Below are 91,609 nucleotides of genomic sequence, written 5' to 3' on the forward strand. Positions count from 1 at the left end.
TTTGATTATTACTCCATTTTAAATCTGCTTATTTTGCAAAATGTTTTTAAAATTAGATTTACCAAAGGAACCCATTATGAAAAAGATAGCCGTTATCGGAGCCATTTTGGAAAACCCACACGATTTGCAAACCGAGTTTAATCAGCTTGTCTCAGATTTTCAAGGAATTGTCAAAGGGCGAATGGGTATTCCCCTAGAAGAACATGGCGTTGCCGTCATCTCACTGACTGTAGTGGGTGAAATTGATGAAATCAATAGCTTAACAGGAAAACTGGGTGCTTTAAGCGGTGCAACCGTTAAAGCCGCCGTATCTAGTAAAATTATTGAGAATTAAGCTTTTTTATTTTTAATTTTTCAAGCAGCTAGACCAAGGCAAAAGGCAATGGAAAACTTTGTATAAAAACTGTTCCCGGCAAACTATTTTTGCTTGCTGTTTGAATAAGATTCAGCAAGCCCTCCGCTCTGCGGAAGAAGGGAAATGATTGTATGTTTATTGATAAGGATTATATTGAAAATTTGTTGATTGAAGCAAAAAACGTGCCTGATTCCGAAATTGATTCCATTTTAGACAAAGCTGATGAATTTGCAGGGCTGACCCATCAAGAAGTCGCTGCTTTGCTCGTCAATGAAAATCCAGCTTACCTAGAGAGAATCTTCAAAATTGCCGGCAAAATTAAAGAGCATATCTATGGTGACCGCATTGTTATGTTTGCTCCCCTTTATGTTAGTGACTACTGCGTTAACCAATGTGCTTACTGTGGGTATCGCTGCACCACCAAATTTGAACGCCGCAAGCTGACACAGGACGAAATTCGCGAAGAAGTTCGCATTCTTGAGCAAATGGGCCACAAACGAATTGCGCTCGAGGCCGGAGAAGACGATGAAAATTGCCCAATTGATTATATTTTAGAGTGCCTGAAAACAATTTATGACATGAAATTTGAAAACGGCGCTATTCGTCGTGCCAACGTCAATATCGCTGCTACTACCGTTGAAAACTTTCAAAAGCTGCACGATGCCGGCATTGGTACCTACATTCTTTTTCAAGAAACTTATCATCAACCTACTTATGAAAAAATGCATATCAGCGGGCCAAAACACAATTATGAATACCATCTAACCGCTTTTGATCGTGCCATGCAAGGTGGCATTGATGATGTAGGTGCAGGGGTGCTATTTGGTTTGTACGAACCCTTTTTTGAGGTTTTGGGACTTATGATTCACAATGAACACCTTGAAGAAAAATTTGGGGTCGGGTTTCATACTATTTCTGTCCCCAGACTTTGCAAAACAAAAGAAATGACTCTTGACGGTTTCAAACATCTTGTAGACGATGATACTTTCTTGAAAATTGTCGCTATTATCCGTCTAGCTGTTCCTTTTACAGGTATGATTCTTTCTACCAGAGAAGATCATGACATGCGTAAAAAACTCCTTAAAACAGGCATTTCCCAGCTTTCTGCCGGTTCAAGTACCGATGTCGGCGGTTATAATAAAAGAGAGAATCAGCAGTCACAATTTGAAATCAATGACGACCGTACTGCCGGTGAAATTATTGAAGAACTTCTCGATGATAGTTATGTACCCAGCTTCTGTACGGCCTGCTATCGCAGCGGACGTACCGGGGACCGCTTTATGAGCCTAGCTAAATCAGGACAAATTAAAAACGTCTGCCTGCCTAATGCCCTAATGACTTTATATGAATATGCAGTAGATTATGGCAACGAAACTTTTTTACAAAAAAGCGAAAAGGTCATTCACCAACAAATTCAAAATATTGGCAATGAGACCATTCGCCGCAAAGTAACAGAAAATCTTGAGAAAATAAAAGTCGGCAAACGAGATTTGTATTTATAAGCTTCTATCCGTTTTTTATTACACAAATTCACCCAACTTGCACTGTGTTTTTATGTTTTTGGGGGATATAAAAACCGGAAAGGACTATGATAAATATGGAAAAAACACCTAATTCTATGCGACGTCATGTCGCTATCTTTGGTAAAACAAATGCCGGCAAATCCACCATTTTTAACGCTTTAACAGGGCAGCAAAACGCCATTGTTTCTCCTCAGGCCGGAACCACCACCGACCCTGTGCAAAAAGCAATGGAGCTTATTCCATTTGGGCCTATTGTAATGATTGACACGGCAGGACTTAGTGATGAAACGGCTTTAGGTCAGTCAAGAATGCAAAAGACAAAAAATATCATGCGGCGTGCCGATTTTGCGCTTTATATTGTCGATGCAACCGATTATGACAGTGCAGCTTATGAGGAATTTTGCCAGCAAAAGCTACTCCATCTTCTTGTTTTCAATAAATGGGGATTATTAGATGAAAAAACGGCTTTTTCTTTAAAGGAAAGCTATTCCAACTCCGTCCCTTTTATAGATGAGACTTCCTCGACTGATGCATTACGGGAAAAACTAGCAGAAGAACTTGCAAAGCTATCTTCTGAAAGAAGCACTTTCTTAGGAGACTTACTGCCAAAAGGCAGTGTTGTTATTTTGGTTATGCCCGTAGACTCAGAGGCGCCAAAAGGGAGGCTTATCTTACCACAGGTGCAGATTCTACGTGATTGCCTAGACAACAACATGATTGCCGCCTGCTGTCAAGTCGAAGAATTGGCAGAAACTATTCGCCGATTTGACAAGGTTGATTTAGTCGTAACTGACAGTCAGGCTTTTGCTGCTGTCAATCAAATCACACCTCCTACCATTGCCCTAACTTCTTTTTCGATTTTGGTGGCTAGGCAAAAAGGTTCTATCAGTGAACTGGTCTATGGCTCATCGACAATTGAAAATTTAAAAGACGGCGATAGAATCTTAATGCTAGAGGGCTGCACACATAACAGCACGCATGAGGACATTGGAAGAGTTAAAATCCCCAATTTGCTGCGTAAAAAGACCGGCAAAAAACTAGATTTTGATTATTTTAGCGGTTATCAGTTTCCTGATTCATTAGACAACTATGCGCTGGCTATTCAATGCGGCGGTTGTATGCTAAACGAAACCGAAATTAAAAGCCGCATTCGTCACATGAACGAAGCTGGCTTACCTGTCACCAACTATGGTATGTGTTTAGCAATTCTCTCCGGCGCATGGAATCGCTGTAAAAACTTTTTAGAAGGAGAATGGAATGAACATTCAGCAAATGAATAAAGCCGAACTGACCCAGCTGATTGCTCAAAATGCAGAAAATCCGGACCCCGAAATTTTGGCAGAGGCAAGACGGCTTTGTGACAGTGTCTACGGCAAACAAGTTTTTATGCGTGGGCTCATCGAATTCACAAACTACTGCAAAAACAATTGCTACTACTGCGGCATTCGTGCTGCCAATGGCAACGTTCACCGCTATCGCCTGACAAAAGAAGATATTCTCACCTGCTGTGACATCGGCTATAATCTTGGCTTTCGCACGTATGTCTTGCAAGGAGGCGAGGACCCTTATTTTACAGATGACATCATGTGTGATATCGTATCCGACATTCGCAGAATTTACCCTGATTGTGCGATTACTCTTTCGCTTGGTGAGCGCAGCAAAGAAAGCTACCAGCGTTTATATAACGCGGGTGCAAACCGTTACCTACTGCGGCACGAAACCGCCACCGACGAGCATTATTCCCTCTTGCACCCTGAAAATCTTTTACTTTCTAACCGCAAACAATGCTTACGTGATTTAAAAGAAATTGGGTTTCAAACTGGTGCCGGTTTTATGGTTGGCTCCCCTGGGCAAACCTATGAAATGCTGGCAGAAGATTTATTGTTTCTCAAAGATTTGCAGCCTGAAATGGTGGGCATTGGTCCTTTTATCCCTCATGCTGATACTCCTTTTCGAGAAGAGGCGCAAGGCAGCCTAAATCTTACTCTGTTAATGGTCGCTTTAACAAGACTTATGCTGCCAACAGCACTGCTTCCAGCGACTACAGCCCTTGGTTCTATCGACCCCTCAGGGCGTGAACAAGGACTGAAAGCAGGGGCCAATGTGGTCATGCCAAACTTATCCCCGCTTAATGTGCGCAAAGATTACTCGCTATATGACAATAAAATTTGTACCGGTGATGAAGCCGCTGAATGTCGTATGTGTATTCAGCGCCGCATTCAATCTTCGGGATTTGAACTTTCAACTGGTCGAGGCGATCATATTGGCAATCCATAAATCACTTGCTAGGTGTCTCCAGTAAAAATAAATTTTACAAAGAGGAGATAGATTTTCTTTATAACTGCCTCGTTAGTTTGGTGTCAAATAGATTTTACTCTCTGCAATCTTTAATAAAAACAGCGCATCCCTCGTTCGGCAGCTTATTCTGCTAAACGAAAGGATGCGTTTTTTCTTTTATATGGCTGTATTTAGACGGATACCCAGATAAATATTGCCGATTTCACTGGTTACAGAACAAGACTCATGAATGCTATATGGCTTGTCCGCTGGCAGTTGCAAGACAGGCGGTAAAATGTCACATTTCACGTTCCCGTTATCGGCTAATATTGTCAAGACATTACCGCTGATAATATTGGCTGTTTCTGAAATAGCAGAGGTGACGAAATCATCTACACTTTCAACTTCCATCCCACTCATGGTATTTACCATTTTGAGAGAAACTTCTTCAGGGAATCGGTAGATTAGTTCGCCTTCATAATCACCCACAACACCCACTGAAATATCAATTTCAGTGCCCGCCATGAAATTTTCTGTTGAACTCTTGGAAACATGGTCTATTCCAAACATCAAGCTCATTACATTTTGAGCCGCCTCAAAAAGAGAAGCATGAAAATCAATCATCAAGGGTAACCCCCTTTTCGGTGACATAGGCTGCGATTCGTTTGTCTTCAACGGCCACATGGTTAATCAACCATGCCATCAGTTTACCTGCAAACTGCTGCATGAGCTGCTCATTATATCCACTTTTCTCATATTGCTCTGAAACTTCTAGCACATAGCTGACCATACTATCGTGAATGGCCTTATGCCTTTGATACCCCGGGTATTCTATACGCTTCTGAAAAGTCTCTTCATCTTGAAAGTGCTCTACCACATAACCCTTCATAAAATCCAAGGTTTCATTGACACGGTAGACCTTCTCTTCCCATGAGACAGACGAACGTAATGTTTGCATAAAAACTTCTACTCGGTTAAATAATTCTTTATGCTGTGAATCAATGAGCGGCACTCCCACCGCATAAGCTTCTCTCCAAAGCATATATTTCCCTCCCTTTAATTCTTACTCTGTTGCCTTATCCACTATTCGAGCACATTTCTTTTCCTTAAGATAATTTCACGTTCCGCTTTAAATACATATCTTATAATTCTCTCTTGGCGTCTGCTCGTCAAATTTCTATACCTTACACGAGTTTTATAGGCCTTATGTCCGTTCACTTTATGTAGACATTCTGTAGACGAAAGAATTTCTGCTTTTACTGCATCGGGTAAAATTTCATCAGGAAAGTTAATTTCAATGGTCATTTGTTCTTGCAATGGTCTATCGGTAATAAAACAAAGCCCGCTAGCACTTAGATTGCCTATTTTGCCCTTATAAAGCGGCAGAGTTCCATCTTCAAGAGGCTCCTGATTTTCCGGCAAAGAATATGTCATGGGTATGGAAACATCCACCCGAAAAAAATCTCTCCTTTGGGTATATTCTAGTTCATCTATTTCTGCTTTCATCAGCAATACATTGTTTTGCCACACAAAGCCAAGCACTGTACCCTCACCACTATATAACCCACCTGGTGTATAGAGAACAAATTCATGGCGGCTCCCAACTGAAGGTTTAAAAACCACTTTTTTTACTTGCGGCATATAGAATAAAAATTGATTTTCCCCCAGCACATCAGCCACACTACTGGAATAATGATATTCAGGCTTTTCCCCTTTTAGCTGACAGATTGTCACTTTGTCATCTATTTTAATCACTAATTATCCCCCTCAAAAAGCAAAACAGCTTAAAATTCTATAATTGGTTTATCTTGTAATTTATTGTATCATACTCTCTAAAATCTGTATATATAAATTCATTTTCAGATTTAATACAAACACTGTATCTTGCATCTTCAAAAAAATTGTGGACAATAATTAAGCCGTTAAAATAGCATTACAACATTACTACTCCAGAGAATAAAACAAAAAATCCACATAAAACTGAATTTAATCAGTATTTATGCGGATTTATTTGGTGACCCATCGGAGATTCGAACTCCGGACACCTTGATTAAAAGTCAAGTGCTCTGCCAGCTGAGCTAATGAGTCATATTATATTTTTGTTATAATAATCGAGTTTTTCGATAATTAATGGACAAATTATTACTAATATCTATTTGCTATTTATCTTAAACAGCTTGTACATTATATCAAATCTTTTTTAATCTGTCAATAGATAATTTATACTTTATTTTAGTCTTATAAAAACTTTAAAATAACCATAATTTTTCCGTTCTTTTTGTCGCTATTTTAATTTTTATGTTTCTAAATTTTTCTTCATTTATGCAGGAAAAGGGCAATACTTTCAGTTTTCTTAACAATGTCCTCTGCCAGTTTACAGTCTCCCCTTGCTTTGTTATAATTGTTTTATATCCTCATTATTCTATATATTAGGAGTATGTATGTATACTTTTTTGTGGAGCTTCTTCATATTGTCTTTTGTCGGCTGGATTGGCGAAGTCGCTTTTGCAGCTATTGTTGAAAAAAGATTTGTGAATCGTGGTTTTTTGAACGGCCCTCTCTGCCCAATTTATGGAATTGGAGCAGTTTTTATGTATCTATTATTGGGTTCTATTGATGGTGTTATGCTTTTATTTTTGGGTTCCATGCTAATTGGTTCTGCGGTTGAGTGGATTGCGGGCTTCCTTTTAGAAAAAATTTTTCACCAAAAGTGGTGGGACTATTCTAATCTTCCCTATAATTTAAACGGTTATATCTGTCTTGGATTTTCTGTTTTTTGGGGTATGGCGGGTCTTTTTGCAGTCCGTTATCTAATGCCAACTTTAATATCTCTTATTGATCTTATCCCTCTACCCTTAGGCATTATCATACTTGTTATTTTTATGGTAGTCGCTCTTTCAGATTTGATCTTAACTGTTTTTTCGGCTATTGGCCTACAAAAACATCTTCAAAAACTGGATACTCTTTCTGCTAGCATGAAGTTGGGTTCTGACTTAATTGGCAAAGCTGTTTCTGATAAAGTTTTGATTGCACGAGATACCTACGACAAACTTGAGTTAAAAGAAAAATATGATGAGTTTTCTGATAAGGCAACCTCGGAAATACAGGAGTTAAAAGATAAATATCAAAAAGTTCTGCAGTCATTGAATGAAAACAGATGGCAAACTCGTTTGATTAAAGCTTTCCCACGCGCTTCTTCTCATCTTTACAATGACCAGCTCCACCAAATTCAAAATACACTAGACATTCTTTCAAAAAAATCTTCAGGACTTATGCAAAAACGAGAGAAACTAGCGGAGAGTGCGTATAATCTTCACTTAGAACCCGGTGAACCAAAACCTTTTGCTCACGGCATCTCTTTTACCAAACTTTTTTGGGTCTTCATGATTGGTAATGTAATTGGTTTTTTAGTTGAAACTTTTTGGTGTCTCCTCTCTCCGCCTCATGAATTTCAACTAAGAGTCAGTGTCGTCATTGGTCCTTTTGTTTTAGTTTATGGCTTTGGCGCTGTTATTTTAACTTTATTACTTCATCGCTTCTACCATAAAAAAAGCTTTTATCTCTTTTTAGTGAGTATGTTAACAGGAGCTTATTTCGAATATTTTTGTAGCTGGTTCCAAGAAGTTATTTTTGGTTCTGTCTCTTGGGATTATACCAACTCTACACTAAACCTTGGCGGTCGTACCAACCTTATGTATTCATTTTTTTGGGGCATTCTTGGTATGGTATGGATTAAAGATGTCTACCCCCGTATTTCTCTGCTCATCGAAAAAGCCCCCAAAAAAATCGGAAATATAGTGACTATCTTTACTGTCATTTTCATGTGCTTTGATATTTTACTTTCTGCAGGTGCTGTATATCGGCAAAAGCAACGTCTCCAAGATATCAGTGCCACCTCAAGAGTTCAGGTTTTCCTTGATAAACATTTTGATGATGAATTTTTAGAAACACGCTATGCCAACATGAAGTTTTTAGTCTAGACGACTTGATATATTCTCTATTTATACTCCTATGTGGCCAACAAAAACATATCCCAGCCCTTTCTAATTTACCTATCCATCCATTAAAAATATAAACCTCGAATGCTTAGCGGCATTCGAGGTCTTTTTTATTTCGCCGCTCGTTTTTCATCAATAATGTCGTTATCACGAAACAGCAGTGACACGCACCAAATAGCAGCAATGGCGATAATTGTATAAATAATTCGGGCTACTATATTATCAGAGCCACCGCAAATCCAGGCCACTAAATCTAACCGAAAGATACCAACTAATCCCCAGTTAATGCCACCAATAATCGTCAATATCAGAGCAATTCTATCTAACATAATGATCCCTCTTTATCTGTTTATTTTGCTTATGTGAGATAGTATGCTCCGCTTTTTTGCAATTTATGCGATTTTAAAAGATTCGTTCTTATAATTATTCTATTACGAATTACCTTGGCCGTAATAAGCGCCTGCACCATGTTTTCTTAAATAATGTTTATCTAAAAGTTCGGCTTGCATAGGTGATATTTCGGGATTCATGACCAAGTTATGCCAAGCCATGAAAGCCACTTCTTCTAAAACAACAGCATTATGAACCGCATTGAGAGCATCGCTGCCCCAAGTAAAAGGCCCATGACTATGCACCAGAACCGCCGGAACATCTTCGGCTTTTTTGCCATTAAATGTCTCAACGATTACTTTTCCTGTTTCCAGTTCATAGCTGCCAGCAATTTCTTCCGCTGTCATTTTTCTTGTACAAGGAATTTCACCATAGAAGTAATCTCCATGCGTCGTTCCTAAAGCAGGAATCCCTTTTCCGGCCTGACTAAATATGGTTGCCCAACGACTGTGTGTATGCACAACACCGCCAATCTCAGGAAAGGCACGGTATAGTTCTGCATGCGTATCCGTGTCAGAAGATGGATTCATTTTACCTTCCACCTTCTTTCCTGTTTGAATATCGACTAAAACAATATCTTCTGCTTTCAGCTCATCATACTCTACTCCACTGGGTTTAATCGCCATAATTCCTGTTTCACGATCAATTTCACTGACGTTTCCCCAAGTAAAGGTAATGAGTTTATATTTGGGTAACAGCATATTCGCTTCATACACTCTTTGTTTCAATTCTTCTAACATAGCATGCTCTCCTTTTAGAAAGTCAATTTATATTCCAGCTATAAACGTATGTACATCTTGGGCTACTTTGTTCTTTACCAATAGTATAACAAGCGTTTCTGTAAAAATCAATGCCAATTATTCTGATATTTTACCATTTAATCTAAGTATTTAATCCCCTATTTATTATTTGTACTTACCTTTTCTTCATTCACTCTAAACTATTTATTTAAACAAAAACAGCAGAGAATACTCTGCTGTTTTTTTATGTTCTATTTACTTTTCCATATTGTCAACAGCAGCACCGATAAATCCAACAAATAGTGGATGAGGGCGATTGGGGCGGCTTTTGAATTCTGGGTGATATTGACAACCTACAAAGAAATCATTCTCTGGAATTTCAACGGTTTCTACAATTCGTTCGTCAGGAGAAACACCGCTGACTGTCATCCCTTTTTCTTCAATTAAATCACGGTAATCATTGTTGAATTCATAACGATGACGATGTCTCTCATGAATCAAGTCTTTACCATAACATTCTTCCATGGTTGAACCACTGCGAATTTTGCAGGGATAGCTTCCCAAACGAAGCGTTCCACCTTTGGCAATATGTTTATTTTGGTCAGGCATAAAATCTATGACTTTATTCAGTCCATACTCGTCAAACTCACCTGAGTTGGCATCTGCAATACCACAAACATTGCGAACAAACTCAATAACAGCAATTTGCATACCCAAACAAATGCCAAGATAGGGGATATTATTCTCTCGAGCATATTGAGCAGCAATAATCATGCCTTCAATGCCTCTGTCACCAAATCCGCCCGGGACAAGCACACCATGGCAGCCTGACAATATATCTTGCACATTGTCTTTGTCCAGACATTCTGAATCAACCCACTTAATGTCAACCTTTGCACTGTGGTCATAACCGGCATGACGCAGCGCTTCCATAACAGAAAGATAAGCATCATGTAGTTTCACATATTTTCCGACTAGCGCAATTTTAACGAGCTTTTTGCGGCGGCGGATTTTATCTATCATATTTTCCCATTCGCTCATATCCGCATCAGGAGCATCAATATTTAGCTCACGGCAGACAATATTGGAAAAATTGTTCTTTTCAAGCATTAAAGGTGCTTCATACAAAACCGGAATGGTCATATTTTCAATCACGCAATCCGGTTTTACATTACAGAATAAGGCAATTTTATCACGAATACTCTGATCAACCGGTTCATCGCTGCGCATGACTACAATATTAGGAGAAATTCCCATCGCTTGCATTTCTTTGACAGAATGCTGCGTTGGCTTTGATTTATGTTCGCCGGAACTTTTAAGATAGGGAACAAGGGTGACATGAATAAACAGGGCATTACCGGGGCCGGCTTCATGCCCAACTTGACGAATAGCCTCTAAAAATGGCTGGCTTTCAATGTCGCCCGCTGTACCACCAATTTCAGTGATGACAATGTCAGCGTTGCTTTGATCACCTACGCTGTAAATAAAGCTTTTAATCTCACTGGTGATATGAGGAATAACCTGTACAGTTTCGCCCAAATACTCACCATTGCGCTCTTTATTGAGAACGTTCCAATATACTTTTCCAGTGGTTAAGTTAGAGTATTTATTCAAATTTTCGTCAATAAATCTTTCATAGTGGCCAAGATCAAGGTCAGTCTCCAGACCGTCCTCTGTCACATATACTTCTCCGTGCTGATAAGGACTCATCGTGCCAGGGTCAACATTGATATAAGGATCCAGCTTTTGTGCCGTAATGCGCAGACCTCTTGCTTTCAATAATCTACCTAAAGCCGCTGCGGTAATGCCTTTTCCAAGACCGGATACTACACCGCCTGTCACGAAAATATACTTAGCCATTTTTTAAAATTCTCCTTCATCAAAACGCGAAATCGCCTTGCCTAAAAGATCTTTTTTGTAAATGCAAGCGCAAAATTTCTTTTCTTTTACAAACAAGACCCCAGCCAAAACGAATTCGCTTTTCTATATTTTTTACATTCTTATTCCATTATTCTATTACGTTTTATTCTACCCAAAATCTTGTCCGCTGTCAAGCCTGACAAAATATAATTTCCACTCTATTATTCTCAAACAGAAACAATAATTTGTTAGGCATACTCGGCAAACAAGAGCTAAATCGCGCAGCTATGCTGTTCTTTGGTTCGGCAAAGTTTACCGGGTATTTCCTATTTTCCAAATTTTTTAAATTTCAATCACGCCGTCAAATACTTTTTCTGCTGCGCCCGTCAAAGTAACTGCTTCATCGGTGTAATTCACAAATAAATCGCCACCTAGCACAATTACACGAATATCTGTACCTTTTTTGCAATATCCGTTCAGCACTGAAGCCACTGCAGCCGCACAAGCTCCGGTTCCGCAAGCTCTGGTTTCGCCGCTGCCACGCTCCCACACACGAATTTTTATGGTTTTCTCGTCGATAACTTCAATAAACTCGGTATTTACCCTTTCAGGGAACAACGGACTAAACTCAAACTTTGGCCCTGTAGCGGCTAAATCCAGCTTATCTACCGAGTGGACAAATACAGCGCAATGCGGATTACCAACACCAACACTAGTGATATTGTATTCCCAACCACCAATTTCCACAGGACGATTGATGATTTCGCTTCCTTCTAACTTTACGGGTATCTTCTTGGGATTCAGCTCCGCTTTACCCATATCAACCTTAACACGCAAAACTTTATTGTCTTTAGTGGAGAATGTACAAGTCTTAATTCCACTGCGTGTTTCAATGGTAATCTCTTTTTTATTTACCATACCATTGTCATAGAGATATTTGACCGCACAGCGAATGGCATTACCACCCATCTTACCTTCTGTTCCATCAACATTGAAAATCCGCATTTTGGCATCCGCTATGGCAGAGCGTTTTAAAACAACCAAACCCTCACCGCCGATTCCTGTATGACGATCAGAAAGGAAGAAGGACAAAAATTCAGGAGAGGTCACTTCTTTATCAAAGCCATTCACGCAGATGAAGTCATTGCCGCAGCCATGCATTTTAGTAAATGACAAATGTTGTTTTTCTTTTTTGAGACTATTGATATCCACAATTTCAGTGTTCTCTTGCGTATAACGGCTCATCAAACTATCGGCTAGTGCATTGGCTGTGTCAATGGCTGTCAAACAAGGAATGCCCAAAAGACTGGCTTTTCTTCTGATTTTTACACTGTCACGAGCAGGGTTTCTACCTTTAGCCGACGTGGAGATAATATAGTTCAGCTTACCGCTTTCTAAAAGCACAATGGTATTTTCAGGACCTTCATGAATCTTATCGACTACTTTAACAGAAAGTCCGCTCCTCATCAAAACAGCCGCTGTACCCATGGTGGCATACAGTTCAAATCCCATTTTCGCAAATTTCTTGGCAATTTCGCTGATTTCGGCTTTATCAGAATCTCGAATGGTAAAGAACACACCGCCGTCTTTCTTCATCTTACTACCAGAAGCAATCAGCCCTTTGTAAAGAGCTTCTTCCATATTATTACCAATTCCCAAAACTTCGCCGGTTGACTTCATTTCCGGTCCTAGGTGGGTATCAACGTCCGTTAATTTTTCAAAGGAGAATACCGGTACTTTTACAGCTGTATAAGGAGAAGTGGGGTAGAGTCCTGTTCCAAAACCCAAGTCAGCCAGTTTTTGACCCAAGCTAACTTTGGTTGCCAAATCACACATCGGCACACCTGTTACCTTGCTAATATAAGGCACGGTTCTAGAGGCACGAGGATTCACCTCGATAACATATATCTCGCCGTCTTTTAAAATATATTGCATATTAATCAGACCCAGTGCATTGAGTCCACGACTTAATTTTTCTGTCACTTCAATAATGCGGTCAGTCATGATGTCGTCAATGTCAGAAGCAGGGTAGACCGCAATGCTATCGCCGGAGTGAATACCGGTACGCTCGACGTGCTCCATAATACCGGGAATTAAGATATTTTCTCCGTCACAAATTGCATCGACCTCAAGTTCTTTACCACTCAAATATTTGTCTATCAAAACAGGGTTGTCTTGTTTTGTAGTAAGAATAATTTTCATGTATTCTTCGATATCTTCATCGCAATAGGCAATAATCATGTTCTGTCCACCCAAAACATAAGACGGGCGCATGAGGACAGGATAGGTTAGCTCTGCGGCAGCTTTGAGTGCCTCTTCTGCTGTCATAACGGTGAATCCCTTGGGGCGCTTAATGCCCGAACGCTCCAAAAGCTCGTCAAAGCGCTCTCTGTCTTCCGCCATATCAATGCTGTCAGCAGACGTGCCGATAATTCTGATGCCGTTATCTGACAGAGTTTTGGTTAGTTTAATCGCTGTTTGCCCGCCGAAAGCCACCACAACACCAAGGGGTTGCTCCATGTTGATAATATCCATGACATCTTCAGGAGAAAGGGGCTCAAAATACAATCTATCGGCTGTATCAAAGTCGGTAGAAACGGTCTCGGGATTATTGTTAATGATTACCACTTCATAACCCATTGCCTGCAAAGACATAACACAATGCACGCTGGCATAGTCAAATTCAATACCTTGCCCAATACGAATAGGTCCTGAACCCAAAACAATAACCGTTTTCTTTTCGTTATTTATATAGGGGACCGCCTCGTTTTCTCCGCCATTTTCTATGGTATCATACGTGCCGTAGAAATAGGGGGTATGCGCTACAAACTCACCTGCACAGGTATCAACCATACGGTAAGTGGTCTTGCGCTCAAAGCTAACTTTCTGTCCGCTCAAGCGTGCTATCGTGCTATCAGGATATCCCAGTTTTTTGCCTTTATTATAAAGCTCCTGTGTCAGGGTTTCGCTTGCCAGTTCTCTTTCATAGGAAAGGAGATTCTCAAGCTTTGCCAAGAACCATACATCTATCAATGTCTTTTCGTGAATTTCCTGAATTGTCACGCCCCGTTTCATCAACTCATAAAGAGCAAACAAGCGCTCATCTGTTGCATGAATCGTGATTTCCCAAAGATAGTCATCCTCTGCTTTAGCAAACTTAGGCATATTGAGCGTATCCAGTGAAATCTCTGCGCCACGAACCGCTTTCATCAGTGCCATTTCAAAACTGTCGGCAATGGACATCACTTCGCCTGTGGCTTTCATCTGTGTGCCCAGATTACGCTTTGCATAGACAAATTTATCAAACGGCCATTTAGGGAATTTTACCGCTACATAGTCAATGGCCGGCTCAAATGCTGCATAAGTTGTGCCAGTAACAGCATTCTTGATTTCATCAAGCGTATAGCCAATCGCAATTTTGGTGGCAACTTTGGCAATTGGATAACCTGTCGCTTTAGAAGCCAGTGCTGAAGAACGAGACACACGGGGATTCACTTCAATAACAGCGTAATCAAAAGAGGTGGGGTGCAGGGCAAACTGACAGTTACAACCGCCTTCAACACCAAGCTCATCGACAATTTTGAGTGCGGCTGTTCTAAGCATTTGATATTCTTTGTCGGCCAGTGTCACCGCCGGAGCAATAACAATACTATCGCCTGTATGCACACCAACTGGGTCAAAGTTTTCCATAGAACAAACGGTAATAGAGTTGCCTAAACCGTCACGGATAACCTCGAATTCGATTTCTTTCCAACCGGCAATGCTTTTTTCCACCAAAATTTGAGTGATGGGGGAAAGTGCCAAACCATTGGCAGCCACTTCCATAAGTTCAGCCTTGGTGTCAACAATACCGCCGCCGCTGCCACCAAGCGTAAACGCAGGGCGCACAATAACAGGATAGCTGATTTCTTCGGCAAAATCTAAAGCGTCGGCTACCGTTGTCACAACCTTAGAGGGAATGCAAGGTTGATCAATTTTCTCCATCGTGTCTTTAAAAATTTGACGGTCTTCTGCCTTGTCAATCGTTTCAGGAGAAGCTCCCAACAAGCGAATTCCTTGTTCTGCCAAGAAACCTTCTTTTGCAAGCTGCATAGAAAGTGTCAATCCTGTTTGCCCACCAAAACCCGAAAGAATGCTATCAGGCTTTTCTTTAATGGCAATACGCTTAATGGTTTCAAGCGTCAGTGGTTCAATATAAATTTTGTCAGCCATCGCATTATCCGTCATAATCGTGGCGGGGTTTGAGTTAATCAACACAATTTCAATGCCATCTTCACGCAAGGCACGGCATGCCTGTGTACCGGCATAGTCAAATTCAGCCGCTTGTCCAATCACAATTGGGCCTGAACCAATCACTAAAACTTTTTTTATCTCTTTATTTCTCGGCATAATAAAGTCCTTTCCGGGTTTTATTTCTCTATTTTAATAAAACCGCTTCCAAAATCATGAAATTTCCCATTTATCAACTGCATTGGGGAGAAGCTCTTACTTTTTCTCCATCATACCAAAGAATCTGTCAAACAGAATCGCTGTGTCTTGCGGGCCTCCGCAAGCTTCGGGGTGAAATTGCACTGAAAACGCTTTGCAGTCTTTATACTCTACGCCCTCGTTGGAACCATCATTGACATTCACGAAAGTCTCTCTTGCGATTTGAGGATCAAGGCTCTCCGCTACGACTGCATAACCATGATTTTGGCTTGAGATATACACTCTACCCGTGTCTAGGTCTTTTACGGGCTGATTGCCGCCCCTGTGGCCATACTTTAGTTTTTCTGTTTTGAACCCATGTGCCAGTGCCAAAATTTGATGTCCCAAGCAAATACCAAAAATCGGAATCCCCTCTTGCATTATTTGGCGCACATTCTCAATGACTTCTTTATCTTCAGCAGGGTCGCCCGGTCCGTTAGACAGCATAACCCCGTCAACGTTCAGTTTTCTCAGCTCTTCAACAGGAGTTAGCGCAGGACAAACCGTAATTTTTGCACCTTGTGAGGCAAGCTTGCGTACAATATTTTCTTTCAGGCCGAAATCAAGCAGTGCCACATGCCATTTGCCATTCAAATCGCCTGTTTCATAGACTTCCTTTGTCGTGACAGTACGCACTGCATTTTCCACGCGATAGGCCTTAATTTTCTCAAAATCTACTTTTTCGGGGTCGGCCGTAATCATGCCATTCATTGTGCCGTTTTCACGAATGATTTTGGTCAGCGTACGGGTGTCAATTCCTTTAATGGCCACCACATTATTTTGTTTTAAAAAAGTGTCAAGACTACCCTCTGAACGAAAATTAGAAGGAGTTTGACACCAATCTTTAACAATATAAGCACGAGCAGCAATTTGACTGCTTTCAAAATCTTCGGGAATGACACCATAGTTCCCGATTAAAGGGAACGTCTGTGTAATCATTTGTCCATAATAGCTTCTGTCTGTCAGGGTTTCTAAATAACCCGTCATACCCGTTGTGAAAACAACCTCTGCAATCACTTCGCCTTCAGCACCAAAATATTCCCCTTTGAACACCTGTCCATTTTCCAAAACCAGATATGCTGTTTTTCCCATCTGTTTTCTCCTTCCTGCCATGATGCACCACTCATAACCGATGCACTTTATCCCTATTATTGATTGATGTTAATATGCTGCCCGCACTGAAAATTCAGTGTGGGCAGCGTTTGTGCTTCTTAATTCTTCTTTTTTTCTAAAACATTTTTAGAATATCTTGTAACATCAGAGCCATAATCTCCTGTGAAACAGCCTGTACACATATCCAAGCTGCAACCTTCACAAGCTTTTTTCAAACCATCTATACTAATATACCCCAAAGAGTCAGCCCCAATCTTCTGCCTAATTTCTTCAATGGTAATTTGGTTGGCAATCAAATTTTCCTCACTGTCAATGTCGGTTCCAAAATAACAAGTATAACGGAACGGGGGAGAGGAAATCATCATATGCACTTCTTTTGCGCCAGCTTTTTTCATCGCTGCTACAATTTTAGCACTGGTTGTCCCACGAACAATCGAGTCATCTACCAGCACCACTCGTTTGCCCTCAACCGCTGCACGAAGCGGGTTGAGCTTCATCACTACCGCATTTTCACGCTGTGCCTGTGTGGGGAAAATAAAACTACGTCCAATATAACGATTTTTCACAAAACCTGTAGCAAGTGGAATTCCACTTTCTTCTGAAAAACCGATTGCCGCTTCCAGACCGCTATCAGGAACCCCGCAAACTACGTCTGCTTCTACCGGATTCTCTTTGGCCAACATGACACCCATGTTACGGCGAGCTTCATATACGCTCAAGTTGTCAAGGATGGAGTCGGGTCTTGCAAAATAAACATATTCAAAAATACATAGGCTTTCATTTTTAGAAGTCAGTGCAATTTCACTTCTCAAAATCTTGCCGTCTTCAATTAAAAGCACTTCGCCAGGTTTAACATCTCTCACAAATTGAAAACCGCAGCTATCAAGCGCACAGCTCTCTGAAGCAATCGCTACACCTGTTTCGTTCTCGCCAATGCAAAGGGGTCGATAACCGTTCGGGTCACGTACCACTGCCATTCGCTTGCCGGGTCCCATAATAATAAGACAAAATGCACCCTGCAAAAGCTTTGCTGCTGCAATGATACCTGTCATGAAATCTCCCGCACGAATAATCCGGTAGGCAATTAAAGAAGATATTACTTCACTGTCACTGGTTGCGGTAAAGTCAAGACCATATCCTGTGAGCTTTTCACGAATTTCCATTGCATTAGTAATATTGCCATTATGCGCTGTGGCAATACGCCCTGTCAGATATTCTGTCACAAAAGGCTGCACGTTGCAAACCGAGTTCGAACCGGTTGTAGAATATCGGTTGTGACCAATAGCTACTGCACTTTTAGGCATGTTACGCATGACATCTGGTGTAAAAACCTCACTGACCAAGCCAACATCTTTTTCACACACAATCGCATTGCCTTGTGCAACGGCAATTCCAACACCCTCTTGCCCTCTGTGCTGCATAGACAGAAGCGCATTATAGGTGATACCTGCAGCTTCTTCATTTTCACTGATACTGCTTTTTAGGCTGACACCGAACACGGCACATTCTTCGTGCAACTTGTCAAAATGCATTCTTCTCACACCTTTTCCCTTTCCAAAACCAACGATAGCCTGCTTCTTTATCACCTTATATTATACATCATTTTAACCTCTACGAAAAGAGTTTAACCCATTTTCTATCTTTTTGGCGTCCTGCACAGCTTACGTTCTAAAATGAATAAATTTTCATCATTTTAGTGAAAAAACACTTGGCGAGTTTGTCACATTTCTCCTATAAATACGCATAACAAAAGCGCTTGTGTCCTTTGCTGCACACCGAAAGTAGTAGGTTCGAGGCGGGCGACAACACAAAACGCTTATTTCTTCGCATTATTATATAATGTGAAATCTCTGCTTGTCAAGTGAAACCATAAAGTTTTAGATGGTATTATTCTTCTTTTATTAAGTTTAAAGTGCTGTTTACTTAATTTTCGAAAGTATCTGTTAAAAAATAAAAATTTCAATAGAATTCTTGTTTATCTCAACCTTTATTTCTGCATATCCTTGCATTCGATTTTCTTGACAACCAAAAGGCTTTCTTATAAAATAGAGTCAGTCATTACGGAGTCGAATGCAAAAGGGGAGGGCGCTGGTGAAAATTTCATCGTGTCCTCTATTTAATTTTGAAGAATGGAAGTGTCTAATAAATGGAGAATGGTTGTTCACAAGGTTACTCATCCAAAAAAACAGTACCTGAAATCTTTGGCAGTCAGGTATTTAACGATGATGTCATGCGTGAGAAGTTGCCGAAAGATGTTTATAAGTCTTTACGCAAAACCTTAGATCAAGGCAAAGATCTCGATCTTAATGTTGCTAACGCCGTCGCTAATGCGATGAAAGATTGGGCAGTAGAAAAAGGAGCTACTCATTATACTCACTGGTTCCAACCTATGACCGATTTCACAGCAGAAAAACACGACAGCTTCATTTCGCCAACCACAGACGGCCGTGTCATTATGGATTTCTCCGGAAAAGAGCTGATTAAAGGCGAACCAGATGCTTCTTCTTTTCCTTCAGGCGGACTGCGTGCCACCTTTGAGGCCAGAGGATATACCGCATGGGACCCAACCTCTTATGCTTTTATCAAGGACGGTTCTCTTTATATTCCGAGTATTTTCTGCTCCTATGGCGGCGAAGTTTTAGACAAAAAAACACCCTTACTTCGCTCAGCAGAAGCCTTAAACTTGCAAGCACTTCGTATTCTTCGTCTTTTTGGTGATACTTCCACCACAAGAGTCACACCAACTGTTGGTGCTGAACAAGAATATTTTCTGATTGACCGCAAGCTATATGAAAAACGAAAAGATTTGCGATTCTGCGGACGCACTCTATTTGGCGCTATGCCTCCCAAAGGGCAAGAAATGGATGACCATTATTTTGGTTCCATTAAGCCTAGAGTGGCTGCTTTTATGCACGATTTAGACACAGAACTTTGGAAGCTTGGCATTCTTTCCAAAACCAAGCACAACGAAGTTGCCCCGGCTCAGCATGAACTTGCCCCTATTTTCGCTTCCGTTAACACAGCCACTGACCACAATCAGTTGACCATGGAAATCATGAAAAACGTTGCTGCTCGTCATGGGCTTGTCTGTTTATTGCATGAGAAACCATTTGAAGGTGTCAATGGCAGTGGCAAGCACAATAACTGGTCACTCACGACTGACTCTGGCAAAAATCTACTTTCCCCGGGAAAACTACCGCATGAGAATGCACAGTTTTTGCTGTTCCTTGCCGCCGTTATTAAAGGCGTTGATGAGTATCCAGAACTGCTGAGAGCCTCTGTCGCTTCTGCCGGAAACGACCATCGATTAGGCGGAAATGAAGCGCCTCCTGCTACCATCTCCATTTTCTTAGGAGATGAGCTCACTGGCATTTTAGATGCACTTGAAACAGATACGGGCTACGACAGCAAAGATCAAAGTATGATGGAAATTGGAGTACATGTTCTGCCAACATTCCCTAAAGATACAACAGACCGTAACCGTACGTCTCCTTTCGCTTTTACCGGCAATAAGTTTGAATTTCGTATGCTGGGTTCACAGTTATCAATTGCCTGCTCCAATATTATGATTAACACTTTCATCGCTGATGAACTTCGTCAATTTGCTGATGAACTGGAAAAAGCAGACGACTTTAAGAAAGCGCTTAATCATCTCATTAAGCGTACCATTAAAAACCATAAGCGTATTATCTTTAATGGTGATGGTTATTCTCAGCAGTGGCGTGATGAAGCCACTCGCCGAGGGCTGTTAAGTCTTTCCACCACTGTGGATGTTATGCCTCTCTATATTCAACAGAAAAATCTTGATTTATTTGCAAAACATCATGTCTATACCAACACAGAAATGCTTTCTCGCTATGAAGTGATCTTAGAGACCTACTGCAAAACACTTCACATTGAAGCACAAACCATGATTGACATGGTGCAAAAAGAAATCTTGCCTGCCGTTAGCAGTTTCACAAAAACACTGGCAGACACCATTCTTGCTAAACAAAGTGTTGGCCTGTCTCTTGCTTGTACAGCAGAACACGATATTCTTTCGTCTATTTCTGCTAAACTAGACGAAAGTTATCAGCACCTTAAAAAACTTGAAGCCATTCTAGGTGATTGCAAAACTCCTAATGAGCCCATCCTCGCAGAAGCAGAATATTACCGTAGCTCTGTCATTCCCGCTATGAATACACTACGCGCCTCTGTTGATACCCTCGAAACACTCATAGCAAAATCATCCTGGCCAATGCCGACTTATTCAGAGCTGCTGTTTGAGATTTAAATTGCTTTTCATGGGATTATAGAAAATATATGTGTTAGCAACCGCACAAATATCATCTTATCTTTCTATGATTATTTATTTTAATTTGTTTTCCTGTTTGCCGATTTAAGAAAAAAGCACCCGAAACATTTGTCTCGAGGTGCTTTTTTCTTTGTACGATGCAAATCTTTCTTAAAACTAACCACAAAACTCTATTGCCCAAAATTCAATTAAATGTCCAAAGTTTAACAAATCTTTCAGAAATCCACCCTACCATTCCATCATTACATTCAATTTGGTACCAAGTCTCTTCCTTATTGATATCCACGCTATAAGCTTTTTGAGTGCCTAGTAGCTTTGAAAAACTATGATTTATACTTCCAACAATAGAAGTGTTAGTTCCGGCATTTTTCCTTACATTTACTCCAGACCCTGTGCATTCTACAATTTGCATACCTGATTGATAGTAATATAGTGTATTAATATCCACATTTCCAGAAATACCATCTATTCTGCCGGTTTGAGAGCTCTGCCAAATTTTAGCGGGAAAAGCGATTGGGTTATAATAGTCCGCATCATAGTGAGCCACCCAAATATCATATCCTACACTTCTCAACTTAGAAATATCAATATAGTTATTATAAAAATTGGGGTTTGCATATACCATCGGCTTATATCCAGCTTGTTTAATAACTTCACAAAATGCAATTACTGCCTTTGTCAGTTGTGCTTTTCCTACATCTTTTTGTTTACTATATTCAACATCATAAGCAACATATAAGTCTATATTTCTGTTTTTTAGAATCTCTAAACACTTTTTGGCCTCTATCACAGCCTGTGATTCGGTAACTGCTGTGCCAAAATAATATGTCCCAATCATAAAATTGCTTTCAACAGCTTTTTTATAATTCTTTTCAAAATAACTGTCTTGATAAAACCCGTCATCACTACCACCGGCTTTAATCATCGCAAAATCATAGCCTGCTGCTTTCACTTTGTTCCACTCAATTTCTGTCTGCCATTTTGAGACATCAATACCTTGTAGCGTTGATGCATTGACCTTGACGGAAATCTTTTTGACTACTATCCTATTCCAACTGGTATCAGCAACATCCACTTCTAATGTATAAACTCCTGGAGTCTTGGCGCTCCATTCATAAGTATTTCCCTTTTGATATGGTCTAACTATTTCCCAGTTTCCATTGTTTTCTACTGCAAATCGGTAATAATAGGGGCCTCCTATTCCTCCCGTCCCTTCTCCGGTTAACTTTACTACTTCATTCGGCTGCACAACTGTATCTGTGCTAATCTGCAGTGTGGCATCTAACTGTGGCACCGTTACCTGAATTTTTTTGACTACTATCCTATTCCAACTGGTATCGGCAACATCCACTTCCAATGTATAAACTCCTGGAGTTTTGGCGCTCCATTCATAAGTATTTCCCTTTTGATATGGTCTGACTATTTCCCAGTTTCCATTGTTTTCTACTGCAAATCGGTAATAATAGGGGCCTCCTATTCCTCCCGTCCCTTCTCCGGTTAACTTTACTACTTCATTCGGCTGCACAACTGTATCTGTGCTAATCTGCAGTGTGGCATCTAACTGTGGCACCGTTACCTGAATTTTTTTGACTACTATCCTATTCCAACTGGTATCGGCAACATCCACTTCCAATGTATAAACTCCTGGAGTTTTGGCGCTCCATTCATAAGTATTTCCCTTTTGATATGGTCTGACTATTTCCCAGTTTCCATTGTTTTCTACTGCAAATCGGTAATAATAGGGGCCTCCTATTCCTCCCGTCCCTTCTCCGGTTAACTTTACTACTTCATTCGGCTGCACAACTGTATCTGTGCTAATCTGCAGTGTGGCATCTAACTGTGGCACCGTTACCTGAATTTTTTTGACTACTATCCTATTCCAACTGGTATCGGCAACATCCACTTCCAATGTATAAACTCCTGGAGTTTTGGCGCTCCATTCATAAGTATTTCCCTTTTGATATGGTCTGACTATTTCCCAGTTTCCATTGTTTTCTACTGCAAATCGGTAATAATAGGGGCCTCCTATTCCTCCCGTCCCTTCTCCGGTTAACTTTACTACTTCATTCGGCTGCACAACTGTATCTGTGCTAATCTGCAGTGTGGCATCTAACTGTGGCACCGTTACCTGAATTTTTTTGACTACTATCCTATTCCAACTGGTATCGGCAACATCCACTTCCAATGTATAAACTCCTGGAGTTTTGGCGCTCCATTCATAAGTATTTCCCTTTTGATATGGTCTGACTATTTCCCAGTTTCCATTGTTTTCTACTGCAAATCGGTAATAATAGGGGCCTCCTATTCCTCCCGTCCCTTCTCCGGTTAACTTTACTACTTCATTCGGCTGCACAACTGTATCTGTGCTAATCTGCAGTGTGGCATCTAACTGTGGCACCGTTACCTGAATTTTTTTGACTACTATCCTATTCCAACTGGTATCGGCAACATCCACTTCCAATGTATAAACTCCTGGAGTTTTGGCGCTCCATTCATAAGTATTTCCCTTTTGATATGGTCTGACTATTTCCCAGTTTCCATTGTTTTCTACTGCAAATCGGTAATAATAGGGGCCTCCTATTCCTCCCGTCCCTTCTCCAGTTAACTTTACTACTTCATTCAGCTTAACCTCTACTTCAGTTAGACTTTGTCCATTCATTAACAATTCAGCTGCCAAAACAGATTCTGCGGAGACTCTCGTTGAAAAAGCAAAAAAGCCACATAATGTAATTACCAAAGAACAAATTAGTATCTTACACTTCTTTTGCATATTTATTTTTCCTCCTCAAGATTATTGCCACCAATTTTTTTTCCTAAAATTAAGCTTAAAAGTTTATTTTTTAGTCTTTTTTGTATTTTCTCTTTGGCATATCTATTAATAATTTTGTTAAAAGCAACTTTATCTATTTGGCTAAAAAAAGTTGTCCTATTTACATTTTCAATTGAACTCTGGGTAGCTGAAGGGTTACAACGAATAGCATAATTCAAATCAGTGTCCCTACTATTGATTGATTTCTTAATTTTATCGTATAAATCTTGGCCTTTTTGAGAATTGATTAAAACCAATGAGCAACCTTTATCATCAAACATTTCCGGATGTTTTTTCTCAATGCCCCAATAATCAGCCAGTGTGATATCACCATATCGTTGAGAAGATTTAAAAGAACAATGGTAACATGATGGTCTCAAGCAAATATTTTTTAGAAACAATTGCATCATTGGATCCCTATAAAAAACTTTTTTATAGGGATCTCTACCTTCGTATTCATATTTAACGGAATACTTTTTCCAACTATCTTCTTTATCTCGAAAGGTAATTCCTTTTATCTTTGCCCTGGCCTTTATTTCTCTATAGTTGACATATTTTATCCACACTTTTGGAGAAGGTACTCCGTGACAAATAACGTCTTGACAAATTAAGTTATCATAATCTTTACGCAAATAAGACCTTAACCCAGCAATTTGACATGGAGTACCACTAAAATAAACAAGTTTTCCTTTGTCTAAAAACTCTTTTGCCTCAATATATGAAAAACCAATTTTACTATGAACATACTTAGAGCCACGAAAAACTCTAAGGTCTTCTTTTTTCTTGATATACGTGTGTTCAACTTCAAACTTTCTGTTAAAGACTGCACCAAAGACGATTCCTCCACTAGATAGAACGTTTTCTGCTAGTGCTGTGAAGACTCCGCCAGATGAACTTTGCGCTCTTATTTTAGCATCTTGATTATATGCTGCCAGCGCTGCCAAATTTTTGTATGCTGTAGGTGTATGCATGATAGGGCATACTGCCTCACATAAATTACAATTAATACAATGTTCTTTTTTGATGAGAGGATACCAAAAACCTTCATAGTCACTCTCCATGCTAATGCATTGAACTGGACAAATTGATTTACATGCAAAACATCCACAACATTCAGAACTGTCTTTAATATTGAGCATTGGCAACCTCAATTTTTCTTAAATACTTTTTTTAAATTCTTTATCATATCTTTTTCATACTGATTTAAACCCAATATCCACATGCTTAAAACAAAGACTAACACATATATAACTCCACAAAGTAAAAAGGTCGTAATTTTGTTCATGTCAACAAATAAAAGCATCAAAACGCCAACAATCGTTGGTGCAATCAGCGCCGGAACAAATCTCAATATTTCTTTCCAAAAGTAGAATATATCTAGTCCTACTTTTGTTTGGTAATACCAATTCATAATAAGTCCGTTTCCTATTATTAGTGTTAAACCTGTCCCAAAAGCGGCTCCAATTTCTCCATATCGCGGAATTAATATAACACTCAGTATGATATTGACAAGTGCAATAAGAATATATAAAACTGAACGAAATTTATGCATGTTTTTGGCACGCTGTATCTCAATTCCAATATTTTGAATCAAAGGGACAGTTATTGGCAAGATTAAAAACAATGACACCATGTATGCATTTTCATAACCCGCACCTGAATAGAACCGAATAAATGGGCGTCCTAAAAAAATTAGACCCGTCCCGATTAGCGATAGTACAAAAAATTGAATTCTTCCAATTTTTGTAAATATTTTAGTTAAGGACTTGTTGTCATTCGTTTCGGCCACCATCAAATTAATTTTTGGTATGAATACAGTAGAGATAGCTGTAGAAAAATTCATATAAAAAGTATTTAATTGTGCTCCTACTGAATAAACGGCAACGACAGATGTATTGAGCAACATTCCCAAAATAAATTTATCAGATGACCAATTGATTTGATCGACAATTTGGTTAAGAAATATGTAAAAAGAAAAAATACCAACTTCCTTGACTATTGAAAAATCAAAATTCTTAAAAGAAAAGCGGATCTTTAATATTTTAACGCAATACCATATATTTATTAACAGGCTACCTACTGTCAAAATTGTCGTCACTACTACCAAACTAATTGATTTAAACCCCATAAGTAAAAGAGGTAACGTTAAAAAAGGATTTAAAACACTCCTTAACAAATTGACAATTCTTTGAAAAAAATATTTTTCGTGCGCTGTCACATTGGCATCAAACACACTTGCCGGGAATGATATAGCAACATTAAACACCATCAATGCCATTAAAACTCGAGCTGTTTCCATTTCTTTGTTAGTTAAACTATTTTTAAAAATCAGCTGTACATTTACTACCAATACCACACCAACTAATATAGTTATAGATGAAATAACTAAATAAATTACTAAAAACATTCCATTTAATTTAGCTATACTTTCATAATCTTCTTTTACATGGTATCGCGAGTAAAATCTCATGTATGCACTGCCAAACCCAAAACTGAGCAGACCCAGAGAACTAACTACCGAAAAAACAAGGTTATAAAGACCATACTCACTCTTTCCCAAAATTCGAATCATAAATGGAGTATATAGAATATATACAACACTACTAATTCCCATTGAGAGATACGATAAAAACACCCCTGCTTTTCGTTGATTAATTTGCATTAATGTTGCCTCCGCTTAGTTGATCAATTTCATCTTTAGATTTAAAAGCTTCCTGACAATATAGCGGCATTATAGATTCTAAATGTCTGCGAATATTATTTTCGTTTTTTTGAAGCCATTCAAAAGATTTCGTTAAATCCTCTTCTCTTTGCAATGATTGCACTGGAATAACATAGTCTTCATCCGTCCCAAAGATATCTCTGGCAATTCCCTTTGCTTTGACTGAATATCCAACCACCAAAGTAGGAACATTGGTGGAATATGCTGCAATTGTCGCATGTGTGCGTGCCCCAATAAACATTCTGCAGCGAGAGATATATCCTTTTAATTCTTTGGCGTTGCAATCTGGAATCAAAACTACTCTTTTTGTATTCTTGAATAATAAATACAATTCTTTCAGCGGTATTAAATCATTATTACTTTCCCAAACAACATGGGGAATGAGTGCAATGTTCATATCGGTGTAATTCAGTATATATTTCATCAAAGCTATGTAATTTGTCATCGTGATATTTTTATCACCTTCATTGCTAATAATCATAGGGCTTACATTAATTCCTACTGTATTTCCCTCTATGAATCCGGTGGGCAAATCCAATAGAATAGATTTTAAAGCAAAAGCTGGATCAGGTCTTAATTTGACATGTTTGATTTCCGCTTTTAATAAGCTTTCATATGTAATGGATTCCCTGGCTAAAATCAAACTGTATTGATTCATATCTTCTATTACCGCGCTTTCTTTTAGTAGGTCTGGTTCAATCGAGCATCCCCACAAAACAGTTTTAACTCCCTTGAGTTTTAAAGCGCTATTGATATCTTTTAACTCTTTCCAACTTTGATTATAGCAATAGGTGTCACCCCCAACAGAAAGAGCAACATCAACTTTATCATTCAATAACGGTCTATATGTATGCTCAATCAAGTATTTATTGGTTCTAATTACTTTTTTCAGTATATAATAAAAAATATGACTTAAAGACCATTTATGGAACTTCTTAATTTCTTTTATGGCTATCTGTTCATTCACTCTATACTTCTGGTCTTGTTGTTTGTTAAAAGAGTAAACTACTACCTCTCCAGTGTTTCCTAATATGCTGTTTGTGGCTCTTATTATGGCTTCACAACCATGATTTTCACTACCACTATGAAAATAACATCCTATCTTCATTCTTATTCTTGCCTCCCAGTCGAATTACCTTTTTTCTTATTCCAAATATTTTTCAATAAAAAACCTAAGTAAAACACGCACAACAACATTGGAAATAGCTCGTCGATTAAATGACCCGAATAAGCAGATGCTAGTAAAAAAAGCGATATTGCAAATAACAAGATTACATTTTCAAAATTGAATAAACTCCCAAAGTTTTTAAGTAAAATAAAAACACATATACCAATTACTACTATTAACGGTATAAAAAACAATACCAGTCCTACTAAACCAACTGTATAGAATTGCGCCAAAAAATCATGTTCAATGATTAACTGTGCCTTGGCAAGTCTGCTCCTACCCATCCCAAATAAAACATAAAGTTCTTGATTGTTCGGAATACGTTCCAAGATATCTTTGGTTATCAAAATTTGCTGTTTACGATTATTGTCATACTGATTTTCCGGTAGTTTATTAATATTCTGCCAAAACGAATAATTCTCTGCAATTGGATATATGTTTTTATAAAACATGGAAGGCACATATTTTTTTAATAATTCTCCCTCTAGCAACGCCACTTTATCTTGTTTTATATTTTTTGAGGGTTGGATTTCTTTCTCTAATGTATCTTGTTCGGATTGAATGGTTTTTGTCTCATGCCTCTGATACGAATCTTGGTCGTTTTTAGTTCTAACCTGCAACGGAGAGAATGGATAAATGGCAGCAAATATAATAATAATCATGGCGTAAGGCATCATTTTTTTTAGTTCTATTTTTTTATGGTGGTATATTTTGTCGGCTATATAAACGCCAATGACCACCACAAACGATATAGCCATGCCATAAACACATACACGAGAGCCTAGCATGAACATGCTCACAATTTGCATAGCCAAAATAATAAAAAAGCCTAGTGTTGGTTTCTTCAATAAGAACATCAATGTTATAGGGAACAAGAGCAACAACACACCGCTAATTTGATTTCCTCGATAAAATAAGCCTTTACTTGTGATACTTTTATAATATAATTTTTCTTTAGAAAACCAAGACAAAAACGTATATTCATTTTGTATAGGGTCATCTGAAAAAGATAACAAAGAGACATGAAAAAGATTGCTAACAATCATAATCAAACCTATAATCAATACCAGTGTTAGTGTTATCCATCTAATATGCTTAAGCTTTAATTCTGATTTAAAAACTAAAAAAAGGAGCAGTAACGGCAATAAAAGACGAATAATATAAAACAATTCATCAACTATATTAAAATTAAAACTAGCGGGCAACTTAACAGCAAAAAAATAGTTTGCTATGGTATGGACTACCGTATATCCAAATACAACTGCCAAATAGCAAAAAATATATTTCCATGTTTTTCTGTTATTCTGATGGGTATTGATAAATAACAAAATAAACGCCATAAAAATATATCCTATACGAATTAGTGTTGAGGGTGAAAAAAATGTGATTTTTTTTACACTTTCATCAAATAAAAAATAGAAATCCAGCAGAGGTTGGACGATAATAAACAGTAATAATAATTTTGTACTTTTTCTCAATTTTTTATCCTCATTATTAAGTAAATTATCCATTTGCTACTCCAATAAATTGTTGATTTGACTGTAAATACTCTCACTGTTAAAATGGTATGTTGATAAATTATTCTTGTATTGTTGAAGTTTTTGAGAATGAGTAATCACCTCTCTCATTGCAACTAACAATCCATCATATGAGTTTTCAACTGTCATACCATATTTTTCATTATTCATTCGTTCTCTGACATCAGCAACATCAGTTGAAATGACCGGGACGTGCAAGATAAATGCTTCTGTTACAACAAGCCCATATCCTTCATGCCGAGAACTAAGGATATACCCATCAGCAGCTGCTATATATGGATATGGATTCTTTTGATAGCCAACTAAAACAAAAGATTTTTCTACCTGCAAATTGCTTATCATTTCCTTTAAATCTTTAGAATCTTCACCATCACCTACAATATAGATTCTATGTAAATATCCTTCATCTAGCAGCTGTTTATGTATTTTTATCAAACGGTCATAGGCTTTTTGATGACATATTCTGCCGATAGACACAAAATTTAAACTCTTATCTTCATAATTAGGTGAAAATTCTGTAGATAATCTCATTATATTTTTTTCATTCAGTGGGTTAGATATCACTGTCAAATTTTTTGAAATATTAAATACTTCCTTCAACATATCAGAAGCATGTTGTGAGACGGCCACGATTGTGTCCATTCCCTCAAATGATTTACTCATGAGTTCATTATACCGTGCTGCGCCATTAAAAATTTTATAGTCATTATGCACCCATGCTATTTTTTTCTTAGAAGACCCAAAACACGTAAATATGGTACAAAAACCATCTTTAAATGCAATTTCAATATCATATTCATCTTTTAATATTTTCTTCCTTTCATAAGGAATAATATATTTTATCAGCTTGGTTTTCATCAAAAATGCAAGCCATATTTTTTTTAAACATTTTACATATTGCTTTTTTTGTTTTAAAGCACTAAACTTTTCATCAATAACACTAAAAAAAGATGAGCCCTCAATTATTGAAATATCTTTAGGCACTACACATAGCATCTCTCCATGCTTATGAAGTACCAATAAATCTATCTGATAATTTTCTTTTTGGATGTTCTCTAGAACATCCCGCAAAACAACTGAAACCCCTCCAAAATTCATCTCATCAACAACAAAGAGTATTTTTTTATCCATTTTTTCTCTCTTTCTTATTTGACTCTGACATTTATTTTTTTAAATGCCACATCCATCACAAATTGTTTTCTGTGTTTTTTTCCTTGTAATAAAGAAGTTTTGCTAAAACTCCATTAAAAAGCCATAAAAAATATCCTTTTAATCCTTGATGAAAGAAATAAGCATTCTTTCTGTACTGGGGAAAGAGTTTTTTAATATTATTTTTGGCAAATACAAAACCTTTTTTATATTCTTCATAATTCTTGGTTTTCGCAAGCCTTTTTAACATGGTTCCATAGCTATATCGTACCAATAAATATTCTAGCTCATTTCTATATTTCTCATAAAAATTATGTTTTTGGTAGTACTCAATGATATTATCAAAGTTTGTCACAAGCTGATATAGGCGACTATCATACGTATAAGTAATTGCATCTTCTCTTTGTCGATAGTAATAGCATGCTTCTGGCACTACTCCAATTTTATTAATATACGGATAAAGACGATATAAAAAGTCGCAGTCCTCAAACCAAACTCCCTTTGTAAATAAAACATCTTTTTCAAATAGTTCTTTTTTGAAAAGTTTGTTCCAAACAGTAGGATAAATCGTCAACATACTCGCCTTTATTTTGTCTTTGTCAATAATATCTTCTTTTACTTGAGAAGATATTTGCACCTGCCTATCGGTAAATGTATATACTATATCTGATACTACAATGTCAAAGTCAGCTTGCTTAATTTTCTCATATAAAAGTCGAAACATATCCTGATTCACATAGTCATCGCTATCTACAAACCCTATATACTGACCTTGTGCATGACGTATACCAGTATTTCTGGCTTCACTTAGCCCTGCATTCACTTGATTATAAACCTTAATAATATCGGGGTAGGTCTTCTGGTATTGGTCTAAAATTTGCTTAGAATTATCTGTGGAGCCGTCATTAATAACTATTATTTCAATTTCGATGTTTAAAGCATTTTGCCTTATTAAAGATTCCAAACATTGCTCTAAATATTTTTCAGTATTATATACAGGCACAATAATACTTAAATCCACCATAATATTCTCCTAAAGTTTAAAATATAGTTATAAAATGAAACCAAATTTATTCTAATTCATATTCCTTAGTACTTTCTGTATTAATTTCACGCGCTTGAGGGTGCTTTACTTTTATGAAAAAAGTCGGCATTAAATTACTTGATTTTACAATTATTTTGGCTAATAAATAATTTAAAATCACGTTTTTGCTTTTAATTATAGATAGGGAAAGATCCATAACAAAACCATATTTTTCCGATCTTTTTAATGCATCTACAACTTGCGAGTGAGTTAAAATTAATTTTAGCTCACTAATTTTTTTAGCAAAACTATATGTACAGCTTGATAAAAATAAATTGGTTTCGCATGATAATATACTTTTAAGATACATATAGTTGATTTCAGCAAGTTCTTTAGAAGAAAAATCACCATAACTGTTTTGTAATTGATGAATTTTGGTATCTATCAAATTACAAACCTCTAATTTTTTATCATAAAACTTGGTAACTAAACTTGCTTCGGGTCTAACATAATAATAATAAAGACAACGATCACTAATTTCTATACTCTCACATTTTCCAATTGTCTCTAGTACAAAAAGACGGTCTTCTCCATACTTATAGTCCAAAAATTTTATATTGTTATCCTTAATTATTTTTGCAGAATAGATTTTTCCCCATACCTGATTTAAAAGATTTTCTTTATATAGCGTAGAAAAATGCTGCTTAAAATTCCCTTTATCAATAATGGCATCTTTATGACCATAATAGAAATCACGGCTTCCGTTAACGTTAATAATTTGGAAGGCAAAAATCATGAAGTCTATCTCTGTTTCTTCTATATAGTTCAAAGACCACATAAATGTTTCTTGTACCAATGTATCATCGCTATCCAAAAACATGATATATTTTCCTAAAGATTTTTCAATCCCTATGTTTCGAGCGTTAGCCGGACCCGAATTTTTAATTGTATGAATCTTAACTCTACTGTCCTTTTGGGCTAATCTATTCATAATCTCCAATGAACAATCTGTTGAGCCATCATTTATCAGCAATAATTCTAGATTGTCATGGTTGTTATTCAAGACAGATTCTGCAAATACTTCGATGTATTTTTCAGCATTATAAATCGGAACAATGATACTTAATATCGGTTTCATTACACTTCTCCTCACATTATCAGTTAAATATCATCTTAGTACATTATATTATTACTTTATTTACTTACATAGATGACTCAATAAAAATAATCAGTATGCTGATAAATCAAGCCTATTTCTTCACTAAAAATGCTACTTTTATTTCCTAAGTACCTTTTTCCATTTTTTATTTGCAATTTATAAAGCAATTTTTAGATATATTTCTTTGTTTTATTATACTTCAAATGACTTTATTTTGCAATAAACTTTAGATTTCTCTATAAATTGATACTATCTATACCTATAAATTATCTAAGTTTCTATAAATTTTAATGTTAAATAAGTTTAATCTTTAGTTTTCACTAAAAAGACACCCCATGAGATGAAAAATTCTCATGAGGTGTCCTCCATTATTAATAATCCAATTCACGATATTACTGCAAAACAAACGAATAGATTTTTCTTCTATTTTTTTAGTTCTTCTACAATTTCGTCCATTTTCATGCCGCGAGAACCTTTAATTAATACAACATCTCCTTCTTTCAATTCTTTTTTCAAGAAAGAGAAAACAGCTTGATTGTCTGTGAAATGAAAGAACTGTTCTGAGCCAAAACCTTTTCCGGTTTCTACACCCATTTCGCCAACTGCGGCCAGCATATCTATGCCTTTTTCCTGTGCATATTTGCCGACTTCAAAATGACTGATTGCCGCATAGTCACCTAGTTCAAACATATCTCCTAAAACTGCTATGCGTCTGCCGTCGGTTTGAATGCCTAAAAGTATATCGATTCCCGCTTTCACTGAATCAGGGCTTGCATTGTAGGTGTCATCTATCACCTTGATACCGTTCAAGTCTAATATTTCCTGACGCATTTTCGGCGGTTTATAGCTTCCAATTGCTCTAACAGCGTCTTCTAGCGGCACACCCAACTCAAATGCTACCGCCAGTGCTGCTAAAGCATTTCTCACATTATGAACGCCTGCCGCCGGAACAAACACATTTGTTTTTTTGCCTTTATACTGGCAAACGAAAAAGGTTCCTTTTTCAGTAGAATTTAATTCTGCTGCGCGGCAATCACAATTTTTATTCATGCCAAAAGTTACTATGTTTAAATCTTTTCGCTCGTGACTTAATTTTTCTAAGAGAACATCATCGCCATTTACAAAGATTTTCCCGTTTTCTGGAATGTAATCTGCAATATGAAATTTCTCGGCCAAAATATTTTCCTGTGTTTTAAGATATTCGATATGGGTAACCCCAATATTGCTTAAAACTGCAATGGTAGGACGAACCACCTTTGCAATTCTTTCCATTTCGCCGGGCATACTAATACCCATTTCCACAACAGCTGCTTCATCTGCCTTTTTTAGTGTGAAAATCGTCATTGGCACGCCCACCTGGCTATTTTGGTTTCCTTGGGTTTTCATTACCTTGAGCTGAGAAGAAAGCGCCAATGCGATCATCTCTTTTGAAGTTGTCTTGCCAACACTGCCCGTTATACCAACAATGGGAATATCAAAACTTTTGCGGTAAACCTCTGCTATTTTTTGCAGAGCTTTAATCGTAGAGGAAACAAGCACCACGGGTTTGTCTTGAGCTAGAATCTCCTGCTCTGTGAAAGATGCAGCAGCCGTACCCGCTAACACATCCTCCAGATAGATATGAGAATCTACTCTTTCTCCTTTTATAGGCACGAACATGGTGCCTGTTTTTACTTGCCGACTATCTGTTGAAAAGGATGTAACCACAGTCTCAGGATCTCCACAGAGCAATTTTCCGCCGCATGCCTGTGCAATTTCGGATATTTTCATCCTCATTTTATTTCGTTCCTTTCTTAGTCTGACATAATCGTCAGATTTACCGATTCTCAAGCTCTTTCAAAATATCTGCTACAACTTCTCGCTCATCAAAGTGGAATTTTTGACCGTTAATCTCTTGATAATCTTCGTGCCCTTTGCCAGCTAGCACAATAATATCCCCCTCTTGTGCCTTTTCAAGGCAATAGCGAATGGCTTCTTTTCGATCAGGAATCGTCACATATTTGCCGTTTGTTTTATGCATACCTGTTTTAATATCTTCAATGATGTCATTCACATCTTCAAATCGAGAGTTATCTGCGGTGATAACTGATAAATCAGCCATATTGCCACAAACTTCACCCATTTCATAACGTCTAAGCTTGGGGCGATTACCGCCTGCTCCAAACAAGCAAATCAATCGGTTAGGGTGGTACTCTCTCAGGGTCTCCAAGATATTCTGCATACTAACTGCATTATGCGCATAGTCGATAAGAAGTGTATAATGTCCCGGAACCTCCACCGGTTCCACACGACCTTTTACACTAACCTGCCCTAAGCCTTTGTTCATCATTTCCGAGGAAATACCCAGCTCATGACAACAGGCAATCGCAGCCAAAGCATTATATGCGTTAAACTTGCCGGGAATCGCCACTTCTGCTATAAAATTCAGCTCACCGCTGACGGCAAAAGAAATTCCCAAAAAGCCGGGTCTTGACAACAGTTGATAGCTCTCTGCTCTCATTTGTGCCTCTTCATGAAAACCATACGTTTTGATGGCACAGGTGTGTCCTTTTATCATATTCTGCCAACTCTCATCATCAATATTGATGATACCCAGTCGGCACATTTTGAACAGCATACTCTTGCTTTCCAGATATTCCTGCATATCTTTATGCTCGACACCACCAATGTGGTCTTCTGAAAAATTGGTAAACAACCCAATTGCAAACTCAAAGCCATAGACACGCAAATCTTTTAGTCCAATAGAGGAGACCTCCATGACACAGTAGCGACAGTCACTGTCTGCCATTTGACGGAGATATTTTTGAATTTCATAGCTCGACGGTGTGGTATTCTCTGTTTTAATAACCTTGTCGCCAATCCCAACACCGATCGTTCCCATAATGCCTGTTTTGGCACCGCTGGCCTCTAAAATAGAACGAATCATTGTCGCTGTGGTTGTTTTTCCCTTTGTGCCTGTAATACCAATGACCGTAATATCTTTATCTGCCGGGTTGCCAAAAAAGGTCGCACTCATAAGTGCCAATGCTTTGCGCGTATCTTTTACAAGAAAAACCGGAATATCAACTTCCACTGGCTCTTCTGCGATAATAACAGCCGCACCTTTTTCTTCCGCTGACTTTGCATATTTGTGCCCGTCTGCCGCTGAACCTCTCATGCAGACAAACGCACAATCTTTAATTGTGCTTCGTGAATCAAAAATAATATCGGTAATTTCCATTTCAAAGTTGGCAATGACAGCTTTATCCTCTTGCAAAGTTAACGGCTTTAAAAGCTTTGATAATTTCATACGGTTTCCTCTTTTCCGCTAATTCTTTCTATGACTAAATACAAAAATTTATGCAGGTACAGGGCAGACTATGTTTGCCTCAAAATCTCAACAGAATCGTATACTTTATGTTTCCTATAAATTGAAAGTTACTGATAACTCTCATTGGATGAAATATCCGTCCATCGCTCTGCCGGGGGTGCTTTTTGTACCGTAAAACCTTTTGAACCTTGCCAAAAAACAGTAGAGCCATAAAATTCTCTCATTGCTTTTATCAAGCTAAGCGTATCGCTTGTTCCCGTCGTTTCATAAGGGGAATGCATACTTAACTGCGGAGCACCTATATCTACACAATTCATCGACACATGCGTCGCAGAAATATTGCCAAGGGTTGAACCGCCTGAGACATCTGAGCGATTAAAAAATTGCTGCACAGAAACCTCGGCATTCTCACAGATTTCACGGAATACAGCAGCTGATATCAAATCAGTTGCATAGCGGGCATTGGTTTTAATCAGTACACCGCCATTTAAATAGCAACGGTTTGTCGGGTCTGATTTTTCAGGATATAGGGGATGGGCGGCATGCCCATTGTCTGCCGACAACATAAAACTCGCCGCAATGGCAGCCGCTTGTTCTTCTCTGGTTTTTCCCGCCGCAAAGGCAATCCTCGAAAGTAGAGAAGACAGAATATCGGAATCTGCCCCTCGTCTCGTCATGCTCCCAATTTCTTCGTTGTCAAATATAGTAAATACGGTTACATTCTTTGGGTTGGTTGTGGTCACGAAAGCTTGTAGTCCTGCAAAGACACACTGCAAATCATCTAGTTTAGGAGAAGCGGCAAACTCTTCCTCTGCTCCATATAGCATAGGTTCTTCCGCGTTATAAAGATACATCTCATGGGCTAGGATATTGCCCTTTTCCACCCCTAATTCCTTTGCCAGCAGTGCTTTAAAATCAGCTTTTCCTCCTCCAAACAGCGGCAAAATTTGCGTCTGCGGGTTGAGCTTAAAGCCATCGTTGACTGCTCTGTTTTGATGAATCGCCAGAGAGGGGATTACAAACCGATGTTTTCTTAAATCAAGAAGTCGTGTTCTGATAGATTTTCCATCCTTGACCATGACCATGCCCGCAATTCCGAGAGGTCTATCCAACCAAAGATGAAGAGGTAAACCACCATATACCTCTGTATTGAGCGTTGTATAGTGGTTTTCTACACGCATTTCAGGAGACTCTTTTACTCGAAAGCAGGGAGAATCGCCATGAGGAGCAATGACTGAATAGGCTTCAAAATCTGCACTAGGATAACAAAAAGCCGTTAAGCTGCGCATACCTCGCACAAAGTAATACTTACCGCCGGGTTTCAAGCTCCACTTTTCGGTTTCAAAAATCTCTTCAAATCCCTGTTCTTCTAAAATAGAAGTCGCTGAATCTATCGTATGTGCCGCAGAGGGCGAATTTTTTATAAAGCGAAACAGCGCCGCTGTCGTTTCTTTCTCCATATCTTGTTCCTCTTCTCATTATTCCATTATAGTCTTTTCCATATCGCGCACAATGATTTAAAATGGACACCAAATTTGCTAAAAGTCTCTATTTGATACTATTTTCATTTTATCACGATAATCTTTTGTTTACTAGCTTTTGTGGTTCTTATTTTTGATTCGTAAAATAAAATAGGAAAACCCCCCTGACATAATCAGGGAGGGAAAAATTTTGCTATTTATCCGCCAATAAAAGGTTGTGGGTCCACTCGAGTTCCATTTTCCAAAACCTCAAAGTGTAAGTGTGCTCCATAGGAATCTCCTGTATTACCTTCATACCCAAGAACCTGACCTGCACTCACCGTTTGGCCTGCAGAAACGACCAGTGAGTCCATATGAGCATATCGAGAAGAATAAGTGCCATCATGATAGATTAACACATAATATCCCCAGCCTGAACCCCATGAATCTGTTGCATTAGCAACCAGAACCGTACCGCCTTGCGCCGCACGAACTTGAGAGCCACCGCCTGATGAAATATCCATTCCTCTATGCTGTCCGCTTTTATAATATTGTGTTACAATGCCGCCGGGCAAAGGCCACTGCCAGCTACCACCAGTGCTAGGGGGCGTATAGGTATCATCTGGATCATCACTGGGTGATGGTGTATAACCACCATCCGAGGGTGAATTATTTTTTTGCTCTTCTAATTGTTTTTGTCTTTCTGCCTCTGCCTGTTGTCTTGCCGCTTCTTCTTGCTGTCTTTTTTCTTCAATCAAGCGAGCCATTTCTGCGTCAGCAGCTTCTTTTTGTGCTTCTACATCTGCTATTTCATCTGAAGTTAATTGCTTTGCTTCACTAATGCTTGCTAAAGCAACTTTATTTTTCTCGCTCAAGTCCGTCAGCTCAGCTTTATGAGAATCTCTCTCTTTCTTACTGTTTGCTAACTCTTCTTGACTTGTACGTAATTCTTCACGATCTGTTTCTGTAGCGGTTAAGTAATCTTGAATTTTATTGATGATAATACTGTCATGTTCATCAATGCTTTGCAAAATATTTGCCTTCATGGTAAAGTCATGCAAACTATCCGCATTCAACAGAATTTCTAAGGTACTTAGCTGCGATGAACCACTTGTATAAATCGCTATTACTCTTTCGTAAAAGAGTTCGAAAGTATCGCCCATTTCGGCCTGCGCGGCTTCAAGTTTAACTTCTAATTCGCCGATTTTTTTATCTAAGAGAGTAATTTCTTCTTCTAAAGCGGCAATTTCAGAAGCCACCACTGACATTTGCTGCTGCAGTGTTGCCTGATATTCAGTTTTTTGCGCCTCATCTGCTTCAAGACTGCTGAGTTTGGCGTTGAGCTCATCTTTTTGTTGGCTCAATCGGTCTGTTTCGGCTTGCACCTCTGCCAATGTATCCGCTGCACTAACTCCCAGTGTTGGCACCATCATACATGCGCATAATATAACAGCCAAAAAACGAATAAGCTTGGATTTCCTTCTGGAATGCTTTGCACTCATTTAGTTCCCTCCATATTGTAGATCAAGCTTTACTTAACATAATTTTATTACTGAATTGTAACCCATATAACCGCTTTTTTGATTCTGAATAAGAATTAAAAGTTACAGTTCTCGGGGTATTTTTTGAATTTTGTTGTGATTCTGTCGAATACAACTATATATTGTATGTATCTATTTGTGTATTATCAGAAATGTCATGGTAAATAAGAATAATATTCTGATTGCTATGCAATTTGCCACCCAATTTATCATTTTATAAGCAGCGACACATATCTTAAAAGGGTTGTCCTAAAAGATAAGACAACCCTTTTGTTTTCTTTTTTTTCCTGTTTAAACGTTAATCAAATCTCAAAATCTTCTGATTTAAAATTCTGATAAAAGCGGCCTTCACAAGCGGTAAACTTTAACACACAATAATCAGGATCTGTAACACCCAGGGAGTAATAAATCGTATCACCAGTCTGCCAAATCATCTCTTTGCTTTCTGCGTCCTCTAAAACTTCCATGATGCCTTTCAGCATAACACCACGAAAAAAGCGACGGTCACAAAAATAGAGACAAGCTTTCGAATTATTACGATATTGACTCACACGCTTTGAGGAGGTATTGGTGGTAAAATAAAAGGTGTGAATTCCTTCTCTTTTTCTAGGCGCCAACATGGCTTTCGTATTGGGAAATCCCTCTTCGTCAACCGAACTAATATAGGCTGTTTTCTGCTTGTCAATCAAATTACCAATCGTCTTAACCGCATCCCGCATCATATGCATTCCCCTTTTTCTTTATAAAAAGTTAGCAAGCTGATACATAGCCCGTTTTGGCATCCATTTTTACAACGGCTCCACTTTTTAAAATCTTGGTTGCGTTTTTAGCACCCAAAATAACAGGAATATCCATGGCATATCCAGCAATAGCTGCGTGCGTGTTCATGCCTTCTTTTTCGGTGATAATTCCCGAGGCATGACGTAGGTATTCAACAATCGAATTGTCTGTATGAGAAACTACCAAAATGTCGCCGTCGGCAAACTTGGTTTTTACTTCTTCCAAATCTTCACAGACACAAAGCCTTGCGGAAACGGTCTTTTCTGTTATGCCTGTACCGGTTGTAAGGATATGACCTACCACGTGTACTTTCATCATATTGGTAGTTCCGGTAATACCAAGGGGCATACCAGCCGTAATAACGGCAATATCCCCGCTGGAAACAATACCTGCATTTTCTGCGGCATCTACGGCGTGATCAAACAAAGCGTCAATATCCGTTTCTTCCTGAATCAATACCGGGTAGACGTTCCAAGAGAGATTCAACTGACGGCACACTTTTTCTTCCATCGTGCAACCAACAATAGGGGAGAAGGGACGGAATTTTGAAATCTCTCTGGCGGTAATCCCTGATTTTGTAACGGTAATAATCGCTTTTGCTCCTAAATCATGTGCCGTGGTACAAGAAGCATGAGAAATTGCATTGGTTACGTCGAATGCAACGTCAGAGTTATCTCTCATATTAAAACGCTTGACATAATTAATATTTGCTTCGGCTTCACGAGCAATTCTAACCATGGTCTTAACTGCCTCAACCGGATATTTTCCTGCGGCTGTTTCGCCTGAAAGCATGATACAGCTTGTCCCGTCATAAATTGCATTGGCCACATCTGTTGCCTCTGCACGAGTGGGACGGGGGTTCTTAATCATAGATTCTAGCATCTGTGTTGCTGTGATAACCTGCTTGCCTGCTTTATAGGCTTTGGCAATCAACTTTTTCTGCAGAACCGGTACTTCCTCAAGAGGAATCTCAACGCCCATATCTCCGCGGGCAACCATGATGCCTTCTACCACACGAAGAATCTCGTCAATATTCTCGACACCCTCCATGTTCTCAATCTTTGCAATGATATTGATATTATGGCAATTATATTCTGTCAAGATTTTACGAATTTCTAAAATATCGGCTGCACTTCTTGTGAAAGAAGCAGCGATAAAATCAAAGCCATTCTCAATCCCAAAAATAATGTCTGCTCTGTCTTTTTCACTGACAAAAGGCATTGAAAGCTGAGAGCCGGGTACGTTCACGCCTTTATGATTAGAAATCACACCGCCAGCTATGACAGAACAGACTACGTCTGTATCCGTTACACGCGTAACTTCCATTTCAACTAAGCCGTCATCAATTAAAACAGCGGCGCCTGTATGAATATCTTTAGGGAAATTTGGATAGCTGACCGAAACAATTTTGTCATCGCCCTCAATTTCACGAGTAGTCAGCGTAAAGGTTTGGCCATTTTCTAGTTCAACACGGCCTTCTTTAAAAGTCTTAAGCCTAATTTCTGGGCCTTTGGTATCCAAAAGCGTAGGAATTGGCAGTTTCAATTCTTCTCTAATGCGCGTAACAGCCTCTAATTTTTTAAGAGCGTCTTCATGCGTGCAGTGTGAAAAATTAAATCGGGCTGCGTTCATACCCGCCAGCATAAGCTCTCGCAAAACATTTTCATCTTCGGTTGCAGGTCCTAAAGTACAAATAATTTTTGTCTTTCTCAACCGTAATCATCACCTTTCCATGGGTTAAAAACCAAATTAAAAACTGAAAAATCGAAATTTTTCCGCATTATATCCGTATTATATCACTTGTCAACCTGTTTGTCATTAGCTGATCGTCTAATTGTTTGTGAAATTTATGTCAAATCTATGTTAACAATTTGTGCAAAAAAGCAATTTTATCAGATTATTCGACTTTTTAAGCCAATTTTATTGATTTCACCTATGCAAGTATTTTACCCCATAGTAATTCATTTTATTTTTATTTTCCTTTTTAAAAAAGTTGAATCAATTTTTACGTTGATCCAACTTTTTCTGCCTAAAATTTTTCTCTATCAGTTTTTCTATATCATCATGTTTCAAATACATTTTTTGTTTGAAAACTAGTTATTCCTTGACAAGCAGCGATAAACATCACCTTTTTTTATTGTCGTATCTAAAACGGCGGCTTTGGCAGCATCACTGGCAGACTGTCCTTGTTTCATCAAGTTTTCTGCCATTTCTACCGCTTCCTCTAAAGTAATTTCTTTTTCTCTCTCGGGCAACGCTGCTCCCTCAATGACCAAAACAAATTCTCCTCTAGGCTCTTTGTCTTTATAGAGTTTGGCCGCTTCTGAAAGATTCATACGCAGTGCTTCTTCATGGATTTTAGTGATTTCTCTTACCATCGCAATTTTTCTTTCGCCAAACACCTTATACAAATCAGAGAGTGTTCTTCTCAGCTTATGGGGTGCTTCATAAAACACCATAGTTCTGTTTTCATTTTGCAGAGAAAGCAAATGTTCATGACGATTCTTTTTGTTCATGCTCAGAAAACCCTCAAAAGTAAATCGCCCTGTCGGCAAACCGCTGACAGCCAATGCGGCAATTACGGCGCTAGGGCCTGGCACAGCATAGACAGGAATGCCTGCTTCGGCACATTCTGCCACCAAGGTTTCACCCGGATCAGAAATTGCCGGCATTCCGGCATCTGAAACCAGCGCGCAGCTTTCCCCACCTTGTATTCTGGACGTAATCCAGCCGCCTCGTTCCGCTTTGTTATGCTCAAAGTAGCTAATCATCGGTTTTTTTATGCCAAAATGATTTAACAGCTTAAGTGTAACCCTTGTATCTTCTGCCGCAATGAAGTCTACCTTTTCAAGCACCTCTACAGCTCGCGGTGACAAATCTCCCAAATTCCCGATGGGTGTTCCTACAATATATAAAGTTCTTTTTTCAATTTCCATAGCTTCCCCTTTAGTCAAATCATTGATTCTATTTCCCTGCAATATCCTACCGTCTTGTCTTAGAAGTGCTTTCTTGCTTGTTTTTTGATATACTGGAAAACATAAAAACAAACAAAGTGAAGGAGCACGGTTTCATGTACACTCAATCAGCACAAGAAGAAGTAATTTTGATTAAACGACTGCTAATCGGTGAAAAAACAGCTTGCCCTCAATGCGGCTATTCGTACCTTAAACATTTTCATCAAAAAGCAAAGAAAAGCAACACCGATTACGTGTGCCCTTCTTGTAACGAACGTTATCAAGTTATTAAAATGATTGATGAATTGAATCAGACTTAATATTATCATCGTGTGGCATACTATATCGCCCAACGATAGCCAAGTCCCCACACCGTTACAATATGTTTAGGCGAAGAAGGCTCATCTTCAACCTTCATGCGCAGACGCCGAATATTCACGTCGACAATTTTTTCTTCTCCTACATAAGACGGACCCCAAACATATTGCAAAATAGCCCTTCTCTCTAGTGTTAACTCTGGGTTTGAGAAAAAATACTCCATAATTTGGAATTCTACCTGTGTCAACTCAATAGGACTGCCGTTTTTAAAAAGCAATCGATTTCGCAGATTGAGAGTGAATTCACCGCTTTTCATTTCATCACGAAGCTTATCTTCTTGACGCTCTGCGGCAAGCTCTACCCGACGATAGATGGCATCTACACGGGCAACTAGTTCTGACGGACTAAACGGCTTTGATACATAATCATCTGCCCCCATCATAAGCCCGTTCACTTTGTCCATTTCTTGTGTTTTAGCGGTCAGCATAATGATACCTACCGAATTGTTCTCTTTTCTTAAGTGCTTACAAACCTCAAGGCCATCATATTTACCGGGCATCATAATATCTAAAACGGCAACATCTATTTCTCCGTGCAGACTGTCATAGAGCGCAATAGCCTCTTCTCCGTTAGCAGCTTCATAGGTTTCATAACCTGCACGCTTTAAATTAATAACAACAAATTCTCTGATATTTTGCTCATCTTCTGCCACCAAAACTCTTTTCATGTGGTTGGCCGCCTTTCTTGTTAACATGGTTAACTTTTGCTCTTTTATCTTTTCAGAATCTATTCGCCTATTTGAAAGCTCTTTTTAATCCGTTTAATTGCTGTCAAGTTTTCGCCATCTGTATTTAAAACCGAAATGCCGTAAACATAGTCATTCTTTTCTGCCAAAAGCTCATAGCCTCCTGTTGCGCCTCGCTGCTCCCAAGCTGATTTGGTAAACACACGAATCGTAAATAGGGGAGAACCCAGTAGGGCTTGTTTTTCTTCACTTTCTCCCGGCGTCACCGCATAGTAGGTAACCGCTTTTAATTTGCTGTCATTGATGGCCGTAATTCGGCCCACCATGTTACCCGGCAGAATAAACCAATAATTCTCTGCAAGATTCATCAATGTTCTCTTAATGCTTTTATAGCTCATGGTCTCTAAATCAATCTTACTCCACTCAACCAAAAAACTAGTTGAGTCAAGTGACGAAGACTCTAAAAGCGCGGGCAACGGCGACACAATCGGAAATTCTATAATGCCGTCATGATTGATATCTCTTGCGGTACCGCCGGCTCCGGGGGGACGGTAAAGCGGGTTTGCCGTTGTTTCGTCATTGACCCCTTTCGGCACGTTCATAAGCCGTCTGCCAGTACCCATATAAAAAATCTGTGTGGTCATGCTGCTGTCTGCTTTTGTGCCATCCAGCACCACAGCAGACTGATTCTGCGCAATCTTCCCAAATTGAATGGAAGAATATTTCACAACACTGCTGTCTGCTTCGGTCGATAGCACCGACACCAGCTCTTCTCCTCTGACTTGAATCCACTCCGCTTTGGCAGGCAGACTTTCTTGGCTATCTTCGGCCGCCGGAACAGCACGCTGGATTGCGAAAATCTCCATCACTCCATCATCATCAAAGTCAGTTAATGTCATACCGCCATAGGTATTTTTCGTCTGCATTTCTTTGATGGAACCTTGCTGATAGTGATAGACACTCAAAGAAGCTGACATATTGTTCTGTGTATTTCCCCAGCCGACAATGACATCTGCGCTGCCGTTGCCTGTCAAATCGCCAAAACAAACCCTATCAACCTGTGTCGCCGGATTTTTGAAAGAAGCAATGACCTTCCAAACACCCTCTTCATTTTTAGAGAGAAACTTCACTTCTGCTCCACCTGTTTCAAGTAGAATAAACCCTAGTGCATCATCTACTCCGTCACCCGTAAAATCTTGCATAATAATCGCAGAACGGTATTCGCCGTTTTTGGGATAAACAAAACTGACTTCCGTTTTTTCTCCCACCAACAGATGATGAACTTCTTGTTGATCGGCATTGGCATTCGGAGGTGACATCAAGGCTTGGGCGTCTAATCCGGTGACAGCACAGCCGCTCAATAAAAAAAGCAGCAGTAAAACGGTTCCTATTCGTGTCAACTTTTTTACCACCAGAAAACCTCCCTATCCTTTTGTAGTCCTTAATTTTTATTTGTAAAGTTTCTTAAATTTTTCGCATAAAAAACATGCGTAAATCATTATAACATTTTTAGGATTGTTCTGTCACGCTAACAATTCTTTTGGCTTTATATTATCACAAAAAAGTTACAAAGTGAACTTAAAAATATTTATTCGCTTGATTTAATGAAATCTACCTCTTTTTTCCCATGAAAATTCTTCTGTTCGCCTTCTATATTTACGTCTTAGTTTGATTAGTTTTTTACTGTGGCAAAATGATTCAAACTGTATTCGCTTTATAACGATAGATTTCCCCATTGTTTTGTGGTAAAATAGTCGAAAAGTCTTGCCTCTGCAAAAACAAGCTCGGTCTGCCTTTTTAAGCTTTTATGTTCACCTAGAAAACATTATTTTTTAATCTATCATTTTTTCACTAAGGAAATTCTTACTATGCCTAGATTTTTTATTGATACTCCTCTTGGAGACGCTACTCAGTTTTTGCTTGACGGTGAAAACGGCCGCCATATTTCTCGTTCTCTGCGCATGAAAACAGGTGATGAACTGGTTCTTTGCGATAAACTCGGAACAGACTACGAATGTGAAATCCAATCTTTTCAAGAGGATATGGTTGTCGTAAAAATACTTTCTGCCAAAACCAACGAGACCGAACCTGCCACCAAAATTCACCTCTACCAGTCTTTGCCCAAAAAGGACAAGCTGGAATCTGTCGTGCAAAAGGTGACAGAATTGGGCTGCATTTCCATTACACCGGTAGAAAGTGAGCGATGTATTTCTAAATTAACAGACAAAAATACCGATAAAAAATTAGCTCGACTACAAAAAATTGCCCTAGAAGCTGCCAAGCAAAGTGGGAGAGGAATTATTCCATTAATTCATTCACCTTTATCTTTTAACAAGGCAATTAAACAGGCTGCCGCCCAAGGCGATGTCTTGTTCTTTTATGAAAAGGGTGGCACTCCGCTTTCAACCGCTATTGCACATGCAGGCAACACAATCTCTGTTTTTATTGGCCCCGAGGGTGGTTATGCTCAAGAAGAAGCCGACTTTGCCATTCAACATAAGGCTATAGTCTGTACACTTGGCAAACGCATTTTGCGAACAGAAACCGCACCCGTTGCCGCTTTATCTGCTCTGCTCTTTGCTAAAGGCGATATGGAGTAAATCGTGCGTTTCGCTTTTATCTCTTTATAAAGCTTTTTTATTTATTACATGTTTTGAATTTATTCAACATTGTCTCGGTAAAATGTTGAATACAGGAGAGTTGCTATGAAAAAGAAAACGGTACTCGTAACGGGTGCAAGCGGCGGCATTGGCTCTGCTATTGCCCACGAGTTTGCTAAAAAAGGGTATCAGGTCGTTATTGCCTACCTTCATAATCAAAAAGCTGCTGAGGATACGCTCAAAAAGGTGCAAGAACTTGGCGGCGAGGGTATTTGCGTGCAAGCTGATATTCGAAATGAAAAAGACGTATCTGCACTTTTTGACGCTGCAGAAGCGAAGTTTGGATTTGTAGACATACTGATTAACAATGCCGGTATTTCTCAAATGGGATTATTTACCGATGTAAGCTATGATGAATGGCAAAACCTGCTGCAGACCAATTTGACTTCTGTTTTTCTTTGCTGTAAAAGGGCACTGATTCCTATGATTCGCCGCAAAGAAGGTGCTATTGTTAACATCAGTTCCATTTGGGGCGAAGTCGGTGCTTCTTGTGAAGTGGCCTATTCTGCCACCAAAGCCGCCATCATTGGTCTAACAAAAGCGCTTGCCAAAGAAGAAGGGCCTTCTGGCATTCGCGTAAATGCCATTGCCCCAGGACTTATTGAAACCAAAATGAACAGTCATCTTTCGCAAGAGGATATTTCTCTTTTCTGTGAAGAAACACCGCTTTGCAAAATGGGACAACCGTCTGATGTTGCCGAAACAGCGGTCTTTCTTGCTGAAAATCAATTTATTACGGGGCAGATTGTCGGAGTAAACGGTGGACTCGCCTAATGTTCTTTCATTGACAAAACGTCTTTTATTTTATAAAATGAACAAGATAATGCAATTTCTATCGTCTATTTTTACCTTAAAAGATAGATACGATTTCAACTATTTTTTAGTATGGGAGAAAAAATATGAGCTTTAAAATTTTAGGAACAGGTCGTTTTCTGCCAAAAAAAATTCTGACAAATGAAGAGCTTTCACAGCGCATTGATACGTCTGATGAATGGATTACCAAACGGATTGGTGTAAAACAACGTCATGTTTGTACAACAGAAACTACGCTGGATATGGCTGAACAAGCGGCTCTTCAAGCACTAGAAATTTCTGGCATTAAACCTGAAGAACTTGACTTAATCATTGGCACAACCATTTCTCCCGACAGTGTTTCTCCTGGTATTGCCTGCATGGTTCAAAACCGTATTGGCGCCTCTTGTCCCGCTTTTGATATGAGTGCCGCTTGCTCTGGTTTTGTTTTTGCCTTAGACGTTGCCGCTGGTTATTTTGCCCGCAAGGCCGTCAAAAAAGTGCTGATTGTCAGTGCCGAACGCCTCAGCAGCATGATTGATTGGACCGACAGAGGCACTTGCTGTATCTTTGGCGACGGTGCCGGTGCTGCTGTGCTGGGAGAAGGCGAAGGCTATCTATCCTCTCATATGTCCACTTATGGCGGTGATGATGCTATTAATATTCCAACCCACCTTGCTGCTTCTCCTTTCTATGAAAATGAAATAGTGGATGCTCATATTGCTATGAACGGCCGCGAGACATACAAATTTGCCGTGAAAGCCGTTCCGGATGAAATTGAAAAGGCGTTGGAGTTGGCCGACGTGAAACCCGAAGACATTGCATGGGTTGTTCCTCACCAAGCAAACTATCGCATTATTCAAGAAGCCAGCAATCGTTTTCCATCAATCGACAAAGAGCGTTTTTGTGTGAATATCGACCGCTACGGCAACACTTCTTCTGCCAGTATCCCGATTTTATTAGATGAACTCAATCGTGAAGGCAAACTGAAAGCCGGCGACAAAATCGTCATAGTTGGCTTTGGTGGCGGCCTTACTTGCGGTGGTGCTGTTATTTCATGGTAAATTGTTCCTCTAACAACCCCAATATCTTGATAAAATTCACCCGCTAACGCTTTTGTTTCTGTATCTTTAAAAGCTTGTTTTTTTCAATTGGCCTACAATACAAATTTATAATATACTTGGTGTAGGGTTTTGCGTCATAAAAAACTTTAATTTCGCATTGTTTTACTGTCCATTAACCCATTTTTATAGGGCTCTATTACCACCGATTGGCTGCTTATGACAGCAGCACCCTTAATAAAGGAGATTACATATGATAAAAACAGAACTTTGTGACCTATTGGGCATTCAATATCCTGTATTTCAAGGAGGCATGGCTTGGATTTCTGACGGAAAACTGGCTGCTGCTGTTTCAAACGGAGGCGGTCTTGGTCTGATTTCTGCCATGAACGCAGACGCTGCCTATCTCAAAAAGCAAATTGACATTGCTCGTTCTCTAACAGACAAACCTTTTGGTGTCAACATTATGCTGTTAAGTCCCTTTGCTGACGAAGTGGCAAAGCTAGTTGCCGATGAAAAAATTGACGTTGTCACCACCGGCGCCGGCAATCCCTCTAAATTTATGACCATGTGGATTGAAGCTGGTATCAAAGTCATTCCGGTTGTTGCTTCTGTTGGTATGGCAAAGCTTGTCACAAAAGCAGGCGCTTCTGCGGTTATTGCTGAGGGAGGCGAGAGCGGCGGTCACGTTGGTGAACTAACCACGATGACGTTGGTTCCTATTATCTGCGACAATACCAACCTGCCTGTCATAGCCGCCGGCGGTATTGCCGACGGACGGGGCATGGCTGCTGCTTTGATGTTAGGCGCTGTCGGTGTGCAAATGGGCACACGCTTTTTGGTCGCAGAAGAATGTGGTGTCCACCCCAACTACAAAAAGAAAATTATCAAAGCAAATGACTTGGCTACCATGACCACCGGTAAACGCTTGGGCCACCCGGTTAGAGGTCTGCGCAATCAATTTGCCAAAGATTATCTTAAAGCAGAGTACAGTGATATAACTGACGAAGCACTCGAAAAGCTTGGCGGTGGAGCACTCTATCGTGCCGCTATTGAAGGCGACGAAAAAACCGGTTCTTTCTGTGCCGGACAAATCAGCGCCCTTGTCACCAAAGAAGAACCAGCAGCCGATATCATTCTTGATGTTGTGACTGGGGCAGAGAAGATTCTTTCAGGTGCTAATCGCTTTTCTATACAATAAAACAAAAAAACTCCAAGCTGTATTGCCCTAAAAAGCGATATAGCTACCAATTTTTATGCTAATAAATACCCTATTGTTTGGCTGCCCGTTTCATATACCTTTGGGTCTGCTTGACATTAAAAATCATCTTTTTACCTATTATTATTTGAATTTGGAAAGGAATTCTCCATGGGAAAAATCGCATTTGTATTTGCCGGACAAGGTGCTCAATATAGCGGTATGGGCAAAGAGCTATATGAACACAGTGCCGCTGCCAAATCTGTTTTTGACATTGCTGATTCTATTCGCCCAGGTACCTCTGCACAATGCTTCAGCGGGAGTGACGAGGAGCTGTCACTGACCAAAAATACACAGCCTTGTTTGTATTCCGTCGATTTAGCCGCCGCAAGAGCTTTGGTAGAAGCAGGCATTCATCCCGATTGTGTTGCCGGATTTTCACTTGGGGAAATCGCAGCGCTTACTTTTAGCGGTATTTTCAGCGAGGCAGATGGCTTTGATTTTGTTTGTCGCCGAGCGGCTGCTATGCAGAACTCAGCGGAAAACCATCCCGGTTCTATGGCGGCTGTCCTCAAACTTTCAAATGAGCAAGTAGAAACACTCTGCCAAGAATTTAAACAGGTTTACCCCGTTAATTATAACTGCCCGAAACAGCTGGTAGTGGCTGGCGAAAAGAGTGAACTAGCATTATTTGTGAAGCGAGTTGGCGAAGAAAAAGGCAGAGCCGTTCTGCTAAATGTCAGTGGTGGCTTTCACTCTCCTTTTATGAATGATGCAGCAAAAGAGCTTTCTTCTGTTTTAGATGGCCTAACGCTTTATACACCGCAAATTCCGATTTATTCCAATTTAGACGCCGCTCTCTATACAGTAGAAGAAGCAAAATCTAGAATCACGAACCAAATTAACCACCCGGTCAAGTGGCAGTCTATTCTTGAAAACATGGCCGCTGACGGTGTCGATACCTTCATCGAGGTTGGCCCTGGCAAAACGCTTAGTGGTCTAATTAAAAAAACATTGAAAGATGTTCAGGTGTTTGCCGTTCAGGATAAAGAAAGTTTGCAGGAAGCGATGGCTCACCTTTTATAAGATTTTGCTTTGCTTCTTTCCTTTTTTTAAATACTGGACTTTTTTGAAAGGATGAATGCTGTATGAATTTAACCTTTTACGACCTTGCTCAGATAGATGATTCCCTATTAAAGTACGCTGTTATTGCCGCACAATATAAAAGCCAATGGGTTTTTTGCAAAAACAAAACACGAAAATGGGAAATCCCCGGCGGTCATCGAGAAAAGGATGAATCTATTTTTGAAACGGCAAAAAGAGAATTGTTTGAAGAAACAGGTGCTAAAGAGTTTGAAATAAAACCAATTTGTATTTACAAGATTAACAACTTTGGTATGTTATTCTATGCCGATATTACCGCATTCGGCAGTTTGCCCCCCTTTGAAATTGAAAAGATTGACTTTTTCGACGACATCCCCGATGAACTTTCATTTCCCTTAATCCACCCTAAGCATTTGGAGTATGTAAAAGCAAAACTATCGCTATAGCGTTTATTACTTTCTGAATTAGAGAATACTGTTAAGAATACTGCGTTTAAATTTCTATTTTATTGATAAATCACTAATCATTAGATTTTTTTGAAAGGACACACATTATGATGACATCAGAACTGCAAGGAAAAACCGCTGTCGTGACCGGAGGCTCAAGAGGAATTGGCCGTGCTATTGCTGTCAAGCTTGCTTCTTTAGGTGCTGACATCGCGATTTTATATGTTGGCGACCCCAATGAGGCTGCCGAAAGCTGCCGAATGATTGAAGAACTGGGTGTAAAAGTGAAATCTTACATCTGTGATGTATCGAAGCTTGAAAACACACAGGATTCTATTAAAGAAGTGCTTGAAGATTTCGGCACTGTTGATATTCTTATTAACAATGCAGGCATTACCCGTGACGGATTAATGCTTTCTATGAAAGAATCTGATTATGATGCTGTTTTGGATATCAATCTGAAAGGCGCCTTTAACATGACAAAGAGCTGTTATAAGACTTTTATGCGCAAGAGGAGTGGTAAAATTGTTAATATCACTTCTGTTTCCGGCATTATGGGCAACGCTGGACAGACAAATTATTCTTCTTCAAAAGCAGGGCTTATCGGTCTGACAAAATCTGTTGCGAGAGAGCTTGCCGCCAGAAATGTCAACTGCAATGCAGTTGCTCCCGGATTTATTGCCACGGATATGACACAAGAAATCAGCAAAGACAATAAGCTTCTTTCTTCTACCCCAATGAACCGTATGGGCACAGCTGAAGACATCGCCAATGCCGTTGCTTTTTTGGTCGGTCCTTATTCTGACTACATCACGGGCGAGGTCTTGAAGGTAGACGGCGGTCTTGCCATGTAGTTCCTATTCTTACTTAATTTCTTTAGGATTCATTTTGATTTTATTTTTTATTTATGCTATACTATGCTATATTTTTAACAGACATTTTATCTTCTGATTTATTTTAAACAAGAACATGCTTTGACATGTCGTGAGGTGAGTGAATGAACCGAGTAGTTGTTACAGGTCTTGGCGCGGTTACACCGCTGGGCAACACAGTAGATGCGCTTTGGGACGGGCTAAAAAACGGAAAATCCGGTATTGGACTGATTACCAAATTTGATACAGCTGACCATAAAGTGAAAGTGGCGGCTGAAGTCAAAGATTTTGAACCTTTGCAATATATGGAAAAGTCAGATATTCGCAAAAATGACTTATTTGCACAGTATGCTCTAGCCGCTGCTACACAAGCCATGGAAGACAGCAAAATTATTGATAGCATTGAGCCTGAAAGAATCGGCACCTATGTCGGTTCTGGTATTGGTGGCCTTGGAACTTTTGCCGAAGAACAAACTGCCTTGCTTGAAAAAGGTACCAAAAAGGTTTCTCCTTATTTTATACCTAAACTAATTGCCAATATCGCAGGTGGCATTATTGCGATTAAATACAATCTGCAAGGGGAATGTCTGCCTGTTACAACCGCTTGTGCCACGGGCAATAATGCCATTGGTGAAGCTTATCGTGCGATTAAGCATGGCTATTTAGATGCTACCGTAGCCGGTGGCGCAGAAGCCGCTATCGTACCAGTTGGTGTAGCCGGATTTGCCAATATGAAAGCGCTTACTTCTGAAGAAGACCCATCAAAAGCTTGTACCCCGTTTGACGCACGTCGCAGTGGTTTTGTCATGGGTGAAGGTGCTGGTATTTTAATTCTTGAAAACTACGATCATGCTATTGCTAGAGGCGCGAAAATTTACGGTGAAATTGTGGGCTATGGTGTCACTTGTGATGCTCACCACATTACTGCACCACACCCTGAAGCTATTGGCGGTGCAAGAGCTCTTAAGATGGCGTATGATGAAGCAGGAGGAATCGACGATTTCTCGAAATTATATGTCAATGCACACGGAACAAGCACCCCTATGAATGACAGTTGCGAAACCCTTGCCATTAAAAAGGCTTTGGGCGAAGAAAACGCCCATAAGGTAATGGTCAGTTCTACCAAATCTATGACAGGGCACATGCTTGGAGCTGCGGGTGCAGTAGAAGCGATTGCCTGTATTCTAGCGCTAAAAAATGGTATTGTTCCACCTACCATTAACTATCAAGAACCTGACCCTGCTTGCGACCTCGACTATGTGCCGAATCAAGCTCGAAGTGCTGATATTGAGCTGGCTCTTTCTGCTTCACTGGGTTTTGGCGGACATAACGCCTATCTTGCTTTCAGAAAAGTAAACGACTAATTTTCAAGGAGAATTCGAATGGATATCAAACAAATCGAGAAGCTTGCCGCCATTATGACAGATGCTAACTTGACTTCGATTTCAATCAAAGAAAATGATACTGAAATCACTTTGGAAAGACAATCTCCTGCCGCTTCTGCCAACTCTTTTCCTGTACCATTCAGCGCTAATGAATGGAGAGACGCAGCCAGCGTTGGTATAATTGGCCAAGCTGATACTGTTACTACCATTGTCACAGATGACACTACTTCTTGCCAAGGAAACCTAGTTACATCCCCTACAGTGGGTATCTTTTATGCTTCGCCTTCTCCTGACAGCGAATCTTTCGTTCAAATTGGCTCAAAAGTGAAAAAGGGTGATATTCTTTGCATCGTCGAAGCGATGAAGTTAATGAATGAAATTACTTCTGATTTTGACGGTACTATTGCTGAAATCTGTGTAGGAAACGGTCAAGTGATTGAATATGGTCAACCGCTTTTCCGCATTGTTTAACGAAGTCATTTTATTTTAAATAAGGTTATTCGATATTGTAATAGATATGTGCTTGGATAAAACTAGCGTCTCTCTTTTTCCTTTAGGTCATGATGCAAAAAGAGCGAAACTAAGCCATGTGCCAATATTTTATATGTTTTACCGTTAATGCCCATTCTGCGGCATGGAAAGGGTTAATCATCATGAATAAAGAAGAAATTAAAAATATATTGCCCCATAGAGAACCTATGCTTCTCGTAGAAGAGGTTGAACTAATTGACGGCAAATCAAAAGGAAAATACACCTTAAAAGGTGATGAATATTTTTTGCAAGGACATTTCCCGGGCAATCCTGTAGTGCCGGGTGTTATTCTTTGTGAAATGCTTGCTCAGTCTGCCTGCGTACTGCTTGCCAGCGGACAAACCGAAAAATGTACCCCTTTCTTTACCAGTCTTGATAAAGTGAAGTTTAGAAATCCTGTCAAACCGGGTGATATTTTTGAAACAGAATGTGAAATTGTGCGCACCAGAGGAAACTTTTATTTTGCTAAAGGCAAGGGAACTGTCGGCGGCAAACTGGCGGTAAGTGCTGAATTTTCTTTTGCGCTTGTGTCAGAAGAAAAAACACAAGCATAAGGAGTCTGTATGTTCACAAGAATTTTAATTGCCAATCGGGGCGAAATTGCGATTCGTATTATCAGAGCCTGCAAAGAGATGGGTATTTTTACCGTTGCCGTCTATTCAGAAGCCGACAAAGAATCTTTGCATGTTGCTTTGGCAGACTTGGCGATTTGCATTGGAAAAGCGCCTGCTTCTGAAAGCTATCTTGATAAAAAACGCATTATTTCAGCGGCTCTCGCGACCAAAGCGCAAGCCATTCACCCTGGCTATGGCTTTTTATCTGAAAATGCCGACTTTGCCAAAATGTGCGAACGACACGGCATTTGTTTTATTGGCCCCAATTCTGACATTATCTCTAAAATGGGCGACAAAGATACCGCTAGACGAGTGATGAAAGAAAACGGTGTGCCAACTACACCCGGCAGTGACATCCTCAAAGATTTTGAAGAAGCGAAAATCGCCGCTGAAAAAATTGGGTATCCTATTTTGCTCAAAGCCAGTGCCGGCGGTGGGGGAAAAGGCATTCGCTTGGTCACAAACCCGGAGGGCATGGAGAAAGAATTTAAGACTGCTTCAAATGAGGCTCAAAAAGCGTTTGGCGACGGCAGAATGTATCTTGAAAAATTCCTTAGTCCTGTCAAGCATATTGAAGTGCAGCTTTTGGCCGATGAAAAAGGAACGGTTGTCTGTTTAGGTGAGCGTGAATGCTCCATTCAAAAAAACAATCAAAAGTTAATTGAAGAATCTCCTTCTTCCGCAGTCGACGATAAAACACGCGAAAAGCTGATTGAAGCTGCTACAAAGGCCGCTAAAGCAGTTGGTTATATGAATGCCGGCACAGTTGAATTTTTGATGGATACCGCCGGGAATTTTTACTTTATGGAAATGAATACCCGATTACAAGTTGAACACCCTGTCTCTGAATTGGTCACAGGAATTGACATTGTTAAATGGCAGATTCGTATTGCAGCGGGCGTTCCGCTTGATTTCACGCAAAAAGATATTGAAGTCAAAGGCGCTGCCATTGAATGTCGTATCAACGCCTTAAGTGCCGGCAAAATTAATTTCTTTATTATGCCGGGCGGTCCTTGGGTTCGATTTGATACTTTTGTCTACCAGGGCTATGATGTCCCGCCTTATTATGATTCTATGCTGGGCAAATTGATTGTATATTCTTCTACAAGAGAAGAAGCGATTCGTAAAATGCAATCGGCCCTTTGCGAACTGGTTGTAGATGGAACCAAGAACAATATTGAAAGTCAGATTGCCATTGTTCGTGACCCCGACTTTAAATCAGGAAATTATTTTACAGATTTTATGAAAAACAGGAGCTGATAACGTGGATTTGATGGGACTGTTCCGCTCTCCCCAAAATGAACTGGAAAAAGGGGGACGCAAAGCAGGTAGTGAAGAAAATAGCGGGATTCAAACAACTTGTCCCGGATGTGGTGCTGTTTTAAACGAATCTGACTTATGGGAGAATGAGAAAGTCTGCCCTGAGTGCAGTCATCATTTTCGTCTAAGCCCGAGACAACGCATTGGTTTTCTAACCGATGCTGATAGCTTTGTGGAATTAAATGCCGATTTGAAAAGCAAAGACCTCTTAGAATTTCCCGGTTACCCTACCAAGCTAAAAAATGCAAGGCTCGTTTCTCGTGAAAAAGAGGCTGCCCTTTGTGGAACAGCTCTCATCAAGGGTGAAAAATGTGCTATTTTTGCCATGGACCCTTCGTTTATGATGGGCAGTATGGGTACCATTGTCGGCGAGAAAATTACGGCTCTTTTTGAATATGCCACCGAAAATCAGCTCCCTGTTATCGGCTTTACCGTTTCGGGTGGTGCTAGAATGCAAGAAGGTATTCTTTCTCTTATGCAGATGGCAAAAACCAGTGGGGCTGTAAAAAAGCATAGCAATCAAGGGCTTCTTTACATTGTCGTACTGACCGACCCTACTACAGGCGGTGTTACGGCCAGCTTTGCTATGGAAGGCGATATTATTCTTGCTGAACCGAACGCCACTATTGGATTTGCCGGTGCAAGGGTAATTGAACAAACTATTCGCAAAAAGTTGCCTACTGGCTTTCAAAAATCAGAGTTTTTGCTCTCTCATGGTTTTGTGGATTCTATTGTTGACAGAACAAATCAACGAGAAGTCCTTTCTAAGCTGCTGATTCTTCATAAAAAGGAGGTGTGATTATGGGCGCTTATGAAAAACTGAAAATCACACGTTCTGCAGGTCGACCTACCGGTGTTTCTTTTATCCATAATATCTTCGATGACTTTTTTGAGCTTCATGGTGACCGCCGTTTTTCTGATGATGCCGCTATTATTGGTGGCATTGCTACTCTTGACGGTAAACCTGTTACCGTCATTGCCATTGAAAAGGGACGAGATTTGAAGGACAAAATTAATCGAAATTTTGGCGCTCCCAATCCCGAAGGTTATCGAAAAGCGCTTCGGCTTATGAAGCAAGCCGAAAAATTCGGTCGTCCCGTGGTCTGTTTTATTGATACCTCCGGTGCTTTTTGCGGCATTGGTGCAGAAGAAAGAGGACAGGGACAGGCAATTGCTGAAAATCTTATGGAAATGATGGATTTAAGAGTTCCTGTTATTTCTATGTTGATTGGTGAAGGTGGCAGCGGCGGTGCTTTAGCTTTGGCCGTAGCCGATGAAGTTTGGATGATGGAAAACGCTGTCTATTCTGTTATTTCTCCTGAGGGCTGTGCCAGCATTCTTTGGAAAGATTCTAAAAAAGTAAAAGAGGCTGCTGAATGCCTGAAAATTACAGCAGAAGATATGCTGAAAATGCAAATCATCGAGAAAATTTTTGCAGAAAAAGCAAGCTTCGATGAAGTTTACTGCGACATTAAAGAAGATTTGCAACAACACCTTTCTTTGCTTTCTGCTTTACCTGTCGAGACGTTGTTGGCAAACCGTTATGAACGTTTCCGTAAATATTAAAAAGAAGAGAATCTGACAAATGCCAAATTCAGATTCTCTTTTATTTTTAATAGATTGTAAAATTTTGCGTAAAGAATACTGCTATTCTTAAATTATGGTATAATAGAGTCCAACAAGTTGGACTCATTGGAAAAATGGATTGTCGGCACGAGGTGCCTCCTGCCGCAAGCGGCAACTTCCATTTTTAAAGAGGTTTTATGGTATAATAGATTCTAGCTTTGTTGTATTCAGTTGGGTTATAGACCCAACAAATTAATAACTTGTTACGCAACGATTTTCTCGATAGTACAAATAATGGAATGAGTTTTAAATATGAAAGTTTTACTTCTTTTGGCAAAAGGGTTTGAAACCATGGACTTTAGTGTGTTTGTAGATGTGTTTGGCTGGGCAAGAAACGACTTTGGTATAGACATAGAAATTGAAACTTGTGGTTTTCACAAGACTGTGGTCAGTACTTTTAATATACCCATTCGGGTTGACAAAACCATAGACGAGATTTCTATTGATGATTACGATGCTCTTGCTATCTCTGGGGGATTTGAAGAGTTTGGCTTTTATGAAGAGGCATACGATAAGAAATTTTTAGATATTATCCGTCAATTTGACCGAGCAGGAAAGACCATTGCAACCATTTGTGTGGCCGCCTTACCCCTTGGTAAGAGTGGTATCCTATTAGGAAAAAAAGCTACTACCTATCATCTGAAAAATGCCTATCGTCAAAAGCAGCTAGCAGATTTTGGTGTTGCCGTCATCAATCAACCCATTGTTGTCGATGACAATATTATTACCTCTTATTGCCCTGAAACGGCCGCATCTGTTGCCTTTGAGCTTTTAAAAATATTGACAGATGAAACACAAATGCAATTGGTGAAAACGGCTATGGGTTTTTAGTTTTTACAAGTACCCTTATGATAAACAGGAAAAAATATTTTACTCTATAAGAAGTTTATGTTCTAGAAAGGATTGTAACCCCCATGTCTATGAATTTTATTAAGCAGCTGCCTGATCCTGATGAATTAAAGGCGATTCATCCCTTATCAAAAGAACTTGCTGCTCACAAACAAAAGAGAGATGCCGAAATTCGCGATGTTTTTACAGGAAAATCAAACAAGTTTGTCGCTATTGTCGGACCTTGCTCGGCTGACAGCGAAGATTCTGTTTTGGAATACTGTGAAAAACTGGCTGATTTGAGTGAAAAAATAGCAGAAAAAGTTCTGGTGATTCCTCGGGTTTACACCAACAAACCCCGCACCACCGGTGAGGGCTACAAAGGGATGCTCCACCAACCCTCTCCTGATGAAAAACCAAATCTGATGGCCGGTATTTTGGCCATTCGTAAAATGCACATTCATGTAATCGAGAACACGGGGTTAACCTCTGCTGATGAAATGCTTTACCCTGAAAACCGTGCCTATTTAGATGACCTCCTTTCGTATGAAGCCATTGGCGCACGCTCGGTTGAAAATCAGCAGCACCGTTTAACTGCCAGTGGAATGGACATCCCTGTTGGTATGAAAAACCCTACTAGCGGTGATTTTTCGGTTATGTTCAATTCGGTATTAGCTGCACAAGGCAGCCACCATTTTATCTACCGAAATGCTGAAGTTGCTACCAACGGCAATGATTTATCTCACGTCATTCTACGTGGTGGTGTGAATAAATACGGTAACAGTGTGCCGAACTACCACTATGAAGATTTAATTCGACTATCCAGCATGTATGAAAAATTGGATTTGAAAAATCCAGCCGCCATTATCGACGTGAATCATTCAAATTCAAACAAACAATTTAAAGAGCAAATTCGCATTGTCAGTGAAATTTTGCACAGTCGAAATTACAACCCCAGCCTCAAAAAGCTGATTAAGGGTGTCATGATTGAAAGCTATCTTGTTGAGGGAACTCAACCGATTGATTGCCAGCGCATCTATGGAAAATCGATTACCGACCCTTGCCTTGGCTGGGAAGATACAGAAAGATTGCTCTATAAGATTGCTGAAAACTGTTAATTTCACTGCTTGAAAGATTTATTTGTATTTTTAGGTTTTTAGGAGGCTCTTTATTTTGAAACATGTTATAACTGCTTTAAAGGCTTTTATTGTCGGCGGAACTATGTTGGTCCCCGGTGTCAGCGGTGGCTCCATGGCTATGATTTTGGGTGTTTATGATGATTTGATTTCATCCGTCAGCTCTTTTTTTAAGAATAAAAAGCGAAACGCACTTTTTCTTGGTCTCTTCGTTGTTTTTGCTCTTTTAGGAATTGTTTTATGTGCAAGCCCTTTGGAATCTCTTACTGATAAGTTTCCAAAAATGATTCTATTTTTCTTTATTGGTGCCATTGCAGGTGGTGCCCCCATGATGGTCCGCAAAGCTAAAATTCAAAAACTTGACTGGCGTGTGCTTGTTTACCCTCTCATTGGCTGTCTAGGCGTATTTTTGATTTCTCTTATTCCTGAGGGCCTATTTAATACAACCGGCACCGGTTTCTTTCATTCTTTGATGCTTTTAGTTGCCGGCCTTATTGTTGCCATTGCTTTAATTTTGCCGGGTATCAGCACTTCTCATATGTTGCTAACTTTAGGACTTTATGAAAGTATTCTGAAAACCATTAAATCGCATGATATTGGTGCTATTCTTTCTCTTTGGCCTTTGATTCTTGGCCTTTTGATTGGTATTGCCGCCTGTACTCGTCTGCTTGAAAATCTACTGAATGATCATCCGACTATTACTTATTTAATTGTCTTTGGCTTTTTGATTGGTTCTGTTGTCGACGTCTTTCCGGGTTTACCAATCGGCTGGGAAATTCCGATTTGTCTTGTACTTTTTGCTGCTGGGTTTGCTGCTATTTTCTTTATGACTAAGCTTGAAGAGAAAAAAGAGCTCGCTGATGCAACTTCTCCAAAAGATGCCGCATAATTTGTCATCTGCCATTAAAAGATTTCTGCAATCACATCTTAGCGAAGGGATGGTTGTTAAAATGAAGGGGATTTCACGCCGCTGGTTTGTCAATACAGTTGGTCTTATTGTCGTCATTTTAGTGACATTTATTGTCGTCCTCTCTGTTACGGTGCAGAGCTATGCTTATAATAGCATTCAGCAAGTCCTAAAAGGTCGTGTGGACGAGCTGCTGAATGTCCTCTCATCAGGCTCTGGGGGCTATAAAACTTCGTCAGACTTTTCAACAGTTTCCCGAAATTATATTGAAAACTTCCCTGACAAAAACTCGATGGAGATTATGGGAATCGATCGAGATGGCAAGATTTTTATCACCTCAACTGGCTTTAACCCCGATTTTAACCAGAAAATGCCCGATTATGAAGAAGCGATTCTCAGCGAAGATAATTATGGTTTTCAGGTTTTTCTGTTGAATACAGGGGAAAAAGTCATGGCCATTACTCGTACGGTGCGCGACGCTGATCAAAATATGTTGGGGTCTATACGTTATATGGTATCTCTCGAAAAAGCAGACCGCCAAATCCGATTAATTGTCAGTACCCTGATTTTTATCGGCATGATTATTATCCTCATTGTATTTCTTTCAGGTCTTTATTTCGTAAGATCGATTGTCTTGCCTGTGCAACAAGTAACCTCCAGTGCCAGACGAATTGCGCAGGGCGACTTTGATGTTCGTATCCAAAAGAAAAAGGAAGATGAAATCGGCCAGCTTTGTGACTCTATTAATGACATGGCACGTGAGCTGGGTGCTTCTGAGCAGATGAAAAATGACTTTATCTCTTCTGTCTCCCATGAGCTTCGCACACCACTAACATCGATTAAAGGCTGGGCAGAAACCATTACAGCCGGTGTTGACCCTACCACAGAAAAAAGAGGCATGGGTGTTATTATCCATGAATCAGAACGCTTATACAGCATTGTAGAAGAGCTTTTGGACTTTTCTCGCTTGCAAAGTGGTCGCATGGTTCTCAATATTGCCAAAATTGATTTGATGGCCGAGTTAGGTGAAGCCGTTTATATGTTTACGGATTTAGCAAGAACTGAGCAAAAGCAATTTACCTATGAGGAAAATGCTATTTTGAGTCCTATTTTAGCTGATGTAAACCGCTTAAAGCAGATTTTCATTAATATTTTAGACAACGCTTTTAAATATACCGATGAGAATGGAGAAATTAACGTTAGTACCGAAGAAAGTGATGGTTGGATTTCTGTTTCTATCTCCGATAACGGCTGCGGTATTCCACAAGAACATCTACTCAATGTTAAAAAGAAATTCTACAAAGCCAATCAGGTTGTCCGTGGTTCTGGTATTGGGCTTGCTGTTGTAGATGAAATTATTAAACTGCACGGTGGCACCTTTTCTATTCAGAGTAAAGAGGGGAGAGGAACAACCGTTACTGTACAATTTCCCACCCTTGCCTTTATAGAACAACATCCTGATGAAGCCTATATTCCTGAAATTCAAACTTATTTAAACAATCACAATGAAAAAGGAGCTTAAATAAATGCCAAAAGAAAAAATCACTTCTATTGGTGGTCAAGCCTTAATGGAGGGCATCATGATGGTTGGCCCACATAAGCGTGTGGCAGCATTTTGTGATAAAAAAGGGCAGATTACGACCGAAGAAATTGAATTTTCCCCTCTATCAAAAAGATACCCTATTTTAAAAACACCTTTTATCCGTGGCTTTTTTGCCATGATTGACTCTTTCCGCTGTGGATATGCTGCACTTTCTCTCTCTGCAGACCACTTTTTAGAAGATGAGGAAGAAGAGCCTAGCAAACTTGATAAATGGCTCGACGAAAAATTAGGTGAAAAAGGTTCCAATGCTATTATGTCTGTAGCTGGTGTTCTAGGCCTGTTATTAGCCGTTCTTCTTTTCTTCTTTTTGCCTACTTTTTTGGTCAATCTTTTATATGGCGTGGTCGGTAATCTTTTTGCTGGTTGGCGCTCACTGCTTGAGGGTTGCCTTCGACTCGTAATTTTTTTGCTTTATTTAGCCGGCGTGGGGCAGATGAAAGACATGAAACGCCTGTTTATGTATCATGGTGCAGAACATAAAACAATCTTCTGCTATGAAAAAGACATGGAGCTGACAGTTGAAAATGTGCGCAAGCAAACCCGATTTCATCCTCGCTGCGGCACTAGTTTTATGGTTCTTATCTTAATTATCAGTATCGTCGTTGGATTTTTCATTCCCTTTACCAATCCTTTTTTACGCACCTTCGCAAAATTGCTGACAATTCCGGTTGTTATGGGTATTGGTTATGAACTGCTTAAATTTTCAAGCCGCCACGATAATTTCTTGACTAGACTAATCTCTGCACCGGGTTTATGGGTACAAAGATTAACAACGAAAGAACCTACCGATGACTCTATGATTGAAGCTGCCATTGAAGCAATGAAAGCTGTTATTCCTGAAAACGGAGAGGATCTGATTGCATGACTTTGAATGAACTCTATTTGCACAGTAAAGTTGAACTGCAAAAAGCAGCGATTGAAGATTTTGAATTTGAATCTGTCGTTCTTATCCGCCATTTCTTTCATCTCACGCATAATGAATGGCTATCAAAACGTAATGAGGCCGCTTCTCCACTGTTGACGGCACCTTTTTTGAAAGCTGTAGAAGAACGAACCACACACAGACCTCTGCAATATATTTTAGGTTCTTGGGAGTTCATGGGGCTTGAAATTGCGGTAGGGGAAGGTGTTTTAATCCCCCGCGATGATACGGAGGTTTTGGTACGCACAGTTTCAGAATGGCTTGCTGATAAGGAAGATGCTGACGGCTTAGATTTATGCGCCGGCAGCGGAGCTATTTCACTTGGTCTTTCTTCTCTGCACCCTGATCTGAGAATGACAGCGATTGAAATATCTTCCACAGCCTTTTCTTTTCTTGTTGAAAACTTGGATAGCTATGCCGAATATGATATTGTGCCTGTACAGGGCGATATTTTTGACGAAGAGCTTATCCATAGTTTTACTGGCACATTTGACTTTATCGCCTCAAATCCCCCTTATATTGAATCAGATGAGCTACCTACTCTGCAAGAAGAAGTACAGCGAGAACCTCACTTAGCTCTTGACGGCGGAAAAGATGGTTTGCTATTCTATCATGAAATCGTCGCTAAGTGGAAAAATTGTTTGAAGCCAGGTGGTTTATTGGCCTTTGAAATAGGCGAAACGCAGGCTGATTCTGTTACAAATATCTTAAAAGAACATGGATTTTTCTCTATTGCCGTACATAAAGATTTAGCCGGACTAAATCGTGTTGTAAGTGGTATCAAGACTTAATTTTGCTTTTCAAACCCCCTTTATGTTAGGTATTTTAGTATCTAGCATAAAGGGGGGTTTCTTTTGTAAAAGCAGTGTCAAATCATTTACAGGGCCGCTAACATTCAACAAACTTGATTAATTCTGTTAAATGTTGAATACCTTAATAGCTCCCTCCTGCTTATGGCAAAACAATTGGCACTTCAATTTCTACATTTATGTGTTTTGCTCATAAAAAAAGGAAATCTCTGATTTAGAGATTTCCTTTTTATTTACTAGCTATTATTTTTCTATTTTGCTGTATAAAGGGGCGTCTACCACATCTTGTTTAGGCCCTCTGCTTTGCACAGGTCTGCTGTTGTGATTCTGATTCTGCGCATAAGGACGGCGGTTGTTATTGTTACCGCTTCGATTGTTGTTGTATGGTGGTTTTCCACCGCGGTTTTGATAGTTACCTCTGCGGTGATTATCTCTTCTCGGAAAACGCTCTCCATTTACAGAGCCAATCACAACATGGCGAAGTAAATCTTCTCCCTCACTCCAAGACTTTGCTCCTTCGATATCTTGAACAGCTGTATGTATAATTCTTCTCTCATACGGGTTCATTGGCTCTAAGGAATGATTTCTTCCTGTCTTGAGTGCTTTTTGCGCCATTTTTTTGCCCAAAGACTCTAATGTTTCTTTTCTCTTCTCACGGTATTGGCCGACATCCAATGTAATACGATAGTATCCGTCGCCGCTATGGTTCGCAACCAATGAAGCCAAATACTGCAAAGCATCTAATGTTTCGCCTCGATGACCAATGATAAAACCCACATCTTGATCATTTAAAACCAATTCTGCTCCGCTTTCATTTTTGCGAATTTCTATGCCAACGTTCACAAGACCCATTTCTTTCAGCACAGATTTCAAATACTCGGCTGCTGATTCAGCGGCATCCAATTGCTTCAAAAACACTTTCACTTTTGCGGGACTTCCGCCAAACAGACCAAATGTCTTCTTGACGGGCGTTTCTAAAATTTCAAACTCAAATTCATCTTCTGATCTGTCAATACCCAATTCTGCACAGGCTCTGTCAAGAGCAATTTCCACTGTCTCGCCGGTTGCGATTGCTTCTTTTAACATGAATAATTCCTCCTCAATTGCCGACATTCACTCGGCTCTCGCTTACTTTTTACTGCCCAAATACTGATCAGAATTACGTGATTTTCCGGAAGATTTCTTTCCGGTTCCCTTTTGTGCTGTTTTTTTCTTATTATCTTTTGGTTGATTTATGGCTGCTTCATCTAGTTTCTTTGCAATTTGTCTTTGTGCATCTGCTGACAAAGGATTGATTTTTTCTTCAGCCAACGCAAGTGTTACGGCTCTTTGTGCTTCTGATTTGGCTGTCATATGATGTATGCTGAAAAATTGATTGGTAATAGCAGTTTGAATTGTACTTGTAATACTTTGTGCGATAAAATACAAACTAACCGCTGCGGGGTATGAAAAGGCAAGATAGGCAAAGAAGAAATTCATACCGTACATCATGAATCCCATACAGCCTTTTTGCTGTCCTTGTGCTGCTGCTTGAGCAGGATTACTGCGCTGCATATAAATCTGGCTAGCAATGGATACAAGAAGATACCCCACTGGTAAGATCCATAAAATATTACTCCAATTGCCAAACTCAGGGCTTTGAAGCAAGTCTAATCCTAAAAAGTTAAAGCCTTTTGAAAGCTCTGTTATTTTTTCAACATCAGCTGGGGTAAACATGGTCAGCTTATCTTGCAACGCTCCAAAATTGCGAAGAATTTCAAGCTCTGCATAATAACCCATATTACCTGAACCAGGAATTCTTGACACATATTGCGTGGCTTGTGCAATGGTATCTTTCGCAATATGCAAGGTGTTGCTAAGCGGCTGTGACACTGAATACATAACACCAATCATAACAGGAAAAGTCAAAAGCATTGGTAAGCAACCACCCATTGGGTTGATACCTTCTTTTTCTTGCAGCTTCATCAATTCTTCGTTATATTTTTGCTTGTTGTTGCCATAGATTTTTTGAAGTTCTGCTTGCTTTTTTGCAAATTTAGACTGCGACGCCATCCCTCTTTGCTGTTTTAGCGTAGAAGGGAACAAAATGAGTTTTGTTAAAATAGTAAAAAAGATGATGGCCACACCATAATTTTTAAATATAGCAAAAAGTGCCCAGAGCAAATAGCCCAGCAAGCCACCAATCAGGTTAAAAATATCTCCCATAAAACAAAAACTCCTTTAAGCCCAAGCAATCTCTTGTTTTCAAGTTGCTTGATTACTTATTCTCTTTCTTTATTTTTCTTTCCGGTACTGGGTCATAGCCACCTTTGCTAAAAGGATTGCAACGCAAAACCCGCCAAACTGTTAAAATGGTGCCTTTAAAAGCCCCAAAGCGTTCAATTGCCGTTAAGCCATATTCCGAACAGGTGGGAATATAGCGGCAAGATGGTCGCGTATGGGGAGAAATGTATGTTCGGTAAAATTGAATGACAGCCATCAGTATTTTTTTCATCTAGGCTTGTCACCTTCTTTGTTTAAAAAGGAACCCGCTTGGCTTTGTCAAACAGGTTTCGTCTCTTTATTATACAATCCGGCCTTTTTAAGGCTTGTTTCTAACTGCTTTTTCACCTGCTGCATTTTCACATAAGGTGTTTTCCCTCTAGCTACAAAGATATAATCATTACCTGATTGCAGATAGGGAGAAATTTCTCGCCAAGCTTCTCTTATAATTCTTCTGCTGCGATTTCTTTTTACTGCATTGCCTATTTTTTTGCTTGTTGTAATGCCAATCCTGGTTTTTTTCTCTCTGTTTTTAAGGACATAGACAACCACCACCGGAGTTACAAAGCTTTTACCTCGGTTATAAATCCGCCTAAAATCATTATTATGGCAAATTGGTGTAATCTGACTTTTCATAATAAAAGAGAACCCTTTCCCTTCAAACTGAAAGAAACAAAATCATTATAAACAAAGAAAGGTCACGCATTGGTGACCTTAAAGGCATTAGTAAGACAATCTAGCTCTGCCCTTTGCGCGACGGCGTGCTAAAACTTTTCGTCCGTTTTTGTCTGACATTCTTTTTCTAAAGCCATGCTCCTTTTTTCTGTGAAGCTTTTTAGGCTGATAGGTTCTAAGCATATATAAAACCCTCCTTTCGGGGTAGTTTCCCTGCGAGTAAATATTATAACTTAAAATCATTCAATATGTCAACCTTATTTTTAGCGATTTATCCTGTTTTTACTTTGTTTTTTATTTTTTTGTGATTGATAAAATATTTTTTTGAGATTAAAACGGAAAACCTTGTTGAAAACTTTTTTTCTTACACAAGACCTAGTATTCTATAAATATTTTTCTTTTTATACGCTGTTAATTGGTTTGAAAGTTTCCACAAGTTATGTTATAATGTTGAATACTTTGAGAGATTAAATCTTTGCTCTTGCGATATGTCTAATAAAGCAAACGAAACCGTACTGTGTTTTGTTTGTTTTTGTGTCTTTATTCCACATTTTTACTTTTCTATCGTAAAATCACAGGATCTCTTTGACAGATTATATAAGGAGGAAACGTCTTTGAACTCTTTTGATGAAGCATGGACGTTGATTTGCGACTACTGCAAGTCAAATATTACTGAAGTAGCCTATAAAACCTGGTTTGAAAGGCTTGTTCCTGTCACACTTGAATTTGAAAACGGTACGGCCATTATTGAAGCCCCTAATGAATTTCACAAGCAGACCTTAATCCGCTGCTATCAAGATTTATTAGATGAGGCTTTTCAAAATGTATTTAGCTCTAAAATTAACTTTAAAATTTGTGTGAAGGAAGAAATTCCACAGGCCGCAAACGGGTTTGGTTATTCCGCTTCATCTTCTTCGCAAGCGGACAAAAATGAAGATTATGACCTTTCCTTTGAAACGTTTGTTGTAGGACCCTCTAACCGATTTGCACACGCTGCTTGTTTAGCCGTGGCGTCGAAACCGGCTGTTCTTTACAACCCGCTTTTCATTTATGGTAATTCCGGTTTAGGAAAAACGCATTTATTGTACGCTATTTCCAAGGAAATCAACGATCATTTTCCTAACATGACCATTATCTATATTAAAGGTGACGATTTTACCAATGAAATGATTGAAGCAATCCGTACCGGTACAACTCCAATTTTCAGAGAAAAATATCGTCATGCTGATGTTCTCCTCGTGGATGATATCCAGTTTATCGCTGGTAAAGATTCTACGCAGGAAGAATTTTTCCATACCTTTAATGCTTTGCACGAAGCAAAAAAACAGATTATCTTAACTTCTGACCGCCCACCAAAAGATATTTCCACTTTGGAGGACAGGCTTCAAACTCGTTTTGAATGGGGACTAACGGCCGATATTCAGCCACCGGATTTTGAAACGCGTATTGCTATTATTACCCGAAAAGCTGAAAACCTCGATATTACAATTCCTGATACGGTATGTGAATACATAGCCAATAAGTTGAAAAGTAACATTCGTCAACTTGAGGGTGCTGTCAAAAAAATTAAGGCTTATAACTTATTAGAAGGTAAACCACTTAATGTGGCAACCGCGCAAGCTGCTATCAGCGATATTATCAATAACAGTCAACCAACCCCTGTTACTGTCGATAAAATTATTGAAGAAGTGGGTAGAACGTACGGAGTATCTTCCGATGAAATTCTCTCGCAGCTAAGAAAAGCTGAAATATCTACAGCAAGACAAATTGCTATGTATATTGTAAGAGAGATTACTCAGCTTTCTATGGTAGAAGTAGGAAAAACATTTGGAGGCCGAGATCATTCAACGGTTGTGTATGCGATCAAACAAGTTGAAAAAAACATTAAAAGTGATCCTCATACCAAAGCAACCATTGACGATATTATTAAAAACATTCGCGACCGATGAGGTCGAAATTTTTTCCACATTTTTTTAAACATTCAACAGTGGATTGTCAACAGTTTGTGGACTAAAAAAATCTTTCAACTTCTTTTCACTTTTCCTCAACAGAGCAATCTGAAAAACTTTCAGCTGTTTTGATTATGGTAGAACTGAAAAAATGAAAGTTTTCAACAAATTCACAGCCCCTACTACTACCACTAAATCTATTACATTCACAACACAGTATAAAACCATAAATTTCTAACCCACAGCTAAAAAGGAGAACTTCTATGAAATTTACTGTTAATAAAAAAGAAATTACTGACGCTGTGCTTAATATACAACGCGCAGTCTCTACAAAAACCTCCATTCCAGTCCTAGAAGGAATACTCATCAAAACAGGCGAGCTTTCTGTTGAAATGAGCGCTTACGATTTAGAACTAGGCATAAAAACAGTTATTGCTGCAACCGGAATCCAAGAGGGAACAACAGTTCTAAGCGCTAAACTGTTTTCTGAAATTGTTAGAAAATCTCCTGCAGAAATTATCACGGTTGAAGTTGACGAAAAACACATGGCCACCATTGTAAGCGGCCACAGCAATTTTTCCATCATTGGATTTTTACCGGAAGAATTCCCAGAATTGCCCAAATTGGAAGATTCAACTATTTTTAATCTCCCTTCAAAAATGCTAAAAAGCATGATTCGCCAAACAAGTTTTGCCATTGCTGAAAGCGACGCAAAACCAATTCATCAAGGTGGCCTTTTCAACATTCAAGATGGCCGGCTAGACATGGTCGCAGTTGATGGTTATCGCTTGGCAAAAAGAAGTGAGCTCATCGATTTCAAGGACGAACTATCGTTTGTTATTCCAGGAAAGACACTACGCGAAGTAAATTCCCTTCTAAAAGATGAAGATGATTTAATTGAAATTGCCGCCGGAAAGCGCCATGTTTTATTCAAAATTGGAAATTACACGGTTACTTCTAGTTTGTTAGAAGGTGATTTCTTAAATTACAAAGCTACTATTCCGACTGAAACAGGCATCGAAGTCATTGTAAACACAAGAAAAGTGATTGAAAGTGTTGAACGCGTTTCACTTCTAATTACAGACAGACTAAAAAGTCCTTTGCGCTGCACTTTTGAAGATGACAGCATAAAATTGCTATGTACAACGGCCATGGGCCGAGCCAGCGATCAAATTGAAGCCAGTATCCAAGGCGAAAATATAGAAATTGGATTTAATAGCCGATATTTACTGGATGCGCTCAAAAATACAGAGTGTGATGAAATTAAAATTCAGCTCAATACCGCCCTCAGTCCTATGAAAATTGTTCCCAAAGAAGGCGATAGCTTTTTATTTTTAGTTTTACCGGTAAAGCTAAAATCAAATTAAGAACGGCCTAAAAAATAATGAAGTAATAAATAAATATTTGTAGAATTATAAATTATTGGGTCAAAACCAGTCGAATATTTATGCGTTTTGTAACTTTTATGTATAAATATTATATTATTTCGCATAAAAATTACATTTTGATTTAGAAGGAGTATGCCCTTATATGAAATTACAAGCATTTTTAAAATGGCAAGGTGCGGCTGATACAGGCGGGCAAGTCAAAATGGTGATTCAGGGTGGCTATGTCAAGGTAAACGGAGAAGTTTGCACACAAAGAGGTCATCAGCTCAAAGATGGAGATAAGGTAGAGTTCGGCGGAGAAGTTTATGTATATCAAGCGAATCGTTTATGAGAACTTTCGCAATCTTGCAGACGGTGAAATTTTGCCTGATGAGGGAATGAACGTCATTTACGGAGAAAATGCACAAGGTAAAACAAATTTACTGGAAACCATTTGGCTTTTTACCGGTGGTCATTCTTTTCGTGGGACTAAAGATTGTGAGCTTCCAAAGCTTGAAAAAGAAACCGGAAATAACAGCCATTATACAAAATTGAAGGCTGATTTCTTTAAAGAAGAGAGAAATCAAACTGCAGTCTTAAACATTGAACGTGGAAGAAGACGTTCGGTGATTAATGGTGTTGAAAAGAAAACAGGATCGGCTTTAGTTGGTAAGATTTGTGCTGTTATTTTTTCTCCGGAACATTTACAGCTTGTTAAAGAAGGTCCATCAACCCGACGTAATTTTATTGACAGTGCTATTTGTCAAATTAATCCTTCTTATGTCCGTACACTTACGCTTTATAATCGCTTACTTTTACAGCGGAATGCGCTTTTGAAAGATATAGTTCGACATCCGGATTTATCCGATACGCTTGAGGTTTGGAATTTGCGGCTTGCTAAATATGGCGTGCAAATTATGATACAACGTGCTGATTATATGCGTTTGTTGCAACCTAAATGTGATTTCATTTACGATGGAATAGCCAAAGGCAGGGAGGATATGAAAATTGCCTATGCTCCCAATGTGTTTTTTAAACAAGATGAGTTTACAGAAGAATCTCTTGAGATAGTGATGATTGAAGAACTTAAAAAATCAGAAAGAACAGATATTAAGACAGGGCATACAACAGTGGGTCCTCACCGTGATGATTTGTCAATTGAAATTGGTGGTGTTTCTGCACGCCTGTTTGCTTCACAAGGGCAACAGCGCAGCGCTGTTTTGGCTATGAAGTTGGCTGAAGCAGAGATTTTGCAAGAAAAAACATATGAAGCTCCCATTATTCTTTTGGACGATGTCATGAGTGAATTGGATTCTAACAGGCAAGACTATTTGCTCAATCATCTGTATGACAAACAAGTTTTTATTACTTGTTGTTCGCCTGAAAGTGTAAATTTAATGCAAAAAGGCAAACGGTTTTACCTAGAAAATGGAGTAGTGTCAGCAGAGTAAAGGTAGTGGAAAGGGTTTATGGAAGATGTGGCTTCATTTGGGGAATGATACGATTGTGAGTATGAAAGATGTAATTGGTATTTTTGATTTAGACAATACAACTATTTCGAGTCATACGCGTCATTTTCTATCAGAAGCACAAAAAAAACATCTTGTTATCAATGTCTCTATGGAGCTTCCAAAATCTTTTATTTTGTGTCAAAAAGAAGATAATTTAGTTGTGTATATCTCTCAAATTTCCCCTGCAACATTATTGAAAAGAAGTCTTTCTTTTTCTAAATTTGAATAAATACGGCTTAGAATAAACTTGTCTTTTTGATAGAATTGGTTTATACTATTCTTTTAAAGAGTGACTGATTTATCGTTATAACCGCCGTTTGGAGGAATAAAATGCAGTATTTTGGTGTGCCTAAATGTCCATATTGCGGAAAAAGAGTGAATACTATTCGCCGTTGGTCATTGAAAAAAGAAGGGGAATATAAATGTCCTCGGTGCAGTGGGATTTCTAATATTTTTTTGTCGCCGCTAGTTTATGTTTTAGCCGTTCTAGCGATTTTTTCTAGTGTTGTAATCTATTTTTACTATAAATTTATTATGAGTAGTATGTCATGGAAAACAATGATTTGGGTGGGAATTCCTTTTGCTATATTCTTTTTATTGAGCCTTTTCTTACCTTACTTGGAAAAACCGGTTATCAAGAGAGCGCCCGTCAAAAATAAAGCGCCACGTGGCAATGTACCTATGAGGCCACAATCAGGAACACTCCCTGCAATACCAACGAATTTTTCTGAAGATGATTATATGCCAAGAATTGAAAATCAAAATCAGCCTGCTTATTTAGAAGCACAGCAAATTAGAAAAAATGATACGGGGATATTAGGGCAGACTACTGAATTTAGATCCTCTGCGCAGTTGGCTGCAAGAAAAGAACCGATTAGAGAAAATCAGAATTTACAAAATACAGCGATGTACTCGTCTGTTCGCCCTCCTGTTAAACAAGAGGTACAGCAAAGAAGACCATTAGATGTGCCAATGGGTGTACCAACAGGAACAATACCGCCAAAAACAGCAGCGCCTAGAACAAGAATGGGAGATTCTTTTCAATCACCAGGTACTGTAAATCCAGGGATACAACCAAGAAGACCTTCTAGCCCACCGAATAGCAGAGTGAATTTATCTCGGGAAACATCACAGCATATTGCTTCGCCAAATACAGTTCCAAAATCTGCTGATTTAGTGAATGCTAAAATAGCACCTAGAAAAGCACCTGAAGTCCCTCCGAAAAATGTGGTTCAAAATACAGAAAAAGATTACTTTGAGTCGAAAAATCAAACAAATGAAGCTTTTTCTTTGAATGCAAACCGTGAAAAGAAAGTCGAAGCAGTTGAAATTCCCAAGGATTTCTTCTCTAAAAACAAAAAAGACAAATAAAAAGCAAATAATCAAAAACAGTTCCTCTCACGCTTTATTTTTAAAAAATAGACTTGAGGGGACTTTTTATATGCCAAACAGTAAAAAAATTAAAATAGAGGCCTCTATAGCTGATTTAATCAATACTTTCTATTTACAGAAAGTCAAAAATATGATACAATGTGAATATAAAAAGACAATGTTGTTGTTGTGCAAGAATTAGAAGATTATGTAAACTTAGTTTATGTTGGAGGGTCACCTTGGAGCTAAACGAAATTTCAAAAGTAGATCAGGCATATGATGGAGATCAAATACAAGTACTAGAAGGGCTTGAAGCTGTTAGAAAGCGCCCTGGTATGTATATTGGTTCAACAGGTCCCAGAGGACTTCATCATCTTGTATATGAGATTGTAGATAATGCGATTGATGAAGCGCTAGCAGGATTTTGTGATAAAATTGTTGTGAAAATCCTTCCTGGCGATATTATTTATGTATCGGATAATGGTAGAGGTATTCCGGTAGGAATTCAGTCTAAAACAGGGTTACCGGCTGTCACTGTGGTTTTCACAATTTTGCACGCCGGCGGCAAATTTGGTGGCGGAAGCTATAAGGTTTCCGGTGGTTTGCATGGTGTGGGTGCTTCTGTTGTGAATGCACTGTCTGAATGGCTGGAAGTCGAGGTAGTGAGCGACGGCCGGCTTTATTATCAGCGTTTTGAACGTGGAAAAACCATGACCGAGCTTGAAGATAGAGGTCCTGTTACAGATGGTCGTGAAAGTGGATCTACTGTGTTATTCAAACCCGATGCTAAAATCTTCAAAGAAACGACAGTCTATGAATATGAAATTTTGGAAAAGAGACTTCGTGAACAAGCTTTCTTGAATGGTGGCATTCGCATTCAATTGATTGACGAGAGAAATGAAGCGGAGATTGTAGATAATGAATTCCATTATGAGGGTGGAATTAGCAGTTTTGTTGAGTATCTCAATCAAAAAATGGCAGTTGAAGTGGTACACCCTGAGATTATTCATGTAGAAGCAGAAGCTGCTGATCATAATGCTACTGCTGAAATTGCCATGCAATATACGGATAGTTTTAATGAAAGATTGCTTTCTTTTGCTAATAATATTCATACCGTAGATGGCGGTACACACGAAGATGGATTTAAGCGAGCTTTAACAAGAGTTCTCAATGACTATGCCAGAAAATATAATATTCTAAAAGATAATGATAAAAATCTTTCTGGAGAAGATGTAAGAGAAGGCCTCACTTGTGTTATCAGCGTTAAGCTGAAAGAAGCACAGTTTGAAGGCCAGACCAAAGCAAAGCTAGGTAACACTGAAATTGCTTCTTTGGTTAGTGGAATGCTGTCTGATAAATTGATGACATTTTTAGAAGAAAATCCTGCTTCGGCTCGTGCTATTTTTGATAAAGCGTTGGCAGCTTCACGTGCTAGAGAAGCGGCTAGAAAAGCGAGAGATTTAGCAAGACGCAAAACTGCATTAGAAAATTCAACGCTTCCCGGTAAATTGGCAGATTGTATTTCTCGTGAGATTGACAAAACTGAAATTTATATTGTTGAGGGTGACTCTGCAGCGGGTTCTGCTAAAAATGGACGTGACAGAAATTTTCAGGCTATTTTGCCACTATGGGGTAAAATGCTGAACGTGGAAAAATCACGTTTGGATAAAGTATATGGGAATGATAAATTAATGCCTGTTATTACAGCTGTTGGCTGTGGACTTGGCGACGAATTTGATTTGACAAAATTGCGCTATGGCAAAATTATTGTCATGGCCGATGCTGACGTCGACGGCGCTCATATCCGTACCTTGCTTTTGACTTTCTTTTTTCGTTTTATGCGTCCCCTTGTAGAAGAAGGACATATTTATTTAGCTTGTCCTCCTCTTTTTAGAGTGAGCAAAGGTAAACGGCATGTGTATGCTTATGATGATGCAGAGCGAGATAAAATTATGGCTGAATTTGGTTCTGGTTATGATATTCAGCGCTATAAAGGTCTTGGTGAAATGGACGCTGAACAGCTTTGGGAGACGACAATGAATCCTGAAACTCGTTTGATGAAGAAAGTTGAAATTGACGATGCTGTTGCAGCGGATGAGACTTTTTCCATTTTAATGGGTGATAAAGTAGAACCTCGTCGCTTATTTATTGAGAAAAATGCCAAGTATGCAGAATTTGATGTATAGAGGTAGAATATATGCCTGCTTATGAAGAAATTTCTTATACACTTGCAGAAGACGAGATTGTTAAAGCTTTAAAAATTTCGGGCTATTATTCTTATGGCAGCAAGAAAATGATGATACAAACTATCCTTTTAGGGGTAATGTTTATTTTCTTTCTTATTAATTTTTTTCTAAACTACGAGTGGTTCAATTTGGCAATGGCGATTGTATGTGTAATTGTAACTGGATTTCTCTATTTATTGCCTATTTTTGATATGAAAAAGAATGCTAAATTAGCAGAGAAAAAAATAAGATTTCGCTTATATCCTACGGCTATTTATTATTATGGGCCGGAACACACACTAGAAATTTCGTTGAAACAGGCTAAAATAAAAATAAGCAATAAAAATGAAATGATTGCGATTATGCCACAGGAGAGTGGCTTGTTATCAATTCCCTTTAGATGCCTGCCAAAGGAAAGAAAGGCAAAGATTCTGCATGATTTGCTGCAATATGCCGACTGAAGTTAGAAAGTCTCCACGGGGGTTAATATGAGTTTAGATCATACCAATGACAACAATGAAACAAATGAAAATATGACAGGCAAGCTGCAAATTGTTAACTTGAAAAAGGAAATGGAAAAGTCTTTTATTGACTATTCTATGGCCGTTATTGTTTCTCGTGCTTTGCCTGATGTACGTGACGGTTTAAAGCCCGTTCACAGAAGAATTCTTTATACAATGTATGAAAATTCTTTGTGGCCGGAAAAGCCATATCGTAAATGTGCCACAACGGTTGGTGCTGTTTTAGGTAGCTATCACCCTCACGGTGATGCCTCTGTGTATGACGCACTGGTACGTTTGGCACAAGATTTTTCTATGCGCTATATGCTGGTAGACGGCCACGGAAACTTTGGTTCAGTGGATGGTGACCCGCCGGCTGCCTACCGTTATACAGAAGCAAGAATGAGCAAGCTTGCTGTTGATATGCTGACGGATATCGATAAAAAAACGGTAGACTACAAACCAAACTTTGATGATCAAAAGCAAGAACCAGTGGTTTTGCCAACGCACTATCCGAACCTGCTTGTCAATGGGTCAACCGGTATTGCAGTTGGTATGGCGACCAATATTCCCCCTCATAACATGGGAGAAGTCATCGATGGGCTTTGCTGTTTAATTGATAATCCTGAAGCCACACTAGATGACCTTATGGAGCATATTAAAGGACCTGACTTCCCGACAGCCGGTATGATTATGGGCCGCAAAGGGATTCGTGCTGCTTATGCAACCGGACGTGGAAAAGTGACGCTTCGTGCCAGAGCAGAGATTGTTGAGGATGAAAAAACAGGGCGCTCTAAAATTATTGTCAGCGAAATTCCATATCAAGTAAATAAAGCCAGATTGATTGAAAATATCAGTGATTTGGTCAAAGACAAGAGAATTGACGGTATTTCAGGTATTAATGACCACTCTGACCGAAACGGTATGCACATTGTTATTGATATAAAGAGAGATGCCGCACCGCAAATTGTGCTAAACTATCTTTATTCCTATACACAGATGCAGACAACATTTGGCGTTATTATGCTGGCGATTGTAGATGGCGAGCCAAAAACCTTGAATCTCACGGAGATTTTGCAGGAATATATTAAATTCCAGCTTGATGTTGTCAAGCGCAGAACTGAATTCGACCTCAAGAAAGCACAAGAAAGAGCTCATATCTTAGAAGCTTTGATGAAGGCATTAGATTTCATTGATGAAGTTATTGCCCTCTTAAGAGCCTCGAAAACAATTCCAGAAGGTAAAGAAGCACTCATGAATCGTTTTGATTTTGATGATGTGCAGGCACAAGCTATCGTGCAAATGCGTTTTGGACAGTTGACTGGTTTAGAAAAAACTAAATTAGAAGACGAACTCGGGGCACTGAAAATTAAAATTGAAGATTTTCTTGATATATTAGGAAATGAATTGCGCCGTCTTGCCATTGTAAAAGACGAAGCAATTGCTATTAAGAATAAATATAATGACGACAGAAGAACAGAAATTATGGCTGTCAGTGGTGAAGTAGACATTGAAGATTTGATTCCGGTAGAAGAATGTGTGCTTACGCTTACTAATTTTGGCTACGTCAAACGTCAAAAGATGGATACCTACAAGACACAAAAACGTGGCGGACGTGGTGTATCGGCTATGGCAAGACGTGAAGAAGACATTGCTACAGAAATGTTTGTCATCAGCACGCATGATTATGTTATGTTTTTCTCTACAACAGGTCGTGTTTATAAGCTGAAATGCTATGAAATACCCGAGGGTTCACGAACCAGCCGAGGTATGAATATCATGAATCTGTTGCCGTTAGAACCAAATGAACAGATTACTTCGATGATTCGTGTCTCTGAATTTGAAGAAGATAAATTCTTAGTGATGGTTACAAAAAATGGTATTATTAAGCGTACCAAGCTTTCGGCTTTTGATACAGCAAGAAAAGGCGGTTTAATTGCCATTAATCTGGATGAGGGTGATGTTCTTAGCTGGGTTAGAATGACGGATGGTGACAATAAGCTGATGGTAGCGACCAAAGAAGGTATGGCGATTGCCTTTGACGAGAATGATGTGCGTGAAATTGGCAGAACCGGACGTGGTGTAAAAGCTTTGACACTCAAAGAAGATGACTTTGTCATTGGAATGTCTGTTTTACGCGAAGGTGGTTATGTACTAACTGTATCAGAAACAGGTAATGGACGCCTTTCTCAGCAGTCTGACTACCGTATTCAAAGCAGAGGCGGTAAGGGTCTTAAAAACTATCACGTCGACCGTTATGGCAAAGTAGCGGCTATTCAAGTCGTTGATTTAGATGATGATATTATTTTGATTTCAGAGAATGGTATCATTATACGAATTGCGGCTGAATCAATTCGTATCTGCGCAAGACCGAGCAAAGGTGTTAAGGTTATGCGAATTGAAGACGGAAACCGTGTTGTCACGTTGGCACGTGCTCCTCATGAAGAAGATGAGGTAGACGAAGTAGAAATAGAAGATGACGGTTCTTGTGAAGAGGGTTGCGATGATGATGAAGTCATTGAAGGATCTACTACACTTGAAGCAGAAATCGTTGATAATGCAGAAGAAAATACGCAAGAAGACGAAGAATAAGTAAGATTTGAATGCGCAGACAAGCTTTCTAAAAAGGGAGCAGTTTGCGCATTCCTAGAGTTTAAAATAAAACGCGCTATAGTGAATATGATTCACTATAGTTTTTATATGAGATAGGAAGTGAAAATAATGACAATTGCAGCTATTTCAACAGCAGCAGCTCCAGGTGGTATAGGCATTGTAAGAATATCGGGTAAGCAGGCAAGAGAGATTGCTGACCAGGTTTTTCAAGCTAAAAATGGGCGAAAAACAAAAGAAATGAAAGGCTATACAGCTGCCTTTGGAGAAGCATTTACAAAAGATGGTGAAAAGATAGATGATGCTGTGGCACTGGTGTTTTCAGCGCCTAAGAGTTATACAGGAGAAGATACGGTTGAGCTTTCTTGTCATGGGGGATTATATGTCACCCAGAAGCTTTTGCAGTCGGTAGTGTCAGCTGGTGCAGTATTAGCTGAAAAGGGTGAATTCACTAAAAGAGCATTTCTAAATGGTAAAATGGATTTAGCACAAGCAGAAGCTGTTATGCAGTTAATTAGCGCCAATGGAGAACAAGCTGCTAAAGCTGCTGTTGCTGGAAATAGTGGCGCTCTTTCTCATAAAATAGCGGATATGAAATCTAGATTAACAGATATGGCGGCTCATCTTTCTGTATGGGCTGATTTTCCTGATGATGACGTACCGCAGGTGGACGAAAAAAAGCTTCATGAAGATTTGCATATTGTAGAAAAGGCACTGACCGATTTATTAAATAGCTTTGATCAAGGTAAGATGATGAGAGAGGGTGTGTCAGTTGTCATTGCCGGACGCACCAATGCAGGAAAATCAACTTTGATGAATTTACTCTCTGGCTGTGAACGATCTATTGTGACGCATTTTGAGGGTACTACGCGCGATGTTGTGGAAGAATCGGTTATGTTGGGTGGGATTCCGCTTAAATTAGCTGATACAGCGGGAATTCGTGAAACAGAGGATCCTGTAGAGCAAATTGGGGTTAGTCTTTCAAAAGAGAAGATAAAATCTGCGCAATTGATTCTAGCTGTATTTGATATTTCAAGGCCGCTGGAAGAAAGTGAATGGGAATGGATGGAGCAGCTGGATAGTCGCCATGTTATTGCCATTTTGAATAAGACCGATTTAGAAAGACAAGCTAATGTAGAAAAGATTATTGAAAAATTTCCTCATTATGTTTATTTGTCGGCAGCGCAAGGAAATGGGCTTGTAGATTTAGAAAAAATATTAGCAAAGGTGCTGCAAACAGAAGATTATGATCCGCTTAGTGGTATTTTATATACAGAAAGACAGCGTGCTGATACAGAAAGAGCCTTGATTGCTGTTCGTGAAGCCATATCGGCCTATGAATCAGGTTTAACGCTAGATGCTGTTACGATTTGTGTGGAAGACTCATTGACTGCTCTTTGCGAATTAACAGGTGAAAATGTATCTGAAAGTGTGATTAGTGAAGTGTTTGAACAATTTTGCGTAGGAAAATAGGGTAATAACGTGGACGAATTGTCATAGGCAAATGGGCGAATAAGGGGTCTATTAAGCGTATGTATCTCGATGTGTTAGCGGTGATTCGCCGCCGGGAGGATGAAGAAGTATGGAATATTATCAGGCAGAAAACTTTGATGTTGCTGTTATTGGAGCAGGTCATGCTGGTGTTGAAGCAGGACTCGCTTCTGCTCGTTTAGGATGTAAAACAGCTGTGTTTACGATTAATCTAGATGCTGTTGGAAACTGTCCTTGCAATCCAAGTATTGGAGGAACAGCAAAAGGTCATTTAGTCAGAGAGATTGATGCGCTTGGCGGAGAAATGGGCAAGACAGCTGATAAGACGATGATTCAGAGTCGAATGCTGAATAGAGGGAAAGGGCCTGCAGTTCACTCTTTACGAGCTCAAATTGACCGTGTAGCCTATCAAAAAGTAATGAAACATAAACTTGAAACCTGTAAAAATCTGATTTTAAAGCAAGCAGAAATTATTGATTTACAGCGAAAAGACGAAAACTGGGAAATAACGACACGGTTGGGTGCAAAACACGAAGTAAAGGCTGTTATTATTGCAACAGGTACATTTTTGGGTGGACGTATTTTTATTGGAGATGTATCTTATAACAGTGGCCCAGATGGTATGTTTCCTGCATTTTTCTTGACAGATTCTCTTGAAAAACTAGGTGTTTCATTAAGACGTTTTAAAACAGGAACACCGGCAAGGGTGCTTCGCTCTTCGATTGACTTTACGAATTTAGAAGTGCAAGAAGGTGATGAACCAATTGTACCTTTTTCTTATGAAACAAAAGAAAAGCTAGAAAATAAAGATGTTTGTCATATTAGTTGGACAAATGATAAAACAAAAGAGATTATTCAAAAGAATATACATCGTTCTCCTCTTTATGGCGGTATGATAGAGGGGGTAGGCCCTCGTTATTGTCCAAGCTTGGAAGATAAGATTATGCGTTTTGCAGACAAAAAACGGCATCAGCTTTTTATTGAGCCTTGTGGACTGGATACAGAGGAAATGTATCTACAGGGCATGAGCTCATCTTTACCAGAAGATGTTCAAATTCAGTTTTATCGAACAATAGCCGGTCTTGAAAATGTAGAAATTATGAGAACGGCCTATGCAATTGAATATGATTGTGCTGATCCACTGCAATTATTATCTACGCTTGAATTTATGGATTTACCAGGTTTGTATGGAGCCGGACAGTTTAATGGAAGCTCTGGTTATGAAGAGGCTGCGGCACAAGGATTGGTTGCCGGCATTAACGCAGCACTAAAAATTCAGGGAAGAGAACCTCTCATTTTAGATCGCTCTAGCTCGTACATTGGTACATTAATTGATGATTTGATTACAAAGGGTGTTAGCGATCCTTATCGCATGATGACATCTCGTTCAGAATATCGCTTGATTTTGAGACAAGATAATGCAGATGAGAGACTCACGCCTATTGGTCATGAAATTGGTTTAATTAAAGATGGACGCTGGCAAGAGTTTGAGTTAAAAATGCAACAAAAGCAGGAAGAACTGAAACGAACTCAAAAAGTTGTCTTTTCTCCCTCAGATGAATTAAATGATATTTTGGTTTCACGTGAAACATCGGCAGTTATTACTGGAATCAAACTTTGTGATCTTTTAAAAAGACCGCAAATTTCATATGGCAATTTAACAATATTAGATGAAACAAGACCAGACTATCCAGAAGAAATTTTTGAGAGTGTTGAGGTTGAACTCAAATATGAGGGATATATTAAAAGACAAAAAGCTGATATTGCCGAAATGCAACGCCTTGAAGTAAAAAAACTTGAAATTGACTTTGATTATTCTGTCATTAAAGGGCTGCGCTTAGAAGCTATTGAAAAACTAAACAAGATTCATCCAGAAAACATAGGACAGGCTAGTCGTATATCAGGTGTTAGCCCTGCTGATATTTCTATTTTATTGATATGGCTTGCCACTAGAAAACATGAAAAGGGAAACTCTTAACATGGAAGACATCAGAAAACAAATAGTAGATTTATTTACACAAGAAGATATAGAAATTTCAGATAAACAAGTAGAACAATTTCAGACCTATTATGAAGTTCTATTGGATTGGAATAACAAAATTAATTTGACTTCTATAGTAGAATCTGTTAAAATTATTGAAAAGCACTTTCTTGATAGTGTTATAATCTTAAAGAAAGTCAAATTGGATAAAGGTATTTCTTTGGTTGACGTAGGGACAGGTGCGGGATTTCCTGGTATTCCCCTCAAAATTATGCGACCAGATATTGAACTCACCTTAATGGATAGTTTAAATAAACGAGTTGTATTTTTAGAGGCGCTTTGCGAAGCTTTGCAAATAGAAGCAGATAGTATACACATTCGTGCAGAAGATGCGGGGAGAGACCCTGTGTATCGTGAGTCTTTTGATGTGGCAACTGCGAGAGCTGTTGCTAATATGAATATTCTCTCTGAATATTGTTTACCTTTGGTAAGGAAAAACGGAATTTTTATTGCCATGAAAGGACCTAATTTAGAGGATGAATTAGATTCTGCTAAAAGAATGATTGCAGAGCTTGGTGCAAAAACGCAGAAGGTAGAAAACTTCTCGTTGCCGTGTGGTGATGAAAGAACACTGGTAGTGATTCAAAAAAAAGAGAAGACTTCCCCTAAGTATCCGCGACACAGTAGTATTATTTCTAAAAAAAAGTCATGAATTAATTTTTTGCCGACAGCTTACAACAAAACATGCACTCGCCTAATGTTAGAATAACACTAAAGGAGGCGCAACCATGTTTTTTAAGGAGAAGTTGAAACTTGTTACACTGCCAGTTGAAAAAATATTGCCGAATCCGTCCCAACCCCGCAAGTATTTTTCAGCGGACGAGCTTTCCGGTCTGGCGGAAAGTATAAAGGAAAACGGGTTGCTTCAGCCGGTTACAGTGCGAAAGGATGAAGGACAATATTATTTAATTGCTGGTGAAAGACGTTTAAGAGCAACAAAACTAGCTGGCCTAACAGAAATCACAGCAATCATATCTGAATTTTCACAGGAAGAAAGCGCCGTTTTAGCGTTACTTGAAAATATTCAAAGGCAAAATCTAAATATTTTTGAGCAAGCAAATGCAATAGCAAGTTTATTGTCAGAATGGGATATCAAACAAGAAGAAGCAGCTAGGCGTCTTGGCATGAGTCAATCTTACTTGGCTAACAAACTTCGCTTGTTAAGATTAAACCCTAAAGAGCAAGCAGATATATTAAAGTTTAATCTGACTGAAAGACATGCTAGAGCACTTCTGAAAATTACTGATGCTGAATCGAGAGCAAAAGTGCTTGAAACTGTGATTGAACGCAGATTTAATGTTGCGCAAACAGAAGATTTTATTGAATCCATCTTATCGGAGAAAAAGAAGAAGAAAAAACCAATGCGAACTTTTATAGCTAAAGATGTTCGCTTGTTTATTAATACAATTGACCATGCCGTAATAGCGATGAAAACGGCAGGCATTGAAGCACAATCGGAACGAATTGAAACTGAAGAGTATATTCAGTGCACCGTTCGCATTCCGAAATTAAACAGATTACAAGTTTAACCCATTCCCTTATTCATTTCCCATTGAAAGGACAGTTGTCATTTGACAGCTGTCTTTTCTTATCAAAACAAAATGTTTCACGTGAAACATTTAAAAGTTTGTAGCAAGAACACTTTTTTTTTAGAGTGAGTTGTGGTATGATAATAAACATAAGAAATAGATGTTTCATAAGAAAAGGAATGATTCAATGGGCAAAATCATTGCAGTGGCCAATCAAAAGGGTGGTGTAGGAAAAACAACGACAGCTGTCAGCTTGTCTGCCGCTCTTGGAGGAATGGGAAAGAAAACACTTTTAGTCGATATTGACCCTCAAGGTAATTCTACCAGCGGTGTAGGGGTAGATCGCCGCGGAAAAAATAACACCGTTTATGAAGTTATGATTGATGGCGCGAAAATAGAAGAGGCTATTGTTAAGACTGAATTTAAAAAGCTGGATGTTTTGCCGTCTAATATTAATCTTGCCGGTGCTGAAATTGAATTAGTTTCTTTGGAGAATAGGGAAGAAGTGTTAAAAAAAGCGCTTTCTGCTGTTCGTGCCGATTATGATTTTATATTGATTGATTGCCCTCCGTCTTTGGGATTAATCACAACCAATGCACTGAATGCTGCTGATACCATTTTAATTCCGATTCAATGTGAATATTATGCCCTAGAAGGTCTTTCGCAGTTAATGAATACAGTGCGTCTGATCAAAAGGCAATATAATGAGATGTTAGAAATAGAGGGTGTTTTGCTCACCATGTATGACGGCAGATTGAATCTGACTCAACAAGTGGTGGGAGAAGTGAAAAAATATTTTCCGCGTAAAGTATTTAAGACAGTTATTCCTCGTACGGTCCGATTATCAGAAGCACCTGGTTTTGGACAACCAGTCTTATACTATGATAAATCATCTAAAGGCGCTGAAACCTATAATGATTTAGCAAAAGAAATAATAAAAAATAACAAATAATTGATTAAAGGATGGAGTTAGATGAAGAAGAGAGGTCTTGGCAAAGGGCTTGATGCTATTTTTGCAGAAAACGTGTCTACATCTGAAACCCCGATTACGATTAAAATAAATGAAATAGAGCCAAATCGAGAACAACCCAGAAAAGAATTTGATAGCGAAGCTTTAGCAGAACTTGCTGATTCTATTGCGCAACATGGTATTTTACAGCCAATGTTGCTTCGCCCCATGCTCAGTGGGGGTTACCGCATTGTAGCCGGTGAAAGAAGATGGCGTGCTGCTCGAATGGCGGGCCTAACAGAAGTTCCGGCTGTTGTAAGAGATATGAGTGACAGTGATGAAATGCTGTTTGCTTTAATTGAAAACTTGCAGCGAGAGGATTTATCAGCTCTTGAAGAAGCAAAAGGGTATAAAACGTTAATGGAAACACAGAATTTTACGCAAGAAGATGTTTCTAAGACGATTGGGAAATCACGGCCCGCAATTACTAATGCGCTTCGCTTGTTAAATCTCCCCGAGGATATTCAAAGAATGCTAGAAAGTGGTTTGATTACGGCAGGACACGCTCGCACACTTTTAAGCTTTTCTGATGAATCAAAAATGAGAGAGGCGGCTAAAAAAGCTGCTGAAGGCATGTCTGTTAGAGAACTTGAGAAGTTAGCACAAAATTGGCAAGAAGAAGAAAAAAAAGAAAAACCGATTTCTTTGCAGAGAAAATATTATGAAGAAACCCAACTGGCACTAAATGCTTATTTAGGCAGAAAAGTAAAGGTGTCGGGAACAAAGAAAAAGGGATTGCTTCAGATTGAATTTTATGGCGAAGAAGATTTAGAAAGTCTAATTGATGAATTAAAGCTGAGAGATCAATAGATAAATGCAATAAAAAGAAAATTTTAGGCAAATGAGCAAACTACCAAGAAAGGTATGGTCAATAGGTATGTTAGATATTAAATTAGTTCGTACGAATCCAGAGCTTGTAAAAGCCAATATGGAGAAAAAGTTTCAGCACAATAAATTGTCTTTGGTTGATGAAGTGATTGAGTTGGATAAAAAATTCAGAGAATCAAAGGGTAGAGGGGACGAACTTCGTGCGTTGAGAAATACCGTCAGCAAAGAAATTGGTGCTTTGATGGGAAAAGGACTCAAGGACGAAGCTGAAGCAGCTAAAAAGAAAGTAACAGACATCGCAGACGAATTAAAAGCAATGGAAGTACAAGAAGAAGAACTGGCAGCACAAATCCGTGAGAAAATGCTGGTGATTCCGAATATTATTGATGATTCTGTACCAATTGGTAAAGATGACAGTGAGAATGTAGAAGTAGAGCGATTTGGAGAGCCAATTGTTCCTGATTTTGAAGTGCCATATCATACAGATATTATGGACCGTTTTGAGGGAATTGACCTTGACAGTGCTCGCAAAACCAGTGGAAATGGCTTTTACTATCTTTGCGGAGATATAGCTAGACTTCATTCTGCCATTTTGTCTTATGCTCGTGACTTTATGATAGATAAAGGTTTTACGTATTGTGTACCTCCTTTTATGATTCGCAGTGAAGTGGTTACTGGTGTTATGAGTTTTTCTGAAATGGAAAATATGATGTATAAAATAGAAGGAGAAGACCTCTATTTAATCGGCACAAGTGAACATTCTATGATTGGTAGATACATTGATACGATTACAGCAGAAGAAAAAATTCCGCTTGCCCTAACCAGTTATTCTCCGTGCTTTAGAAAAGAAGTGGGGGCACATGGCATTGAAGAACGTGGTGTCTACCGTATTCATCAGTTTGAGAAACAAGAAATGGTTGTTGTTTGTAAACCAGAAGACAGCATGAACTGGTTCCATCAGCTTTATAAGCATACTGTAGATCTATTCCGTTCTATGGATATTCCTGTTAGAACACTAGAGTGCTGTTCAGGTGATTTAGCTGACCTTAAAGTGAAAAGTATTGACGTAGAGGCCTGGTCACCAAGACAGCAGAAATACTTTGAGGTAGGTAGCTGTTCAAATCTAGGAGATGCACAAGCACGTCGCTTGGGTATTCGTATTAAGGGAAGTGAGGGGAATTATTTTGCCCACACGCTAAACAATACCGTGGTAGCTCCTCCCAGAATGCTGATTTGCTATTTAGAGAATAACCTGTTGGAAGACGGCAGCGTGAAAATTCCTGAACCGCTTAGAATGTATATGGGTGGCAAGGATAGAATTGTGCCTAAAGTTTAAATAAATAAGCTGTCCTGAAGATTTCTTTAGGGCAGCTTTTTAATATATAAAAAAGTGAAATTTTGGCATAAAATAGCCGAAAAATAGCATACAAAGCAATTGAAAACGAAATGTTTTTAGTGAAAACGCTAAACCTATTTACAACCCTGAAATCTATCTTGTAAAAGAGATTTGAGAGTGTTATAATTATCGACTATAAATCAAAAAAGCTTTCTTTTACAATTCAATTCATAATAACAATATAATGTATAAATAGAAGGAGAGAGTGGAAAAAATGCTGAATACCAATTATGCTGGAAAATTTGTCAAAGAGGGACTAACTTATGACGATGTGTTGCTGATTCCCGCTGAATCACACATTTTGCCGGCTCAAGTTAACTTTGGCACTAATCTAACTAAAAAGATTCGATTGAATTCACCGATTATGACAGCCGCAATGGACACAGTAACGGAAGCTGATATGGCCATTGCAATTGCCCGTGAAGGTGGAATCGGAATGATTCACAAGAACATGTCGATTGAAAATCAGGCAGATCAGGTAGATCGTGTAAAACGTTCTGAGAATGGTGTTATTGTCAATCCTTTCTTCTTAGCACCGGACAACCTTGTGCGTGAAGCTGATGAAATTATGGCACGTTACAAAATTTCAGGAGTCCCGATTTGTGAAAATGATGTTTTAGTGGGTATTATCACAAACCGAGATATGAGATTTATGACAGAGAATGATTTTGAACAGCCAATTCGTGGTGTCATGACAAAAGAGAATCTGATTACAGCACCTGTTGGCACAACACTTGCTGAAGCACAAACAATTCTTCGTAAATATAAAATAGAAAAGCTTCCTATTGTTGATGAGAAGGGCAGACTAAAAGGTCTGATTACCATCAAAGATATTGAAAAAGCAGTTCGCTATCCGCTTTCTGCAAGAGACGCAGGCGGTCGTTTGCTTTGTGGAGCAGCCATTGGGGCTACTGGAGATGTGTTGGAGCGTGTAGCAGCTCTTGTAGAAGCACAAGTTGACGTAGTTGGTCTTGATTCAGCCCATGGACACCATGAAGATATCATTAAGGCAGTTGCTAAAATAAAGAAAGCTTACCCAGACTTGCAGGTAATTGCCGGTAATATTGCCACAGCAGAAGCAGCTAAGGCGTTAATAGAAGCTGGCGCAGACTGCCTAAAAGTTGGTATCGGCCCTGGTTCAATCTGTACGACTCGAGTAGTCGCTGGAATTGGTGTTCCACAGATTACAGCAGTATATGACGCCGCATGTGAAGCTTCTAAATATGGTATTCCTGTTATTGCCGATGGCGGCATTAAATTTAGCGGTGATATTGTAAAAGCCTTAGCAGCTGGTGCTAGTGCTGTTATGCTAGGATCTTTGGTGGCAGGCTGTAAAGAAGCACCAGGTGAATATGAACTTTATCAAGGCAGACAATTTAAAGTTTATCGTGGTATGGGCAGTATGGGTGCTATGTCACAGGCTCACGGCAGTGGAGACAGATACTTTCAGGCAGAGCAGAAAAAGCACGTGCCAGAGGGTGTTGAGGGAAGAGTTCCTTATAAGGGTCCTCTTGCTGATACTATTTTCCAAATGCTTGGCGGACTCCGTTCCGGCATGGGTTACACAGGCTGTGCTAGTATAGAAGAATTGCATGAAAAAGCACAGTTTGTTCGTATCACGGGTGCAGGTCTAAAAGAAAGTCATCCACATGATATTCAAATTACAAAAGAAGCACCGAACTATTCTTTTAATCCAGAATAATTTAAATAATATAAAGAAGGAAGATTTGGCTTTTGCTGAATCTTCTTTCTTTATATTATAGGATTATTATAGAATTGAAGTAGCGGTTTTTCTTTCAACACAATTAAGCGGTAATGTTGAAAGAAAAAGAATAAGACAGCATATACAAGAGAGACTAATCGCTATAAGCTAAGTTTATTGTATCTACAAGAATGATAGAAATACAATCGTTACAGTAAGGTTGCATTTTAGTTTTATTTCTGATAAACTGTTTAGGTCAGTTGGAAAAGCAATTTTGATGTTAGATTTGTTTGTAAGTTTGTCTCATTTTAGATCTAAAAAACAAAATAAAAAAATCAATAAAAATTTTTAGAAAAACTGTTGACAAATAAAGGGACATGCATTATACTAGTTAATGCTCTGCTAGATATGGCGAGCAAAGGGGCAACCTTAATATGGCGGCATAGCTCAGCTGGCTAGAGCATTCGGTTCATACCCGAACGGTCGATGGTTCAAGTCCATTTGCCGCTACCAATTGAGGCCCGGTGGTCAAGCGGTTAAGACACCGCCCTTTCACGGCGGTAACACGAGTTCGATTCTCGTCCGGGTCACCACAACCCAAAGGGACGTTGGTCCTCGCAAAAGCGAGGCTCAGCGTCCATTTTCTTATTAAAATAAAAATGAAACTGCCCCAAGCCGAAAGGAGTTTCTTTATGAAAAAAATTGCTGTGTTAATTACGTCATTAATATTGGTGTTTACATTAACAGGCTGTATGCCAACAAATAGAAATAGTGCAAATGCGACAGCAAGTGTAGATTTAGTTTTGCCTACCAAAGCAGGAGAGGCAAGCGGACAGGAAGAAATCGACCTTCCAAAAATCTCTGACACAGATTTTAAAGATGATATGGCGGGGCTTTGTGAATATCTAGAGAAGACCTATTCAGTGGCTGATGAAAAAGCACAAATGTCGTATGATGTTATTGAAGCAAAAGACGGTTACCGTTATTTATTCCGTTATAACAAGAGTACCGTGCAGATTGAAGTATATGAATTTGATTTAGAGAATTTAACAGAAGAAGCTAAAACGAATCTTGAAAATGTAAAAGCAAACGGTAAATTGAAGGTTATTGAAAAAGAAGTGGATGCGGTTCTCAGTAACAGCGGAAAATATGTGATGATTTATCAAGATCAAAGCAAAGAAGAAGCAAACGCAGTTCAAAAAGAAAGAGTTATCGATCTTTTCAAGACTTTTCACCAAGCATAATAAATGAATAATAAAGAAGCACACAGCAAACGAGCTGTGTGCTTCTTTGATATTAGTAGGTAATTTTTACTTCTGTTGTATCTATTGCTGCAACAGATTATAATGATAAACGTATATCGAATAGAAAAGAAAGTATAATTTCTTAATAAGCGAGTAAGATGGAGTCTAGATAGAAATTGTTTGCAAAGTGTTTAAATGCAATAAAGTGAAAGAATTAATAAAGTAAAGAAAATATTAAATACCAATAAAGATTTGGTATAAGCAAGAAAAGGTGTATGAGATGGAAAAAGAAGAAAAAGATTTTAAAATAAAGGGAATATGTCCATGTAAAAAGGAAAAGTGTGAGCGGCACGGAAAATGTGGAGAATGTGTAGACTTTCATAAGACATCAATTTATAAACCATATTGTATGAGAAAAAAAGCACAGAAGGGAAAATAAGATGAACCAAAAGTCTAAATCAACTGATATAGTGAAGTTAGAAGAGGTAGCAAAAGTTTTGGAAAAAAACAACTTTACAACTCATATGGCCAAAGACAAAAAAGAAGCTAAAGATATCATACGCTCTCTATTAAAGAAAGGTGATGTTATTTCAAGTGGTGGTTCAGTCACTTTGGAGCAGATTGGAATTAAAGAACTGTTAGCAAGTGGCGAATATGAGTGGTTAGATAAAGAAAATAAAAAAAGTGAGCGAGTAGCTTTTTATCAAAAAGCACAGAATTGTGATATGTATCTCACAAGCAGCAATGCAATAACTGAGAGCGGCGAGCTTTATAATGTAGATGGTTTTGGTAATAGAGTAGCTGTTTTCAGCTTTGGTCCTAAAAAGGTTATTGTAGTGGCGGGAATCAATAAAATAGTAAAAAATATAGAAGAGGCGGTTAGGAGAGTAAAAACAATTGCAGCGCCGTATAACTGCATGAGACTAAAGAAGAATACACCGTGTGCCCAAAAAGGCCAATGCATAGCAGTGAATGGGAATATGACAGAGGGATGCCAATCTCCAGATAGAATCTGTCGGCATTATGTGATTACTTCTAATCAGAGAAATGACTTAAAGCGTATTGAAATTATATTAGTTGGGGAAGAGCTAGGATACTAAGAGAATCATTGCAATAAAAAAAGAAGGATTAATGAAATCCCTCTTTCTATATTATGGTTTATCATGTGAGTCTTACATTCAATAACGTTGTTTTGTATAAGAATGAGAAAAAGGAAAGAAACTATTTCATTTCTTTAATTCAGTGAAGACGTATAGTGTATTGAATACAGGTAAATAAAATTAGTGATTTTAAGAACAAAAACGGTGGGCTCCAATTACAGTAATGATAGGGCGAGAGAAAATCCATTTGTTAGTAGACTTAACAGGGTTATAATAATAGATAGCACCACCTGAAGGGTCAGAACCGTTTATAGCTTCACGAACAGCCTTGTAGGCAGAATCAGCAACTGCTGCGTTAATACCGCCATCATTAAGGCAGGAGAAGGCACCAGGTTGATAGATAACACCAGAAAGCGTGTTAGGGAATGAAGGGTGTGACACACGGTTAAGGATAACGGCAGCAACAGCAACTTGTCCTTGATAAGGTTCGCCTCGAGATTCGGCAGAAACGACTTGCGCAAATAAGTTAAATTCACTTTCGCTGTAACCGCCATATCCACCAGAGCTGCCAGATGAATTAGAAGAACCAGATGAACTGCTCATACCTAATGCAGAAAGAGTAGCATTGCCGACTACGCCGTCAGCAGTCAGGTTGTTTTTCTTTTGAAAGCTAATAACAGCCTTTTTAGTTTCGCTGCCAAATATACCGTCTACGCTTCCAGAGTAGTAACCCCAGTTTTTGAGTTTTGTTTGTATTTGAGTAACCTCAGTACCACTAGAGCCTTCTTTAGAGAGAGCTTCTACAGGGCTGCTGTTGACAACAATAACAATCATTAATACATTTACAAGTGAAACAACAAAAATCTTCCAGAGATATGTTAGTCCTTTTTTACATCTTGCGGATTTCATGATAATCCCTCCTTATATAACAACAGATTGCCCCGCACTTATATAAGAATATGCAAGGAAAAATCTTGATATTAAAAATAATTTTTGAAAAAAAGTATAATTTTCTAAAAAAATCGTAAGATAGATAACGAAAAAGAAGTAGCGTATAGATGGCTTTGAATAGTAAAAAGAAGGTATATCAGGTAATAATAGCTACAAATCAATTTAAAATAGATGTAAAACAGGCTATAAATTACTGTAGAAGAATAAATCGACAAAAACCGAAAACTTTTTCAAAAAAAGTGTTGACAAAAGGGAATAGGCATGGTATTATAGTCAAGCACTCGAGAGAAACGACAAAAACGAAACGACAAAAGAAAGCCGAAAACACTAGATAAAACCT

General features: G+C 39.0%; 78 protein-coding genes and 3 tRNA genes. 48 read left to right on the forward strand and 33 right to left on the reverse strand.

The window, feature by feature from the left end; translation table 11 throughout:
• Positions 1-76 precede the first annotated feature (76 nt).
• The 4 genes from CS931_RS07035 to hydE all read left to right on the forward strand — a co-directional run bounded on the left by CS931_RS07035 (position 77) and on the right by hydE (position 4,155).
• Complete coding sequence (locus CS931_RS07035) at positions 77-334, forward strand: TM1266 family iron-only hydrogenase system putative regulator (protein WP_099205051.1); 258 nt, start codon at positions 77-79, stop codon at positions 332-334.
• Positions 335-486: 152 nt separating this feature from the next.
• Positions 487-1,857 carry a [FeFe] hydrogenase H-cluster radical SAM maturase HydG gene (gene hydG, locus CS931_RS07040; protein ID WP_099205052.1) on the forward strand — a complete coding sequence of 457 codons (1,371 nt, stop codon included), beginning with the start codon at positions 487-489 and terminating at the stop codon, positions 1,855-1,857.
• 95 nt (positions 1,858-1,952) lie between these two features.
• Complete coding sequence (hydF, locus tag CS931_RS07045) at positions 1,953-3,158, forward strand: [FeFe] hydrogenase H-cluster maturation GTPase HydF (RefSeq protein WP_159459762.1); 1,206 nt, start codon at positions 1,953-1,955, stop codon at positions 3,156-3,158.
• Positions 3,136-4,155 (forward strand): [FeFe] hydrogenase H-cluster radical SAM maturase HydE, encoded by a 1,020-nt coding sequence (gene hydE / locus CS931_RS07050; protein WP_099205054.1) that lies wholly within the window; start codon positions 3,136-3,138, stop codon positions 4,153-4,155. The genes hydF and hydE overlap by 23 nt, the downstream gene beginning before the upstream one ends.
• Positions 4,156-4,332: 177 nt before the next feature.
• On the opposite strand, the gene CS931_RS07055 is transcribed toward hydE, so the two are convergent.
• From CS931_RS07055 to CS931_RS07070, 4 genes are all read right to left on the reverse strand, one after another.
• Positions 4,333-4,779 carry a chemotaxis protein CheX gene (locus tag CS931_RS07055; RefSeq protein ID WP_099205055.1) on the reverse strand — a complete coding sequence of 149 codons (447 nt, stop codon included), beginning with the start codon at positions 4,777-4,779 and terminating at the stop codon, positions 4,333-4,335.
• Positions 4,772-5,197 (reverse strand): bacteriohemerythrin, encoded by a 426-nt coding sequence (locus tag CS931_RS07060; protein ID WP_099205056.1) that lies wholly within the window; start codon positions 5,195-5,197, stop codon positions 4,772-4,774. The genes CS931_RS07055 and CS931_RS07060 overlap by 8 nt, the downstream gene beginning before the upstream one ends.
• A gap of 41 nt (positions 5,198-5,238) precedes the next feature.
• Complete coding sequence (locus tag CS931_RS07065; protein ID WP_099205057.1) at positions 5,239-5,910, reverse strand: flagellar brake protein; 672 nt, start codon at positions 5,908-5,910, stop codon at positions 5,239-5,241.
• Positions 5,911-6,167: 257 nt separating this feature from the next.
• A tRNA-Lys gene (locus CS931_RS07070) sits at positions 6,168-6,243 on the reverse strand.
• Positions 6,244-6,596: 353 nt separating this feature from the next.
• Between CS931_RS07070 and CS931_RS07075 the strand changes: the two genes are divergently transcribed.
• Positions 6,597-8,135, forward strand: a complete 1,539-nt coding sequence (locus CS931_RS07075; RefSeq protein ID WP_099205058.1) for a putative ABC transporter permease — start codon at positions 6,597-6,599, stop codon at positions 8,133-8,135.
• A 128-nt stretch (positions 8,136-8,263) separates the two neighbouring features.
• Here CS931_RS07075 and CS931_RS07080 read toward each other — a convergent pair whose 3' ends face one another.
• The 6 genes from CS931_RS07080 to purF all read right to left on the reverse strand — a co-directional run bounded on the left by CS931_RS07080 (position 8,264) and on the right by purF (position 18,255).
• The gene (locus CS931_RS07080; RefSeq protein ID WP_099205059.1) at positions 8,264-8,482 is read right to left on the reverse strand and encodes a DUF378 domain-containing protein; all 219 of its coding nucleotides are present in this window, start codon (positions 8,480-8,482) and stop codon (positions 8,264-8,266) included.
• A gap of 102 nt (positions 8,483-8,584) precedes the next feature.
• Entirely contained in the window at positions 8,585-9,283 is a 699-nt protein-coding gene (araD, locus tag CS931_RS07085) for an L-ribulose-5-phosphate 4-epimerase (RefSeq protein ID WP_099205060.1), read from the reverse strand.
• 255 nt (positions 9,284-9,538) lie between these two features.
• Positions 9,539-11,143, reverse strand: a complete 1,605-nt coding sequence (gene pyrG / locus CS931_RS07090; RefSeq protein ID WP_099205061.1) for a CTP synthase — start codon at positions 11,141-11,143, stop codon at positions 9,539-9,541.
• A gap of 342 nt (positions 11,144-11,485) precedes the next feature.
• Positions 11,486-15,532 carry a carbamoyl-phosphate synthase large subunit gene (gene carB, locus CS931_RS07095; RefSeq protein ID WP_099205062.1) on the reverse strand — a complete coding sequence of 1,349 codons (4,047 nt, stop codon included), beginning with the start codon at positions 15,530-15,532 and terminating at the stop codon, positions 11,486-11,488.
• A 96-nt stretch (positions 15,533-15,628) separates the two neighbouring features.
• Positions 15,629-16,702, reverse strand: a complete 1,074-nt coding sequence (locus CS931_RS07100) for a carbamoyl phosphate synthase small subunit (protein ID WP_099205063.1) — start codon at positions 16,700-16,702, stop codon at positions 15,629-15,631.
• Between the two features lie 119 nt (positions 16,703-16,821).
• The gene (purF, locus tag CS931_RS07105; RefSeq protein ID WP_099205064.1) at positions 16,822-18,255 is read right to left on the reverse strand and encodes an amidophosphoribosyltransferase; all 1,434 of its coding nucleotides are present in this window, start codon (positions 18,253-18,255) and stop codon (positions 16,822-16,824) included.
• A gap of 614 nt (positions 18,256-18,869) precedes the next feature.
• Between purF and CS931_RS07110 the strand changes: the two genes are divergently transcribed.
• Positions 18,870-20,996, forward strand: a complete 2,127-nt coding sequence (locus CS931_RS07110) for a glutamine synthetase III family protein (RefSeq protein WP_099205065.1) — start codon at positions 18,870-18,872, stop codon at positions 20,994-20,996.
• 205 nt (positions 20,997-21,201) lie between these two features.
• Here CS931_RS07110 and CS931_RS07115 read toward each other — a convergent pair whose 3' ends face one another.
• The 15 genes from CS931_RS07115 to rsmI form a co-directional block, all read right to left on the reverse strand.
• Positions 21,202-23,787: a GH25 family lysozyme gene (locus tag CS931_RS07115; protein ID WP_099205066.1), complete on the reverse strand. Its 2,586-nt coding sequence runs from the start codon at positions 23,785-23,787 to the stop codon at positions 21,202-21,204.
• A 2-nt stretch (positions 23,788-23,789) separates the two neighbouring features.
• Positions 23,790-24,965, reverse strand: a complete 1,176-nt coding sequence (locus CS931_RS07120; RefSeq protein WP_099205067.1) for a Coenzyme F420 hydrogenase/dehydrogenase, beta subunit C-terminal domain — start codon at positions 24,963-24,965, stop codon at positions 23,790-23,792.
• An 8-nt stretch (positions 24,966-24,973) separates the two neighbouring features.
• A complete protein-coding gene (locus tag CS931_RS07125) occupies positions 24,974-26,488 on the reverse strand; it encodes an oligosaccharide flippase family protein (protein ID WP_099205068.1) in 1,515 nt (504 codons plus the stop codon).
• A complete protein-coding gene (locus CS931_RS07130) occupies positions 26,478-27,656 on the reverse strand; it encodes a polysaccharide pyruvyl transferase family protein (RefSeq protein ID WP_099205069.1) in 1,179 nt (392 codons plus the stop codon). The genes CS931_RS07125 and CS931_RS07130 overlap by 11 nt, the downstream gene beginning before the upstream one ends.
• A 2-nt stretch (positions 27,657-27,658) precedes the next feature.
• Complete coding sequence (locus CS931_RS07135; RefSeq protein WP_099205070.1) at positions 27,659-29,227, reverse strand: O-antigen ligase family protein; 1,569 nt, start codon at positions 29,225-29,227, stop codon at positions 27,659-27,661.
• A gap of 3 nt (positions 29,228-29,230) precedes the next feature.
• Positions 29,231-30,385: a glycosyltransferase gene (locus tag CS931_RS07140; protein ID WP_099205071.1), complete on the reverse strand. Its 1,155-nt coding sequence runs from the start codon at positions 30,383-30,385 to the stop codon at positions 29,231-29,233.
• 55 nt (positions 30,386-30,440) lie between these two features.
• Complete coding sequence (locus CS931_RS07145) at positions 30,441-31,427, reverse strand: glycosyltransferase family 2 protein (protein WP_099205072.1); 987 nt, start codon at positions 31,425-31,427, stop codon at positions 30,441-30,443.
• Positions 31,428-31,473: 46 nt separating this feature from the next.
• Positions 31,474-32,565 carry a glycosyltransferase family 2 protein gene (locus CS931_RS07150; RefSeq protein ID WP_099205073.1) on the reverse strand — a complete coding sequence of 364 codons (1,092 nt, stop codon included), beginning with the start codon at positions 32,563-32,565 and terminating at the stop codon, positions 31,474-31,476.
• 444 nt (positions 32,566-33,009) lie between these two features.
• The gene (locus CS931_RS07155; protein WP_099205074.1) at positions 33,010-34,362 is read right to left on the reverse strand and encodes a UDP-N-acetylmuramoyl-tripeptide--D-alanyl-D-alanine ligase; all 1,353 of its coding nucleotides are present in this window, start codon (positions 34,360-34,362) and stop codon (positions 33,010-33,012) included.
• Positions 34,363-34,402: 40 nt separating this feature from the next.
• A complete protein-coding gene (locus CS931_RS07160; RefSeq protein WP_099205075.1) occupies positions 34,403-35,875 on the reverse strand; it encodes a UDP-N-acetylmuramoyl-L-alanyl-D-glutamate--2,6-diaminopimelate ligase in 1,473 nt (490 codons plus the stop codon).
• 128 nt (positions 35,876-36,003) lie between these two features.
• Entirely contained in the window at positions 36,004-37,356 is a 1,353-nt protein-coding gene (locus tag CS931_RS07165) for a M18 family aminopeptidase (protein ID WP_099205076.1), read from the reverse strand.
• Positions 37,357-37,574: 218 nt separating this feature from the next.
• Positions 37,575-38,858, reverse strand: a complete 1,284-nt coding sequence (locus CS931_RS07170) for a murein hydrolase activator EnvC family protein (RefSeq protein ID WP_099205077.1) — start codon at positions 38,856-38,858, stop codon at positions 37,575-37,577.
• Positions 38,859-39,199: 341 nt separating this feature from the next.
• Positions 39,200-39,619, reverse strand: coding sequence for a pyridoxamine 5'-phosphate oxidase family protein (locus CS931_RS07175; protein ID WP_200814957.1), 420 nt, complete (start codon positions 39,617-39,619; stop codon positions 39,200-39,202).
• Between the two features lie 28 nt (positions 39,620-39,647).
• Positions 39,648-41,390 carry a pyruvate kinase gene (pyk, locus tag CS931_RS07180; protein ID WP_099205078.1) on the reverse strand — a complete coding sequence of 581 codons (1,743 nt, stop codon included), beginning with the start codon at positions 41,388-41,390 and terminating at the stop codon, positions 39,648-39,650.
• A gap of 380 nt (positions 41,391-41,770) precedes the next feature.
• On the reverse strand, positions 41,771-42,613 hold the full coding sequence (gene rsmI / locus CS931_RS07190) for a 16S rRNA (cytidine(1402)-2'-O)-methyltransferase (RefSeq protein ID WP_099205080.1): 843 nt from the start codon (positions 42,611-42,613) through the stop codon (positions 41,771-41,773).
• 134 nt (positions 42,614-42,747) lie between these two features.
• Here rsmI and CS931_RS07195 point away from each other — a divergent pair, with 134 nt between their 5' ends.
• Positions 42,748-42,951 carry a DpnI domain-containing protein gene (locus CS931_RS07195; RefSeq protein WP_099205081.1) on the forward strand — a complete coding sequence of 68 codons (204 nt, stop codon included), beginning with the start codon at positions 42,748-42,750 and terminating at the stop codon, positions 42,949-42,951.
• 20 nt (positions 42,952-42,971) lie between these two features.
• Here CS931_RS07195 and CS931_RS07200 read toward each other — a convergent pair whose 3' ends face one another.
• Together CS931_RS07200 and CS931_RS07205 are read right to left on the reverse strand one after the other, a co-directional pair.
• Entirely contained in the window at positions 42,972-43,676 is a 705-nt protein-coding gene (locus CS931_RS07200; protein ID WP_099205082.1) for a response regulator transcription factor, read from the reverse strand.
• Positions 43,677-43,735: 59 nt separating this feature from the next.
• Positions 43,736-45,106 (reverse strand): VCBS repeat-containing protein, encoded by a 1,371-nt coding sequence (locus tag CS931_RS07205; RefSeq protein ID WP_099205083.1) that lies wholly within the window; start codon positions 45,104-45,106, stop codon positions 43,736-43,738.
• Positions 45,107-45,562: 456 nt separating this feature from the next.
• On the opposite strand from CS931_RS07205, the gene CS931_RS07210 reads away from it, so the two are divergent.
• The 19 genes from CS931_RS07210 (at position 45,563) to prmC (ending at position 63,490) form a co-directional block, all read left to right on the forward strand.
• The gene (locus CS931_RS07210) at positions 45,563-46,294 is read left to right on the forward strand and encodes a 16S rRNA (uracil(1498)-N(3))-methyltransferase (RefSeq protein WP_099205084.1); all 732 of its coding nucleotides are present in this window, start codon (positions 45,563-45,565) and stop codon (positions 46,292-46,294) included.
• A 105-nt stretch (positions 46,295-46,399) separates the two neighbouring features.
• Complete coding sequence (ymfI, locus tag CS931_RS07215) at positions 46,400-47,128, forward strand: elongation factor P 5-aminopentanone reductase (RefSeq protein WP_099205085.1); 729 nt, start codon at positions 46,400-46,402, stop codon at positions 47,126-47,128.
• Positions 47,129-47,253: 125 nt separating this feature from the next.
• Positions 47,254-48,210: a beta-ketoacyl-ACP synthase III gene (locus CS931_RS07220; protein WP_099205086.1), complete on the forward strand. Its 957-nt coding sequence runs from the start codon at positions 47,254-47,256 to the stop codon at positions 48,208-48,210.
• A gap of 250 nt (positions 48,211-48,460) precedes the next feature.
• Positions 48,461-49,408: a nitronate monooxygenase gene (locus CS931_RS07225; RefSeq protein ID WP_099205087.1), complete on the forward strand. Its 948-nt coding sequence runs from the start codon at positions 48,461-48,463 to the stop codon at positions 49,406-49,408.
• 168 nt (positions 49,409-49,576) lie between these two features.
• Positions 49,577-50,491 carry an ACP S-malonyltransferase gene (gene fabD / locus CS931_RS07230; protein ID WP_099205088.1) on the forward strand — a complete coding sequence of 305 codons (915 nt, stop codon included), beginning with the start codon at positions 49,577-49,579 and terminating at the stop codon, positions 50,489-50,491.
• 62 nt (positions 50,492-50,553) lie between these two features.
• Complete coding sequence (locus CS931_RS07235; RefSeq protein WP_099205089.1) at positions 50,554-50,955, forward strand: NUDIX hydrolase; 402 nt, start codon at positions 50,554-50,556, stop codon at positions 50,953-50,955.
• Between the two features lie 110 nt (positions 50,956-51,065).
• Positions 51,066-51,809: a 3-oxoacyl-[acyl-carrier-protein] reductase gene (gene fabG / locus CS931_RS07240; RefSeq protein WP_099205151.1), complete on the forward strand. Its 744-nt coding sequence runs from the start codon at positions 51,066-51,068 to the stop codon at positions 51,807-51,809.
• 143 nt (positions 51,810-51,952) lie between these two features.
• Positions 51,953-53,191 carry a beta-ketoacyl-ACP synthase II gene (fabF, locus tag CS931_RS07245; RefSeq protein WP_099205090.1) on the forward strand — a complete coding sequence of 413 codons (1,239 nt, stop codon included), beginning with the start codon at positions 51,953-51,955 and terminating at the stop codon, positions 53,189-53,191.
• A gap of 18 nt (positions 53,192-53,209) precedes the next feature.
• Positions 53,210-53,683: an acetyl-CoA carboxylase biotin carboxyl carrier protein gene (gene accB / locus CS931_RS07250; protein ID WP_099205091.1), complete on the forward strand. Its 474-nt coding sequence runs from the start codon at positions 53,210-53,212 to the stop codon at positions 53,681-53,683.
• Between the two features lie 182 nt (positions 53,684-53,865).
• Positions 53,866-54,297, forward strand: a complete 432-nt coding sequence (gene fabZ, locus CS931_RS07255) for a 3-hydroxyacyl-ACP dehydratase FabZ (protein ID WP_099205092.1) — start codon at positions 53,866-53,868, stop codon at positions 54,295-54,297.
• A 9-nt stretch (positions 54,298-54,306) separates the two neighbouring features.
• Positions 54,307-55,617, forward strand: a complete 1,311-nt coding sequence (locus CS931_RS07260; protein ID WP_099205093.1) for an acetyl-CoA carboxylase biotin carboxylase subunit — start codon at positions 54,307-54,309, stop codon at positions 55,615-55,617.
• 13 nt (positions 55,618-55,630) lie between these two features.
• Positions 55,631-56,476, forward strand: coding sequence for an acetyl-CoA carboxylase, carboxyltransferase subunit beta (accD, locus tag CS931_RS07265; RefSeq protein WP_099205152.1), 846 nt, complete (start codon positions 55,631-55,633; stop codon positions 56,474-56,476).
• A 2-nt stretch (positions 56,477-56,478) separates the two neighbouring features.
• Positions 56,479-57,243, forward strand: coding sequence for an acetyl-CoA carboxylase carboxyltransferase subunit alpha (locus tag CS931_RS07270; RefSeq protein ID WP_099205094.1), 765 nt, complete (start codon positions 56,479-56,481; stop codon positions 57,241-57,243).
• 312 nt (positions 57,244-57,555) lie between these two features.
• Entirely contained in the window at positions 57,556-58,134 is a 579-nt protein-coding gene (locus CS931_RS07275) for a DJ-1/PfpI family protein (protein WP_099205095.1), read from the forward strand.
• An 83-nt stretch (positions 58,135-58,217) separates the two neighbouring features.
• On the forward strand, positions 58,218-59,249 hold the full coding sequence (locus CS931_RS07280) for a 3-deoxy-7-phosphoheptulonate synthase (RefSeq protein WP_099205096.1): 1,032 nt from the start codon (positions 58,218-58,220) through the stop codon (positions 59,247-59,249).
• Positions 59,250-59,304: 55 nt separating this feature from the next.
• Positions 59,305-60,156: a DUF368 domain-containing protein gene (locus CS931_RS07285; RefSeq protein WP_242964921.1), complete on the forward strand. Its 852-nt coding sequence runs from the start codon at positions 59,305-59,307 to the stop codon at positions 60,154-60,156.
• A 61-nt stretch (positions 60,157-60,217) separates the two neighbouring features.
• Entirely contained in the window at positions 60,218-61,696 is a 1,479-nt protein-coding gene (locus CS931_RS07290; protein ID WP_242964922.1) for a sensor histidine kinase, read from the forward strand.
• 4 nt (positions 61,697-61,700) lie between these two features.
• Positions 61,701-62,642, forward strand: coding sequence for a DUF1385 domain-containing protein (locus CS931_RS07295; protein ID WP_099205097.1), 942 nt, complete (start codon positions 61,701-61,703; stop codon positions 62,640-62,642).
• On the forward strand, positions 62,639-63,490 hold the full coding sequence (gene prmC / locus CS931_RS07300) for a peptide chain release factor N(5)-glutamine methyltransferase (RefSeq protein ID WP_099205098.1): 852 nt from the start codon (positions 62,639-62,641) through the stop codon (positions 63,488-63,490). Before CS931_RS07295 ends, prmC begins: the two co-directional genes overlap by 4 nt.
• Positions 63,491-63,751: 261 nt before the next feature.
• Here prmC and jag read toward each other — a convergent pair whose 3' ends face one another.
• From jag to rpmH, 5 genes are all read right to left on the reverse strand, one after another.
• Positions 63,752-64,594: an RNA-binding cell elongation regulator Jag/EloR gene (gene jag / locus CS931_RS07305; RefSeq protein ID WP_099205099.1), complete on the reverse strand. Its 843-nt coding sequence runs from the start codon at positions 64,592-64,594 to the stop codon at positions 63,752-63,754.
• Positions 64,595-64,636: 42 nt separating this feature from the next.
• Entirely contained in the window at positions 64,637-65,713 is a 1,077-nt protein-coding gene (locus tag CS931_RS07310) for a YidC/Oxa1 family membrane protein insertase (RefSeq protein WP_099205100.1), read from the reverse strand.
• Between the two features lie 52 nt (positions 65,714-65,765).
• Positions 65,766-66,002 (reverse strand): membrane protein insertion efficiency factor YidD, encoded by a 237-nt coding sequence (yidD, locus tag CS931_RS07315; RefSeq protein ID WP_099205101.1) that lies wholly within the window; start codon positions 66,000-66,002, stop codon positions 65,766-65,768.
• A 47-nt stretch (positions 66,003-66,049) separates the two neighbouring features.
• Complete coding sequence (gene rnpA / locus CS931_RS07320) at positions 66,050-66,406, reverse strand: ribonuclease P protein component (protein WP_099205102.1); 357 nt, start codon at positions 66,404-66,406, stop codon at positions 66,050-66,052.
• Between the two features lie 87 nt (positions 66,407-66,493).
• A complete protein-coding gene (gene rpmH / locus CS931_RS07325; RefSeq protein WP_020074590.1) occupies positions 66,494-66,628 on the reverse strand; it encodes a 50S ribosomal protein L34 in 135 nt (44 codons plus the stop codon).
• A gap of 431 nt (positions 66,629-67,059) precedes the next feature.
• On the opposite strand from rpmH, the gene dnaA reads away from it, so the two are divergent.
• The 22 genes from dnaA to CS931_RS07430 all read left to right on the forward strand — a co-directional run bounded on the left by dnaA (position 67,060) and on the right by CS931_RS07430 (position 90,318).
• Positions 67,060-68,394, forward strand: a complete 1,335-nt coding sequence (gene dnaA / locus CS931_RS07330) for a chromosomal replication initiator protein DnaA (protein ID WP_242964923.1) — start codon at positions 67,060-67,062, stop codon at positions 68,392-68,394.
• 263 nt (positions 68,395-68,657) lie between these two features.
• A complete protein-coding gene (gene dnaN / locus CS931_RS07335) occupies positions 68,658-69,761 on the forward strand; it encodes a DNA polymerase III subunit beta (RefSeq protein ID WP_099205104.1) in 1,104 nt (367 codons plus the stop codon).
• A gap of 163 nt (positions 69,762-69,924) precedes the next feature.
• Complete coding sequence (locus CS931_RS07340; RefSeq protein WP_099205105.1) at positions 69,925-70,113, forward strand: RNA-binding S4 domain-containing protein; 189 nt, start codon at positions 69,925-69,927, stop codon at positions 70,111-70,113.
• The gene (recF, locus tag CS931_RS07345) at positions 70,088-71,212 is read left to right on the forward strand and encodes a DNA replication/repair protein RecF (RefSeq protein ID WP_099205106.1); all 1,125 of its coding nucleotides are present in this window, start codon (positions 70,088-70,090) and stop codon (positions 71,210-71,212) included. Before CS931_RS07340 ends, recF begins: the two co-directional genes overlap by 26 nt.
• Before the next feature lie 37 nt (positions 71,213-71,249).
• On the forward strand, positions 71,250-71,501 hold the full coding sequence (gene remB / locus CS931_RS07350; RefSeq protein ID WP_306341533.1) for an extracellular matrix regulator RemB: 252 nt from the start codon (positions 71,250-71,252) through the stop codon (positions 71,499-71,501).
• A gap of 101 nt (positions 71,502-71,602) precedes the next feature.
• Positions 71,603-72,643 carry an oligosaccharide repeat unit polymerase gene (locus CS931_RS07355; protein WP_099205108.1) on the forward strand — a complete coding sequence of 347 codons (1,041 nt, stop codon included), beginning with the start codon at positions 71,603-71,605 and terminating at the stop codon, positions 72,641-72,643.
• A gap of 239 nt (positions 72,644-72,882) precedes the next feature.
• Positions 72,883-74,829 (forward strand): DNA topoisomerase (ATP-hydrolyzing) subunit B, encoded by a 1,947-nt coding sequence (gyrB, locus tag CS931_RS07360; RefSeq protein WP_099205109.1) that lies wholly within the window; start codon positions 72,883-72,885, stop codon positions 74,827-74,829.
• 11 nt (positions 74,830-74,840) lie between these two features.
• Positions 74,841-75,329, forward strand: a complete 489-nt coding sequence (locus tag CS931_RS07365) for a hypothetical protein (RefSeq protein ID WP_099205110.1) — start codon at positions 74,841-74,843, stop codon at positions 75,327-75,329.
• A gap of 27 nt (positions 75,330-75,356) precedes the next feature.
• A complete protein-coding gene (gene gyrA, locus CS931_RS07370) occupies positions 75,357-77,960 on the forward strand; it encodes a DNA gyrase subunit A (RefSeq protein ID WP_200814959.1) in 2,604 nt (867 codons plus the stop codon).
• A 129-nt stretch (positions 77,961-78,089) separates the two neighbouring features.
• The gene (mnmE, locus tag CS931_RS07375) at positions 78,090-79,451 is read left to right on the forward strand and encodes a tRNA uridine-5-carboxymethylaminomethyl(34) synthesis GTPase MnmE (protein WP_099205111.1); all 1,362 of its coding nucleotides are present in this window, start codon (positions 78,090-78,092) and stop codon (positions 79,449-79,451) included.
• A 109-nt stretch (positions 79,452-79,560) separates the two neighbouring features.
• Entirely contained in the window at positions 79,561-81,447 is a 1,887-nt protein-coding gene (mnmG, locus tag CS931_RS07380) for a tRNA uridine-5-carboxymethylaminomethyl(34) synthesis enzyme MnmG (protein ID WP_099205112.1), read from the forward strand.
• Between the two features lies 1 nt (position 81,448).
• Positions 81,449-82,162, forward strand: a complete 714-nt coding sequence (gene rsmG, locus CS931_RS07385) for a 16S rRNA (guanine(527)-N(7))-methyltransferase RsmG (protein WP_099205113.1) — start codon at positions 81,449-81,451, stop codon at positions 82,160-82,162.
• A gap of 76 nt (positions 82,163-82,238) precedes the next feature.
• The gene (locus CS931_RS07390; protein WP_099205114.1) at positions 82,239-83,039 is read left to right on the forward strand and encodes a ParB/RepB/Spo0J family partition protein; all 801 of its coding nucleotides are present in this window, start codon (positions 82,239-82,241) and stop codon (positions 83,037-83,039) included.
• Between the two features lie 187 nt (positions 83,040-83,226).
• Positions 83,227-83,991 carry a ParA family protein gene (locus tag CS931_RS07395; protein WP_099205115.1) on the forward strand — a complete coding sequence of 255 codons (765 nt, stop codon included), beginning with the start codon at positions 83,227-83,229 and terminating at the stop codon, positions 83,989-83,991.
• Between the two features lie 21 nt (positions 83,992-84,012).
• Positions 84,013-84,858, forward strand: a complete 846-nt coding sequence (locus tag CS931_RS07400) for a ParB/RepB/Spo0J family partition protein (protein WP_099205116.1) — start codon at positions 84,013-84,015, stop codon at positions 84,856-84,858.
• Between the two features lie 67 nt (positions 84,859-84,925).
• The gene (gene serS / locus CS931_RS07405; protein ID WP_099205117.1) at positions 84,926-86,212 is read left to right on the forward strand and encodes a serine--tRNA ligase; all 1,287 of its coding nucleotides are present in this window, start codon (positions 84,926-84,928) and stop codon (positions 86,210-86,212) included.
• A 274-nt stretch (positions 86,213-86,486) separates the two neighbouring features.
• Positions 86,487-87,974: an IMP dehydrogenase gene (guaB, locus tag CS931_RS07410; RefSeq protein WP_099205156.1), complete on the forward strand. Its 1,488-nt coding sequence runs from the start codon at positions 86,487-86,489 to the stop codon at positions 87,972-87,974.
• Positions 87,975-88,410: 436 nt separating this feature from the next.
• Positions 88,411-88,487, forward strand: a tRNA-Met gene (locus tag CS931_RS07415).
• 5 nt (positions 88,488-88,492) lie between these two features.
• Positions 88,493-88,567: transfer RNA gene (locus CS931_RS07420), tRNA-Glu, on the forward strand.
• A 99-nt stretch (positions 88,568-88,666) separates the two neighbouring features.
• Positions 88,667-89,218, forward strand: coding sequence for a hypothetical protein (locus CS931_RS07425; RefSeq protein WP_099205118.1), 552 nt, complete (start codon positions 88,667-88,669; stop codon positions 89,216-89,218).
• A 280-nt stretch (positions 89,219-89,498) separates the two neighbouring features.
• Positions 89,499-89,657 carry a hypothetical protein gene (locus tag CS931_RS12810; protein ID WP_200814960.1) on the forward strand — a complete coding sequence of 53 codons (159 nt, stop codon included), beginning with the start codon at positions 89,499-89,501 and terminating at the stop codon, positions 89,655-89,657.
• A 1-nt stretch (position 89,658) separates the two neighbouring features.
• Complete coding sequence (locus CS931_RS07430; RefSeq protein ID WP_099205119.1) at positions 89,659-90,318, forward strand: lactate utilization protein; 660 nt, start codon at positions 89,659-89,661, stop codon at positions 90,316-90,318.
• 189 nt (positions 90,319-90,507) lie between these two features.
• Here the strand turns inward: CS931_RS07430 and sleB are convergent, their stop codons facing one another.
• On the reverse strand, positions 90,508-91,227 hold the full coding sequence (gene sleB / locus CS931_RS07435) for a spore cortex-lytic enzyme (RefSeq protein ID WP_099205120.1): 720 nt from the start codon (positions 91,225-91,227) through the stop codon (positions 90,508-90,510).
• Positions 91,228-91,609: the final 382 nt, after the last annotated feature.

Origin of the sequence: Scatolibacter rhodanostii, from assembly GCF_900197595.1 — a bacterium.
Taxonomy (GTDB): Bacteria; Bacillota; Clostridia; order Oscillospirales; family Acutalibacteraceae; genus Scatolibacter; species Scatolibacter rhodanostii.

Bases quoted from the DNA above. Each gene is read 5' to 3' on its own strand.
- dnaN (WP_099205104.1), top strand. From the start codon at position 68,658: ATGAAATTTACTGTTAATAAAAAAGAAATTACTGACGCTGTGCTTAAT.
- CS931_RS07120 (WP_099205067.1), bottom strand. From the start codon at position 24,965: ATGCTCAATATTAAAGACAGTTCTGAATGTTGTGGATGTTTTGCATGT.
- CS931_RS07365 (WP_099205110.1), top strand. From the start codon at position 74,841: ATGCCTGCTTATGAAGAAATTTCTTATACACTTGCAGAAGACGAGATT.
- CS931_RS07150 (WP_099205073.1), bottom strand. From the start codon at position 32,565: ATGAAACCGATATTAAGTATCATTGTTCCGATTTATAATGCTGAAAAA.
- serS (WP_099205117.1), top strand. From the start codon at position 84,926: ATGTTAGATATTAAATTAGTTCGTACGAATCCAGAGCTTGTAAAAGCC.
- gyrA (WP_200814959.1), top strand. From the start codon at position 75,357: ATGAGTTTAGATCATACCAATGACAACAATGAAACAAATGAAAATATG.
- accD (WP_099205152.1), top strand. From the start codon at position 55,631: ATGGGACTGTTCCGCTCTCCCCAAAATGAACTGGAAAAAGGGGGACGC.
- CS931_RS07340 (WP_099205105.1), top strand. From the start codon at position 69,925: ATGAAATTACAAGCATTTTTAAAATGGCAAGGTGCGGCTGATACAGGC.
- CS931_RS07175 (WP_200814957.1), bottom strand. From the start codon at position 39,619: ATGATGCGGGATGCGGTTAAGACGATTGGTAATTTGATTGACAAGCAG.
- CS931_RS07195 (WP_099205081.1), top strand. From the start codon at position 42,748: ATGTACACTCAATCAGCACAAGAAGAAGTAATTTTGATTAAACGACTG.
- prmC (WP_099205098.1), top strand. From the start codon at position 62,639: ATGACTTTGAATGAACTCTATTTGCACAGTAAAGTTGAACTGCAAAAA.
- CS931_RS07200 (WP_099205082.1), bottom strand. From the start codon at position 43,676: ATGAAAAGAGTTTTGGTGGCAGAAGATGAGCAAAATATCAGAGAATTT.
- pyrG (WP_099205061.1), bottom strand. From the start codon at position 11,143: ATGGCTAAGTATATTTTCGTGACAGGCGGTGTAGTATCCGGTCTTGGA.
- sleB (WP_099205120.1), bottom strand. From the start codon at position 91,227: ATGAAATCCGCAAGATGTAAAAAAGGACTAACATATCTCTGGAAGATT.
- fabD (WP_099205088.1), top strand. From the start codon at position 49,577: ATGGGAAAAATCGCATTTGTATTTGCCGGACAAGGTGCTCAATATAGC.
- rsmG (WP_099205113.1), top strand. From the start codon at position 81,449: ATGGAAGACATCAGAAAACAAATAGTAGATTTATTTACACAAGAAGAT.
- CS931_RS07135 (WP_099205070.1), bottom strand. From the start codon at position 29,227: ATGGATAATTTACTTAATAATGAGGATAAAAAATTGAGAAAAAGTACA.
- jag (WP_099205099.1), bottom strand. From the start codon at position 64,594: ATGTTAAAAGAAGCAATCGCAACCGGCGAGACAGTGGAAATTGCTCTT.
- mnmG (WP_099205112.1), top strand. From the start codon at position 79,561: ATGGAATATTATCAGGCAGAAAACTTTGATGTTGCTGTTATTGGAGCA.
- CS931_RS07280 (WP_099205096.1), top strand. From the start codon at position 58,218: ATGTCTATGAATTTTATTAAGCAGCTGCCTGATCCTGATGAATTAAAG.
- CS931_RS07275 (WP_099205095.1), top strand. From the start codon at position 57,556: ATGAAAGTTTTACTTCTTTTGGCAAAAGGGTTTGAAACCATGGACTTT.
- hydG (WP_099205052.1), top strand. From the start codon at position 487: ATGTTTATTGATAAGGATTATATTGAAAATTTGTTGATTGAAGCAAAA.
- CS931_RS07310 (WP_099205100.1), bottom strand. From the start codon at position 65,713: ATGGGAGATATTTTTAACCTGATTGGTGGCTTGCTGGGCTATTTGCTC.
- recF (WP_099205106.1), top strand. From the start codon at position 70,088: ATGTATATCAAGCGAATCGTTTATGAGAACTTTCGCAATCTTGCAGAC.
- CS931_RS07295 (WP_099205097.1), top strand. From the start codon at position 61,701: ATGCCAAAAGAAAAAATCACTTCTATTGGTGGTCAAGCCTTAATGGAG.
- CS931_RS07235 (WP_099205089.1), top strand. From the start codon at position 50,554: ATGAATTTAACCTTTTACGACCTTGCTCAGATAGATGATTCCCTATTA.
- CS931_RS07075 (WP_099205058.1), top strand. From the start codon at position 6,597: ATGTATACTTTTTTGTGGAGCTTCTTCATATTGTCTTTTGTCGGCTGG.
- fabZ (WP_099205092.1), top strand. From the start codon at position 53,866: ATGAATAAAGAAGAAATTAAAAATATATTGCCCCATAGAGAACCTATG.
- rpmH (WP_020074590.1), bottom strand. From the start codon at position 66,628: ATGCTTAGAACCTATCAGCCTAAAAAGCTTCACAGAAAAAAGGAGCAT.
- CS931_RS07225 (WP_099205087.1), top strand. From the start codon at position 48,461: ATGATAAAAACAGAACTTTGTGACCTATTGGGCATTCAATATCCTGTA.
- hydE (WP_099205054.1), top strand. From the start codon at position 3,136: ATGAACATTCAGCAAATGAATAAAGCCGAACTGACCCAGCTGATTGCT.
- CS931_RS07400 (WP_099205116.1), top strand. From the start codon at position 84,013: ATGAAGAAGAGAGGTCTTGGCAAAGGGCTTGATGCTATTTTTGCAGAA.
- CS931_RS07210 (WP_099205084.1), top strand. From the start codon at position 45,563: ATGCCTAGATTTTTTATTGATACTCCTCTTGGAGACGCTACTCAGTTT.
- CS931_RS07430 (WP_099205119.1), top strand. From the start codon at position 89,659: ATGAACCAAAAGTCTAAATCAACTGATATAGTGAAGTTAGAAGAGGTA.
- CS931_RS07100 (WP_099205063.1), bottom strand. From the start codon at position 16,702: ATGGGAAAAACAGCATATCTGGTTTTGGAAAATGGACAGGTGTTCAAA.
- CS931_RS07395 (WP_099205115.1), top strand. From the start codon at position 83,227: ATGGGCAAAATCATTGCAGTGGCCAATCAAAAGGGTGGTGTAGGAAAA.
- accB (WP_099205091.1), top strand. From the start codon at position 53,210: ATGGATATCAAACAAATCGAGAAGCTTGCCGCCATTATGACAGATGCT.
- CS931_RS07160 (WP_099205075.1), bottom strand. From the start codon at position 35,875: ATGAAATTATCAAAGCTTTTAAAGCCGTTAACTTTGCAAGAGGATAAA.
- mnmE (WP_099205111.1), top strand. From the start codon at position 78,090: ATGACAATTGCAGCTATTTCAACAGCAGCAGCTCCAGGTGGTATAGGC.
- CS931_RS12810 (WP_200814960.1), top strand. From the start codon at position 89,499: ATGGAAAAAGAAGAAAAAGATTTTAAAATAAAGGGAATATGTCCATGT.
- CS931_RS07140 (WP_099205071.1), bottom strand. From the start codon at position 30,385: ATGGATAAAAAAATACTCTTTGTTGTTGATGAGATGAATTTTGGAGGG.
- CS931_RS07390 (WP_099205114.1), top strand. From the start codon at position 82,239: ATGTTTTTTAAGGAGAAGTTGAAACTTGTTACACTGCCAGTTGAAAAA.
- rnpA (WP_099205102.1), bottom strand. From the start codon at position 66,406: ATGAAAAGTCAGATTACACCAATTTGCCATAATAATGATTTTAGGCGG.
- CS931_RS07145 (WP_099205072.1), bottom strand. From the start codon at position 31,427: ATGGTGGATTTAAGTATTATTGTGCCTGTATATAATACTGAAAAATAT.
- guaB (WP_099205156.1), top strand. From the start codon at position 86,487: ATGCTGAATACCAATTATGCTGGAAAATTTGTCAAAGAGGGACTAACT.
- CS931_RS07115 (WP_099205066.1), bottom strand. From the start codon at position 23,787: ATGCAAAAGAAGTGTAAGATACTAATTTGTTCTTTGGTAATTACATTA.
- CS931_RS07290 (WP_242964922.1), top strand. From the start codon at position 60,218: ATGAAGGGGATTTCACGCCGCTGGTTTGTCAATACAGTTGGTCTTATT.
- CS931_RS07125 (WP_099205068.1), bottom strand. From the start codon at position 26,488: ATGCAAATTAATCAACGAAAAGCAGGGGTGTTTTTATCGTATCTCTCA.
- CS931_RS07080 (WP_099205059.1), bottom strand. From the start codon at position 8,482: ATGTTAGATAGAATTGCTCTGATATTGACGATTATTGGTGGCATTAAC.
- purF (WP_099205064.1), bottom strand. From the start codon at position 18,255: ATGCATTTTGACAAGTTGCACGAAGAATGTGCCGTGTTCGGTGTCAGC.
- CS931_RS07260 (WP_099205093.1), top strand. From the start codon at position 54,307: ATGTTCACAAGAATTTTAATTGCCAATCGGGGCGAAATTGCGATTCGT.
- CS931_RS07220 (WP_099205086.1), top strand. From the start codon at position 47,254: ATGAGCTTTAAAATTTTAGGAACAGGTCGTTTTCTGCCAAAAAAAATT.
- CS931_RS07155 (WP_099205074.1), bottom strand. From the start codon at position 34,362: ATGAGGATGAAAATATCCGAAATTGCACAGGCATGCGGCGGAAAATTG.
- hydF (WP_159459762.1), top strand. From the start codon at position 1,953: ATGGAAAAAACACCTAATTCTATGCGACGTCATGTCGCTATCTTTGGT.
- rsmI (WP_099205080.1), bottom strand. From the start codon at position 42,613: ATGGAAATTGAAAAAAGAACTTTATATATTGTAGGAACACCCATCGGG.
- yidD (WP_099205101.1), bottom strand. From the start codon at position 66,002: ATGAAAAAAATACTGATGGCTGTCATTCAATTTTACCGAACATACATT.
- araD (WP_099205060.1), bottom strand. From the start codon at position 9,283: ATGTTAGAAGAATTGAAACAAAGAGTGTATGAAGCGAATATGCTGTTA.
- CS931_RS07035 (WP_099205051.1), top strand. From the start codon at position 77: ATGAAAAAGATAGCCGTTATCGGAGCCATTTTGGAAAACCCACACGAT.
- ymfI (WP_099205085.1), top strand. From the start codon at position 46,400: ATGAAAAAGAAAACGGTACTCGTAACGGGTGCAAGCGGCGGCATTGGC.
- CS931_RS07165 (WP_099205076.1), bottom strand. From the start codon at position 37,356: ATGGAGAAAGAAACGACAGCGGCGCTGTTTCGCTTTATAAAAAATTCG.
- CS931_RS07130 (WP_099205069.1), bottom strand. From the start codon at position 27,656: ATGAAGATAGGATGTTATTTTCATAGTGGTAGTGAAAATCATGGTTGT.
- carB (WP_099205062.1), bottom strand. From the start codon at position 15,532: ATGCCGAGAAATAAAGAGATAAAAAAAGTTTTAGTGATTGGTTCAGGC.
- CS931_RS07060 (WP_099205056.1), bottom strand. From the start codon at position 5,197: ATGCTTTGGAGAGAAGCTTATGCGGTGGGAGTGCCGCTCATTGATTCA.
- CS931_RS07170 (WP_099205077.1), bottom strand. From the start codon at position 38,858: ATGAGTGCAAAGCATTCCAGAAGGAAATCCAAGCTTATTCGTTTTTTG.
- CS931_RS07055 (WP_099205055.1), bottom strand. From the start codon at position 4,779: ATGATTGATTTTCATGCTTCTCTTTTTGAGGCGGCTCAAAATGTAATG.
- fabF (WP_099205090.1), top strand. From the start codon at position 51,953: ATGAACCGAGTAGTTGTTACAGGTCTTGGCGCGGTTACACCGCTGGGC.
- CS931_RS07270 (WP_099205094.1), top strand. From the start codon at position 56,479: ATGGGCGCTTATGAAAAACTGAAAATCACACGTTCTGCAGGTCGACCT.
- fabG (WP_099205151.1), top strand. From the start codon at position 51,066: ATGACATCAGAACTGCAAGGAAAAACCGCTGTCGTGACCGGAGGCTCA.
- CS931_RS07425 (WP_099205118.1), top strand. From the start codon at position 88,667: ATGAAAAAAATTGCTGTGTTAATTACGTCATTAATATTGGTGTTTACA.
- CS931_RS07110 (WP_099205065.1), top strand. From the start codon at position 18,870: ATGGAGAATGGTTGTTCACAAGGTTACTCATCCAAAAAAACAGTACCT.
- CS931_RS07355 (WP_099205108.1), top strand. From the start codon at position 71,603: ATGCAGTATTTTGGTGTGCCTAAATGTCCATATTGCGGAAAAAGAGTG.